This is a genomic window from Pseudonocardia benzenivorans CB1190 (assembly GCF_000196675.2).
Taxonomy (GTDB): domain Bacteria; phylum Actinomycetota; class Actinomycetes; order Mycobacteriales; family Pseudonocardiaceae; genus Pseudonocardia; species Pseudonocardia benzenivorans.
The window spans coordinates 6,293,958-6,407,770 of sequence record NC_015312.1 but is presented as its reverse complement, the minus strand read 5'-3'; the positions used below and the strand labels follow the sequence as shown (position 1 = coordinate 6,407,770).

The following is a 113,813-nucleotide window of genomic DNA, read 5'->3' as shown; positions in this document are numbered from 1 at the left end:
CCACGTCTCCACGTCTCCACGTCTCCACGTCTCCACGTCTCCACGTCTCCACGGCGGCCGCAAGGGCGCCCACGGCGTCGCTACGCGATGGCGCAAAGCGCCACCCTTGCCCCCACCGCTCCGACGAGCAAAGCGGCCAGGGCGACGGGGACAGGGAAAGAGCGGGTCCGAGCGCGAGGCTGCCCCTGCCGCGAACTGTTCTCGCCGCTCAGCGCTCGCTATCAGGTGAGGGTGATGGCGTCCGGTTGGGGTTCCTCGTGCGAGACGGGGTCGTTAGCAGGGCTTCCTAGCGATGAGGAAGCCCTGCGGGATCTTTGCGGCTGCGCTGGACGAGTCGGGCGCTCGGACGAGGCGGGCGGTGAGATCGAAGCCCGCGTCGTCGAGCAGAGCGACGACGGCGTCGGGTTGCAGACGGTGGAAATCCAGCGAGACCTCGTGGCCGAAGGCCTCATCGAGATGCAGGGTGTTGTCGCCGATCTGGAAGGCCAGCAGCGCGTAGCCGCCGGGCCGGAGCACCCGGTGAAGCTCGCCGATCACTCCCGGCCGCTGGTGTCAACGGATCTTGAAAATTGACCTCTCTGGGGACTGGCGGGTTCCAGTCAACGTCGCAACGATGGCTCGGACGAAGAGGCTAGCAACGCAGCGAACAGCTCGGCGGGAGCGCGGTCGGCGAGAACCATTCGAGGGCGGGTGTTGAGCTCGTTCTCGACGGCCTTGAGGTGCCGCGGGCTGTGGATGCTCAGGTCGGTCCGCTTAGGGAAGTACTGACGCAGCAGCCCGTTGGTGTTCTCGTTCGATCCCCGCTGCCAGGGCGCGTGGGCGTCGCAGAAGTAGACGGGGACCGCGAGGGTGGCGGTGATGTCGGTGTGTCTCGCCATCTCGGTGCCCTGGTCCCAGGTGATCGAGCGCAGCAGCGACGGTGGCAGGTCGCCCATCCTCATCGCGAGGACGCGGTGCAGCGTGTGTGCGTCACGCTGAGGAAGGTGTAGCAGCCGGACCAGGCGAGTCGTGCGCTCGACCAGGGTGCCGATCGCCGAACCGTGGTCCTTGCCCACGATCAGGTCGCCCTCCCAGTGCCCGGCCTCGGACCGGTCCTCGGGTCGGAACGGGCGCTGGTGGATGGTCAGCATCGGCTGCGCGAAGCGGGGCCTGCGCCGCTCGACCTTCTGGTGCGCTCGGCGATGATCGCGCCCGGTCCGCAGCGGCGATCGATGCACCGACGGCACCCTTGAGGGCCGGACGAGAGAGGACCCGGGCTCATAGATCGCCTGGTAGATGCTTTCGTGACACAGACGCATGCCCGGGAGTTCCGGGAAGCGGGCCCGCAGGTGACGGGAGATCTGCTGAGGGCTCCACCGCTGTGCGAGTAGCTCTCCAACGAGGGCTCGCAGCTCGTGGTTGGTGTCCAGACGGCGTCGGTGCTGGCGGGCTCGGCGGGCCACGGCCCGGCGGTGGGCGTCGAACGGGCGGTAGCCGCCGTCGTTGCGTGCGTTGCGGCGCAGCTCGCGGGAGATGGTCGAGGGTGAGCGTCCGAGGTGGGCGGCTATGCGTCGGATGCTCCAGCCCATCCGGCGCAGGTCGGCGATCTGGAAACGCTCGTCCTGGGATAAGTAGCGCGAGCTGATCTCGCGCACGGCGAGGCGATCCAGTGGCGCCACGAACCCGACCACCCGCCCGTCGCGGTAGGTCTTGTAGCCGCGGGCCCAGTTCGCCCCGGACGTGCGGGACGTGCCGACCTCCCGTGCCGCGGCCTGGATGCTCCAGCCGCGGGCGCGCAGCTCCATGAAGCGCTGGCGCTTGGCCGACTGAGGCCGCCGTCCGGGCCCCTTCTTGACACGACGCGTCGAAGACAACACAACCCCTAAACGATCATGGGAGTGTTGCGACGCTCCGTAGAAACCACCACTCTGAATCTTGACCCCTCGGATGGTTGTCAGTCTTGGTCGGCGCGGTTCTGTTTGGCGAGGAGCTGGCGGCGTTGGCGGGTGCGGTAGGAGTCGCCGGTGAGGGTGAGGACCTCGGCGTGGTGGACGAGGCGGTCGATCATGGCTGCGGCGACGACGTCGTCGGAGAAGGTCTCGCCCCAGCGATCTGGGGCTGGCACTTGTTCGTTTAGCCGGATCTGTGCTCGTGCCTGCACCGATGCGCCCTGGATGGGCCCTGTGGATCTTCCAGGTGGGAGATCGCTATGTTAGGCGCTGCCTTAATCATTCAGGTGCGAAGAGGGTGTGCGGGTGACGCGGCGGCTGACAGTGATCGCGGGTGCTGCGTCGGTAGCGGCGCCGGCGACGACGGATCCGTGGGAGTTCCAGGGCGAGTGCGTCGAGGCGTTCGTGGCGTCGTGGCGGGCGCGTGGGTTCAGCCCGGTGACGATCGAGAACGACTTCGGGTTGCTGGAGCGGACGCTGACGGCGTTGGGCCGCCCGGCGTGGGAGGTGACGCCTGAGGACGTCGATCGGGTCGTGGGCGATCTGGCCATTGCGGGTCGGAAGGCGTCGACCCGCCGTGACTATGTGCAGATCTTCAAGGGCTTCCACCGGTTCCTGCAGGTGCGCAAGGCCGCCGAGATCCAGGCCTGGTTCGGTGTCTCGCTGGTCTGCCCGGTGGATGAGTTCAACGCATCCCGCCATGTCGGGGACGACTCGCCGGACTCGATGCCGCCGCCGACCCCGGAACGGGTCGGGCAGTTCTTCGAGTTCCTGAAGGGCCGGATCGCGACCGCCCGCAAGTATGCGCCGGCCGCGCGGGACTACGCGTTGTTCCGGACGCTCTATCACGCTGGCTTGCGCTCGGAGGAGGCCTCGCTGCTCGATGTGGCGGATGTGCACTTCAACCGCGGGCCGTTCGGGAAGCTGCATGTCCGGTTCGGCAAGGCAGCGAGGACATCAGGTCCGCGGCCGCGGTGGGTCCCGATGCTCGATGGCCTGGACCTGGTGCTGCGGTGGTTCCTCAACGACGTGCGCGGCAAGTTCCCCGACTCACCGGTGCTGTTCGCCGACGAGTCCGGCGGCAGCCTGCATCGGGGGACGATCCGCAACCGGCTGCGCCGGTTGATGGAGCTGGAAGGCCGCGCGGCCGGGGAGTGGTTCAGCCCGCATGCGCTGCGGCGAGCGTGCGCAACCCACAACTATGAGCGCGGCGTGGACCTGGTCGCGATTCAGCAGCTGCTCGGGCATTGGACGGTCAGCTCGACGATGCGGTATGTCCGCCCCTCGGCGACGTTCATCGAGGATGCATATCGACGCGCGGTGTCCACCACGCTGTCCGAGCTCGGCGGGCCCGACGAGCCTGTCGAGCGCGCCGGTGAGGATGAACGGCGATGAGGATTCGGTGGCGGCTGCGGATGGCCGCGGCGCAGCGCGAGGTCTGGACCGGGACGCAACTGCGTCGGCTGCTCGGGGAGCGGGCTGGCGTGGAGATGTCCGCGGCGTCGGTGTCGGCGTTGTTCACCAAGGAACCCAGCCAGATCAAGCTCTCGACGCTGATCGCGCTGTGCACTGCTCTGCAGTGCACTCCCGACGACCTGTTCGAGATCGACACCACTCCGGTCGAGCGACCGGTCGCGCCGACTCGTCCGACAGCCCTCGACGGTCCTCGAGCATCCGGGACCGGTGGTCGATCCCTGCCGCCGATGTGACCGGACCACGAGAACGACTGCGGGGACGACGGCGAGCCCGACACGATCGACCAGGTTGGCGAGGTCGTGGGTAAGAAGCAGCGTGACTGCGCCGACTGCGGCGCGCCCGTCGGGCTGCTGGATCAGCCACGATGCTGTCGTTGTTCCCGGCGGGTTCGTGAGAATGCAGCTAAGGAGCCCTGTCCGGCCTGCGGGAACCAGCGTGTCCTGCAGGCAGACACTGGCCGGTGCGTGTTGTGCTCACGCCGCTGCCGACGCTGCGACAGGCCGCGCCGTTCGGCCACCGAGACGTTGTGCAAGACCTGCCGGCGCACCGATCAGCGGGCGGCCGCGATGCAGATCTGCCCGCGCTGCGCCAGGCTCGGCCACTTGCGCGCGGCGACGGGATGGTGTGGCCACTGCTCACGCCCGCAGCCAGGGCCCCAGCCGCCGCGCCCCTGCGCTGGCTGCGGTCGGGTGCGCCGCCATGCCGGTCTCGGGCTGTGCTCGGCGTGTTGGCAGCGACACCCCGCTCGGCCGTTCATCCGCGCCGAGGCGTTGGCCGAGCGGCTGGCGAGCCCGCCCGACTGGCTCGAGTCGTTCACCGCTCACGTTGCCTCGCGCTACTGCCCCAGCCGGGCCTGCATGCTGATCACCGAGCTGGGGCGACTGCTGGCCGATGAGCACTCCAATCTGCCGGCGGCGGTGCTGGACCGAGCCCGCCGCCCAGGACGCTCCATGGGCCCGCTCGCGCGGGTGCTCGAGGATTTCTTCACCGACCACCAGCTCGCCCTGGCCACCGACCATCCCGAACAGCTCGCCGCCGGGCGGCGGCGGCGCCGTGTCGACCGGGTCCCTGCACCGTTGCGGCCGGCGGTGGCCGGGTTCTGCGAGAAGATGCTGCATGCGCGTGAACGCGCGCGTCGCGCCGGAACCCGAGCGCGCAGTGACAGCGGCCAGTCCAAACTCCCCGTAGGCGGCCATTTACCGCCCCACTGATGGCCAGCGATCTCCCCGCTGGCGGCCAGATATCTCCCCGGTGATCAAGCATCCGATGCCGGTGGTGAGGGTCTGCCGGTGAAGCGAGACGAGGAGATCATGGAGATCCTGGAGGCGTTCGACCTCACGGGCAGTTACCGCGCCGCCGCGGAGTTGGCCGGTTGTGATCACCACACCGTCGCCCGCTATGTGGCGCTGCGGGAGGCCGGTCAACCCCCGGTCGCTCGCGAGCACCGGGCACGACCGATCGATGAGTACCTGGACAAGATCGAAGAACTGGTGGTGCGCTCCGACGGGCGGGTGCGCGCCGACGTGGTGCACGAGCGGCTGCTCGCGATGGGCTTCACCGGCGGGGAGCGCACCACCCGCCGCACCGTCGCGCAGGTGAAGGCCCGGCTGCGGGCCGGGCAGCGGCGGGTGTTTCGGCCGTGGGTGGTCGAGCCGGGGCTGTGGCTGCAGTGGGACTGGGGCGAGGGCCCCCGCGTTGCCGGGCGCCGCACGAATCTGTGGTGCGCGTGGCTGGCCTGGTCGCGGTTCCGGGTCGTGCTCGCGGTCTTCGACCGCACCCTGCCCACGATCGTGGCCTGCATCGACACCACGCTGCGCCGGCTGGGCGGGGTGCCGACCTACGCGCTGACCGACAACGAACGCACCGTGTCGGTCGATCATGTCGCGGGGATCGCGGTGCGCCACCCGGAGATCGTCGCGGTCGGGCGGCACTACGGGATGACGATCCGCACCTGCGTGCCGGCGGACCCGCAGTCCAAGGGCGGGTCCGAAGCGACGGTGCGGATCTCCAAGGCCGACCTCGTCCCGACCGCGGCGAACCTGCTCGAGGAGTACCGCACCTTCGCTCAGCTTGAGACGGCGTGTCGAAGCTTCTGCGAGCAGGTCAACGCGCGGCCGCATCGGGAGACCCGCCGCCCGCCGGTCGAGGCGTTGGCCGAGGAACGCACCCGGCTGCATCCGTTGCCCGATCGGCCGTTCACCGTCGCGTTCGGCACGACCCGGCGGGTGAACTGGGACGCCACCGTCTCGGTCGACGGGGTGCGCTACTCGGTGCCGCATCAGCTGGTCGACACTCGAGTCTGGGTCCGGTTCCACGGCGACGACCTGGTCATCACCGCCGTCGATGCCCCGTTGGAGGGGCACGGACCCGGCAGCGGCCCCACAGAGGTCGCCCGCCATGCCCGCTCGACGCCGGGCACGCCCTCGATCCGCGACGAGCATTACCCGCCACCCACCACGGCCGCGAACGCCGCCGGAGAACGCACCCCACGCGCGGGCAGTGCCGCGGAGGCCGAGTTCCTGGCGCTCGGCCCGGGCGCAGCGTCCTGGCTGGTCGAGGCGGCCGGGGCGGGTGCGCGCGGGGTGCGCCGGAAGATGGCCGAAGCGGTCGCGCTGGCGAAGCTGCACCCACCCGGCGAGGTCGACCGCGCGCTGGGCACGGCCGCGGTCGCGGGCCGGTTCGCCGAGAACGACGTCCTGCGCATCCTCGCCCACCAAGCCGGCCGCAACGTCAACAAGCCCACCATCCGCGCCAGCGAGGACCACAGCTTGCAACCCGGCACTTCCGCCTGGTCCGGCTTCGGCATCACCCCACCACCCGAAACCGACCCGTCAGGGCTCGACCCGGCAGGGCTCGACCCGGCAGGGCTCGACCCGGCAGGGCTCGACCCGGCAGGGCTCGACCCGGCAGGGCTCGACCCGGCAGGGCCGTCATGAACGCGGCCACCGGATCAGTGCCGGCATCGGGCGGGGACCCGCTCGCCGAGGCCGTCGCGCTGACGCGGCGGTTGAAGCTGCCCCACATCCGCCGCCACCTCGTCGAACTCGTGCCCACCGCGCGAGCACAACGCTGGGACCATGCCGAGCTCGTCCGGGTGCTGCTGGCCGAGGAAGCCGCCGGCCGCGACGCGACGAACCTGCGCACCCGCCGCCAACGAGCTGGGTTCCCCGCCGGCAAGACGTTGCACGACTGGGACGCGGGCGCGTCCTGCATCCCGCGCCCCACCCAAGACGCCCTCACCTCGCTGGAGTGGGTCAGCCGGCGGGAGAACCTCTGCGTCTGCGGGCCGTCCGGGACCGGGAAGTCCCACTTCTGCGAAGCCCTCGGTCAGGCCGCGGTCGAGACGGGGATGACCGTGGCCTGGTTCACCATCGAAGACCTCGGCGCCCTCGTGCGTCGTCACCGCGCCGACGACTCGATCACCCGCGCACTCGCGAGACTGATCCGCACGGACCTGATCATCGTCGACGACATCGGGCTCCTGCCGGTCAGCCCGGACGCCGCGGAAGGGTTCTACCGGCTCGTCGATGCCGCCTACGAACGCCGCTCCCTGGCCATCTCCAGCAACCTGCACCCGTCAGGATTCGACGAGATCATGCCCAAGACCCTGGCCACCGCCACGGTCGACCGGCTCCTGCACCACGCCCACATCGTCGTCACCGACGGTGACAGCTACCGGCTCGCACAAGCCACCGCCGGCAAGGGGGTGAGCCCGTTGAGCTGACCACGCACGACCGAGGCGGGGAAATATCTGGCCGCCGTCGGGGAGAAGTATCTGGCCACCAGTGGGGAGAACTACTGGCCGCCAGCGGGGAGATCAAGCTGGCCGTTGACAACCCTCGAAGACGGGCGAGAGCAGCTCGTCGCCCTCCACCAGGTCGTAGAAGGTGTTGAGCCAGCGCTCGAATCCTGCTCGCTCGCCGCCCCACACGTAGATCGTCGGCGTCTCGTCGGTCACTGGTCCACCCTCTTCTGTGCGGGGGTCATGAGGGCCTCTGTGGTAGGAAACGGTCGGGAGCCGGGGTGACGGCCCGCGTCGGTCGCCGTGAGACGGCCGCGATGACACTGCCGCCCCCGGTTCCTGCCCGGTCTGAGATCGACGACAGAGGGCTGCTGCGGTGTTGAGTGCCGGTCAGTGACCACTCGACTCGGGGCCGGGCTCTCGACCGTGTCCTGCCCACTGTGGACAGGAAGGCGACGAACGTGTCGCTGGTGGGTGCCGAGTACTTCGTGGGGATCGACTGGGCCGCGACGAACCATGCGGTATGCGTTCTCGACTCGTCCGGGCGTCGAGTCACCGGGTTCGGCGTGGAGCACACCGCGGCGGGGTTCACCGGTCTGATCCGCCGACTCGCCAAGCTGGGTGAGCCGGGCGGGGTGCCGGTGGCCATCGAGCGCCCGGACGGGCGGCTGGTCGACGCGCTGCTCGCCGCCGGCTACCCGGTGGTGGCGGTGAAGCCGAACGCGATCAAGACCTGGCGTGAGGGTGAGGTGATCTCCGGGGCGAAGTCTGATCCCGGTGACGCTCACGTGATCGCCGAGTACCTGCGTCTGCGCGCGCATCGGCTGCGGGCGGCGACCCCCCTGTCCGAGGACACCCGCGCGCTGCGTCTGGTGTCGCGCACCCGCTCGGATCTGGTCGCCGCCCGTGTCGCGGCGGGCAACCAGCTCGCCGCGCTGCTGGACACGGCCTGGCCCGGGGCGAAGGAGATCTTCGCCGAGGTGACCTCGGCGATCAGTCTGGCGTTCCTTCACCGCTATCCGACCCCCGATCATGCCGCGCACCTCGGGGAGAAGCGGATGGCGGCGTTCTGCATCAAGCACGGCTACTCCGGACGTCGCAGCCCCGCCGAGCTGCTCACCCGGCTGCGCGCCGCACCGGCCGGTGTCAGCGGCGCAGTCGTGTCCGACGCGCTGCGCGACGCCGTCCTCGCCCTGATCGCGGTCCTGACCGCGCTCAACACAGCGATCAAGGACCTCGACCGGTCCAACGCCGCGCACCTGCACGCCCACCCCGACGGAAAGGTGTTCACCAGCTTCCCCCGCGCCGGACTGGTCAACGCCGCCCAGATCCGCGCTGAGCTCGCCGAACCCGACGCCTACTCCGGACCGGATGCCATCGCTGCCCTCGCCGGGCTGGTCCCGGTCACCCGCGCGTCGGGCAAGCACCACGCGGTGAGTTTCCGTTGGGCCTGTAACAAGCGGCTGCGCGTCGCGTTGACCACCTTCGCCGACAATTCCCGCCACTCCAGTCCCTGGGCCGCCGGCATCTACCGGCGAGCTATCGCCGGCGGCAAGGACCATCCGCACGCGATCCGGATCCTCGCCAGAGCCTGGGTTCGAGTGATCTGGCGCTGCTGGAACAACGGACAGCCCTACGACCCCGCCCGCCATGGCGGGGCAGCCCGCCAACTCAACCCACCGACCGCAGCCTGACGATCTTGAGGTTGACACAGAGGGTGTCATCGCACCCCCACGATGTCGCAGGGCTTACAGTGTAATCAAGTGTGGCTCCAGGACTCTGCACAGTGACACGTCGTGTTGCTCCGACGGTGCGCTCCGCGTCACCGGGGATGGCCGACCTCGCCCCGAACTCGGCGACTCGTGGCCAGCACGAGGCGACAACCGGATAGCCGATCCGGGTCGGCATTGGTTGAGTGGGGGCGAGGTGCTGTCCGCGGTGAGGACCTCTGACGAGCTGTGACTGGCCCGCGGAGGCGACCTCGGGCACAGTTTCCGGTGAGCCGAAAGGGGTGGAGCCGATGACACCGCGCAGCGCCTCACGCCCCGCTCCGGCGGACGGTCGGTGGCACAGCCGCGATCCCGCGGAGGCGCGGCACATCCTCAGCGCCGTCTACGCGCCGCACGACCTCACCGTGCGGGACAAGGGCCCGTTCGCCTTCGACTTCCAGCTGCTCGACGCCGCCCAGCTCACGGCCGGTTTCAGCACGTTCGGGACCGATGTGGCGATCGAAGTCCCGCCACCAGCGACGTTCTACTGCCTGTGCGTCGCGGCGGAGGGGACGATCCTGACCAGGTCCGGCCGCCGGACGACGACGGTGTCGGCGACGACCGCCGCCGTCCTGAACCCCCACGAGTCCTGGTGCTTCGCCGACTGGCGCGACACGCTGCTCTCCGTGCGGATCGGGCGCGCCGACCTGGAGGACGATCTTGCCGCGCTCTTGGGCCGCCGGGTGGAGCGCCCGATCGTGTTCGGCGACGCGCTCGATCTGCGGGGCGGGCCGGGGCGCGAGTTCGGGCAGATCCTGCAGAACGTGCAGGGAGCGCTGAGCGGATCGAACCGCATCGTGCGCCAGAGCCCGGTCATCGCGGCCCGCCTCGGCGCGCTCCTGCGCTCCGCGATGCTGATGGCGTTCCCGCACAATCACTCCGACGCGCTGGCGGGCGAAGGCGCATTCGCACAGGTCCCACGAGGGGTCCGGCGCGTCATCGACGCCGTCGAGCACGACCCGATGCAGCTGCGCACGGCCACGGACGCCGCCCGGATCGCACACCTGAGTCTGCGCGCGCTCGAGAGCGGCTTCGAGCGGCACGTCGGGATCTCGCCGACCGCGTACGCCCGCCAGGTGCGCATGGCGCGAGCCCGTCAGGACCTCCTGGACGCCGACCCGGAGGCGGACACCGTCTCCGCGATCGCCCTCCGCTGGGGGTTCGGCCATGCCGGCCGGTTCGCGACCACGTACAGGGAACGCTACGGCGAGTCGCCGTCGCGGACGTTGCGCCGGGAGACCTGACATTCCCACGAGAAATGGACAGGCCCGTGCGAACGCCGGATTGTCGACAACCGGAATCCGCTCATAGCGTCATCCGTGTCACCCCGTGAAAGCGGGACGGATGTCGAAGTGGACGGAGAATCGCATGGTCAGGTCGTGGCTCTTCGAGATTTTCAGCTATCCGTACGACCCGGATCCTGCGAATTTCGACCCGCAGCTGTGCAAGGAGCTCTACGACTGGAAGCTGGATTCCTGGATCGCCGCCGAGGAGCACGGTTTCGACGGCGTCTTCTTTTCCGAACACCACTTCACGCCCTACAGCATCAGCCCGTCGCCGAACCTGCTCGTGGCGACGCTCGCGCAGCGCACGGAGCGGATCCGGATCGGCGTGATGGCCAACATCACCGCGTTCCACAATCCGCGCCGGCTGGCCGAGGAGGGCGCGATGCTCGACCACCTCACCGGCGGCCGGCTCGAGGTCGGTCTGGGGCGCGGGGTCGACGAGCCGGAGTTCCTCCGTGAGGGCGTGCGGATGGAGGAGACCCGCGCCCGGTTCGAGGAGTCGGTGGCGCTCATCCAGGCGGCGTGGAGCCAGCCCCGGTTCACGCACAAGGGCGAGTTCTACACCTACGACGACGTGAGCATCTGGCCGCGGCCGCTGCGCGCGGAGCTGCCGATCTGGGTCACGGCCCTGAGCCCGCAGACCGTGAGCTGGGCGGCCCGCCAGGGCTTCCGGTTCACCTCGGTCTTCTCCCCGACCGAGCACATGCGGACGATCTTCGACGGGTACCGCGCGGCGGCCGACGAGGTGGGCCGCGAGGCGCAGGCCGGCGACATGGGGGTGTGCCGCAACGTCGTGATCGCCGACTCCGAGCAGGAGGCGCGCGACATCGCCGAGCCCGCGTTCGACGCGCTGTTCGCGGCGTTCAAGGAGGCCGCGGTGTTCCACGACCTCGACAACGTGCCTGCGGGCTACGAGCACTACCAGTCGTTCTTCCGCCCGTTCGCCGGTGAGGACGTCTCGTTCGAGGCCCTGGTCGCGATCGGGGCGATCTGCGTGGGCACACCTGCGACCGTCCGCGACCAGATCGTCAGCCAGTTGGAGACGATCGGTTGCGGGCACTTCCTCAACTGGGGCTCGTTCGGCACCCTCACCAAGGAGCAGACCCTGCGCTCCTACCGGTTGTTCGGCGAGCACGTGGTGCCCGCGCTGCGTGCGCTGACGGTGTAGGCGTGGCCGCCGAGCTGGCGCTGTGCTGCATGTCGCACACGCCGCTGCTGCGGGCCCCCGGACCGGACGAGTCCGTCGCGCGGCGGGTCGACGACGCGCTGCAGACGGCCCGCGACTTCGTCGACGCGTTCGCCCCGGACCTGGTCGTGATCTTCGGTCCCGACCACTACCAAGGTTTCCGCTACGAGCTGATGCCGCCGTTCTGCGTCGGGGCCGCGGCGGCCGCGGTGGGTGACTACGGCACCCGCGCCGGCGACCTCGACGTGCCGCAGGGCGTCGCGGACCGGCTCATCGCGCACCTGCTGGCGGTCGATCTCGACGTCGCCATGTCGGAGAAGATGATCGTGGACCACGGAATCGTCCAGCCTCTGGAGATCCTCTTCGGCTCCAGTGCCGCGAAACCGGTGATCCCCGTCTTCGTCAACTCGGTCGCCGAGCCGTTGGGGCCGCTGCGGCGGGTGCGGCGGCTCGGTGCGGCGGTGGGGGAGTTCCTCGCCGGGCTGGACCGCAGGGTGCTGATCGTCGGCTCCGGCGGGCTGTCCCACGACGTGCCGATCCCGCGGCTGCGGGAGTCGCCGCCGGAGGCCGTCGCGTACATCGTGTCCCGGCGCCGCACCCCCGCCGAGCAGCGGGCCAGGGAGGCGGAGGTGCGGCGCGCCGGGCAGGAGTTCGCCCGCGGCGAGTCCGCGCTCCGGCCGCTGAACCCCGAGCTGGACCAGGAGATCCTGCGGCGGTTCGCGCGCGGTGACCTGGCCGGGTTCGACGAGATGAGCGTCGACCGGCTCGGCGCGCAGGGCGGCAGCTCGATCCACGAGGTGCGCACCTGGATCGCCGCCCACGCCGCGCTGCGGACGGCCGGCCCGTACCGGACCGGATCGTCGTTCTACCAGCCCGTTCCCGAATGGATCGTCGGCTTCGCGGTCACCACCGCGCTGCCCGACCCGACGAGCAGGTGAGAGCAATGGTGGAGAGAGAAGACGTCGTCGAGACCGGCGACGGGCCCATGACCGTGACGATCCGCCACCCCGACGGCGCCGGTCCGTTCCCGGTCGTGATCGTCTACCACGACGGGCCCGGGCTGCGGGAGGACATCCACGACGTCACGCGCACGCTCGCCGACGCGGGCTACTACACCGTCCTGCCCGACCTGTACCACCGGCTCGGCCACCAGATCTCCTTCGACATGGCCGGGATCGCCCAGGGGCCGGGTTCCCCGGAGTTCGACCGGCTGATCGCGGCGGTCACCTCGCTGGGCGACGACATGGTGCTCGCCGACACGGTCGCCGTGCTCGACGCCACCGCCCGCGACGGCGCCGCCGACATGGCGTCCAAGGCGGCGATGGGCTTCTGCATGGGCGCGCGCTTCACCCTGCGCCTGCTCGCTTCCGATCCCGACGGGTTCGCGGCCGGCTCGGCGCTGCACCCGTCCAACTGCGTGACCGACGACGCGGACTCGCCGCACCGCAGCATCGGCGCGATCTCGGCCGAGCTGTTCGTCGGGCTCGGTGGGGCCGACACGATCTCTCCGCTGGAGCTGAACGGGCCGCTGCGCGACGAGCTGGCGCAGCCGTCGGTGAAGGCGACCGTCGAGATCTTCGACGGCGCCGACCACGGTTTCATGTTCCCGCACTACCCGGCCTACCAGGCGCACGCGGCGACGGTCTCCTGGGAACGCACCCTCGAGCTGTTCCGCAGGGCCCTGTGACGGCGATGCACGTCGTGACGTCGGGCGACCCCGCGGGTGAGCCGCTGCTGCTCCTGCACGGGACCGGGCCGGGAGCGACGGGGGAACTGAGCTTCGGACCGCTCCTGCCCGGTCTTCGGGCGCACCGGTGCGTCGTGCCCGACCTGGTCGGGTTCGGGCGCAGCAGCCATCCCGCAGCGGTCCCGGCCGGCCCGGGACCGTGGTTCGCCCGGCGCGTCGAGGCGGTGCTGCGGCTGGTGGACGACCTCGGGCCCGGCCGCGTCCACGTCGTCGGTCACTCCTACGGGGCCCGGGTGGCGCTGGAGTTGCTGCTCCGCGTCCCCGAGCGGATCGGGCGGGTCGTGCTGTTGGCCGCCGGCGGGACGCCGGTCAAGGCCGACCTGCAGAAACTGACCGGGTTCTATCGCGAGCCGAGCGCGGCGGCGATGGGCGATCTCGTCGCCGCCCAGCTCGCCCGGCCCGACGTCCCCGACGTCGCCGGTTACGTCCGCGAGCGCTTCGCCGTCGCCGTCCGGCCGGAAGTCCGGCGATCGTTCGAGTCCGCCATGGCACCAGGGGAGCCGGCGCCCGTCTACGACCGGGCGGTGCTCGGCAGGGTGCGGCACCCGGTGCTCGTGGTGCACGGGAAGGACGACGCGACGATCCCGCCGGCCGCGAGCCTCTTCCTCGCCGAGCACCTGCCGCGCGCCGACCTCCACCTGTTCGCCGGGTGTGGGCACCTGCTGCAGTTCGAGGTCCCCGCGCGGCTCGGGGCCCTGATCGACGGCTTCGTGCGGATCGAACGATGAGGCTCGGAACGTCCACGACGTCGTCGCACGGCCGGTGTGCCAGACCAGCCACATCGACGGGCGGCCGCTCGGGCGGCGTCGCGCGCCTCCCCCCAAAGACGATCCGGTCGGCACCACGGCGGCCGCGTCCGCGCGAAGTCTCCGGCTGTCGACGCCTGAAAAGGGCCTACCCTCCCTTTTCACCCGACACAACGGTGGGGAGGCGGCGATGACAGAACGGAGCGAGGCGTCCGTCGAGACGTTGAAGGCGATCACGGCTGCGTTCAACGCACACGACCTGGACGCGATCATGGAGTTCTTCGCGGAGGACTGCTCGTTGGACATGCCGAGGGGGCCCGAGCCCTGGGGGCAGCGGCTCACCGGCAAGGACGCCGTGCGGGCGGGTCTGGCCACCCGCTTCGCGGGACTGCCCGACGTGCACTACGGCGAGGACCGACACTGGGTCAGCGGCGACCTCGGCGTCTCCGAATGGCTCCTCACCGGCACGAGGGCCGACGGCGAGAAGGTGTGTGTCCGCGGCTGCGACCACTGGGAGTTCCGCGGTGGTGAGGTGATCCGCAAGGACTCCTACTGGAAGATCGTCGAGCCCGCCACCTGAGTGGTCACCGGCCCGTCCGACCGCGCCGAACCGGCGTCGTCGCTCGATGTCGAGAATCCACGGTCGGCTCCGTCCCCGGAGGATCGCGACGAAAGCCGCACCGAGGGAGGATCGCCACGATGGAACGACAGGACGTGCTGACCGAGCTCACCGCCGCCCAGGCGCTGCTGGACGCCACCTCCGCTGCCCACCTCGCCTACACCGGCAGGGACGGTACCCCGCGGGTCGTCCCGGTCGGCTACTTCTGGACCGGCGAGGAGTTCGTGGTCTCCACCGCCGACACCGCACCGAAGGTCGCGGCCGTGCGCGCTCGCCCGGACGTTGCGCTGGCCATCGACGGCGGCGGCACGCCCGGGTCGGCGCAGTCGTTGTCCATCAGGGGTCGGGCGGAGGTCCGGATCGTCGACGGCCTGGTGCCGGAGTACGTCGCGGCGGCGCGGAAGTCGATGGGCGCGGAGGCGGCCGACGAGTTCGAGCGGAACTGCCGGCGGATGTACGAGCGGATGGCCCGGATCGCGATCGTCCCGGCGTGGGCGCGCTTTCACGACTTCGGCGCAGGCCGGCTGCCGGGCTTCCTGCAGGAGCTCGCGGAGAAGGCCCGGAACTGATCTGGAGGCCCGGTCCGTCGAGGTCTGAACGCAATCGGGCGCGACGCGGGGCGACGGTTCCGCGCGCCGCACCCTCTCACGGCTTCCGGGTCGGCTCCCGCCGGTCGGCTCCCGTGGAGCGGGACTCCGGCTCGGCCGATCGGACTCCGCACGTGACCCGACCGCCCTGTCCCGGGTAGGCCGGCCGGCTCGCTCGGCCGGGCACAGGGAGTCGTCGGGTGAGCGGTGGGCGAAATCGGTGGCCTCAGTGGTCGCAGGGCCAACGATCTGCCGCCCCTTGTGCCAGACTTGTGGTTCCTGCGCCTCCGCTGAAGCCATCGGCTCACGCGCATCCTTTCCAGGCGGAGGCGCGCATCCCGTGACCGATCAGACCCATGTCACCGTTCTTCTCGTCGAGGACGATCCTGGCGACGCACTCCTGACCCGTGAGGCTCTCGAGGGGCGCACCCGTACCCGGCTCGAGCTCGTCACCGATGGCGCGGAGGCGATCGCCTACCTTCGTCGCGAGGCGCCGCACCAGGACGCCGTCCGCCCGGATCTGATCCTGCTCGATCTGAACCTGCCCCGCCGTGACGGGCGGGAGGTGCTCGCCGAGCTCAAGGCCGACCCGGATCTCGCGCCGATTCCGGTCGTCATCCTGACGACCTCGCACGCGCACGAGGACATCGTGCGCAGCTACGACCTGCACGCCAACGCCTACGTCGCGAAGCCCGTCGATTTCGACGACTTCGCCGCCGCCGTGCGGGAGATCGACGACTTCTACATCGGTCTCGTCCAGCGCCCGAGCCTGTCGACCTCCCCCAACTGACAGCGGCCGGCCGAGGAGCCGGGCACGACGGGCCCGGCCGTCGTGCGGTGTCGGTCGAAGGGCGCCACGCGTAGGTCGGCTCCGCCGGGTAGCCGTCGCCTGCGGGACAGCTGTGTCGATCCCTCGCGGGACCAGGATCCGGTTCGGCCGGCCGAGGGCGCTCCCTCGCCGCCGGGGATGCGGCCAGTCGTCAGCAGGTCGCAAGGTCCCGGTCCCGCGGCCGGTGACCGTTTCGGGTAGCCCCCTCGAAGAGGGACAGCGACGGACAGGACGACGCCGAGGGAGCGACGGTGGAGGCATGCGTAGAACCGGCCCCGCACGTACTGCGGGAGTACGCGCTGATCGCCGACGGTGAACGAGGAGCGCTGATCGATCCGCACGGCGACATCGCGTGGCTGTGCGCACCCCGGTGGGACTCGCCCGCGGTCCTGTCGACGCTGCTCGGCGGCCGGGGCCGCTACTCGGTCGCCCCACTGCAGCGCTTCGTGTGGGGCGGTTACTACGAGGACGGTTCGCTGATCTGGCGATCGCGTTGGATCACCGACGACGACGCGGTGGTCGAGTGCCGCGAGGCACTCGCGTTCCCCGGCGACCCGCACCGCGCCGTGATCCTGCGGCAGCTGTCCGCCGTCCGCGGCGAGGCACACGTGGCGGCGCTGCTCGCACCGGCTGCCGACTTCGGCCACGCGTCGTTCTCCGGGGTCCGGCGATCGGGCGACGGGGTGTGGACCGGACGGAGCGGAGCGCTGCGGGTCAGGTGGAGCGGAGCTCCGCGGGCCGTGTTCGACGGGGAGTCCGGTGCCCTGCGCGCGCAGCTGCGGCTTTCCCCGGGAGAGCGGCACGACCTGGTGTTGGAGCTGTCCGACCGGGAGTTCGACCGGCCACCGCCGCACCCCGGATCGGCGTGGGGGGCGACCGAGACCGGCTGGCGGGAGACGCTGCCCGATCTCGGGCGCACCGTCGCCGACCGGGACGCGCGGCACGCGTACGCGGTCATGCGCGGCCTCACCACCGGCGCCGGCGGGATGGTCGCGGCGGCCACCACCAGCCTGCCGGAGCGGGCGGACCAGGGCCGCGACTACGACTACCGCTACGTCTGGGTCCGCGACCAGTGCTTCGCCGGTCAAGCGGTGGCGGCCGCCGGGCCGCACCCGTTGCTCGACACCGCCGTCGACTTCGTCGCGCAGCGGGTCCTCACCGACGGCCCGGACCTGATGCCCGCCTACACCGCCGCGGGGACAGCCGTCCCGCCGCAGCGGGAGCTGGACCTCCCCGGCTATCCCGGCGGCTCGAACGTGATCGGCAACCACGTACGCGACCAGTTCCAGCTCGACGTCTTCGGTGAGGCGCTGCTCCTGTTCGCCGCAGCGGCGCGCCACGACCGGCTCGACGCCGAGCGGTTCCGGGCGATCGGCGTCGCGGTCGCGGCGGTCGAGAAGCGGTGGCAGGACGCCGGTGCGGGACTCTGGGAGCTCGACGCCCAGCGCTGGACGCATTCGAGGCTGGTGTGCGCGGCCGGTCTACGTCAGGTGGCGGCAGCCGCCGTGCCCGCGTCCGAGGCCGCCGCATGGAACACCCTCGCGGACCGCATCGTCGCGTCCACGGCCGCCGACTCGCTGCATCCGTCCGGGCGTTGGCAGCGCACGCCGCAGGACCCGCGGGTCGACGCGGCACTGTTGATCCCGGCGCTGCGAGGGGCGCTACCTGCGGACGACCCGTGCTCGGTCGCCACGCTCTCGGCGATCCGTGACGAGCTCGGTCGCGACGGCTACGTGTACCGGTTCCGGCACGACCGGCGTCCGCTCGACCAGGCCGAGGGGGCGTTCCTGCTCTGTGGCTTCCTCACCGCGATGGCCGCGCACCAGCAGGGCGACGTGCCGGGCGCGATGCGGTTGTTCGAGCGCAACCGAGCGGCGTGCGGCCCGCCCGGGCTGTACTCCGAGGAGTACGACGTCGTCCAGCGTCAGATGCGGGGGAACCTGCCGCAGGCGTTCGTGCACGCGGCCCTGCTGGAGGCCGCCGCCCGCCTCGCCGACTGACCCCGCCCCCGCGCGGCACGAGGATGCACCCGTCATCTGCGACGCCGTCGCCGCGCGCGACGGAGCCGGAGGACGGCCGCGGCCGAGCCGACGGCCAGGGCGGTCCGGTGCATCGAGGCCCACAGCACGACGTCGCGGGACCGGGCCTCGTCGTCGAAGGCGCCGTGCGCGCCCCGATCCGCGTCGTCGTCGCGAGGGACGAACAGGTTCGCCCCGTGCCGCGGCAGGTCGGCCCGGCTCTGCTGACCCGTGACGCCTGCTCGTGCCAGGTAGGCGCGGACCAGCAGCGGAGCCATCCGCTCGCCCAGGATCGTGTAGGCGGTGGAGATGCCGACCCAGATGTTGCGCCGCCGGTGCTCGGCGACGAACCGGATCGCGCGAGCGGCGAGCTCGGGCTGGAACACCGGTGCCACCGGGCGTGGACGATGCCGCATCTTGTTGAGGTTCCAGCTGAACTGCGGGGTGTTGACGCCCGGAAGCTGGACCATGCACACCCGCACCCGACTCCCGGTGTGCGCGAGCTCGGTCGCCACGGACTCGGTGAACCCCTTCACCGCGTGCTTGGCCCCGCAGTACGCGGACTGCAACGGGATGGCGCGATAGGCCATCGCGGAGCAGACGTTGACCACGACCCCCTCGTCGAGGCCGCGCATGCGGGCGAGCGCGGCCCGGGTGCCGTTGACCTGGCCGAGGTAGGTCACCTCGGTCATCCGCCGGTACTCCTCGTCGGTGGTGTCCCAGAAGTAGGCGAGCGACCCGGCGAACGCCGAGTTGACCCAGACGTCGATGGGGCCGAGCTCGTGCTCGACCCGGGCGGCGGCCCGGTCGACGGCCTCGTTGTCGGCGACGTCGACGGCGACCGCCAGCGCCCGGCGGCCCGCGGCGCGGACCTCCTCCTCGGCGGCCTCGAGACCGGCCGCACCACGGGCGAGGATCGCCACGTCGTATCCGGCGGCGGCGAACTCCCGGACGGCCGCCCGGCCCACTCCCGCCGTGCCGCCGGTGACCACGACGATTCGGCCCGTCATCCGGCACCTCCCGGGCTCGTGCGTCGGAGCGCCGCGGCGATCGCAGCCGCCGAGATCGCGGCAGCGGCCATCGAGAGCGGCAGCGCTGCCCGCGCCGCGCGTCGACCGCGCGGTCGTTGCGGCGGTGGCGGCTGCCCGGCGGCCTGGTCCGCACGGGCGGCCGCGTCCGTGCCCGACGCCGCGGCCAGCACCTGGCCGAGGTGCAGGGCGGTCCGTCCGGTCCGGGCGTGGTCGATCTGGGTGCGGCACGAGAACCCGTCGGCGACGACGACCGTCGCCGCGTCGGCGGCCCGCACCGCGGGCAGCAGCGCCTGTTCGCCGCACTCCATCGAGATGCCGTACTTGCCGGCCTCGAAGCCCCACGAGCCGGCGAGGCCGCAGCAGCCGCCGCTCAGCGGCTCGACGGTCAGCCCCATGCGTTCCAGGACCTGCCTGTCGGGGTCGATGCCGCCGGTCGCGCGCTGGTGGCAGTGCCCCCACAGCAGTGCCTTCCCGTCCAGGTGGGGCGGGTCGATGTCGAAGCGGGTGAAGAACTCGCCGAAGTGGTAGGCGTTCCCGGCGAGGCGCCGCGCGTCGTCGTCGTGCGGGAGCATCTTGAGCAGCTCGTCCTTGAAGACGGCCAGACAGCTGGGTTCCATCCCGACGACGGGCGTGCCGGCCCGGATGTCGTCGCGGAGCACGTCGAGGACGCGGCGCAGGTAGCGGTCGGCCACGTCGAGGAACCCGTAGTCGTAGAGCGCGCGCCCGCAGCACACGTGCACCTGCGGCATGACGACCCGCCAGCCGGCGGCCTCGATCGCCTCCACGCAGGCGACCCCGACATCGGTGTGCAGATGGTTGGTGAAGGTGTCCGGGAACAGCACCACCCGACGCCCGTCCGGGTTCCGGGTGCCGCCGCGCTCGGCGAACCACTGCTGCAGCGTCTGCGACGCGAACGGGGGCAGCGGGCGCCGCAGGTCGATCCCGGCGGCGAGCTTGGCCACGTGGGCGAGGCCGGGCGTCCGGGTCACGAGGTTGACCAGCTCGGGCATCCGCGACGCGAGCCGCGCGACCTGGTCGATGAACCCGAAGGCGTAGGCGTGGCGGTTGCGCCGGCGTCGCCACGACTTGTAGTGGTGGTAGCGGAACTCGGCCTTGTACGTGGGCATGTCGACGTCGACCGGGCAGTCGCTGGTGCAGCCCTTGCAGGCCAGGCACAGCTCGAGGCCGTCGGCGACCTCCTTCGACTGCCAGCCGTCGGTGATGACCTCGCCGCGCAGCATCTCGAACAGCAGCCGGGACCGTCCGCGCGTGGTGTGCTTCTCCTCGCGGGTCACCTGGTAGCTGGGGCACATGGTCTGCGCGGGCTCGGGGTCGCGGCACTTGCCGACCCCGACACAGCGCAGCGCGGCGTGCGCGAAGTCGCCGTCGTCCTGGGGGTAGGCGAACCGGACCTCGGGACGCCAGGGGTTGTAGTCGGTGCCCAGCTTGAGGTTCTCGTCCATCCGGTAGGCGTCGACGACCTTGCCCGGGTTCATCTTCGCGTCCGGGTCCCAGATCGCCTTGAACTCGCGCATGGCCTGCATCAGCCGGGGGCCGTACTGCTTCTCCAGCAGCTCGGCGCGCTGCTGGCCGTCGCCGTGCTCGCCGGAGAGGGTGCCGCCGTAGCGGGTGACGAGGTCGGAGGCGTCGTCCATGAACGCGCGGTAGTCGCGGATCCCCTCGGCGGTGCGCAGGTCGAAGCTGATCCGCGAGTGGATGCAGCCCTCGCCGAGGTGCCCGTACATCGCCCCGCGCAGCCCGTGCCGGTCGTAGAGCGCGTCGAGCTCGCGGATGTAGGCGCCGACCTTCTCCGGGGGGACCGCCGAGTCCTCCCAACCGGGCCAGTGGTCGCCGTCGGCCGGGAACGCGGTCGAGCCGAGGCCGCCCTCGCGGATGGCCCACAGGGTCTCGCTGTTGCCCCCTTCCTGCACGCTCTTCGCGACCCGGATGCGGTCGTCGTCGTAGCCCTTGTCCCCGCGCAGCCAGTCGACGAACGCCCGGGAGCGGGCCACCGACTCGTCGGTGGTGTCGGCGCCGAACTGGACCATGAGCCAGGCCCCGCCCTCGCGGCGGCGCGGCAGCTCGTGCAGCCCTCCGAGGTTGATCTTCTTCAGCTGCTCGTCCTCGATCAGCCGCTCGTCGAGCGCCTCGAGCCCGATCGGCTTCCACGCCATGATCTCGGGGACGTGGGTCGCCGCCTCGGCCAGCTCCGGGTACTGGACCAGCACGGTCGTCCGCTGGAACAACGCGGGCGTGAGCATCAGGACCGCCCGCAGTGCGATCGCGCACGTGCTCTCGGTGCCGACGAGGGCGCGGGCGACGTTGAACCCGTTCTCCGGCAACAGCTCGTCGAGGTTGTAGCCCGAGACCCGGCGCGGCAGCACGTCCACCGACGGGTAGCCGGCGCGGATGTCGTCGGCGTACCGGTCGCGCAGGTCCCGCAGCTTCGCGTAGATCTCGCCCTTACGCCCGCCGGCGGCGATGATCTCGTCGAGCCGGTCCTCCTCGTCCACACCGACCCAGAAGCGTTCGCCGTCGTAGGTGACGACCTCCAGGGCGTGGGTGTTGTCCGACGTCCGCGGGCCCGGCCCGTAGTGGCGGGCCTGCACCGAGTGGACGCCGCACGAGTTGTTCCCGATGTTGCCGCCGATGGTGCACCGCGAGTGCGACGACGGGTCGGGCCCGAACACCAGCCCGGCGCGTCCGGTGACCTTGTTGAGCTGCTCGTTGATCACCCCGGTCTCGGTGGTGACCAGGCGGTTCTCCACATCGACGTCCTCGACCCGGGTCAGGTACTTCGAGAAGTCGATCACGACGGCGTTGTTCACGGTCTCGCCGGAAAGGCTCGTGCCCCCGCCCCGGGACACGACGGGCGCGCGGTACCGATGGCACGCCTGCATCGTGGCGACGACGTCGTCGAGGGTTCTCGGCACGACGACGCCGACCGGTACCTGCCGGAAGTTCGACGCGTCGCCTGCGTACATCGCCAGGGACGCCGTGTCGAAACGGACCTCCCCGGTGACGTGCCGGCGCAGGTGCTGCTCCAGCCCCTTCGTGTTGATCTTCTCGGTGGCGACCATGCCGGCCGCGAACCGTGGGTCGGGTCGGGCCGGGACAGTGGTGGTCACTTGTTCCTCCCCGGCATCGCGTCCTTCACCGACTCGGTGAACTCGTGCAGTTTCTGCTTGGCCCCCTTGGTGATCACCCCGGCCTCCTCGGGGTCGCCCTTCATCATCGCCATGGCGGACTTCTTGCCGAGCTCCTTCTTGATGTGCGGCGGCACCGGCGGGATCTCCGGGTCCGTGACGACCTCGAGCACGCACGGCCCGTTGGCGGCGAGCGCCCGGTCCCAGGCCGCGCCGAGGTCGGCCGGGTCGTCGACCTTGATGCCCTCGAACCCGAGGAGCTTCGCGAACTCGGTGTACGGGACGTCGGGAATCCACTGGGTGCCCATGAACTTCGGGTCGCCGGACTCGGCCCGCTGCTCCCACGTGACCTGGTTGAGGTCCTGGTTGTTCAACACGCAGAACACCAGTGTCGGGTTCTGCGCGGTGAGCCGGTCGAGGTAGCGCTTGACGGTGACGAGCTCGGCCATCCCGTTCATCTGGAACGCGCCGTCCCCGACGAGCGCGATCACCGGACGGTCGGGGTACGCGAACTTGGCGCCGATGGCGTACGGGGTACCCGCGCCCATGGTGGCCAGCGTGCCGGCGAGCGAGGCCCGCATCCCCCTGCCGAGCCTGAGGTACTGCGCCCACCAGTTCGTGGCCGAGCCGGAGTCGGTCGTGACGATCGCGTCCTCCGGCAGCCGCGACGAGAGCTCGTAGGCGACCAGCTGCGGGTTGACGGGGTCGGCGGGCTCGTGGGCGCGGTCGTCGAGGACCCGCCACCATTGCTCGACCTCCTTCTCGATCTTCTCCCGCCAGGACCGGTCCTCCTTGCGTCGCAACAGCGGCAACAGGGCCGTCAAGGTGTCGCGCGAGTCCCCGACGAGGTTGGCCTGCACCGGGTAGCGCACCCCGATCATGCGGCCGTCGATGTCGATCTCGACGGCCTTCGCCTGTCCCTCCTCGGGCAGCCACTCCGCGTAGGGAAAGCTCGTCCCGATCATGAAGAGGGTGTCGGCGTCCTTCATGAGCTCGTAGCTCGCCGTCGAGCCCAGCAGGCCGATCGGACCGGTGACGTACGGCAGGTCGTCGGGCAGCACCTCGCGGCCGAGCAGGGTCTTCGCGACTCCCGCCCCCAGCAGTTCGGCTGCGGCGACGACCTCGTCCTGGGCCTCCGCGGCACCCTGACCGACGAGCATCGCGACCTTCGAGCCCTCGTTGAGGATCTCCGCGGCCTTCGCCAGCTCGGTGTCGGGCGGGATCACCCTCGGCCGGGTCCAGCCGACGCTGGTGTACACGGCACCGTGGGTCCGCGGCGGGGACGGCTGCGCGTCCTCCTCCTGGACGTCGACCGGGAAGACGATCGTCGCGACGGTGCGGTTGGACAGCGCGACCTTGCAGGCGCGGTCCACCAGCTGGCGCGCCTGGGCGGGGTGCATACAGGTCTGCACGAACTCCGACACGTCGGTGAACAGCACCGTCGGGTCGATCTCCTGCTGGAACGCGGCACCGAGGGAGAACCGCTTCTGCTGCCCGACGATCGCCACCACCGGCTGATGGTCGAGCTTGGCGTCGTACAGGCCGTTGAGCAGGTGGATCGCGCCGCCGCCGGAGGTGGCGATGCAGCAGCCCAGCTCGCCGGTGAACTTGGCATGGGCGCCGGCCATGAACGCACCCATCTCCTCGTGCCGCGGCTGGATCAGCTCGGGGTCTCCGTCCGCGCGGTCGAGTGCGCCGAGGAACCCGTTGATCCCGTCGCCGGGGTAACCGTAGATCCGGTGGACGCCCCATTCACCCAGCCGTTGCAGCACGTAGTCGGCGACCTTCGGCATTGCCGTCCTCATCTCCTCGCGGTGTCGTGATGGCGGGCCGTGCCACGATCCCGTCGCGGTGCCCCCGCGACCGGTCCGATGTGGCCCTGCTCCACGGCTACCCGGACTCCCCGCGCCCGGTTCAGGACGGCACCCTGCGATTGCCTGACGAAACGGCGGCGGGCCGACGACGGCCGAGCGGGCGGGGTAGGCCGAAGGAGTGCGCGACACCGCCCCCAACAGCGAAAATCCCGTCGTGGAGCGGCTCGAGGCGGCCGCCTACACGATCCCCACCGACGGACCGGAGTCCGACGCCACCATGAGCTGGGACTCCACGACCTTCGTCCTCGTGCGCGCCCATGGCGGCGGGCACACCGGAATCGGCTACACCTACGCCGGACCGGCCGCGGTCGGTGTGGTCACCGGGACGCTCGCCGGCGTCGTCCGCGGCCGGGACGCCGCCACCCCGGCCGCGTCCTGGGCCGCGATGCGGCACGCCGTGCGCAACCTCGGAGGTCCCGGGCTGGTCGCCGAGGCGATCTCGGCGGCCGACATCGCGTTGTGGGACCTGCACGCCCGGCTGCAGTCGATGCCGCTCTCGACGGCCCTCGGCGCGGTCCACGAGGCGACGCCGATCTACGGCAGCGGCGGGTTCACCTCCTACGACGACCGTCGGCTCGCCGAGCAGCTGCGCGGCTGGGTCGACGCCGGCATCCCGCGGGTGAAGATGAAGGTCGGCCGCCGGCCGGACGAGGACCAGGACCGGGTACGGGTCGCCCGCCGCGCGATCGGCGACGACGTCGAGCTCTTCGTCGACGCCAACGGTGCGTGGACCCGCAAGCAGGCGCTCGGCTGGGCCGACCGGCTCGCCGACGACGACGTCCGCTGGCTGGAGGAACCGGTCAGCTCCGACGACCTCGACGGTTTGCGGTTGCTGCGCGACCGCGGTCCGGGCGGGATGGACGTCGCCGCGGGGGAGTACGGCTACGACCTGCCGTACTTCCACCGCATGCTCTCCGCCGAGGCGGTCGACTGCCTGCAGGCCGACGTCACCCGGTGCGGTGGCCTCACCGCGCTGCAGCGGGTCGCCGCCCTGTGTGACGCCAGGTGCCTCGACCTCTCGTTGCACTGCGCGCCGCAGGTGTCGGCGCACGCCGGCACGGCGGTCTGGCACCTGCGCCACCTCGAGTACTTCCACGACCACGAGCGGATCGAGCGCATCGCCTTCGACGGTGTCCTCGAACCCGAGCCCGGTGGTTCGCTGCGTCCCGACCGGTCGCGGGCCGGCCTCGGCCTCCGGGTCAGAACCCAGGATCTCGAGCGGTACCGCACCGCGTGACCCCGACCTTCCCATCCCCTGACGAACGTCGCGGTGCCAGTTCTGCGGGCGCGAACCGGGTAGGCCAGGGACAGCAGACGACCAACCGCAAGGGAGGGAGGACAGATGTTGAGCGAACGGGAGCGGAACGCACTCGAGCAGATCGAGCGCGACCTCTCCGCCGACACCGGTTTCGCGGCGGCGATGGCCGGGTCGCGACGACACCGTGAGCAACGGTGGCGGCCGACGTGGACCGTGGGGCTCTTCGTGACGGGATCGATGGTGACGATCCTCTGCGCGGTGCTGGGCAGCGTACCACCATGTGGAGTGATCAGATGACAACCCACGCCGCTGCCCTCGGACACAACGGCAGCCCGGAGAAGTCCGGTCCGCGTACGCACGACCATCCCGGTACCGATGACTACGCGTTCTGGAGAGAGCACACGACGATAACGCTGCAACCCGTCGCGGCCCCGTCGATCCTGGGGCTGTTCGGGTTCGCCGTGTCGACGTTCATGGTCGCGGCCAACCTCGCGGGCTGGTTCGGCAACGAGACGACCACGCCACTGGTGTTGTTCCCGTTCGCCTTCGCGTTCGGGGGAATCGCCCAGCTCCTGGCCGCGATGTGGTCCTACCGCGCCCGTGACGCACTGGCGACGGGGATCCACGGGGCCTGGGGATCGTTCTGGATCGGCTACGGCCTCTACACGCTGCTCGTCGGTCTGCACATCGCGCCCGGGACCTCCGGCAGCACCGATGCCAGGGTCGCCTTCGGCTTCTGGTTCATCGGTCTCGCCGCCGTCACGTGGACCGGGTTCGTCGCCGCACTGGCGGAGAACATCGCCCTCGCCCTGGTGCTGTTGACGCTGGCCGCCGGCTCCACCCTGCTGGCGATCGGGATGACGGTGGCCGCTCCGGTGCTGGTGACCATCGGCGCGGTCGTGCTCGTCGCGTCCGCGGTCATCGCCTGGTACACCGCGAGCGCGCTGATGCTGGCCGCGACGACGGGACGCGTCGTCCTGCCGGTCGGTCACCGGGAGGCCGGAGGGAACCGCGACCGGGTCGGTGCTCGGTCGTCGCGGCCGATCCAGTACGCGCAGGGTTTCCCGGGGGTGAAGGTCGGCCAGTGACGGCGGCTCGTACTCGCCGGCCCGCCTCGACGTCGCCCGCGCGGGAACGGGACGACCTCGCGTTCGTCGCCCGGGACCGCGCCGGGTGACGTGCGCCGTGCGGGCGCATCCCGGTCCGCGCGCCCGGGTACGGAGAGGGGGCCGGGCGCCCGCGGCCCGACCGGGATAGAGGGGTAGGTACTGCGTGCTCGGAATCGTGCTCATGCTCGTCGCCGCAGCGCTGAACGCGACGGCGTCGGTGCTGCAGCGCCGTGCGGCCCGGGACGAGCCGGAGTCGCGGTCGTTCTCCGCGCAGCTGATGCTGGATCTGATCCGTCGGCCGGCGTGGCTCCTCGGCATCCTCGCGATGCTCGGTGGCTTCGTGCTGCACGCGGTGTCGATCTCGGTCTCACGGATCGCGCTGGTCCAGCCCGTGCTGGTGATCGAGCTGCCCTTCACGCTGCTGGCGGCGTCGTGGATGTTCGGCCTGCGCCTGGGCAGGCGGGACTGGACCGCGATCGGGTTGCAGTCCGTCGGCCTGGGCATGCTCGTGGGCTGTCTGGCGCCGTCGGGCGGGGACCCGGGCACGGTGCCGGGTGCGACGTGGGCGTTGGGGATCGCGCTCACGGCAGCCGGGATCGTCGCCCTGGTCGTACTGGGCCTGCGCGCTCGACAGGGCCGTCGTGCCGCTTTCCTCGGTGTGGCCACGGGCGCGGCGTTCGGGTTGAACTCGTCGCTCATCGCGGGTGTGGGTGCGGCCGTGAGTCGCGGCGACGGCCTGTTCACGACGTGGCAGACCTACGCCGTGGCGGTCGTCGGCCCGGTGTCGTTCTTCCTCCTGCAGAACGCGCTCGAGAGCGGCACGCTCGTCGCGTCGCAGCCCGGGTTCACTCTGACGAACCCGGCCGTGTCGGTGGCCTGGGGACTCGCCGTGTTCGGCGAACAGGCTCGCGGTGGCGGCTTCCTGGCCGCGGGCGTGATCGGCGCCGTCCTCGTGGGCGTGGGGACGCTCCTGCTCGCCCGCTCGCCACTCCTCGAGTCCGACACCTCGTCCGGCGCCGGTCCCGACGCCGGCACCGGTGGTGGTTCGGCGCCCCCTCGGGGAGACGTCCGCGAGCCGGCTACCGGGTCGCGGAGACCGGGGGAGTGACCGGGGGAGTCGGGGTCGGGGACGGCGGCACCGCGGGAGAACCAGGGTCGGGCAGCACGGCGACGGTGGGGGTCGGCACCGGCGGTATCACCGACCGGTCGACGGGCTCGGGATGGTCCTGGGTGGCGACGCCGCAGCCGGTGAGCAGCCCGACCAGCAGGAGCACCACCGCGACGGCACGCCGACGGGGTCTCACGTCGTGCCCCGCGGGATCTCGACGACGACGCGGGCGCCACCGAACGGGCTCTCCTCGATGCGCACGCGGCCGTGGTGCGCGCGGACGTGCCGGGCGACCAGCGCGAGGCCGAGCCCCGTGCCGCCCGTGTCCTCGCGACGCCCGGCGATGCCGCCGCGGGAGAACCGCTCGAACACCTCCTTGCGCAGCTCCACCGGGATTCCCGGACCGGCGTCGTCGACCTCCACCCGGACTCCGTCGGAGGAGGGCGACACCCCGACCCGGACGGCGCCGCCCCCGTGGTGCGCCGCGTTGTCCAGCAGGTTCTCGACGACCCGGTCGAGCCTGCGGCGGTCGGCGAGGACCTTGGGCGGCGTCGTCGCGACGTCCACGACGATCCCCGGTCGGGCGCCGACGGCATGGGTGACCACGTCCACCATGTCGCACTCCTCCAGGTCGCTCTCGTCGATCCGCTCGTCCCGGGAGATCTCGAGCAGGTCGCTCACCATCGTGCGGAAGCGGTGCACGTCGGCGTCGAGGAGATCCACCGCCTGCTGTGCGGTCGGGGTCAGCTCGTCGCGTCGGCGACGGAGGATCGCGACGGCGTTGACCAGTGTGGTCAGCGGCGAACGCAGCTCGTGGCTCACGTCCCCGGCGAACCGGGCATCACGCTGGACCCGCCACTGGAGGTCGTCCGCCGTTCGGTTGAAGGTGGCCGCGAGCGGCGCGAGGTCGGCGTCGTCCTGTTCGGGGAGCCGGGCGTCGAGGTCGCCGGCGGCCATCCGAGCGGCCGCGTCCCGCAGCTCCGTCAGGGGACGCAGGGCGCGTCGCCCGGCCCAGCTGCCCAGGCCGAGACCGAGTAGCCCGCTGACGCCGACGCCCGCCGCCAGCACGGCGCTCAGGAACCGGAGCGAGCTGTCGAGACCCGAGAGCGGCGCGACCTCGACGTAGACGCCACCCTCGACGGGCAACGCGACCGCGAGAACCGGCTGTCCGGCGGCCACGACACGCTGCCGGGCGGGGGTCCCGGACCCCGCCAGTGCGAGCAGCTCGGCGGGCAGGGCCGGCACGTCCTGAGCCGGTCCGCTGACGGTCCACGTCCCCTGCCGACGCAGGGCGACGGTCACGTCACCGCCACCCGCGAGTCCCTGGATGAGGTCGACGGGCCAGTTCCTGCGTGGGTCGCGGAGCACCTCCTGCACGAGGTGGGCGTCGACCGCCGCCTGGGTGGTGGCGCCCTGCTCGCGCCTGCTCAGCAGGTAGCTCGACGCGAGGTGCCAGGTCACGACCGCGAGCAGCCCCGTGATCGCCATCGACATCGCCGCAAAGGCGATGGCCACCCTCCAGGTCATGGGGAGCTGGCGCTGCAGCAGGCCGGCCCGCCGTGGGCTAACCGTCGGCATCGGCTCGGACGGCGGCCCGGTAGCCGGAGCCGCGGACGGTGAGGACCAGCGCCGGGTGGTCGGGGTCGCGTTCGATCTTGCAGCGCAGCCGCCGGATGTGGACGTCGAGGAGCCGGGTGTCGCCGAGATAGTCGTAGTCCCAGACGCGCCGCAGCAGGTCCTCGCGCGTGACGACCTTGCCTCCCGCCACGGCCAGCTCGACGAGGAGCCGGAACTCCGTTCTGGTCAGATGGACGTCGGCCGTCCCGCCGTCGCGGTGACAACGGACGACGCCCTCGTCCGGGCGGACCTCGACGTCGCCGATCGTGAGCGTGGCGGCCGCGGTGTCCGGGCGCCGGCGCCGCACCAGCGCCCTGATCCGGGCGGCGAGCTCCCCGGCGACCACCGGCTTGGACACGTAGTCGTCGGCGCCCGCTTCGAGACCGGCGATGACCTCGGCGGACTCCGACCGCGCCGTGACGATGATGATCGGCAGATCACCCCGTGCCCGCAGCCGCCGGCACACGGTGAGCCCGTCGGTGCCCGGCAGCATCAGGTCGAGCAGGACGGTGTCGACCGGATCGCGGGCCAGCAGCGTCATGGCCTCCTCACCGGAGGACGCCGTCGACACCGCGAAACCCTCGTCGTCGAGCGCCAGGGAGAGGGCCTGCCGGATCCGGCCGTCGTCGTCGACCACCAGGACACGCGTCCGCGCCCCCGGCGCCGTCGTACCTCCCGCGGCGCAGCGGACGGGCGCGGATCGGGCCGGACGTGGGATCGAGGTCATCGCGGCACCATGGTGCTCCTGTCGAGCGCCCCGGGCGACCTGGCGCGGCACCCGATCCCGTGCGGGCCACCGATCGTCAGCAGATCGTCAGGTCCTCGCCGTCCCGGCGATCCGCGAACGGGACCCGGCGGGTCGAAGGGGGACGGCGGCCTCCCGGGGCGAGACCGACGAGGCGACAAGGGTGGTGGACATCGTCGGCACGACCGGCTTCAGACGGTCGAGCTCTCGCGTTCGACCCGGGACAGGACGACGGGGCACGACACGAGATGACCCGGGCCGGCCGGCTCCAGGAAGACCTCGTTCTGCGCACACGACGGCAGTGCTTCGGGGCAACGCGGGTGAAAGCCGCACCCCGACGGCGGGTCGGCCGGGCTGGGCGGCTCGCCCGGAATGGGCGCCACCCTGCCCCGCCGCGGGTCCGGTGTGGCGGCAGCCCCGAGCAGCGCCCGGGTGTAGGGGTGCCTGGGGCGCGCGTAGATCTCCGCGCGAGGAGCCGTCTCGGCGATCCGGCCCAGGTACATGACGGCCACGAGGTCGCTGATCTGGCTGACCACGCCCAGGTCGTGGCTGATGAAGATGTAGGAGAGGTCCTGCTCCCGCTGCAGCCTGCGCAGGAGGTTGAGGATCTGGCCACGCAGTGAGACGTCCAGCGCCGAGGTGGGCTCGTCGGCGATGATCACCTTGGGCTCGGTCGCCAGGGCCCGGGCGATGTTGACCCGCTGGCGCTGGCCGCCCGAGAGCTGCAGCGGTCTGCGGGTGGCGAGGTCCGGGTCCAGGCCGACGGTCTCGAGCAGCTCCGCCACACGGTCGCGCACCTCGTTGCGGGGCCGCAGCTTGTGGACGATGAGGGGCTCGCCGAGCGTCGAGCCGATGGTCCGCTGGGGGTTCAGCGAGTTGAGCGAGTCCTGGAAGATCATCTGCACGGCCCGGCCGCGGGCTTCCGCGGAGCCGGCAACGGTGATCGAGCCCGAACGCAGCTTCTCGAGGCCGACGATGCTGCGGGCGAGCGTGGACTTGCCGCTCCCGGACTCGCCGACGATCCCGAGGGTGGCTCCGCGGGGCAGGGTGAGGCTCACACCGTCGAGAGCGCGGACGACGGCGCGCTTCCCGAGTGCGCGGCGGCCGCGGAAGGTGACGACGGCGTCCCGCACCTCGAGGACGGGTTCGTCGTCGGCGGTGCGCAGGTGCGTGCTGCTGCTCACCGGGCCACCTTCAGCGGCGACGCGTTCCGCGCCGGCACGGGGTGCCAGCAGGCGACATCCCGGTCGGAGAGGTCGGGGGTCAGCGACGGCGGCTCGCGCACGCAGTGCTCCTGGGCTCGAGGACAGCGCGGCGCGAACGGGCAGCCGGCCGGTAGCGCGCGCAAGTCCGGGGGTGAACCGGGGATGGTCGGCAGCAGGGCGTCCGGCGGCAGGTCGTCGACCTCGCTGATGCTGTCCAACAGGGCCGCCGTGTACGGGTGTCGTGGGTCCTCGAAGAGGGAGATCGCCGGGGACCGCTCGACCACCTGCCCGGCGTACATGACCGCGACCCGGTCGGCGACGCTCGAGACGACGGACAGGTCGTGGCTGATCAGCACGAGCGCGATGCCGAGATCCCGGGTGAGCTCGGCCAGCAGGTCGAGCACCTGGGCCTGGACACTGACGTCGAGTGCGGTGGTGGGCTCGTCCGCGAGGAGGAGCGGCGGCCGGCAGGCCACCGCCATCGCGATGACGATGCGCTGGCGCATACCGCCGCTGAACTCGTGGGGATGGGCGGCCAGCTGTCGGGCCGGGTTGTAGATGCCTACCTGCGCGAGCAGCTCCGCCGCGCGCTCGTTTGCCTGCCTGCGGGTCATGCCCTGGTGGAGCATCAAGGGCTCGCGCAGCTGCGCGCCGATGGACCGCACCGGGTTGAGTGCCGCCATCGGGTCCTGGTACACCAGGCCGATCTCCCGGCCGCGCACGGAGCGCATCGCCCGGTCGCTCAGGGTCAGCAGGTCCCGCCCCTGGAAGACGACCGAGCCCGACACCTGCGCCGTCCTGGGGTGCAGGCCGAGGATGGCCAGGCAGGTGGCGCTCTTGCCGGACCCCGACTCGCCGACCACGCCGACGGCCTCGCCCGGCCGTACGACGAGATCGACGCCGTTGACCGCCGAGAGCGTTCCGCCGGGGACGGCGAAACGGACCCGGAGGTCACGCAGCTCGAGCAGGGGGTCGGGGCCCGCGGCGCTCATGTGTTCAGCTCGCAGTCTTCAGCTCGTTGCGATGCACCACACCGTCCTTGACCACCATCACCACGTTGTGGGCCGCCGTGATGTCGACGGTCGGATCGCCGTCGAGGAGCACGAGGTCGGCCAGCTTGCCGGTCTCGAGCGTGCCGACCTCGTGCAGCAGGTCGATGTTCTCGGCGGCGTTGCGGGTCGCGGCCAGGAGCGCCTCGGTCGGCGTCAGCCCGAACTCCACCATCAGCTCCAACTCGGCGGGCATCTCGCCGTGCGGGTTGAAGGGCGTGCCGGCGTCGGTACCCGCCGCGATCTTCATACCGGACCGGACGGCAGCAAGGAAGCTCTCCCGGTGGGCGCCCGACTCCGACTCGGCCTTCTCCACCACCCAGGACGGGATCTTGTCGGGGTTCTCGACGATCCTGTTGACGGCGATGAGCGTCGGGACGAGGAACGTGCCCTGGGCGACGGCCATCTCGAGGGACTCGTCGTCGAGGTAGAAGCTGTGCTCGATGGAGTCGATGCCCGCTCTGAGCGCGTTCTTGATGCCCTGGCCGCCGATGGCGTGGCTCGCGACCCGCCGTCCGGCGTTGTGCGCCTCGCGCGCGACCGCGGTGAGCTCGTCGACCTGGAGCGCGGTCTGGTTCGGATGGACGCCCTTGGTGAGCACGCCCCCGGTGGCCATCACCTTGATGAAGTGCGCACCACCTGCGATCTCGGCGCGCGTGGCCTGCGCGGTCCCCACCGGGCCGTCCGCCTGCCGCCCGATGAAGTGGCCGTGCCCCCCGGTCATGGTGATCACTCGGCCGGCCGCGCGGATCCGGGGGCCGGGGATCATGCCGTCGTCGACGGCTTTGGACATCTCGATCGCGAGGTCGTCGGCGGCGCCGCAGTCACGGATGCTCGTGACGCCGGACATCAGCGCCACGTGCAGGTTCTTCACTCCGCGGATCGTGGCGATGGGCAGACTGTCGGCCTGCGTCTGAGCGGCCAGGTCGCCGGCGCCGTCGTGGGCGACGTGCGCATGGCAGTTGATCATCCCCGGGATGACGGTGCCGCCCTGCCCGTCGAAGACCCGCTCCGCGGCGAACGACGGGGCATCGGCCTCCGGGCCCATCCAGGCGATGCGTCGGTTCTCGACCACGATCGCCTGGCCGGGGAGCACGGGGCTGCCCGTCCCGTCGAACACGGAGATTCCACTGAGCAGGAACGCGTCGTTGTCCGCCATCTCGTCTCCTACCGGTAGCTCTGCGGGGAACGGTGCAGTTGCTGGGCCTGCATGGGGTCGTGGCCGAAGAGCAGCTTCGCGCTCTCCTGCTGTGCGATGAGCTGGAGCTTGGCGCCGGACTCCTTGGCGGCGACCGGGTCGGCCTGGCCACCCCAGGCGTCGTGATCGAGGTTGTCCTGGGTGTAGATCGCGTCACCGCAGACGACGACGTTGCCGGTGTCGGGGAGGCGGACCATGACCGACTGGTGGGCGGGCGCGTGGCCGGGGGTGACGATGGCCTCGATGCCGGGGAAGAGCTCCATCTCGCCGTCGAGCAGCTCGTACTTCAGCTTCGGCAGGTTCCAGTACTGGTTCGGGAAGGTGGGGTTGTCGACCGCGAAGTCGTAGTGCTCGCGCTGGACGAAGAAGGTCGCCTTCTCGAACAGGTCGTTGTTGCCCGCGTGGTCGAAGTGCAGGTGTGTGTTGATCACGTAGTCGATGTCGGTGGGCCGCACGTCGAGCTCGGCCAGCCGGATCTCGAGGTTGTCCTCCTCGCCCATCTCCGGCACCAGGATGTCGACCATCTCGGTGCCCCGCCACGTCGCTCCGGGGTCGGTGATGTGAAGACGGCTCATCCCGGTGTCGATGAGCAGGTTCTTCCCGTCGTCGAGCTTGATCAGGTACGAGGGGACCGGCAGCTTGATCAGCTCGCCGTCGTGCACCCCGGGCGCGACCACCTCGTACGGGCAGTTGCATGTGCCCAGCGGGATGATGAACATCTCCATGCGGACCTCACTCCTTCGCTTTCGCTACGGCCTCGGCAACGGGGACGCCCGCATCGCCGGTGTCCCTCCGGGCGGGGCGGCGACGTCGTCCGCCTCCGCGGGTCAGACGGCCGCCGAGGTGGTCCCCGACGAGGTTGGCCAGCAGGATCACCAGCGTGACCGCGACGCCGGGAGCGGTGGAGATCCACCAGGCCTGCGAGATGTGGCTCAGCCCGGCGGCGAGGTCGGCTCCCCACTCGGGCGCGGGTGGCCGAACGCCGAAGCCGAGGAAGTTCAACGTCGCCGACAGCAGCGTCGTCCAGCCGATCGCGCTGCTCAGGACGACGATGAGTTCGGGGAGGATCACCGGGAACACGTGCCGGGCGAGGATGCGCGCCGGCCCGCATCCCACGACTCGGGCGGCGGCGACGTACTCCTGGTTGCGGACCCGCTGCGTCGCGCCGTAGAGCACCCGGGCGAAGACGGGGGCGAACGAGACGGCCACGGCCGCGACCACCGTCGTCGTCCCGGGCCCCCGGATGGTGACGATCACCAGGGCGAGCAGGAGACCGGGGAAGGCCAGGAAGACATCCATCACCCGCATCGTCACCCCGCCCGGCCACCGTCCGACGTAGCCGGCGAGCATGCCGAGGGGGACCCCGACCAGTGCGGCGAAGAAGGTGCTCAGCAGCGCGATGACGAGTGTCTCCCGGCCGCCGTAGAGCGTCCGGCTCAGCACGTCGCGGCCGAGTGCGTCGAGGCCGAACCAGTGCGCCGCGCTCGGGTGGCCGCGCGCGTCGCCGACGATCGACGTCGGGTCGCTGGGGGCGAGTACGGGCGCGAGCAACAGCACCAGCACGAGCAGGACGCCGACGGCGCAGGCGATCAGGCCGAACCGGTCCCCTCCGCCCGTCCGGCCCGGCTGCCCGCCGGTGGGTGCCTCCACAGTGGCCGGGGCGGCGACCCCCTCGACGACGGTCACCGCGACCACCCGAGCCGGACTCGTGGGTCGAGGACGCCGTGCGCGAGGTCGACCAGCAGGTTCACGCCGATGTAGACGACGGCCACGAAGAGCACCACTCCCTGGATCGCCGGGATGTCCTTCTGTTGGATGCTGGAGACCAGGTACTGGCCCAGCCCGGGGCGCCCGAAGATGATCTCGATCGCGACGGCTCCGGCGAAGAGGTTGCCGATCTGCAGCCCGATGACCGTGACCACCGACCCGACCGCGTTGCGCAGCGCGTGCCGTACCAACAGCCGTGACGGCGCCATCCCCTTGGCTCGCGCCACCAGCAGGTATGGCTGCTGGTAGACCTCGATCAGGCTGGACCGCAGCAGCCGCGTGATGATCGCCGCGAAGCCGAGCCCCAGTGACAGCGCCGGCAGCACGATCGCCGTCGGACCGCCCAACCCCAGCGCGGGGAGCCAGCCCAGCCGCACCGCGAAGATGAGCACGAGCAGCTGCGCGAGCCAGAAGTACGGCACCGCGAGCCCCAGGACCGAGACCACCGTGGCGATCCTGTCGATGACCGACCCCGGCCACATGCCGGCCAGGATCCCGGTCACGAAGCCGAGGACCAGGGCCACGCCGAGCGCCGCGAGCGCCAGCTCGATCGTGTAGGGCAGGCGAGCGGCGATCTCGGACATCACCGGGCTGTTGGTGACGTAGCTGTAGCCGAGATCGCCGCGCACGAGCCGCTGGGCGTAGAGCCAGTACTGCGCGGGGGCGGACTGGTCCAGGCCGAGCTGGTGGCGCAGCTCGGCCACCATGTCCGGCGTCGGGTTGGCGCCGAACAGGAGGATCTGCGCCGGGTCGCCGGGAATCAGCCGCAGGATCAGGAAGACGAGAAGGCTGACGCCCACGAGCAGCGGGACCGAGACGACGATCCGGCGGAGCGCGTAGGCCAGCATCAGGCGGTCACCGGGTGGCCGAGGTGAAGTACGGCTGGCCGGTCGGGCCGAACTGGATGCCGGAGACGCCCTTGGTCACCAGGACCGTCTTCGTGTCGTAGATCGGTAGGAACGCCGCAGCCTGGTTCAGCGTCGTCACGATGTCCTGGTAGGCCTTCGTGCGCTGGTCCCGGTCCACTGTGGCGTTGGCCGCAATGATCTTGGCGTCGAGGTCGGCGTTGCAGTAGTGACTCCAGTTGAAGCCCGACTGCACCTGGTTGCAGGCGAACACCGTGTTCAGCGTGAAGGGGTCGACGTCGTAGTAGAACCAGTTGGCGAGGTTCTGCGTGCCCTGGTTGTACGTCGTGGCCACGGCGGGGAAGCCCTGGTCGGTGATCGTGACGGCGATGCCGACCTTCTTCAGCTGTGCCTGCAGCAGCGTGGAGATGTCGTCGAACCCGAATCCGGTGATGTTGATCAGGTCGAGGGTGAGCGGTGTGCCGCCCTTGCTCCGCATCCCGTCGGGCCCCTTGGTCCAGCCCGCCTGGTCGAGCATCTGGCCGGCCTTGTCGGGGTCGTAGGTCACGCCGTCGGCGACGAAGCCGGGCGTACTCGCCGTGAGCACACTGGAGGCGGGATCGAACTGGCCCTCGAACAGTGTGTCCAGGATCGACTTCTTGTCGACGGCGAGCTGAATCGCCTGGCGCACCGCGAGGTCGTTCGTGGGTGCCTTGTCGACGTTGATCAGGTAGCCGTAGGGCATGCCGCTGGACGTCGCGGTGGCCGTCTTCGCGCCGGCGCCGACCGCGGTCGCGACGTCCTGGGGGGTGAGATTGCCCGCGACCTGGACCTCGTTGGTGTTCAGAGCGTTCCGCTGTGCCGACGGGTCGGACAGGATCCGGAAGGTGATCGCGTCGAGCTTCGCCGGGCCGCTGCCCAGCTTGTCGGGACCCCAGGCGTAGTCGGGATTGCGGGTCACGCGGACCTGCTGGCCGTTCGTGAAGCTCTCGAACGTGAACGGACCGGTGCCGACCGGGTGGTTGCCGTAGCCGGCGCCGTACTTCTGCAGTGCCGTCGGCGAGGACATGCCCAGGGTGACCTGAGACATCTCGTTCTCGAACGCCAGGTTCGGCTCCTTGAAGACGACCTTGGCGGTCGAGTCGTCGACGACCTGTGTCTCCTTGTACGGGCCGAGGGCGCCGATGGCCGACTTGGACTTGGTGGCCGGGTCGACGATGTGGTCGAAGTTGGCCTTGACCGCCTGCGCGTTGAACGGCGTGCCGTCCTGGAACTTCACGCCGGTGCGCAGGTGCAGCGTGTAGGTGGTGCCGTCCGGTGAGATCTCGTAGCTCGTGGCCAGTCCCGGGTAGATCTTGTCGTCGCCGGCGAACTTGTAGGTCAGCGTGTCGAAGATGGCCGCGTCGATCTGTGACACCGACACCAGCCCGGTTGCGGCGGGGTCGAGCGAGTCCGGGTTCTGGAACAACGCGACCGTCAGCTGCGAGCCGCCCCCGCCGCCGGTTCCGACCGGACCCGAACTGGTCGCCGAGCAGCCGCCGGCCAGCGCGAGTGCCAGGACGGTACCGACGGTCATCAGGACCGGGCGGCGCAGTTCTCGCCGTCGGAGCCGGAAGGTCGACATGGAGATCCTCTCGGGCCGTCACCGGACCCCGCCGGACCGTTCCGGCCGGCGAGTCGGTGGCTGCAAATGGGTCTGTGTCGTGCGTCGGGGTCACGCCGGTCATCAGATGCCAGAGAACGCTAGCAGCGGCGTCGCCGGTTGACTAGAGAATGTGCTGTCAAATCTTCCGGTCGAATCGTGACAGCGGTTTTAACATTACAATCGCGCCCGGCTGCTCCAACTGCGGCAGAGCCGAGGGTGCTCCAGGTCGAGGTCATGGCGCGACGTGGGCAGCGGTGTCGTCGTGCAGTCGCTGCCACAGGCGGGCGATCCGAACGCAGCCCTCGGTCAGGTCCTGTGTCGACGCGGCGAGGGAGACTCGTACGAAACCCTCCCCGAGTGAGCCGAAGGCGGTTCCGGGCGCGACGGCGACCCGTTCCTCGGCGAGCAGCCGCAGCGCGAACTCGCGGGAACCCAGGCCGGAGCCGCGAACGTCGACCCACGCGTAGAAGGCGCCGGAGGGCCGGAACGTCGTCATCCCCAGCTCGGCGAGCAGGCCGACGACGGCGTCGCGTCGCTGCTTGTAGGCCGTCACCATGCCGTCGAGCACCTCGGACGGCAGGGTGAGTGCCGCGAGGCCCGCGTACTGGGCCGGGGTGTTGATGCAGGAGATCAACGGCTCCTGGGTCTTGGCCAGTACCTCGGCGACCTCGGGTGGCGCCGTGGCGTAGCCGAGGCGCCACCCGGTCATGGCGTACGTCTTGGAGAAGCTGAACACCGAGACGACGCGGCTGCTCCGGTCCAGGGCTGCCGGGCTGACTGCCGTCCCGTCGAAGGTGATCTGGTCGTAGCACTCGTCGGACAGCACCCACAGGTCGTGCCGGGCGGCGAAGTCGAGGAGCGCGGTCATCGGTTCGCGTCCGATGGCGACCCCCAGCGGATTGCTCGGCGAGTTGAGGAGCAGCACCCGGGTGCGCGGGGTGACCAACCGTTCCAGCTCGGCCACGTCGGGGAGGTAGCCCCGGGCCGCGACGAGTCCGTAGTGCGCGACGTCGAGGCGTAGCAGCTCCGCCATCATGACGAAGTTCGGCCACGCAGGATTCGGCAGCAGGATTCCGTCGCCCGGCTCGGTGAGTACCGCCATGCTCGCGTGGATCGCCTGCGCGCCGCCATTGCCGAGGACCACCTGGCCGGGTTCGACGGCGAACCCGTTGCGGACGCGGACCTTCTCGGCCAGCGCCTCCCGGAGCTCGGGAATGCCCGCGGTCGGCGTGTAGCCGGTGTGACCGGCCCGAGCCGCGTCGTCGGCGGCCGCCGCGATCGCGGGTGGCGTGGGGAAGTCGGGTTGGCCGACCTCCAGGTGCAGGACGTCGGACCTCCCCCAGGCCGCGTTCATGATCTCCCGGATCCCGGAGGCGGACATGGCCGCGGCGACCTCGTTGAGCTTCATGGTCGAGGAAGCCCTTGCTCGTGGTCTCACGCGTGCGAGCCCATGGCGACGAGCCGAACCGGTGCGTTGTCGACTGTCACACCTCACCGCTCTCTTGTTGTCAAACAGCAGCCGTGACTTCTAACGTACCTCACACTTCGCAACCATCTCGATGGTTTGCCATCCGATCGCTTCTCTGGAGAGTGTCTGTGAGCTACCTGCCGGCCGACCCGTCCAGGCCACGCGGGACGGACGCCGTCGACTGGTCGGCGACCTTCGCGCGGCGGACGTCGAGCTTCGGGGACGAGCTCACGGCCATCCTGTCGCTGGCGGGCGCCGCCGACGTGATCACCTTCTCCGGCGGTTTCCCGGCGCCGGAGGTGTTCCCGACCGACGCCCTGCGGCAGCTGCTGCCGCGGCTGGCCGGCGCCGACGCCGCCGTGGCGCTGCAGTACTCACCCACGGAAGGCCTGCCGGCCGCGCGCGCAGCGGTGTCCGCGCAGCTCGAACGGAGCCAGGGCGTCGGCGTCGACCCCGCAGACGTCCTGATCACCAGTGGTGGGATCGAAGGCCTGCAACTGCTCGCCCGCACCTTGCTGGACCCCGGTGACCGGGTACTCGTGGAGGCGCCGACATACCTCGGTGCGATCACGGCCTTCACCGGTTTCGAAGCGACGGTCGACGGTGTCGAGATGGACGAGCAGGGCTTGCGGCTGGATGCGCTCGAGGCCGCGCTCGGACATGGTCGACCGCCCAAGCTGCTCTACGTCATCCCCGACCACCAGAACCCGACCGGCAGGACCCTCCCGCCGGAGCGGCGTCGCGGCCTCGTCGAGCTGTGCCGTCGGTACGGGGTGCTGATCGTGGAGGACGTCGCGTACCGGGAGCTCGGGTTCGACGGGCACGCGTTGCCGAGCCTCTGGTCACTCGCTCCCGACGGGGTCCTCCAGCTCGGCACGTTCAGCAAGATCTTCATGCCGGGTGTACGGCTCGGCTGGGCGGTCGGCCCGGACGCGGTGGTCAGCGCGATGACGTCGGCGAAACAGAACAGCGACCAGTGTGCGGGCGCGCTCGGTCAGATGCTGATGGCCGAGTTCCTCGACGGCGGACACCTCACCGCGAACCTCGTCAAGGCTCGTGCTCTGTACCGGGCCCGTGCCGAGGCGATGACGGACGCCCTCGAGCGGTACATGCCGGACGGGGTCACCTGGCTGCGCCCGCGCGGTGGATTCTTCGTGTGGTTGACCGCACCCGCTCACATCGACACCCGTGCGTTGGTCGCGCCGGCGACACAGCTCGGTGTCGCCTACGTTCCGGGCCGGCCGTTCTACACGGTCGAGCGTGGGGGCAACGAGCTGCGGCTCGCCTTCAGCGGCGTGGAGCCGGTCGCCATCGACGAGGGGATCCGACGTCTCGCCGAGCTCCTCAGCCCTGGTCGGACGAGCGCGTGACGTCCTCGTCGTCCGAGCCGAGCAGGTCGACGCTCGCCTCCTTCGACGGCATCTCGGCCAGGGACAGGAACGTCTCCGTCCGCTGGATGCCGGGCATCTGCCACACCCGCTCGAGCAGGAACTTCCGCAGGTGGGTGTAGTCGCGCACCCGGACGCGGGCGAGCATGTCCATCGAACCCGTGATCACCATGACCTCCTGCACCTCGGGCAGTTGGTGCAGTCCACGCATGACTTCACTCTGGTCGGCGCCCTGTACGGCGGTGACCGCCAGGTAGCCGGTGACGTAGCCGAGGGCGGCCCAGTCGATGTCGACCCGGTACCCGCGGATCACGCCGACCCGCTCGAGGCGAGCGAGTCGCTCCCCGATAGCGGGCGGGGACATGTGCAACTGCCGGGCGAGCGCCCGTTGGGAGAGCCGTGCGTCCTCGGCGAGCAGGACCAGGATGCGGCGATCGGTGTCGTCGAGGTGAACGGTGACGTGCGGTCTGGACGCCACGTCGGCGAGGCCGGACAGAGGCGCCCTGTCGACTGCCACAGTTCGCTCCCTCCTACTTGTCAACTAGAAGTTCATCGGCGGACGGGGCATCACACTTCGTCATCTCGGGCGCAATGCTACCGGTCGATCGCTCCTGGCATGAGGACCGGTGAACGCCGGTCCGTCGGTCCTCGTCGTCGTCGAGGGCTCGTGCACGCTCGCCGTGGGCGGCGTCCGGGGGTGAGTCGCGACGACCGCAGCGGTGCGCCCAGGCGCAGAAGGTCGCGGCTCGGTGAGCGCACACTGATGTCAGGTAGACCGGGCTCATGACCTTTCATACGAGATGTGAAGACGCCTCAGAAGACTTCGTCTATACATTCAGGAGAGTATGACGGTTACAATCGTTCTGCTGTGCATCTGGCAGTCTTCCCCTCGCCATCCGCACCCAGTCCCCCGAGGAGGACCCCTGTGAGCCGGTCCCACTTCAGCAGCGAGTCCGGAGGCGTCCCCACTGCTCCCGGCCGCTACGTCGACGCCAGGGCGATCGAGCCGGTCGAGTTCGTGCCCGGACTGGCGTTCCGTCCGGTTCTCGGCGAACAGATGATGACGAACTTCGTGCACTTCGAACCGAACACCGAGGCTCCGGTTCACCAGCACGAAGAGGAGCAGATCGTCATCGTGCTCGACGGCGAGTTCGAGTTCGAGCTCGACGGCGAGGTGCGCGTGATGCGCGCCGGTGATGTCGCCGTGATCCCACCGTGGGTGCCGCACGGCGCCCGGACCCGCGATACCCGCTGTGATGAGATCGACGTGTTCAACCCGCCGCGCAAGACGCTGGTCGAGCACCTGCGTCGGCAGGCGCCTGCCGAGGCCACGGACCCGGCCTGACGCACGGACGGGCCTCCGGCGGCGCATACCGGCGCCGCCTGAAGGGGACCGCGGCGTCGTCGCGGCTCTCGACTCGGAGGCAGGGATCGGCCGGTTCGGGGCCAGGGCGTGTCCGACACCGGTGCCCGCGGCGGTCGTGCGGCGACGCCCGTCGGCGCCGAACGGACCGACGTCAGGGTGCTGATGAACCGCCCCGGGCGGGGGGGTCGGGGCGCGGCCACACCTCCGCGCTGCTCCTGGCGCGCTGCCGCGCGTGGCGCCGCCGCCCGACTCGGGCATCGTGCGATATCGCGTCGCCGGCCGCGTCGATGGTCGTCAACGAGAGCCGACGCGGCCCGACTCGTCCGGACGGCCAGGGTGCTCCGGTGGTCAGCGGCATTCGCGGATCCCGCTGCGCGACATGGCGCTCGGATCTGATCGCGCGGCGCCGGGCTGCCGGCGCCGACGACGCTCACCCGGGGATTCGGCGGGACGGCCCGCGGCAGGTCCGGCCAGGTCGGTCGGCGGCGAAACCGCCGGGGCCGATGTCTCGTCGAGCCGGCGAGGAGTGTGTCGTTCCCGTGCGGCCGACGTGCGGCCGAGGTCACCTGGGCCGGCGATGGAGACCCGTCACGCAGCCGCTTCGCCGACCGGGTCCGTCCCTCGACGGCGCGCGGTGAGCAGCGCGGCGGTGCGTCCCGACAGGACGGCGAACACGGCTCCCGTCACCACGGCGGCCGCCGCGACCAGGGCGGGGTGATCGGCGCCTGCGCGCGTGATCGGCACGTCGGTGGCAACCATCGTGGCGACCGTGATCGCGAACCCGACAACGATGGCCGGAGCGGCGGCGAGCAACGGGATTCGGGACAGGGCGATCATCAGGGCGCTACCGAGCCCGACGCCGATCCCCAGCACGAGTGTGCCGCCGCCGGCCGCCGTCACCAGAAGCAGGGTCGCGGTCGCGACCGCGATGCCAACCAGGTTGGCCAGTGCCGACAGGGCCGCGCCCCGGATGCCGCTCCCCACCAGGAACGCGCACGCCCACGCGAGGAAGACGACCCACACGGGCAGCGGCAGGATCGTCGCCGTCAGCCAGGTGGAGATCGCTCCCCACAGGCCTACCGACACCGTGAGTGCAGTCTTCTCTCCCATAGCGGGTCCCTTCTCGCGGAGTGTGAACTGAACGAGACAGCCAGCACTTGGAAGGTTCTGCGGATCGCGCTCAAGGTGGCTGTGAACTGGGCTTACTCTATCTTCCCTCTAGCTTGACCTCAAGATATCATTTCAGATGAAACTTAATGAGAAGAGGTTTTGATGGCTGACATCGAGTTCCGGCCCACCGCGTCGGACTACGTCTTCACGTTCGGTGGCGTGGCTCCCGTCCGGAAGGTCGAGCCGGGCGACGTCCTGCGACTGTGGAGCGAGGACGCCTTCGGAGGAGTTCTCCAGCGTGCGACGGACCGCCCGACCGAACTGCTCGACACGCGCTACCTGAACCCGCAGACCGGACCGTTCTACGTGGAAGGGGCAGAACCCGGCGACACGCTGGTCCTGCACATCGTCGACCTGACCCCGGCCCGGGACTGGGCCGCGTCGACGACGATCCCGTTCTTCGGCGGTCTGACGAGCACCGATCGCACGCGACTGCTGCAGGAACCCCTGCCCGAGCTGACCTGGATCTACCAGGTCGATCGCACGCGGAACGTGGCCTTGTTCGAGGCCCAGCGCCCGGTGGCAGGCCGCGAACCGTTCTCGGTCGAGCTGCCGTTGGAGCCGATGCTCGGGACCGTCGGCGTCGCGCCGCCGTTGCGGGAGGTCCGGACGTCGCTGACGCCCGACAACTTCGGGGGCAACATGGACACGCCCGAGATGCGGGCGGGGGTCACCGTGTACCTGCCGGTCAACGTGCCGGGCGCGCTCTTCTCGATCGGCGACGGCCACTACCGGCAGGGCGAGGGGGAGAGCTGTGGGACGGCGATCGAGGGTGCGATGGACTCGACGCTGATCGTCGAGCTGATCAAGGGGCGTGCGCCGGCCTGGCCGAGGCTCGAGAACGACGAGTTCATCATGACCGTCGGCTCGTCGCGCCCGCTCGAGGACGCGTGGCGGATCGGGCAGGTGGAGATGGTCCACTGGCTCGGCGAGCTGCACGGGATCGACCACCTCGACGCCTATCAGCTGCTGACCCAGATCTCCCTGACGCCGATCGCCAACGTCGTCGACGCGAACTACAGCGCGGTGACGAAGGTCCGCAAGTCGTTGCTGCCGGAGGTCCCCGCCTACGACGCGATCCACCGGGACCTGCGTGCGCGTGCCGCCGGGGTCCGCTGACCGCGGGAACGAGCGAACTCGGCCGGCGTCCGCAGGACGTCGGCCGAGTTCGTCTCGAAGGGAGTCCGCGGTCAGTGCCCGTGCCCGTGGTCGTCGGTGTGCTCGTCCTCGTGGGCGAGCAGCCGCTTCTCCTCGTCGGTGCGCACCTCCAGGTCCTCGGCCGAGAGGATGCCCCGGGCCTCGAGCAGGCGGAAGAACGCGCCGGTGAACTGCCGGTAGTACACCGCCGGGTCGCAGGTGTCGGTGATGCCGCTGCGCTCGATCTCGTCGATCAGCAGGGTCTTGAACTCGTCCCAGGGGTAGAGCCCCTGCTCGTGCAGGCTCACGACCATGCCGAACGCCCGACTCTGCCACGGCGCGTCGAAGGTCGGCTCGCCGTTCGAGCGCGGGATCGCCGCGACGCCCTCGAGGTCGGGGACCGTGATCGAGGCGGTCATGAGGGCACGCTCACGAGTGCGACGCCGACCATGGAGTCACGGCTGACGATCTCGGCGAGCTGCTCGGCGCTCCAGCCCTCGGTGCCGGCCGGGCGCTGGGGCAGCACCAGGTAGCGCAGCTCGGCGCTCGTGTCCCAGACGTCGATCCGGACCTCCGGGCCGAGCTCGACGCCGAACTCCTTCAGCACCTCGCGCGGCTCCTTCACGACCCGCGCTCGGTACTGCGGGTACTTGAACCAGGCCGGCGGGATTCCCAGCAGCGTCCACGGATAGCAGGAGCAGAGCGTGCAGACGATGACGTTGTGCACGTCGTCGGTGTTCTCGACCGCCAGCAGGTGCTCGCTCTGCAGGCCGGTGAAGCCCATCGACCCGATGGCCGAGGTGGCGTCCCGCAGGAGCCACTCCTTGAAGTCGGGCTCGGTCCACGCGCGGGCGACGACCTTGGCGCCGTTCATCGGCCCCATGTCGTTCTCGAACGCGTTCACGACCGCGTCGACGGCCGCGGACTCGGCAAGGCCACGCTCGACGAGCAGTGACTCCAGTGCCCGGACGCGGGCCTCGACGTCGTCGAGGGACATCCAGCTCAGCTTGCCGCTCTCGAGCTTCTCGGGAGTAGTCATGGTTGTCTCTCTCGCTTCGGTGAGGCCGGTCAGGCGTCGGCGGGGTCGAGGTAGCTCTCGAACAGGTCGGCGTAGAGGTGGAAGTCGCCCTGCCCGTCCGCGACCTCGGAACCCCACAGATCGGCCTTGTCGAACCGGACGGTGTAGAGGTGGTTGGGCTCGTCGACCTGGCGGTGCGCGCTGGCGGCCGGATCGTGGTGCGCCCCGTGGTGCCAGTGGACGACCCCGACCGCCCGGTTGAGGTAGCCCGGCAGTCGGTTGTGCGATGCGACGTTGATGTTGCGGACGCGAACCGTGTCACCAGGTGCGAACCGGGGCTCCTGGTCGGTGTCGACGTTGTGCGGGGTGCCGGCCCACAGGACGCCCATCATCTTGTCGGCGAGCGGGCTCAGGGTCTCGGGCTTCGGCGGGTTCGCGGTGAACGAGCCGGCGGGCTGGGTGCGGACCCGCTCGTCGATCTCCTCGTGGGTGATGATTCCCTTGTCGTTGAGCAGCTTCTCGACCGAGTAGAGCCAGTGCTCGTAGTAGTTCGAGTCGGTGTAGTGCGCCCACGGCATCAGCTCGATACCGTGCCGCTGCTCGTCGAGGTTGAAGGCGCCGCCCGCGATCGCCATCGCGGTGAGGGCGTGCATCCGGCCCTCGAAGGCGTACCGGAACGGCGGCTGGTCGGGATCCTTGAAGACCTCGATCACCGGGCCGAGGCCGTCGCGGCCACCTACGTCGTGTGGTCCATGCATCGGCGAGTCACTCCTCCACGTCGGCGTGCGGGATGCCGGGCGGCCCGGCGTCGTGCGGAGGACCCTAGACCGCCCGTGGACCACATTTCATTTCATATGGTTTGTTTTCACCCGGAACGACCAACTTGTCGGCCGGGCGGCGGCCGGTTCGGGGAGGTCCCGCGTCATCGGCCGGCCGACGCGGTGGCGGAGGCCGAGATCATGGTCTGGAGGGTGTCGAGGAGGTGGTTGTAGTCCACGACCCCGAGCCGTGCCTCCAGCTCCTCCTGGAGTGCCCCCTCCTCGTTGATGATCTGCCGCAGCAGCGGCTCGCCGCGGTGGGACATGTAGAGCAGGGCGCGCCGCCGATCGATCGGGTCGATCCGGCGGTGCAGGAGGTTCAGCTGGCTGAGCCGGTCGACGACCCTGGTCAGGGTCGCGGGCGAGAGCACCGCCTGCTCTGCGACCTCGGTCATCGAGTGCCCGTGACCGTCGGCCAGCTGGAGCAGCACCCGGTACTGGTCGACGGTCAACCCGGTCGCCCGCAGCACGTCGTCGAGCCGGTCGGTCGCGTATCGCTCGGCCTGCGCAAGCAGTAGCGCGAGGCTGACCTGCGCCGTAGGGTCTCCCATGCCGCGATCCCTCCCCGAAACCTGACGTTTTCAAACGACAGCATTTCACATGAGACACTCTCGGGGCGCTCGGAGCACGCGAAGGAGACGCGATGAGTCGTGCCGCACGCGACACGCTCGACCTCGCGTTCGTCATGCCCCTGCAGGGTTCGGCCGGCATCTACGGCGCCTCCTGTGAGTCGTGCGCGACCCTCGCGGTCGAGGAGCTCAACGCCGGGTCGGGGCTGCTGGGGCGCGAGGTCCGGCTGACCGTGGTCGACGGCGCCGCACCGCCGAAGGTCGTGGCCGACCAGGTGGACGCGCTGATCACGATGGGCGCGGTCGACGCGGTCACCGGTTGGCACATCTCCGCCGTGCGCCGTGAGGTCGCCCGGCGGACCGCGCACCGGGTGCCGTACGTCTACGCGCCGCTGCACGAGGGCGGGGAGAACACCCCCGGGGTCTTCATGGCGGGGGAGACGCCCGCCTCGCAGCTCGTGCCCGCGATGCGGTGGATGACGAGCCAGCTCGGTGCGCGGCGCTGGCTGCTCGTCGGCAACGACTACATCTGGCCGCGACTCACCGGAACCGCGGCGCGCGCCGAGGCACGCCGGGCGGGGACGCCGCTGCTGCGCGAGGTCTACGTACCGCTCGGCACCACCGACTTCTCCCGCGTCCTGCACGAGATCGAGGTGTGCGGCGCCGACAGCGTGCTGATGCTGCTCGTCGGGCAGGACGGCGTGGAGTTCAACCGGCAGTTCGCCGAGTGGGGCCTGGTCGGCACGGTGGAGAGGCTCAGTCCGCACGTCGAGGAGAACATGCTGCTCGCCGGGAGCGGTGCGGCCAACACCGGGCTGTTCGCCGCGGCCGGCTACTTCGACGGGTTGAACACGACCCAGAGCCTCGAGTTCGCCGCCCGCTACTACCAGCGCTTCGGCGCCGGCGCTCCGCCGCTCAACAGCATCGGCGAATCGTGCTATGAGGCGATGTTGCTGCTGGCCCGGCTGGTGACGCGAGCCGGCAGTCTCGACGTCCACCGGATGATCGCCGCGGCCGAGGGTCTCGTCTACGAGGGGCCTCGGGGAACCGTCAGGATGAACGGCAACCAGCTCGAACAGAGCGTCTACATGGCCGTCGCCCAGGAGCTCGAGTTCGACATCCAGGACCAGCTGACGAGCGTCTGAGCTTGCGAGTGTTCTCAGACGACGTACCCCCACGGAAATACTTTCATTCGGTATTGATGTCGGCTCGTGGCCCGGCAGGACGAGGGTTCGCAGCGACCCCCGGCAGGGCTCGATCACATCCTCGACGTCAGGCAGCGAAGGCGTCGATGACCTGTCGGGCCGGGCCAGGGCCGACCGGCGGACCCAGTATCGGCAGGTCGACCCCGCTGGAGCGGTATTCGGCCAGCCGTTCGCGGCACCGCGCGACGGGCCCGAGCAGGCAGAACGAGTCCAGCATCGCGTCGCTGAGCGATGCCGCTCCGTCGCCTGCTTCCATCTGCTCGACCTCCGCGACGTAGCCACTGCTGCGCCACATCCGCCGGAAGAAGGGGAGCCCGGTGTAGAGCGCGAGATTCTGCCGCGCCGCGTCCCGGCATTCTGCGAGGTCGCTGCCGAGGAACGTGGGTATGGTGCCGACCCTGATGCGCTCGGTCGCCGAGCCCATCAGCTGGGCGGTGGCAATCGCGTCGTTGTTGACCTCGGTCGTGAAGATCGCCTCGAAGCCGGCGTCGTCCGCCGCCCGGGCCACCGACCGGATGTCATCGGCGCTCCAGCCGGCTCCGGGTATCACGGACAGACTCAGTCTCTCGCTGCCCATGACGTCGTCCCCTTCCGCCTCGGCGGCCGGACGCTACGCCCGCTCCGCACGGGCGCCCAGGGGCGAAGGAGGGCCTGCGCTGAGCGGCACGTCTGTCCGGAGCGCACCCAGGCCGCGACCCGCACGGCGCGTCGATCAGCCGTCAGCGAGCCATGGACTGGGTGCCCAGGACGACGGCGAGGGCCAGGCGCTCGGCGTCCTCGGTGCCGGGCTCGGCGGTGTAGACGGTGATGCGCAGGTCGTCCAGCGCGACGACCAACGTGTCGCAGTCGAGGGTGATCGGCCCGACCGCCGGGTGGTCGATCGTCTTGTGCCGGGACGGTTCGGCCAGGGGCGGCGGGGCCTGGGCGTCCCAGAGCTCGGCGAAGCGTGGGCTGCCCGCCGACAGCTCGGCGATCAGGCGTCGCAGGTTGCGGTCGGCGGGGTAACGGGAGGCCGTGACACGCAGGTCGGCGACGAGCCGGGCCTCGTGCTCGGCCTGCTCCCGCGGCGTGTGCACGACCCGGGTGGGCAGGCGCGCGACGTTGCGCCACACGGCGTTGCGTTCCAGACCGCGCCAGGCGGTCGTCTCCCCCATCAGGGCGTCGTAGGGCGCGTTGGCCAGCACGAGCGTCCAGCCGGCGTCGTAGACGACCACCGGGGTGTGCGAGAGCCGGTCGAGCAGCCGGTGCACGCTCGGGGTGATCCGCGACGGCACGACGTCGGGGCCGGGTGCGGCGTGCCCGGCCAGGCGGTACAGCAGGTCCCGTTCGCCGTCGGGCAGCCGCAGCGCCCGCGACAGGGACTCCACCACCTGCGCCGACGGTGTCGTGGCGCGGCCCTGCTCGAGCCGGGTCAGGTAGTCGGCCGAGATGCCGGCGAGGGCGGCCAGCTCCTCGCGGCGCAGCCCGCTGGCCCGACGTCGGCGACCCACCGGGACGCCGACGGCCTCGGGGGCCACGCGGTCGCGCCAGCGCCGGACGGTCCGGCCGAACTCCCAGGGTTCCACGCGTTCCAGTCTGCGCGGAGCCGGCACGGTTGTCCTGGTCCTGGCGGTCCTACGAAGACGGGACGACTGCCTGCGGCCCGTCCGGTCGCGCACGCTGGGGCCATGACCGGATCTGGAACCGTCCTGCTCACCGGCCCGACCCGCAACCTCGGCCGGCACGCCGTGCTCGCCATGGCCGCCCGCCCGCGCGGGCGACGCCCCGACCTGCTGCTGGTCGGGCGCGCCGGGAACGACCTGACCGCGGTCGCCGAGGAGGCCCGCGCGCGGGGCGCGCGCGTCCACGAGATCGGCTGCGACCTGTCGAGCCTCGGCGACGTCCGCGCCGCTGCGACCACCGTCCGCGACCTGCTCGCCGCCGGTACCGTCCGGCCGCTGCGTGCGCTCGTCGCCAACGCGGGCACCATGTCGAGCGACACCCGGCGAGCCTCGCGCGACGGCTACGAGCTGACCTTCGCGGTGAACCACCTCGCCCACGCCCAGCTCATCGGTGACCTGCTCGACTCGTTCACCGCCCCGGCCCGGATCGTGCTGCTCGGGTCGAACACCTACCACGCGAACGTCTGGCGCAGGCTGCTGCACGTGCCCGCGGCCGAGTGGGCCGACCCGCTCGAGCTCGCCCGCCCTGCGCCGGCCGACGCGGAACCGGGCATGGCGGCCTCGGGCGTCGCCTACTCCAACGCCAAGCTGGCGATCCTGTACTACGCGCATGAGCTGCAACGCCGCGCCGGTGAGGGGATCGGCGTGTCGGTGTTCGAGCCGGGCTGGATGCCCGGCACCGCGCTGGGCCGCGGGGCGCCCGCGGCGTTCCGGGCGATCAGCCGTGCCGTGGGCCGGGTACCGGGCGTGTCGACCCCGCGACGCTCGGGGCCGCTGCTGGCCGCGGTGGCGCTCGACGACGGGTGGGCGCAGCTGCGCGACGGCGCGTTCGTGGTCAAGTCGAGGGTGGTCGACGTCGATCCCGTCGCGCACGACCGCGACCGGGAGCGGCGTCTCTGGGAGGGAACCATCGAGCTGTTGGAACGCGCGGGCGCACCGCGCCCGCCGGTGCGCCGGGTCAGCCGGCCGTGACGCGCGCCGCCGAGCGTTCCGAGAGCGTGAAGTAGAGCCGTGCGATCTCCTCGATCGGCAGCTGGTGGGCGGGTGCGGCGACCTCGACGACGTCGAGCAGGCCGTGGGCCGCGGGCAGGGCCGCCACCCGGTCGGCGAGCGCGGCCGGGACGCCCTGACCGGCGAGGGCGGTGGCGCGGTTCGCCATCGCGGCGGACTCGGCACCCCGCAGCAGTGACCCCAGATCGGGCAGCAGGCGGTGCACCGGTCCGGCGAAGCGCTCGATCTCGGCGGGGACGTCGAGCGGGCGCGGACGGTACGCGAGCAGCCAGCGCGCGGTGACGTCGACGAGCCGCCGCGTCGCGACCGCGATCGCGTCGAGCGTCTCGGTCGGCACCGAGCCCGGGAGCGCGGTGACCCGCGCCCACAGCTCCGGCAGGTCGAACACCGTGACCGCGACGCGGAACGCGGACACGACGTCGTCCGCACCCGCCGCCGCGTCCCTGCCCAGCCGGTGGGCGAACGTGATCCCGGCGCGGTCGACGAGCTCGTTGACCAGCCTCGTCGCGACGATCTCGCGACGCAGCGGATGGGCGGCGACGGCGGCGGGAAAGCGTTCGCGCAGCGGACGAGGGAAGTAGCCGGGCAGGCGGTCGGCGAACTCCGGTCGCTCGGGCAGGTCGGTCCGCAGCACGGCCGCCTTGATGTCGAGCTTCGTGTGCGCGAGCAGGACCGCGAGCTCGGGTGACGCGAGTCCGTGCCCGGCGGCGATCCGCTCGTCGATCTCCCCGGGGTGGGGGAGTGCCTCGAGGTCGCGGTCGAGCCCGGTGCGGCCGGCGAGCCCGTCGATCATCCGGGCGTGCACCGGGAGGGTGTCGGCGGCGTGGGCGCGGGCGACACCGAGGGCGGCGTTCTGGTCGATGTTGTCGGCCAGGACCAGCTCGGCGACCTCGTCGGTCATCTCCGCCAGCAGGGCGTCGCGGCCCGCCCGGTCCAGCTGCCCGGCCGTCACCAACCGGTCCAGCAGGATCTTGATGTTGACCTCGTGGTCGGAGCAGTCCACCCCGGCCGAGTTGTCGATCGCGTCGGTGTTGATCCGCCCGCCCGCGCGTGCGAACTCGATCCGCCCCCGCTGGGTCAGCCCGAGGTTGCCGCCCTCCCCGATCACCCGCACCCGTAGTGCCCGACCGTCGACGCGGACCGCGTCGTTGGCCTTGTCCCCGGCCTCGCCATGGCTCTCGGTCGAGGCCTTGACGTAGGTACCGATCCCGCCGTTCCACAGGAGATCCACCGGCGCCAACAGGATCGCCCGCACCAGCTCCGGCGGGCTCAACCGCTCGATGTCCGCGGCCAGCCCCAGGGCCGCCCGCAGCTGTGGGCCGACGGGTACCGACTTGGCGGTGCGCGGCCACACCCCGCCCCCCGGGCTGAGCGCGGCGCTGTCGTAGTCGTCCCACGACGACCGCGCCAGCGCGAACAACCGGGCCCGCTCGGCCCACCCCGCCGCGGGATCCGGGTCCGGGTCGACGAACACGTGCCGATGATCGAACGCGGCCACCAACCGGATGTGCGGGGACAGCAGCATCCCGTTGCCGAACACGTCCCCGGACATGTCCCCGATCCCGACCACGGTGAAGTCCTGCGACTGGGTGTCCACCCCCAGCTCGCGGAAGTGGCGTTTCACCGACTCCCACGCGCCGCGCGCGGTGATGCCCATCGCCTTGTGGTCGTAGCCCACCGAGCCACCCGAGGCGAACGCGTCGCCGAGCCAGAAGCCGTACTCGGCGGCGACCTCGTTGGCCACGTCGGAGAACCGCGCCGTGCCCTTGTCCGCGGCCACCACCAGGTAGGAGTCGTCCCCGTCGTGGCGCACCACCCCCGGCGGCGCGACCGTCGCCCCGTCGACAAGGTTGTCGGTCACGTCCAGCAGCGCCGCGATGAAGATCCGGTAGCAGGCCTCCACCTCGGCCGGGTCCGGCGCCGCCGCGGCCACCACGAATCCGCCCTTGGCCCCCACCGGCACGATCACCGCGTTCTTGACCATCTGTGCCTTGACCAGTCCCAGGATCTCGGTCCGGTAGTCCTGCGGACGGTCCGACCAGCGCAACCCGCCCCGAGCGACCGGCCCGAACCGCAGATGCACCCCCTCCATCCGCGGCGAGTACACGAAGATCTCGAACCGTGGCCGCGGGGACGGCATGTCCGGCACCGCACCCGGATCGATCTTGAAGGAGAAGTACGGCCGATCCCGGAACCAGTTCGTCCGCAACGTCGCCATGATCATCGACAGGTGTCCCCGCAGTATCCGGTCGGCGTCCAGGCTGGTGACGTCGTCGATCAGGGCCCGCGCGGTGGCGAGCGCCTCGGAGCACCGCCGCTCCAGGGTGGCCGCCGGCGGCGCCGGATCGAAGCGGGCCCGGAACAGTGCGACCAGCGCCCGTGCCGCGTCGGGGTGCGCGAGCAGGATGTCGGCGACGTATCGTCGCCCGAACGGGCCGCCGAGCTGGGACGCGTAGCGCGCGTAGGCGCGCAGCACCGCGACCTCGCGCCAGCCGAGGCCGGCGTGCAGGACCAGGGCGTTGAACCGGTCGGTCTCCGCGGCCCCCGACCAGGCCGCGTGGAACGCCGCGCAGAACCGGTCGCGGGCGTCCTGCCCGCCGCGGCCCGACAACGGGAGCCGGGTCGCGGCGTCGGCCGAGAGCCCGAAGTCGTAGAGCCGGCAGCCGACCCCGTCGGGCCGGACGATCTCGTAGGAGCGCTCGTCGAGGACGTCGACGCCGAGACTCTGCAGGACCGGCAGCACCGCCGACAGCGACACCGGGGCGCCGGCCACGACGAGCCGGAAGTGCAGGTCGTCGGGCTCACCGGCCAGCTCCAGGTGCGGATCGACGCCAAGGTCGCGCACGCGTCGCAGATCTGCGACCGCGCGCACCGGGTCGACGTCGTCGCGGTAGGCCTGCGGCAGCCCCGGCAGGTACTCCGCGATCTGCTCGGCGTCCCTGCCCGCCGCGTCGATGACCCAGTCGTCCCAGGTCAGGATGGCCGCGGCGAGCTGGGCGCGCAGCCGCTCCCGATCCGGTGGGGGCGCGGCCGCGCCCACGTGGACGGTGAAGTGCACCTGCACCGGCCCCGTCTCCCCGACGGTGACGCTGTGGTCGACACGCCAGCCGTCGAGCTCGCGCAGCAGCACCCGCTGCATCGCCGAGCGCGCCTGCGGTGAGTAGCGGTCATGGGGGAGATACACCAGGCAGGACAGGAAGCGGCCGTAGGGCTCCGCGTGCACCGTCAGCAGCAGCCGCCGGTCGTGGGCCAGGGTCAGCACCCCGACGGCGGTCTCGTGCAGGGCCTGCTCGCTCGCCCAGAACAGCTCCTCGCGCGGGCAGCGCGACAGCACGTCGAGCAGCTGCTGGCCGCTCCAGGACTCGACCGGCACTCCCGCCCGATGGATCGCGGCGCGCACCCGCCGCTCGACGATCGGGGTGTCCAGGACGTGCTCGTGCAGGGCCGCGGTTGTGAACAGCCCGATGAACCGGTGCCCCCCGACGGTGTGGCCGTGCTCGTCGACGATCCCGATCACGACGTCGTAGGGGTACTCCGGGCGCAGCACCCGGCTGGGGGCGTCGGCGCGGGTGAGCACGACCAGCGGCCGGTCGCCGACCACATCGGGGATGCCGTCGCGGACTCCGTTGTGACGCAACACGCCCAACCCCGAACCCGGCACGGCCCGCAGCGTCGTGCCGACGGCCTCGTACCGGCGATAGCCCAGGAAGCTGAAGTGGCCGTCGGCGAGCCAGTGCAGCAGCCGCGCCGCGTCGTCGCGCTCGGTCGAGGCGTTCGCGCCGGACAGCTCGGTGGCCCCGGAGAGCTCCGCGGCCACGGCCAGCACGGTGTCGGCGAGGCGGGCCACGTCGGCGGCGACGTCGTGTACGGCCGCGAGCACCTCGTCGAGCTCGGCGCCGAGATCCTCGCCCTCCTCGGGTGCGGCCGGGTCGAGCCCGAGCCGTATCCAGGCCTCGACGAGAGCGCCGGCGGGCGGGTCGTCCGGGTCGGCGGCGGCGTCGACGGCGCGCAGCCGCCCGTCGGGGTCCCGACGCACCACGACCATCGCGTGCACGACGTGGTGGACCTGCCGGCCGACCCGTCCGATCCCGGCGAGCACCGACGGCACCAGCGCGGGGGTCTCGTCGGTGACCAGGTCGACGACGGTCGAGGAGCCCGCGGCCTCCTCGATGTCGCCGGGGACGTCCCCGCCGATGTCCCCGTCGATCTCCGCGCGGCCGTCCCTCTCGAGGTCCCCGTGGATGTCGACGACCGAGGTCCGGGGGGCGCGGCGGGCGGCGAGGCGGAGGTGCGCGCGAGCAGCGGCGTCGAGCGCGTCGGCGGGATCGTCGAAGCCGACGACGGCGGCCGCGGCGTGGCGGGCGTAGAGCCGGTGCAGCTCCTCGGGCAGCGGACTCGCCGCCGGGTCCGCGGGCGGAGCGGCCTCGGCCGGCGCGTCCTCGGTTGCTCGGCTCATCAGCCACCCCCACCTGCGACGGGGCCGCTTACCCTAGCGGGGATCGCGGCGGCGGGCGAGGGTGGCGGTCGGCCCCGCGGTCACGGTCTCGCCCGGGTCGCGCGTCGTCGAGGTACGACATGCGCCGACGCGACCGGTCGGGGAGGGTGCCGCGCACCGGCGATGCCGTTGTCTCAGGCTGAGACGTCGAGCCGGTGCGACGGCCGCGCCCCGTGTGCCACAGTTCGAACCGCTGATGAGCGCATCGACGCGTCGGAGGTTCGCGGGGGATGGACGGTTCGGCTTCGCTCTCGGAACGGGAGCAGATCGCACGGCCGGTCGCGGTCGGCGCGGGTTCCGTCGTCTCCGACCGGCTCGCCGCGTCGTGGCGGCGCAGCACCGAGTTCGGCGCGTCACTCGACGAGGTCGCGCCGGCGTTCAGCGGATCGGTGGACGAGGAGTCGTTGTTCTTCCGCTCCGGACTGGACGTCATCGGCGGTCTGCAGGAGACGCTGGCGAACGAGCCGATCAGCCTGATGCTGACCGATCCGGACGGGGTCGTGCTCACCCGGTTGTGCCGCGAGCGGTCACTGCTGTCGGCGCTGGACTCGGTCTACCTGGCACCGGGTTTCGACTACGGCGAGCGCGAGGCCGGCACGACCGGCCTGGGTCTCGCGCTGGCGGACCGCGCACCCGCACTCGTGCGTGCCGACCAGCACTTCTGTGCCGAGCTCTGGGGCTACACGTGCGCGGCTGCACCCGTGCTGGATCCGGTCACCGGCGAGCTGGCGGGCACCGTCAACCTGACGACGTGGGCGCAGCAGTCGGACAACATGCTGCTGGCACTCGCGCAGAGTGCTGCCAGCAGCACGACGGCCCTGATGCTGGCGCGCCATCGTGGGCGGTCGCCGCGACCGGCCCCGCACGGCCAGGTGTTCCGGGTGTTCCTGCGTCCACCGGGGACGTCGGCCGTGGCGCTCTCGGCCGGCTGGCGCACGGCCGTGGCGGAGGTCGAGGCGGCCCTCTCGGCGGGTCGGGTGGTCGCCGTCGTCGGCGAGGACGGTGTCGGCAGGCGGTCGTTGCTGACGGAGGCGCTGGCGCGGACCCATCCGCGTGGCCGGGTGCTGGTGGCGCGCCCGCCCGCCCCGCGGGACACCGCGGCGTGGCTGGACCTCTGGGGCCCTGAGCTGGGCAAGGAGGCGACGAGCATCGTCGTGAGCGAGGTCGACGAGCTGTCCTCCCTCGCCGCGACGAAGCTGAGCGGGCATCTCCACGGGGTGGCGTCGGCCCCGGACGCCGGTCCCGACGGGCCTCGGCCCGCCGTCGCGTTCACCGCGCGCGACGCGAGCACGGTGCCCGAGCCCCTGCGCCCGCTCGTCGACACCTACGTCGAGCTGCCTCCGCTGCGGCGGCGTCGCGCGGACATCCTGCCGTTGGCCAGTGCGTTCGCCGCGCGGCGGCGGCATCGCGAGGTCGGGTTCACCGCGGCGGCCCGGCGCAGCCTCACGGCCTACGACTGGCCCGGCAACGTCGAGCAGCTCCGCAGCGTGGTCGACATCGCCGCGGCCCGCAGCGACATGGTCGACGTCGAGCACCTGCCGGCGGAGCTCGTCAGCGGTGCCCCGCGGCGGGTCCTCTCGCGGATCGAGACCGTCGAGCGCGACGAGATCCTGCGCTGCCTGGCCGAGCCGGGCATCACGATGACCGAGGCGGCCGTCCGGCTCGGGATCAGCAGAGCGACCCTGTACCGCCGGATCGAGGTCTACGGCCTCCGGGACACGCGCGAGGGGTCCGCCCGGTAGGCGCCCGTACGACGCTGCGGTCCCGACCCGCGCGACGCCGGCCGTCGCGCAGTCCTCGCCTGCCCGCTTCCCCCGGCCCGCCCGATCACGACCCGCCCGATCACGACCCTGCTCGGACCGTCCGCGCCGGGGTCGTCGACACATGGAAGGAACAACACCGTGAGAACCCTGATGTCCGACGGCCAGCGCCGAACGCTGGTCGACCTGCTGCGGGCCGCGTTCCCGCACCGCACGTTCCCGCTCGGTCCCTACGAGCGCACGGCAGGCGCGGTCGCCGACGCGGCTGCCGCCGACCCGCGCCTGCACGCGCTGCTGCTGCAGGGGCTGAGCGATCTCGACGAGCAGCGCGACGTCGCGTTCTCGCAGCTCGACGGCGAGACCGCCGGGGTCGTGCTGAGGGAGCTCACCGGGACCCCGTTCCTCACCGCGGTCCTGGACGTGGCGATCGTGGCCCTCTACGACGACCACGAGGTGTGGGACGTCCTCGGCTACGAGGGTGCCTCGTACGACAAGGGCGGCTACGTCGACCGCGGGTTCGACGACCTGGACTGGCTGCCCGACCCCCGCATCGAGAGCCAGGAGGCCCCGGCATGACGCGATTCGACCACGACGACTCCGATGTGGTGGTGGTCGTCGGCTCCGGAGCCGGTGGCGGCACCCTCGCGAACGAACTGTGCCGGCGCGGGTTCAAGACCGTCGTTCTCGAGGCCGGTCCGCACCTGACGGGGGCGGACTACCACAACGACGAGTGGAAGGCCTTCGACCAGATGGCCTGGACCGACCCGCGGACCGCGACCGGGAGCTGGGGCATCGCCCGCGACTTCCCGACCCTGCCGGCCTGGATCGTCAAGGCCGTCGGTGGCACGTCGACGCACTGGGCGGGTGCCTGCCCGCGGTTCAAGGCGCACGAGCTCACCGCCCGCTCGACCTACGGCGACCTCGACGGGGCGAACCTGCTCGACTGGCCGATCACGCTCTCCGAGCTCGAGCCCTACTACGACCGGGCCGAGATCAAGATGGGTGTCTCGCACCGGCACGGGCGTCCGCCGTTGCCGGCCAACAACAACTACAAGGTCTTCGCCAACGGTGCGGAGAAGGTGGGCTACCGCGACTACGCCACCGGTCCCTACGCCACCAACGCCGAGCCCTACGACGGTCGGCCCGCGACGGTCCAGGACGGGTTCAACTTCCAGGGCGACAAGCACGGGTCGAAGTGGTCGACCCTGGTCGCCGAACTGCCCAAGGCCGAGGCCACCGGGTTGCTGGACCTGCGCCCGGAGAGTCACGTCGTCCAGATCCTGCACGACTCGACCGGCCGGGCGACCGGCGTGCTCTACGTCGACCGCGACGGCAGTCTCCGGCGTCAGCGGGCCGCGGTGGTGTGCGTGGCGGGCAACTCGATCGAGTCCGCACGGCTGTTGCTGCTCTCGGCCTCGGCCGGGTTCCCCGACGGGTTGGCGAACTCGTCCGGTCAGGTCGGTCGGAACTACATGCGCCACACGACCGCCACGGTCTGGGGCCAGTTCGACAAACCCGTCCGGATGTACCGCGGCGAGACGATGGCGGGCGTGATCGCCGACGAGTCGCGCCTCGACACCGACCGGGGCTTCGTCGGCGGCTACTACATGGAGACGATCGCGCTCGGCCCGGCGTTCTTCGCGAAGTTCGTCGCGCCGGGCAGCTGGGGCCCGTCGCTGACCGAGATCGTCGACGGCTACCTCAACACCGCCGGCATGTGGATCGTCGGCGAGGACATGCCGCAGGAGACCAACCGCGTCACGCTGTCCGGGGGCACCGTCGACGCGCACGGGCTGCCCGTGGCCAACGTGCACTTCGACGACCACGCGAACGACGTCGCGATGCGCAGCCACGCCCAGCGGCAGGGCGCGGCCGTCTACAACGCGGTCGGGGCGACGCGGGTCGTCGAGACGCCGCCCTACCCCTCGACCCACAACCTGGGCACCTGCCGGATGAGCCGGCGCCCCGGGGACGGGGTCGTCGACCGGTTCGGGCGTGCGCACGACGTGCCGAACCTGTTCGTCTCCGACGGCAGCGTGTTCACCACCGGCGCGGCGGCGAACCCGACCCTCACGATCGTGGCGCTCGCGATCCGGCAGGCCGAGTACATCGCCACCGAGTACCGCACCGGGTCGAGCTGACCGGTCCGGTACCGGCGAGGCCCCGGAGGACCAGCGTCGGCGGCGACGTCCGTGCCGCGCACTCCCGGTCCCCCGGGGCACGTCAGCGGGACCACCCGGGGTCGCGACCCAGGTAGCGCAGCAGCGCCGCGACGGCGTCGTCGGCGGGCTGCGGGTCGAGCGCCGCCGCGTACGCGCCGTACTGGCGCAACGGCTCGACTATCAGCAGCGCCGTCTCGTGCAGCCGGGCCGCCTGCTCGGCGTCCAGTGGCGACGGAGCGCCGACGGCGACGGCGATGTCCCACGCGTGGACCGCGGCGTCGAGCGCGCACGCGCCGGCGCCGACGGCCGGGGGGAGTGCGTGCGGGGGGACCGGAACGGGGGCGGTCTCGGCCGCGGGGTCGATCCGGTCCCAGGCCCGAGCGGCCGCGGCCATCGTGGACTCGGCGAGCTCGACGGGGGAGCCGTCGATGTGGCCGGAGGGGGCGAACGGGTTCTCGGTCGGGCCCGGCTCGCCGGTGATCGCGGCCGCGAACCCGAGCTGGTCGCCCGCGGCGTGCTGCAGGACCTGGGTGACCGTCCACTCCGAGCACGGTGTGGGCAGCTGCCAGTTGTCCTCGCCGACGGCGGCGACGGCAACGCGCAGCGCGTCGTGGGCGCGGTCGATGACGGTCCAGGTGGTGCGGGAGCCGGAGGCCATGAGCGGGGTCCTTTCCGTCGGTGACGTCTGCAGCCTCCCGGATCCGGACAATGCGGTCCACCGTGCGCGCCGGTCCCGCCGCCCGCGGGATCAGAGATCGAGCACCAGGCGGGCGGAGCAGGAGCGGGACACGCAGATCATCATCGTGTCGTCGGCGGCCTGCTCTGCGACGGTGAGCACCGAGCGATGGTCCGGGATCCCGTCGAGGACGGCGGTCTCGCACGCGCCGCGTCCTCCCCGTGGTCCGGCCGTCGACGGCGAGCGACGGTCACCACGGACCGGACCCGGATGCCGCGCTGCCGCGCGGCGTCGGGTGCTCGGGACGCGGCGGGCGGTCAGGGCTGGGGCTGCTGGGACTGAGGCGGTGTCGGGTCGGCGTCGTCACCGGCAGGGCTCGAACTCGCGGCGAGTGCGCGGCGCTGCCGGTGCTCGCGCAGGAACACCCCGAGCAGCGCGCCGCCGAGCATCACCACCCCGAAGGCGACCAGCCACGACAGCAGGACGAACACGATCCCCAACGGGCCGTACTCGCGATGGTGGCTGACGATCGACCTCGACAGGTACAGCGACGCCGCGATCCGCAGCCCCAGCAGGCCGATGCCGATGGCGATCGCGCCGGGCAGCAGGGGTCGCCACCCGATCCGGCCGCCGAGCAGCAGGTGCTGGGTCCACCAGGCCCACCCGATGGCGATCGGGAGCCCGATGATGATCGGGACGATGGCCCGGACCCAACCGGTGACGAGCGGACCGGACAGTCCCCACAAGCTCCCGAACACCGCGAACGTCCCCAGCCACAGCAGCGGTCGCCACAGCGCGCGCCATCCCGCCGACGGCAGGCCCCACGCCAGCTCGTAACCGCGTTGCAGGGCCGCGGGCCAGGAGAACGCGGACACCAGGGTGAGGACCGCACCGAAGATCGTCGTCGCGCCCCGGACGGCCTCCCGGCCGGGGAACAGCGTCTGCAGGTCGCTGGTCGCCTGGTCGGTGAGCCCGAGCCGGCGTGCGACGTCGGTGAGCCCGCCCCCGGTGGCCCCGAGCGGGATCACCGCCTGCAGGCTGACCAGCGCCGGGACGAGCAGCATGAATGCGAGCGCCGCGAGGATCAGGGCCTGGTTGGCCAGGTCGACCTCGACGATCCGCCGCTGCAGGTGCCCGGCGGCGCTGGCGTCGAGGCGTGCCCGGGTCCGGGTGTAGCGAGCAGTGACGGCGTCGACCCGCCGCCGGGTTCCGCTGTGTCCGGGATCGGCGGTCGGCGCGTCGGCCGCCGGCGGGGCGATGGGGGCACTGCCGCCGTCGGACGGCGACCCGGCCGGGGCGGTGCCGGTCCGGGGCGGAAGGTCGGCGGGCGCGCTGCCGCCGTCGGGCGACGGCTCGGCCGGGCCGGTGTCGGTCCGGGGTGGCGGGTCGGTGGTCATCCCCGCGCACCCGTGATCGGCTCCGCGATGGGTGGCAACCGCCGCATCGGAGGCTCCTCGGACCGGCGACTCGGTGGCCCCAGCCTGCGGCAGCGTCCCCGGGCCGGGCGTCACCCGAGGAGGATGAAGCCGATCGTCCACGCTTGCCGCTCCCCGGCCGGGGCCGACGTGTCGCCCCCGGACGCGCGGCGCTCCTCGTCCGGTCCTGGTCAGCCCACTGCGACCGCGGGCCGCCGGTCGGCCCAGGGCAGGGCGCGTTCGAGGTCACCGGCGAGGGCGATCAGCGTGGCCTCCTCGGCGTAGGGGGCCATGAGCTGGACCCCGATCGGCCAGCCCTCGGCCGTGGTCCCGAGCGGCAGGCTGATCGCGGGGTTCCCGGTCACGTTGGACACGGCCGTGAAGCCCGCGGTGCCGAAGATCCGGTCGTACCAGCCGCGCGCGTCCAGCGACGGGTCGTCGGCGTTCAGGTGGCCCGCGGCGGTGTTGGGCGCGTTCATCGTCGGGGTGAGCACGAGGTCGTAGGTCTCGTGGAAGGCCGCGACCGCGCGACGGGTCGTGTTGAACACCCGCTCGGCCGCGTAGATGTCGGCGGCGCGCAGGGTCCGGCCGAAGTCGGCGCAGGCGCGGGTGGTCGCCTCCAGGTTGTCCGGACCCGGCTCGACGCCGAGCGCGGCGGCCAGCGTGTCGACACCGTCGGCCAGGAAGGAACACCAGGCGACGAGGTTGGCGTCGTCGAAGGCGTCGGCGTCGAGCGCGGGTGCGGCCCGCTCGACGTGGTGGCCGAGCTCCTCGAGCGTCCGGCCGACGGACTCGACGGCGGCGACGCACCGGGGATCGACCGGGCCGTTGCCGGTGAACGGCTCGGTGTGCAACGCGATGCGCAGGGTCCTGCTGCCGGCGCGCACCTCGTCGGCGTACGGGCGGGCGGGATCGGGCAGGCGGTAGCGGTCCCCGGCCGCGTACCCGTGCACGGCGTCGAGCAGGCCCGCGCAGTCGCGCACCGTCCGGGTCAGGGCGAACTCGATCCCGAGTCCCAGCAGGGGGTCGGCGTAGTCGGGGCCGGGGGTGACCCGGCCCTGGCTCGGCTTGAGCCCGACGAGCCCGCACGCGGCCGCGGGGATGCGGATGGAGCCGCCGCCGTCGTTGGCGTGGGCGACGGGCAGCGCGCGGGCCGCGACGAGTGCCGCGGATCCCCCGCTCGACCCGCCGGGGCTGCGATCGAGGTCCCACGGGTTGCGCACCGACCCGGTCGCGACGGCCTCGGTGTTCGCGTTGAACCCGAGCTCCGGGGTCGCGGTGAGGCCGAGGGTCGCCAGGCCCGCGCGGCGGAAGCGGGCCATCAGGTAGGTGTCGGTCGGCATCGGCACGCCGTCGCCGAGCAGGCGGGTCCCGGAGCGGGTGGGCACACCGGCCGCATGCGTGATGAGGTCCTTGATCGCGAACGGCACGCCGGCGAACGGCCCGTCGGCGGCATGCTCGAGCGGGCGCTCGAACGGGCCGCTGACGAGCCCGTTGACCTTCGGTTGCACGTCCTCGAGCGCGGCGACGGCCGCCTGCGCGACCTCGTCGGCGGACGACTCCCCGCTCCGGATCAGTGCGGCGAGCGCGGTCGCGTCGAGTTCGGCGTACTCACTGGGCTTCATCGCTACCTCCGTCTGGGTGGGCGGAGGCGACGCTAGGAGCGGCACCGACGGCTGTGATCGGTCGATTGACGGATGCGGTCGGCGGGGTAGCGTTTCCGGGCATGACCGCGCTGGGCACGGCCTACGAGCTGCGGTCGTTCCTGCGCCGCAACGGTAGCCGCAGCGTCGGGTCCGCCCTCGCGGTCGCGGAGTGCCTGCGGACCATCGTGCCCTCGGACTGCCTGGCGCTGTCGGTGTGGGACCCGGTGCTCGGCCGGCACCGCGCCCTCGCGTCGTCCTACCCGGCACCCCTGACGACCTTCCTCGACGAGAGCATGCACACCGATCCGCTCTTCGGCGCCGTCAAGACCACGGGTGTGCCGACCAGGGTTCGCGACCTGCCGGTGCGGCTCCGGCGCGGGGACATCTTCGACCTGGTCATCGGGCCGAGCGGGTTCCGGGACGGGGTCACCCAGTGCCTGTACGCGCCCGACGGCCGCTACGTCGGCATGCTCAACGCGAGCACGCTCGACTCGCGTCATCCCGACGACGACACCGTCGCGCTGCTCGCACTGCTCGGCCCCGAACTCGGCGCCGCCCTCGACCCCGTTCCGCCGCCCGAGCCCGCGACGGCGCGGCTGGACGACGGGATCACCGAGGGGATGCTCGTCGCGCCCGACGGGCGGGTCCTGCCGCTGTCCGCGCGCCCGCACGTCGAGCTGGTCGGGAGCGCGGCGCTCACGGCCGCGATCGCACGGGTCCGCGGCCCGGTTCGTCATCTGCTGGTGCATCGCGATGCGACCTACGCGCTGGAGATGTACCGCGCGCGGTCGGGAGTCGTCGTCCTGCACCGCGAGGTGGCGCCGCCCGCGGGCCTGACGGTGCGCGAGCTGCAGGTCCTCGCCGCGCTGGCCGACGGGTCGAGCAACGGTGAGATCGCCGGTGCCCTCGGCGTCGGGGCTCGCACCGTCGCCACCCACGTCGAGCACGTCCTGGCAAAGACCGGCTGCCGCAACCGCGCCGACGCCGCCGCCACGGCCGCGGCCCGGGGCCTGCTGGTCTGACGCGGCAGCCCCGCCCGGTGCAGGGACGTCGACGACGCCCGTCGTGGACGATCCGGCGCGTGCGCCTCGAGCGCCCGGCCGGCTGTGGCGGTGATCGTGCGCTCCGCGCCGGCACCGTCGGCCCGGCGATCCCTGCGGTACCCCGTCGGTTCGGTCCCGTCCACCCGCACACCGCGTGACCAGCGGTCCGAGGAGCGAACAGGATCGGAGGCCGGCCGGCGCGACGCAACAACCACCCCTGGAGGGTGACCTCCGGCGATCCCCGGGGCCCGACACTCGGCGGAACGTGGCGGGCGGCGTGCCGCACCGCGGGTCGAGGAGGCGCTGAGATGGCACAACCCGCCGGCGAACCCGGCCCCCTTTTCCTGCGCTCCGTGTCGGCAGGTCGCCCGGGAACCGGAGGGGTGGTGTCGGCACGGGTCGGTGACCGGGCCGGTGTGCTGCTCGCGGTGCTGCGGGCGGAGGTCGAGGCCGCTGTCGACCGCGGGGTGGTGACCCGGGGCGAGGGCCAGGAGGTGCTCGCCCGCCTGGCGATCGTCGTCGACCAGGCGGTGCACGGGCGCTGAGCGCCGCTCGGGGACACGGCCCGCGTGCCCCCCCCCGGGCGACGGTTCGACCGTCGCCCCCGACCGTTGGAGGCCATCGTGAACACCGTCCGCAGCGTCACGCGGCGAAGGACCCGGCGCGTGTCCCTCGCCGCCACCGCCGGTCTGCTCGGCCTCGTGACGCTGGCGGGATGCTCCGCGTCACCGTCGGTGGCCCCGGCGTCCGCTCCGCCCCCGCCACCGGTGACGACGGCGGCGGCGCCGACGTCCACCGGCTACTCGCCCCAGCTGTGCGGCGCCGCCGCGGAGTTCCAGACGGCGGCGAACGCGATCCTGCAGCTGGATGCGACCAAGGTCGGTACGGAGGGCGTCAAGGCCGCCCTGCAGAACCTGGCCGTCGCCGGGCAGAACCTCAGCACCGCCGCTGCCGCGCAGTTCGGTCCGCAGGTCGACGCGCTCAAGCAGGCGCTCGCGTCGCTGCAGACGACGATCTCGGGCATCCAGGACCAGACGTCGCTGTCGGCGAAGCTGGGCGTGCTCGCGGGCTCCGTCGCGCAGGTCCAGGCCGCCGCGAAGCCCATCCTGGACAGCGTCCGATCCGGGTGTCCGGCTGTTCCGTCGGCCTCGACGGCGCCGTCGTCCTGATCCTGGCTCGCAGCGCCGTCCGATCCTGGCCCGTACCCCGGAACGACCTGCTGCTCGGGGTCCGCAATCACCCATCTCGGGTGGCATGACGGCTGTCGGCACGGGCGATCATCACGTCTCGACGGTATTCGTGAAAGGGGTCGTGATGACCACTCGGACCACGCCGCACCGGAGCGCCGCCGCGGCCGCCGCCACCACGACGATGGCCCTGTTCGCGGCGGTCCTGATGATGCTCGCCGGGTTGCTCGGCGTGCTGGTCGGCATCGTGGCGATCATGCGGGACGAGATCTACGTCCGGACGCCCGACTACCTCTACACGCTCGACGTGTCGACGTGGGGCTGGATCCACCTGGTCCTCGCCGTCGTGCTCGGTGCGGCGGGGGTGGGCGTGCTCTGGGGCGCGACGTGGGCGCGCGTCGTCGGCATCGTGGCCGCCGGGATCAACCTCATCGCGCACTTCGCGTTCCTGCCGTACTTCCCGGTCTGGGCGATCGTGATCATCGCCCTCGACGTGCTCGTGATCTGGGCGCTCGCCGGCTACCGCGGCGACACCGCCTGACACGACCGCCTCCCGCCGGAGCGATTCCGGCCCTGACCCACCCGTTCGCGACGGGTGACCACCTGGAGAGAAGGGGTTGGAGATGCTGCTCGCACAGGACACCTACCCGTTGCTGGACCTGTTCTGGACGATGCTCGTGTTCTTCGGGTTCGTCCTCTGGTTCTGGATGATCTTCGTCATCTTCGGCGACATCTTCCGGCGCGACGACATCGGCGGCTGGAGCAAGGCGATCTGGACCATCGTGATCATCTTCCTGCCGATCGTCGGGTCGCTCGTGTACCTGATCGCGGAGGGCCGGAAGATGGGCGAGCGGCGCCGGTCCGACGCGGCCGCCGCCCGTGAGGCCTACGAGCACGACGTCCGCCGGATCGCGGGGGCGAACGGGGCCGGTAGCGGTCCGACCGATCAGATCGCCGACGCCAAACGACTGCTCGACCAGGGTGCGATCACCCCGGAGGAGTACGACGCGCTGAAGGCGAAGGCGCTCGGTCGGTCGCTCGGCGAGCCCGCTCACTGAAGCGACGCCGGAACCGGGGACGTGTGATGTCAACGAGCTCGACCGCACCCGCGCCGAACCGGCTCCGGCACCGCGCCGAGATCCCGTTCTACGTGTTCATGGTGGTCCTCAACCTGGCAGTCGTCGCCGGGATCGTGCGGGCCGCCGTGGTGCTGCCGTTCGTACCGGCGGCGTTGCAGGGCACGGCGTGGGCGAACGCGATCAGAGGGGCCCTGTTCGGCCTGCTGCTGCTCGTGCCCGCCCTCGTCGTGGTCCGCGAGACGCAGCGCGCCTCGACCCGCGGCACCGCCGTCCAGCTGTCGCCGGAGCAGTACCCCGAGCTCTACGGCGTCGCGGAGGAGTACGCGGCCCGGCTCGGGCTGCGGCGTAGGCCGGACATCTTCCTGGCGAACGGCAACGGTTCGCTCAACGCGTTCGCCGCGCAGGCCACGGGACACGACTACGTGGTCCTGTCCAACGAGCTGTTCACCAACCTGTACCGCGGCAACCGCGACGGGCTGTGCTTCATCCTGGGCCACGAGCTGGGCCACATCCGGCTGCACCACGTCGCGCTGTGGTACCAGCTCTCCGTCGCCTACTCCGAGCGGATCCCCTTGCTGGGGCAGGCCCTCTCGCGGCTGCGCGAGTACTCCTGCGACCGCCACGGCGCCCATCTCGCCCCCCACGGCGCGACAGGGCTGGTCCTGCTCGCCTCGGGACGGCACACCGAGCACGACGTCGACGTGCCCGCCCTGGTCCGGCAGGGCCGTGCCCTGCGGGGATTCTGGGTCGGGCTCGCGCAGCTGCCGCGCTCGCACCCCTACACGGTGCGCCGGCTGGAGCGGCTCTTCGGGCTGGGCCTGCTGCGTCCGGTTCCGGAGCTGGTGACACCTGCCCCGCCCGGGCCGCACGGGCTCGCGGCGCACGACGGCAGTCCGGCATGAGCACGGGCGGGGGTGCCGGCACCCCGCAGCTGGACCGGAGCAAGCGCACGCTCGGGCTCCTGCTGGCCATGGCGATGTTCGTCCTGGTCGTCGACACGTCGCTGATGAACGTCTCGATCTCCGCGGTGGTCCGCGACCTGGGCACGACGGTGAGCGGGGTGCAGTCCGCGATCGCGCTCGAGGCGCTGGTGTCCGCGGCGTTCATCCTCATCGGCGGCAAGGTCGGCGACCTCATCGGGCGCAAGCGCGCCTACCTGGTCGGACTGCTCGGTTACGCCGTCGGCGCCACCGCGATGACGCTGGCCCAGAGCCTCACCGCGGTGATCGTGTTCTGGGCCGTGATCGGCGGGCTCGGCGCGTCGCTGCTGCTGCCCGCGATGCAGTCGCTGATCCACGGGAACTTCGACGGGGCCGCGCGCAAGAAGGTGTACGCACTGGTCGGCGCGGCGGCGGCGATCGCGGCCGCCGTGGGCCCGCTGCTCGGCGGCTTCATCACGACGTACCTGTCGTGGCGGGTCGGCTTCGCGCTCGAGGTCGTCGTGATCGTGGTGGTGCTGTCGGGCGCCAAGCTCGTACACGACGTGCCCTACACCGGCCCCCGGGGCGTGGACGTGGTCGGGGCCCTGCTCTCGGTCGTCGGGATGGGCGGGCTGGTGCTCGGGATCCTGGTCTGGCAGGAGGGCGGGGAACGGGTCGGCCTGGTGCTCGGGATCGGCGTCGTCGGGCTGGTGGCGCTGGTGTTCTGGTTGCGGCGGCGGGCCCGTCGCGCCGAGCCCGCGTTGCTGGACCCGGGGCTGTTCTCGTCGGGGCTCTTCCGGGTGGGGGTCTCGCAGCAGATGCTGCAGCAGATCGCGTTGGGCGGCACGATGATCGTGCTGCCGATCTTCCTGCAGATGGTGCTCGAGTACAACGCCATGGAGGCCGGGCTGACGATCGCGCCGCTGTCGTTGAGCATGTTCGCGCTCGCGATCGTGGCCGGGAGGCGGAGCGGCCGGCGGCGGCCGAGCACCGTCGTCGGCGTGGGGTTCGGGCTGGTCGTGGTGGGGGTCGCCGTCCTGCTGCCGCTCGTGCCGCGCGCGGGGACCGGCTGGGCGCTCGTGGGTCCGCTCGTGGTCGCCGGAGCCGGGTTGGGGCTGCTCGTGTCGCAGCTGAACAACTACACGCTGTCCCCCGTTCCGGAGGAGCGGGTGAGCGAGGCGGCCGGGGTCAACTCGGCGGCCGGGTCGTTCGGGCTCTCCTTCGGCCTCGCGTTCGCCGGCGCGATCATGCTGGCCTCCCTGGCGTGGACGTTCACGGCCGATGTGAACGCCAGCACCGTCCTGCCGCCCGCCGAGAAGCAGCAGGTCGCCCAGGTGCTGGAGGAGGACGCCGAGTTGATGAGCAACACCAAGCTCGCAGAGCTGCTCGTCACCCAGCCCGAGCCGATCCGGCAGGAGATCATCCGGATCAACACCGAGGCCCGTCCGTTCGCGCTCCAGATCGGGCTGCTCGTGCCGCTGCTCGCCGCCACGGCCGGCCTGGTCAACTCGCTGCGCATGCGGCGGCTGCCGGACCCGGAGCCGTCGGGGGCCGCGGAGACCACGCTCGGGTGAAGCCCCGCCCGGGTCCTCGGCGCCGCCCGGTCCTCAGCGGTGCGCGGACCCGGTCGCGTCGATGCCGAACGCGTGGATCTTGCGGTAGAGCGAGGACCGGGACATCCCGAGCCGGGCGGCGGCGCTCTTGCGGTTCCCGTCGGTCTCGGCGAGTGCCTGCACGATGGCGTCCCGCTCGAGGGTCTCGATCGGGGACAGCGCCCGGCGGCTCGTGGTGGAGCACGAGGGCGGGAGATCGTCGCGGCGGATGGTGCCCACGGGACGGCGGCGCAGCGTCGCCTGGAGGACGTCGCCGAGCTCGGTGACGTTGCCCGTCCATGCCCGGCGCGCCAGCACGGCCATGGCGTCGTCGCTGCAGGTCGTGCCGCGGCCCGGGGCGAGGCGGTCGAGCAGGGCGGGCACGAGCTGCTCCAGGTCCTCGACGCGGTGCCGCAGCGGCGCGACCGTCACGTCGCCCGCCGCATCGACAACGTCGGCGAGGGACGGTGAGCTCCTGCCGGGAACTGTCCCGATTCGCTCCACGGGCGCACGCCCGGGCCCGGTGTTGCATTCTCGGACAGTGGGTGCGGTCACCTACCGCCCACAATCCTGCGTCACATTCCTGATTCGTCGGATGTGGAGGAGCAGGAGCGGAATGAACACGAAATCACGCGGCGTCGTGGGTGCCGGACGATGAGCGTCACCGTCCGCGGTGTCCATCTCGGCCACATGAAGCTGGACCTCTCGCTGTTGTCGAACCGGCCGCACAACACGGGTGTCGCCTACGACTGCCCGGTGATCGCGTACATCATCGAGTCGCCCGAGGGGCGGATTCTCTGGGAGACGGGAGTGGCTCCCGACGCCCCGGCGGAATGGCTGCCGGAGTGGCTGGAGGCCGTCAACCTCGACCAGCTCGGCACCGACGCGAACATCGAGCGGCGGCTCGCGGCGCTGGGCCTCGGCCCCGAGGACTTCCGGTACGTGGTGTTCGGGCACCTGCACACCGACCACGCCGGCGGGCTGCGGCTGTTCGAGGACGCGGGCGCCGAGATCGTCGTCCACGAGCGCGAGTACGCGCACGTCATGGGCCTGCGGGAGAGTGAGAACTTCTTCAACCAGGTCGACTGGGCGTTCCTGGGGGACAAGAAGCCCACCCTCGTCACCGACGACGGCACGGAGCTGGCCGGTGGGGTGCGGCTGCACCACCTGCCGGGCCACACGCCCGGCCAGATGGCCATGCAGCTAGAGCTCGACACCACCGGCACGGTGCTGCTCACCTCCGACGCGCTCTACCACAACGACAACTACGTCGAGTCGGTCGCTGAGCCGCTGATCTACTGGGACGTCGACCTGTGGCGGACGTCCCTGGAGAAGATCGAGAAGATCGCGCAGGAGAACGACGCGCTGGTCTTTCCCGGCCACGACGAGACCGCGATCGCGCACGTCGACGGAACCAGAGAACTGCAGCCCATCAAGCTTGCGCGCGGTTACGTCTACTCCTGAGCGCGCCACATTCGGTGGAGCTCGGCGTGCGCCCGGCGAGTTCGTTCGCCGACTCTTTCCCGGACGATTCCGCCGACAACGACGACCATCCCTTTCTCATCAGGTGCCGGCGACGGCGGCGGCCCTGACTCGTGAACGAGGAGCGACACATGACGACGACGCAGCCCGCGGGCCCCACCGACCACGACACGGCGGCCGGGGTCCTCGACGTGCTCATCATCGGCGGCGGGTTCTCGGGCCTCTACCAGCTCGACCGGCTCCGTGACCTGGGATTCGACGTGAAGGTGTGGGACTCGGCCGGTGGTCTCGGCGGTGTCTGGTGGTGGAACTGCTACCCCGGCGCGCGGACCGACACCGTCGGGCACATCTACCAGTTCGCGCACAAGGACCTGTGGAAGGACTTCGACTTCCGGGAGCGCTTCCCGGACCACGCGGAGGTCCGGGAGTACTTCGAGCACGTCGACCGCAAGCTCGAGCTGTCGAAGGACATCGAGTTCGACACGTTCGCGGCGCAGGCGCGCTGGGACGAGGACCGCCGCGAATGGACGGTCGTCTCCGCCGACGGCAAGCAGCAGAGGGCTCGCGTCGTCCTCGTCGCGACGGGTTTCGGGTCGAAGCCGCTCTACCCCGACATCCCCGGGACGGACACCTTCGAGGGCGAGTGCCACCACACGGCGCGCTGGCCGCAGGGCGGAATCGACATGACGGGCAAGCGGGTCGTCATCATCGGGACCGGCGCCAGCGGGGTGCAGGTGTTCCAGGAGGCGGCCAAGGTGGCCGCCGAGGTCACGCTGTTCCAGCGGACGCCGAACCTGGCGCTGCCGATGGGCCAGCGCAGCCTCGACCACGCCGCGAACGACGAGGTCCGCAAGGGGCTGCCCGAGCGCTTCGCGACGCGCTACACGGCCTTCGCGGGCTTCGACTTCACGTTCATGGACGAGCAGGGCGCGACGGCGGGTCCTGAGCAGCTGCGGGCCACCTACGAGCGGTTCTGGGCCGAGGGCGGCTTCCCGATCTGGTTGGGCATGTACAGCGACCTGCTCGCCGACGAGGCGGTGAACCGCACGTTCTACGACTTCTGGCGGGAGAAGGTCCACGAGCGCGTGCACGACCCGGTCACCGCGGAGCTGCTGGCCCCCGAGACGCCGCCGCACCCGTTCGGCGTGAAGCGGCCCGCGCTCGAACAGGACTACTTCGACCTGTTCAACCGGGACGGCGTGCGGCTCGTCGACCAGAACGACGAGCCGGTACTGGAGATCACGCCGAAGGGCGTCGTGACGCGGAACGGGCTGATCGAGTGCGACGTGATCGCCCTGGCCACCGGGTTCGACAACAACCGGGGCGGGATCATGGCGATCGACATCCAGGGCGTCGGTGGCGAGCGGTTGCAGGACAAGTGGGCCGATCGCGTCGACACGTTCATGGGACTGTCGACGGCGGGGTTCCCGAACATGATCTTCCTCTACGGACCGCAGAGCCCGTCGGGGTTCTGCAACGGCCCGACCTCGGCGGAGTACCAGGGCGACATCGTGGTCGAGTTCCTCGAGCACCTGCGCGAGCACGGGCACACCCGGTTCGAGTCGACCGGTGACGCCGAGAAGGAGTGGACGGCGCACGTCGACGAGCTCTTCGAGGGATCGCTGTTCACCAGGGCACGGTCCTGGTACTGGGGGGCGAACGTCCCCGGCAAGCCGGCGCAGATGCTCAACTACTCGGGTGGCCTGGTCTCGTACTTCGGCAAGTGGGACGAGGTCAGGGCAGGGGGTTACCCGCAGTACGAGCTCGACTGACCGGATCGACACGCGGGCGCGCCGGACGAGCGAGGACGTCCGTCGCGCCCGTGTGTGAACCGGGCGTACCGGATGATCCGCCCGAGCGTCCCGGCTGTGCGGGGACTGTCGCACTTTCGGACGGTACGGTGACACAACGCTCTGGTTCGATGGATCACCGACCAACAGCACCGGCCTTCGTCAACGGTGAAGGGGCAGCCTGTGCGTACGAGCGACGAGAGGTACAGGACCCGCGCGCGACGGGAGCGGCTGCTCGACACCGGCGTGCACGACGACGAGCTCGACCCCGACTTCCGCACCGAGATCCTCTCCTCGTGGAGACGGTGCCAGCTCGTGGGCGTCGTACCGACCGGCGAGGAGGCGCCCTACCGGCCGGAGTTCGAACGGCCGGTGCGTCTGCTGCGGGCCGCCGGTCCGGTCATCGACCGCCTGGCCGAGCAGCTCGAGGACAGCCCCGTCTCGATCGTCCTCGCCGACACCGACGCCCAGATCATTGACCGGCGTGCTGGTGGCCGCTCGCTGGTCAGGGTGCTCGACAGGGCACGGATCGCGCCCGGGTTCGTCTTCGCCGAGGAGTTCACCGGCACCAACGGCATCGGGAGCGCGCTCGAGGCGGCCAAGCCCTTCACGGTGGCCGGGGCCGAGCACTTCCGCGAGAACCTGCAGGACTTCGCCTGCATCGGCTCCCCGGTGCGCCACCCGATGACGGGCCGGGTCGAGGGGGTCCTCGACGTGACGTGCCGCGTCGAGGAGGCCCACGGGGCGATGAAGCCGCTGGTGCTCGCGGCCGTTCGCGAGATCGAGTCGCGGATGTACGCGGAGACCACCAGGCGCGAGCGGATGCTCCTCGACCGGTTCGTCAGGGCGAACCGCCGCGCCGGGACGGCGGTCGTGTCGCTGAACGAGGACGTCATCATGGCGAACACGGCCGCGTCCGCGATCCTGGACCTGTCCGACCAGGCCACCCTGTGGGACTGGGCCTGCCGGATGCTGGGCAGCAGCGACGAGTGCACCGGCGAGGTCCAGCTCGCCCACGACGTCGTCGCCCAGGCCACCGCCGTGCGGATCGGCGAGAAGGGCGAGATGGCGGGCGTGCTCGTGGAGATGCGTCCGCACACCCGCACGGACGGGCGGTCGCCGATCGCCCGGCGGACCCCGCACCGCTCCCGCCGGCGGGCCGACCACGACGGCGTGGTCGGCCGCAGCGTCGCGGCGAACCGGCTGCGCTCCGACGTCGACGCCGCGGTCGGGACCGGCCGGGCGGTGCTCGTCTGCGGGGAGCCGGGCGTCGGGAAGCTGCACGTGGCGACCTACCTGCACCGGCGCCGGACGGACGGGGAACCGGCCACCGTGCTCGACGCGGTGCTCGCCGAGGACGACCCGGCCGGCTGGATCGCCCGGCTGCGGACGCTCTGCTCGGGCGGCGGCCCGGTTGTGCTCCGCCATCTCGACCGGCTCGTCCCCGAGCTCGCCGAGCGCGTCGAGAGCATCGTCGCCGCCGCGGTCCCCGGGAGCGTGGTCGCGACGGCGCGGACGCGGGGCGAGGCGACCCCGGCCGGCCGGGTCCTCGACCACTTCCCGCTCTCGGTCACGGTGCCGCCGCTGCGCTACCGCGTCGAGGACATCGCCGACCTGGCGCCGCCGCTCCTCGCCGCGCACAGCAGCCGCCGCCCGGTCCCCAAGCTCCTGCCGGGCACCCTGCGGGCCCTCGGCGTGCACGACTGGCCCGGCAACGTCCGCGAGCTCGAGGCCGTGCTGGCCGCCGCGGTGAACCGGTCAGCGGGATCGGACATCGCCCTGGAACACCTGGCCCCCGAGTACCGCTCGGCCGGGCGTCGCACGGGCCGGACGTCGCTGTCGCGGGCCGAGCGCGACGTCGTTCTCGAGGCCCTTGCCGAGACCCACGGGAACAAGCTGGCCGCCGCGGAGCGGCTCGGTATCGCGCGCTCGACCCTCTACCGCAAGATGCGGGTCCTGGGGATCGACGAGAACCACCTCCCGGCGCCGACCTCGCGGTAGCCGACCGTCGGCGTCAGGAGCGGGCGGGCGGCGGCGAGATGCACGGCAACGAGAGGCACGAGGGCCGGGACGCGTCGTGGTGCACCGTGCGGGTCACCGGCCGCAATGCCGTCGCCGTCGCCGGTGCCTCCCCGGTGCCCGGGTTGCGGGCGAACCGCGGGAAGGCGCCGCCGGAGACGTGAAGCCGGATGCGGTACCCGGCGTCGAACCTGTGCGCCACCGGATCGAGCGAGATCTCCAGCCTGCGAACGGTGCCGGGCGTCGTGTCCGCCTCGCTGCACCGGACGAGCCGGTCGGTGACGTTGACCGAGCGACCGGACGGGTCGACGGCGCACAGGCGGACGAAGACGTCGGCGTTCGCGTTGTCGGACACCAGGTGCAGCGCGACGACGGGCCGGCCGTGCACCTCGACGGGCCGGGTCAGCGTCCCGGTCGTGAAGGTGACGACGTCGTCGCGTGCCTCGAGCCGGCGGTTGTCCCGGGCCCCACCGCCGAGGGCCATGACCCGGCCGCCGACCGCCGGCGTCGGGTCCGCCGGGTCGTGGCGGAACCGCGTCGTGCTGTGCTCGTCGGCGGGCGCCGTCGGGGCCAGCCGTTGCGACGCCCGCAGGTACCAGGTGTCCGACGCCGTGTGCTCGGGTGGCCAGCCGGCGTGCTGCTGCCATTCGCCCGCGCCCCCGACGAACACCCTGACCGGCGCGTCGCGGGTGTCCGCGGCACGTCCTCCGACGTGGGTGTCGAGCCAGGACAGCGCCTGGGGCATCGACACCGCGTTGTCGACGTCGAGGTGGGTCCACGGTCCGACCGTCAGGGCGACCGGCACGTCACGTGATCGCAACGCCTCGTACTGCTCCATCGTCTGGGTGAGGAAGAAGTCGTGCCAACCACCGATCAGGAGCGTCGGCACCGTGACGCGCTGCAGCGCCCCGGTGGCGCGGAACCCGTCCCAGTAGCGGTCCCGTAGGTCGGGGTGGTCGACCCAGTCGTCGTACCACGGTGCCCCGCGGCCGCCGAGTGTGTCCATGGCGCCGCGCAGCGGCAGCCGGTCCAGCGCGCCGCGCAGCCGCCGGGGCGCCGACGCCATCCGGACCATGCCGGCGAGGGGGCCGACGGTTTCCTGGTGGGAGAGCAGGTCCGACCAGCTGAGCAGGTTGAAGAGGTTGAACGGGCCTTCGCGGTACGCGGCGTCACCGAGGTCGTGCACCCCGATCATGACGACCATCGCCCTCAGCTCCGGAGGGGGATCGAGGGCGAGCGCCCACTGCGTGAAGCCGAGGTAGCTGCCGCCCGCCGTGGCGAGCCGTCCGTCGAACCAGTCCCGGGTGCGCAGCCACGCGACGGTGTCGTGCCCGTCGCTCGCCTCGTCGACCGCCGGGATGAACACGCCGCCGGAGCCGAACGTGCCCCGGCAGCTCTGGAACAGGACGTGGTAGCCGCGCTCGGCGTAGAGCTGGGCGGAGAGGAGGCTGTACGGCAGGCCTCGTCCGTACGGGCAGCGGACCAGGATCGTCGGGGCGGGCGCGTCGGTGTCCGGGATGTAGTGGTCGGCGAGCAGCGTCACGCCGTCACGCATGGGCACCTCGACGGCGCGCTCCACGCGCACCCGGTTGCGCCTGCGCGGCAGCCGCCACCGCCGGCCGGCGGCCGCCCCGACCAGCTTCTGGAGGGTTCCGAGCGGTCGGGCGCCGGGGGAGCGGGAGCCGGTCACGGTCATGTCGACTCCATCGTCGGGATCGGGGCCGTCGCCGGCTCGTGACGCACGATCACCAGAGCGTGGTCGCGGACGCGAGCAGGGGGGTCGCCGTCGTCGGCCGACCGTCCACGGTGGCCCCCGCGAACTGCAGCCGCGGTGCCAGCAGCCGGTTGTTCTCGGCCGGGAAGTTCAGCCTCGGCGCCGACACCTCGTCCAGCCGCGCGCGGTGGTCGTCGCTCAACGTCGCGTCCAGCGCCCCCAGGTTCGCCTCGAGTTGGTCGAGGCGACGTGCCCCGATCACGACGGAGTCGACCCCGGGCCGGCCGAGCGCCCAGGCGAGCGCCGCCTGGGCGGACGTGACGCCGGCGTCCCGGGCGACCGAGCCGAGCGCGTCGATGACGACGAGGTCGTCCGCGGACGGCCGCAGCGACCGGCCGGAGTCGACGTCGCCGGAGCCGGAGTACTTCCCGGAGAGGAGCCCGCCGCGCAGTGGCGACCACGGCATCACCCCCATGCCCAGCGCCTGCGCCATCGGGATCAGCTCGCCCTCCGAGGTGCGTTCGAGCAGGGAGTACTCCAGCTGTACCGCGATGAGCGGGGACCAGCCACGCAGGCGCGCGATCGTCGCCGCCGCCGCGGTCGCCCACGCAGGGACGTCCGAGAACCCGATGTAGCGGATCTTGCCCGCCGCGACGAGGTCGTCGAGCGCGCGGAGGGTCTCCTCGATGGGTGTGGTCGGGTCGAAGTTGTGCAGCCAGTAGAGATCGACGTAGTCGGTCCGCAGCCGTCGCAGCGAGTTCTCCAGCTGTTGCACGATCGCCTTACGGCCGGGTCCGCCGCCGTTCGGGTCGTTCAGGTACAGGTTGCCGAAGAACTTGGTGGCGAGCACGAGCCGGTCGCGCAGGGCCGGTTGCCCGGCGAGGAACTGGCCGAGGATCTGCTCGGAGTGGCCGTTGGTGTAGATGTTGGCGGTGTCGATCGAGTTGCCGCCGCGGTCGAGGTAGGCACGGAGGATCTTCGTCGACTCCTCCGGGCTGGTCCCCCAGCCCCAGTCCTCGCCGAACGTCATCGTGCCGAGCGTGAACGGGCTGACCCTGAGACCCGATCGGCCCAGCGTGACATACGAGTCCAATGACATTGCGTACCTCCACGAGGATGCAGGGCGACGTCGGGGAGCGACTGTCGGACACCCTTCCCTCAGTGCACACCCCGCGAGTCGCGCCCACCTAGATCGATCCGCGCGATCGGCTGCACGATCCGCTCAACCTCGCCCTGATCGTGATGATGGACCAGCGCCTCGCTCGCGTGCTTGACTCGACGGGTGGACGCCCTGGACGAACTCGCCCGCCGGATCCGGGGGCTGGCCGGCGACGACCTGCGCCCGGTCTGGTTCGGCGACGTGCTCGTGTTCGCCGCGGCCACCGTCACCGAGCCGATGACCTCGGTGACCGAGCCGATGCTCGTGCTGGTCGTGCAGGGTGCCAAACGGTCGACCCTGGGCGAGCGGGTGTTCGAGCACCGTCCCGGCCAGGCCGTGGTCTTCACGGTCGATCTGCCGTTGACCTCGCAGATCATCGACGCCACCCCCGACCGCCCCTTCCTCACGCTCGGCCTGCGGCTGCGGCCCGCGACCATCGCGCAGCTGCTCGTCGAGGGCGGTCCGGTCCCCGCCGGCGCGCAGGACGCGCCGGGGATGGCGATCAGCGATGCGGACGACGACCTGCTCGACTCCCTCGTCCGCCTGCTGCGGCTGTTCGACGACCCGCGTGAGCTGAAGGTCCTGGGCGCGGGTGTGCGGCGCGAGGTCCATTGGCGGCTGCTGAACGGCCCGCACGCCGCCCTGGTGCGGCAGGCGGGGACGGCCGACAGCCGGCTGGCGCTCGTCGCACGCGCGGTCGCCTGGGTCCGTGCCCGCTATGACCGCGTGATCCGCATCGACGACCTCGCCGCCGACGTCGGCACCAGCGTCTCGTCACTCAACCGGCACTTCCGGGCGGTGACGTCGATGAGCCCGCTCCAGTACCAGAAGCAGATCCGGCTGCAGAAGGCCCGGATGGAACTGCTCGCGGCACCGCACGACGTGAGCGCGATCGGCTACGCGGTGGGGTACGACAGCCCGTCGCAGTTCAGCCGGGAGTACCGGCGGATGTTCGGCGCGCCGCCGGGGCAGGACGCGATCCGTCTCCAGTCGGCGGCGATCGTGCGCGAGTAGCGCCCGCCCGCCACCGGGAGCTGTCGGTGGCGGACGGGCGCCGGGGCGCTGCTCGTCAGAGCGTCGGCACCAGGTCGCGCCACGGCCGGGCGGCCTCGACGGCGGCCGCGGCGGTCATGACGCTCAGCTCGTCGTAGGTCCTGCCGACGATCTGCAGACCGGTCGGCACACCGGCAGAGCTGAAGCCCGACGGGACCGACGCGACCGGGCACCGGCTGACCAGGTTGAACGGGTAGGTCGGTGTCCACTGCACGTAGGGGTGGACGGGCTTGCCGTTGATCCGGAAGTCCGGGTCGTCGTTCGCGTGGTCGGCCTTGAGAGCGGTGGTCGCGACGGTCGGGCAGATCAGCACGTCGTACTGCTCCAGCAGCGGACCGAGCCGGTTGTCCGTTGCGTGTCTAGACTGGGTCTCGTGAAGCGTCCGACGTTCGACGACTGGCCGTGTTCGGTCGCCCGCGTGGCCGACGTGCTCGGCGACCCGTGGACGATCCTGCTCGTCCGTGACGCGAGCCATGGGCTCACGCGGTTCGAGGAGTTCCAGCGCTCGCTGAACATCCCCCGCAACACCCTCTCCGCCCGGCTGCGTAGGCTCGTGGAGATCGGCCTGCTGGAGCGGCGCCTCTACCAGGACTACCCGCCCCGTGCCGAGTACGTCCTCACCGACATGGGGCGCGACTTCTTCCCGGTGCTGACCGCCATGCTCGGCTGGGGGGACCGCTGGCTCGGCGAGGACGGGGCGCCGGTCTCGGTCCACCACGTCCCCTGCGGACACGACATCGACCCGCAGGTGGTCTGCCGGTCCTGCGGCCGGCCGGTCGACCTCGACGAGGTCGAGTTCCGGGTCGGCCCCGGCTACCCGGACGACGTGCCGGAGCACCTCGACCTGCGGGACCGGTTCGCGCGTCGGGTCGCGGCGCAGGACGCCCGCGGGCGCTCGGCCTCCGACGGCCCGGAGGTCGCCTCCGCCGGGTGACCGTCACGCGCGGCCGCACGGCCCGCGTCCCGACCCGCCCCGACGCGCAGCGGTCCGGTGCGCGACCGGGATCGGGGGACTGGTGCGTCGCGTCGAGCCGACAGCCGGAACGCAGTGGTGGGGCCGGTGCCGCGGCACCGGCCCCACCGCCGGGCGAGAGGCTCAGCGGCCCTTGGCGTCCTCGGGTGTGAAGCCGGGGGTCAGGCGAACGCTCACGGGGAGCTTCTCGGCGAACTCGTAGGGGGTCGCCTTGTTCTCCTCGATCCAGCGCGCCTCGGCGAGGGACTCGAACGGCGGTGGGATCTCGCCCTGCAGCGACCAGAGGTCGAACGGTGGCTCGGTGATGGTGAACTCCCAGTCGTACCCGCGGTCCTTGACCCAGGGGGCGATCACCCGGTCGAGGTTGCGCACCCAGAACTCGCGCAGTGTCGCGCCCGGCAGGGTCCGGGCCATCTGGTCGATGTTGATGCGCACGAAGTGGTCGTGGACGTCGCCACCGACGTAGAAGTTCTCGGCGGCCACCTCCTCGAACAGGACCACGACGTAGAAGCGCGGGATCGGGATCGAGGTGTAGACCTCCGTGATCGCGTCCGAGAACTGCTTCTTGTCGTCCGCGGAGTACGCGCCCACGGGGTGGTGAATCTTCCACAACGGCATTGGTGTGCTCCTCGCTGCGATCGATGAAGCGCCGGCTCGCGATCCCTCCGCCGGCCGCCCCCAGGAGACGGCCGGCGGTGCGTGGAGTGACCCGGAACACGGCGTGGCGTCAATAAACCACGTTGTAGGTCCGATCACAAGACTTAGTCTTACTACAAGACTGTCGCGTGACGGCGTTCCCGGTGGAGCGTGGCTCCGTCGCGGGCTCCTCGGTGGCCCGACGCCCGATCGCACCCCCCGGGGCGCGAGCACCCGGCGTCCGGCGCGGGTCGCCGGGCTCAGCTCATGGCCGAGCCGTACGGCTGCGAGCGCACGCTGGTGGTCGGGTTGGCGTCGGCCACCAGGTCGTCGAACCGGTGTCCGGCGATCTTGGCAACCTCGAGCAGTGCCGCGACGTGCTCCTGCGCAGGCGAGTTCTGCAGCCGTGACCGGGCGTGCCGGACGAGCGCCTCCCGATCGTGGCGACCGTGACCGCACACGATCAGCGGGATTCCGTACCGGTCCCGGTAGGCCGCGGTGATGCCGGCGAGGTCGGCCGCCTCGTCCTCGTCCCAGGTGGCCGATGTCGGGCGTCGCCCCGTCGCGCGGGGTGTGCGGATCCGCGTCGTCGTCGAGCGCGGGGTAGCGGGCCAGCAGCTCCCGCTGCTGGTCCGGGGTGCCGCTGAACAGCGCGTTCTGGAAGGCCGCGCGCAACTGCTCGGTGTCGGCGAAGGGCCGGTGGGCGAACGCGTTCTCGACCACCCAGATCCGGGCACGCGCCCGCGTGAGGAGCCGGTTGTGCTGGCGCAACAGGTCCAGGTGGTCCGGGCCCGGTTCCTGCAGCACCCCGCGCACGACGCACCGCGTCGCGCCGGTCGGCTGCACGAACAGGGTCAGCCCGCTGCCGCTCACCGCGGGATCGCCGCGGAACCGCAGGACGAGGTCGTCCTCGCCCGCCGGGCGGAGCCCGTCGGCGGCCCCATGGGTGCGCAGCCGCTCGACGGCCGACGATGCCGGTACCGCGATCTCGACCGCGCGCAGCACCAGCACGTCGCCGTCCGCGCCGGGCAGGTCCGGGACGTCCTGCGGACGGTGGTCGTCGAGCGTGGTCCAGATGAGCCCGTACCGCTCCACCACCGGGTAGGTGCGGTTGGAGATGGTCCGGGCGGGCGCGTCGGCGGGGTGCGCGGGGATGTACGTGCAGGTCGCGGTGCGGGTCGAGTAGCGCCATCCGTGGTACTGACACCGCAGTTCGCGGCCGTCGTTCACCCCGATCGACAGCCGGACCCCGCGGTGCAGGCACCGGTTCTCCCACACGTTGACGAATCCGTCGTCCGCGCGCCAGATCGCCAGCTCCCGGTCGTGCAGCTCGCCCTGGAAGACGTGCCGGGGGGCGGCGTCGTCCGAAGCGGCGACGGGGTGCCACGCGCGGGTGGTGAGCGCGGACGTCGCGATGTGCGGGGCGGTCGTCGTGAGGCTCATGCCGCTCACCGCCCCGCCGGGATCACGCCGTAGGTGATCCCCTTGCGGCTCAACCAGCGCCGGTAGGACACCGCCGCACGGTCCGCCCGGATCGGTGTCTCGGCGCGCGGGTCCAGCGGCAGCCGCTTGGGGTGCTGGTTCTCCAGGATCGGTTTGTCCTGGCCGAAGATCGAGACCTGGAAGTGCCGGATCTCCTTGTCCTCGTGCTCGTCGTCGAGCACGGACAGGAGCAGGTGCGCGCGCACCCGTTCCTCGTCGACGGGCTGCAGGAACACCGCGATCACGTCCTGCCGCGACTCGTCGGCGCCGCTGGTCTTGTACAGCACGGCGCAGTACGGGTGCGGGACGCGGTAGACGTACTCCACGTCCGCGCCCTCCGACGACGCGGCCGACGCCCTGGGCTGGAACATGCGGCACTGCGTGGCCAGCACCTCGTCGCGCTCGTCGGAGACCTCGACGTCGTACTCGCGGACCTCGGTGTGCGGCTCGGCCCCGAGCACGTCGGTGTGCACGAACGGGAAATGGGCCATGTCGAGGAAGTTCTCGATCGCCCGTGGCGCGGACACGTGCACGCCGATCGTGCCGGCGTTGAGGTTGCGGCGGTCGGGTTCGGCGAACTCCGGGATGGCGAACACGTCGCCCGGCGGTGTGCCGAGCGAGGTCCACACGTAGCCGTAGCGCGCCACGGCCGGCAGCACGTCCGGGACGTCGGCCGCCGCGACACGCGAGCCGACGGGCAGGTGTTCGCGGCTGCGCCAGGCGAGGACGCCCCCGCACTCGTCCACCGCGTAGCTGACCCGCTCCCCGAGGAGCGTGGTCGTGTGCACGGTCGAGGGGGGTGTCTCGGCGAGGGCCGCGAGCGCGTGCCAGAGATCGAGGACGACAGGGTCTTTGCACAGAGTCGTAGGCATGGGTCTGCCATCTCTGCCGAAGGTAGCTGTGCATCGCCGATCGGTCGGGGGACCGAGAACCCCAGGCGCGGGCACAGCAGAACGCCTGGGCTGACGCGGAAGTCAGCTCCGCCGCGCCCGGCACGTCAACAGACGCCGAGCCCGTAGCACCCACGTAACGGCGGGATGACGTGGCCGAAACGGGTCCCGGGATAGCGTCGGAGGAGCCGCGGAAGGAGCGGACGAGCGCACTCCGGAGACAGACCGCCATGACGATTTCGAGCGGGCCGGTGCCACCGACGTCGTCCCGGGAACGGCCACGCCGGCAGCCGCGCGCGGAGCGGGCACGGCACGTCGCCGACGTGCTCCGGCACCAGATCACGACCGGCCGGTTCCCCGACGGGATGCTTCCCGGCGAGACGGCGTTGTGCGAGCGTCTGGGCGCGAGCCGCAACGCCGTGCGCGAGGCGCTGGGGCTGCTCCGGTCGGAAGGCCTGATCGCCCGCAGGCAGGGTGTCGGGACGATGATCGTCATGGCCAAGTTCGGGCACGGGATGGATCGCCTCGCCGGTCTCGCCGAAGCCCTCACCGGCTACGGGACCGTCACCAACGAGGTGCGCGCCGCGCACTTCGTGGACCACCTGCCCGCCGTGATCGCCGAGCGGCTGGAGGTGCCGCGCAAGGCGGGCGCGGTCTACATCGAGCGCCTGCGCTGGTCGAACGGACTGCCGTTGTCGCTGGACACCACGTACCTCGCCGCGGACATCGGCCTCCCGTTGCTCGAGTCCGACCTCGTCGGCCGGGACATCTTCGCGTTGATCGAGGAGACGAGCGGGCAGCGCCTCGGCCGCGCCGAGATCTCCGTGCACAGCGTGAACGCCGGCCCCGACGCAGCCGCGTTGCTCGGCATCCCGTCGGGCGCGGCGGTGTTCGCCGTGGAGCGGCTGACGCGCATGTCGGACGGGCGGCCGGTCGACACCGAGTCGATCCAGATCCGCGCGGACCGGATCGCGTTCCACGCCGAGCTGCACCGGGGGAACCGGCTCGCCGTGCGCGAGCCGGCAGCGCGTCGGCCCGGCTGAAAGGCCGGGGCGGCGGACGTTCCCGACCCGGCGGTCACCCGCACCTGCGGCTGCCCGTGGCAGCGGATCGTCGTCGTGCGGTCCGGGAAATCTGGTGGCGGAATGCATGATCACGGCCTCGAAACGGCCGCGTGACGACGCGTTTCCGCACTACAAGCGGGTGGCGTAACTCTTCGGACATCGTTCGAGGCGGCGTCCGTAACAGATTCGCCGAAACCTTGCCGGCAGCCGAGGTGCCGGACAGGGGCTCGCGAGGCCGACCACGACAGGTGTCGGCGACCGGGTCGGGCACCGAGGTCGTCCGGCCGCAGGCCGACTCGCTCGATCGAGAGGACAAGCGTGCAGATCCCACCACTTTCCGAACGCCGCGAGATGACGTGCGACGTCCTCGTCATCGGTGGCGGAACCGCGGGCACGATGGCGGCGCTGACCGCGGCGCAGCACGACGTACAGGTGCTGCTGCTCGAGAAGGCGAACGTCCGGCACTCCGGCGCGCTGGCGATGGGCATGGACGGCGTCAACAACGCGGTCATCCCCGGGAAGGCGAGCCCGGAGGACTACGTCGCCGACATCACCACCGCGAACGACGGCATCGTCAACCAGCGCACCGTCTACCAGACCGCGACCCGCGGGTTCGCCATGGTCCAGCGCCTCGAACGTTACGGCGTCAAGTTCGAGAAGGACGAGCACAACGAGTACGCGGTGCGCAAGGTGCACCGGTCGGGCAGCTACGTCCTGCCGATGCCCGAGGGCAAGGACGTCAAGAAGGTCCTGTACCGGCAGCTCCGGGCGCGCAACGTGCGTGCCAGGGTCACCATCGAGAACCGGGTCATGCCGGTCCGGGTGCTGACCGTCGACGGTCGTGCCGTGGGCGCGGTCGGCTTCGACACCCGGACCGGGGAGTTCGTCACCATCTCCGCGGGGGCGGTCATCCTGGCTGCCGGGGCCGCCGGTCGTCTCGGGCTGCCGGCGAGCGGCTACCTCTACGGCACCTACGAGAACCCCACGAACGCCGGCGACGGCTACGCGATGGCCTACCACGCGGGCGCCGAGCTCAGCGGCATCGAGTGCTTCCAGGTCAACCCGCTGATCAAGGACTACAACGGTCCGGCCTGCGCCTACGTCGCCAACCCGTTCGGCGGCTACCAGGTCAACGCCGAGGGCAACCGCTTCGTGGACTGCGACTACTGGTCCGGTCAGATGATGGCCGAGGTGAAGGCGGAGCTCGACAGCGCGCGCGGCCCGATCTACCTGAAGCTCTCGCACCTGCCCGACGCCACGATCACCGAGATCGAGGGCATCCTGCACACCACCGAGCGGCCCACCCGCGGCACGTTCCACGCCGGCCGCGGCCACGACTATCGCGAGCGCGACATCGAGATGCACATCTCCGAGATCGGGCTGTGCAGCGGCCACTCGGCGTCGGGCGTCTGGATCGACGAGCACGCCGCCACCACCGTCCCGGGCCTCTACGCGGCCGGTGACATGGCGCTCGTGCCGCACAACTACATGATCGGCGCCTTCGTCTTCGGCGAGATCGCCGGCGAGCACGCCAGCGTGTTCGCGAGGACCGCGTCGCGCCCGGCGCTGCCCGAGGACCAGATCTCCGCCGCCCACGAACTGATCTACCGTCCGCTGTCCAACCCGGACGGTCCGCCGCAGGCGCAGGTCGAGTTCAAGCTGCGCCGCTTCGTCAACGACTACATGCAGCCGCCGAAGACCGAGCGCTATCTCTCGTTGGGGCTCGAGTCGTTCGAGCGGATGCGCGGGGACATCGCCCGCATGGGCGCGACCACACCCCACGAGCTGATGCGCTGCGCCGAGGTCACCTTCATCCGCGACTGTGCGGAGATGGCGGCGCGTGCCTCGCTCGCGCGCACGGAGAGCCGGTGGGGCCTCTACCACCAGCGCGCCGATCTGCCGGCCTCCGACGACGAGCGCTGGTTCTGCCACCTCAACCTGCGCAAGGACGCGACCGGGGCGATGGAGATGCTGACCAGGCCGGTGGCGCCCTACATCGTCGACGTGCCCGGGTTCACCCGGCCCGACGGCATCCCGAACGAGCCGGTGGGGACGGAGCTCGCGGGAGCGTGGGCATGAGTCCCGACGCCGTCGCGGCCCGCATCCTCGGCCTGCTCGACCTCGCCGACGAGGACCCGACCCACGAGGAGCTCGAGCCGTACCTGGCCGACCCGGCTCCCGAGGTCCGCCGCAACGCGCTCGGCGTGCTGAGCGACCACACCGAGGACTGGACGGCGGCCTCACCCGTGTTCGCCGCGGCGCTGACGGACGAGGATCCGGCCGTCCGCGCGGCGGCGACCCGGCTCGTGCGCGAGCTGAGCGAGGTGCTGGTCCCGGGGGAGGAGTTCGACGCCGCACTGCGCCGCGCCACCACCCACGCGGACGCCACCGTGCGCCTCGAGGCGATCGACGCGCTGTGGCGGCACCGGCTCACGACCGTCGACGAGCTGACCGGGTTGTCGGGCGACCCGGACGCGGCGGTGCGGTGCGAGGTCGTTCTGGGCTTCGTCTCGCTCGACGCCCTCGACGCCCTCGCCCGTGCCGCCGACGACCCGGACCCGTCCGTCCGGCTCGCCGTCGCCCGCGGCCTGGGCGCGGTCGGCGACCCGCGCGGCACCGCAACCCTCACCTGCCTGGCCGCCGATCCCGAGTTCCTGGTCAGGGCGGCCGCGCTCACCGCGATGGCGCGGACCGGGTGCGGCGACGAGGCCGTGCACGTCGCCGTCGCCGCCCTCACCGATGACGCCTGGGAGGTGCGGCAGGGCGCGGCGAACGCCCTGTCGTCGGCCGCTCCCGACGAGCGTGGCGCCGCCGCGCTGGTCACGGCACTCGGGGACGAGAACCTCGATGTCCGCAAGGCCGCGGTCAAGACGCTGGGGGCCTGGCTGCCCAGCCGGCCGGCCGTGCGGTCCTCCCTGGAGTCGGCCCTGTCCGACGTCGACGCCGACGTCCGCGCGTACGCGCGGATGAGCCTGACGAACTGAGCTCCGCGCCGGACCGTCACCGCAGCACCCCCATCCGACACGTCCCGAGAGGTACCTCATGGCACAGGCAACGAACCGGGTCGACGTCCCGGTGTCCGTGGACCAGAGCAAGTGCATCGACGGCTGCACGCTGTGCGTCGACGTCTGCCCGCTCGACTCCCTCGCGATCGACCCCGAGACGAACAAGGCGTACATGCACGTCGACGAGTGCTGGTACTGCGGGCCGTGCGCGGCCCGCTGCCCCGTCGACGCGGTCACGGTCAACATCCCCTACCTGCTCCGATGAGCGGCGGCCGGCTCGCTCGGATCGGCCGCCGCACACGGTGGTGCGCACTGGTGGGCGTCCTGGCCGCGGTCGTGGCCGGATGCTCGTCGGGTGGGTCGGCGGACGCGGCCACGGTCGTCGTCCGGGTGGGCTACCAGTCGAAGACGATCAACACCGTCAACGCCGGCACCCTGCTGCGGGAGCAGGGCACCTTCGAGCGGAAGCTCGCCGAGCTCGGCGCCACGACCGGCCGCAAGTACCAGGTCGAGTGGCAGGACTTCCCCTCGGGCGCACCCCTCACCGCGCAGATGATCGCGGGCAAGGTCGACATCGGCTCGATGGGCGACTACCCCCTGCTGGTCAACGGCTCCAAGACCAGTGGCTTCGGCGCCGACCGGTCCGTGCTGGTCGGGGTCACCGGTTACAACCTGCGCGGCTCGCTCAACCAGGTCGTCGTGCCCAGCGCGTCGGGCGCGACGACGCTCGACGACCTGCGCGGCAGGATCGTCTCGACCAGCCTCGGCTCCGCCGGGCACGGCATGCTGGTCGACGGGCTGCAGCGCAGCGGCCTAGCCACGACGGACGTGCAACTGCTCAACCAGGAGCCTGCCGTCGGCGCGTCCGCCGTCCAGGCCGACCAGGTCGGCGCGTACGCCCAGTTCGTGCCGTGGCCGCAGCTGCTGATCTTCCGCGGGCAGGCCAAGCTGCTCTACGACGGGGGTGACAACGGCAAACCCACCTTCCACGGCATCGTCGCGCGGGAGTCGTTCGGCACCGCCCACCCCGAGGTCATGCAGGCCTTCCTGCAGTCGGTGAAGGACACGAGCGACTACATCGACCACGAGCCGCTCGCCGCGGCCGAGACGGTCTCGCGGCTCACCGGGATCGAGGCCGAGGTCGTCTATCTCTACAACGGCCCCAACGGCCTGGTGACCTTCGACCCCACGATCAAGCAGCCGCTGGTCGACGCGCTGGCCGCGGACCTGCCGTTCCTCAAGCAGGTCGGCTCCGCCGGCGACCTCGACGTCGCGAAGTTCGTCGACGAGACCGCCCTGCGGGCGGTGTACGGCGCCGGGTACGACGCCGCCAGGGCCTCGACCGCCCCTGCTGACGTGCTGGCGGGCACGGACCCCGTGTGCGGCATGCCGGTCGGCGACCCGCGCACCGCCTCCGAGGTCTGGTTCGACGGCACGGCCCGGACCCAGGTCGCGGCCACCCCGACCTGCGCGATGCGGGCCGTCGAGGAGAGCAACGGCAAGAAGGTCCGGGCGGTCTACGTCCCGGACACGCCCACGGGGACCCGCATGTTCGCCTCCGCGGCGACGTGGGTCCTGGACCCCGCGGCCCCGCCCACGGCCACGTTGCTGCCCTTCGCCACCGAGGCGGAGGCCGCGGCATACCTCGCGGCCCATCCCGGCACCCGCCAACTCGACTACGCGGCCGCCAGGGCGGCCGCCTGAGTACGGAGGACGCATGAGCACCCGCAGACCACTGCCGCCCGCCCCGGAGCACGGGTCCGTGCCCGGGCGGGGCGGGAGGACCCTGACCGCGACCGCCGAGGCCGAGAGCGACGAGATGACCGCACAGACCGGACTGTCCGCGCCCACCACCGCGACCGAGACCGTTTCCGCCGCGTTCCCGGGAGGGAGGCGCAGGTCCCGGGGCCCCTTCGGCCCCACGACACGGCTGGCCAAGGCCGCCTTCCCGGTCCTTCCGCTGCTGGTCGTGCTGGCCCTGTGGCAGCTGCTCACCGTCGGCAAGGTCGAGTTCTGGCTGAGCTTCGACAAACTGCCCACCCCGGGCGAGGTGGCCACCGCACTCGGCGCGCAGCTCACCAGCGGCACGTACTACCAGGACCTGCTCGCCAGCGTCCGCCGGATCCTGCTGGGCTTCGGCCTCGCGACGGTGGTCGGCGTGGTGACCGGCGTCGCCGTCGGCCGCTCCCGGGTCGCGCGAGCGGCGATCCGTCCGGTGATCGAGGTCTCCCGCCCGATCCCGGCGATCGCCCTCGTGCCGCTCGCGATCCTGCTGTTCCCGACCAGCGAGCAGGGCATCGTCTTCATCACCTTCTTCGCGGCGTTCTTCCCGGTCGCGGTCAGCACGATCCACGCGATGAAGAGCCTGCCGAAGGTGTGGGAGGAGGCGGCCCGCACCATGGGCGCCCGCCGGGTCGCGGTGCTCACCCACATCGTGCTGCCGGGTGCCATGCCGGGGATCTTCTCGGGCCTGTCGGTCTCGATGGGCGTCGCCTGGATCTGCGTGATCAGTGCGGAGATGATCTCCGGGCAGTTCGGGATCGGCTACTACACGTGGCAGGCCTACGGTCTGCTCGACTACGCCGGCGTCGTGGTCGGGATGCTCTCGATCGGCGCACTGGGCTTCGGCACCGCGTGGGTCGTCGAGCGGATCGGGGCCCGGGTCAACCACTGGCTGCCGAGGGCGGCCGAATGAGCGACGTGACGGGGGCCGCCGGTGGCGCGCGCGTCACTCTCGACGGACTGACGATCTCGTTCGGCGAAATGCCTGCGGCGCAGGTGGATCTGGACGTGCCGGCAGGTGAGATCCTCGTGCTGCTCGGCCCGTCCGGGTGCGGCAAGTCCACGATCCTGCGCGCCCTGGCCGGCCTGCTGACGCCGGACGCCGGCCGCGCCGAGCTCGACGGGACGAGGGTCGCGGAGAGCCGGTCCCGGTGCGCCATGGTGTTCCAGGAGGACGCGCTGCTGCCGTGGCGGTCCGCGCGACGCAACGTCGAGTTCGCGCTGACGCTGCGCGGGGTCGAGCGGCGCGCCCGCCGGCGCGAGGCCGAGGAGCTGCTCGCGCAGGTGGGCCTGCAGGACTTCGCCGACCACATGCCCGGCGAGCTCTCCGGCGGGATGCGCCAGCGGGTCCAGCTCGCCCGCACCCTGGCCACCCGGCCCCGGGTCCTGCTGATGGACGAGCCGTTCGGGGCGCTCGACGCTCAGACGCGCTCGGACATGCAGCAACTGCTCGTCACGGTGTGGCGCGAGTACCGCACGACGGTCCTGTTCGTCACCCACGACGTCGACGAGGCGCTGTTGCTCGGGGACCGCGTCGTCGTGCTGACTCCCCGGCCGGCCCGGGTCAACCGCGTCATCGAGATCCCCGAGCCGCGACGCCCCGGCGCCCAGTTCGAGCCGGAGTTCGCCCGCCGTCGCTACGAGATCCTCGCGCTGCTGGGGGAGTCCCCCGACGAGGCACTCACGTCGGCCGCCGGCTGACCACCACACACGGAGAGGACACCCCATGAGCTACGTCATCGGCGCGTCGTGCGTCGACGTCACCGACCGGGCCTGCGTCGACGAGTGCCCCGTCGACTGCATCTACGTCGGCGGCCGGATGGCCTACGTCAACCCGACCGAGTGCATCGACTGTGGCGCCTGCGAGCCCGTCTGCCCGGTCGAGGCGATCGTGCCCGAGAGCGACGTCGCGGAGTCCGAGCAGGACTTCATCGCGGCGAACGCGGCCTTCTTCCTGGAGGTCCTGCCGGGCCGCGACGAGCCGCTCGGCAACCCGGGCGGGGCGGGCCAGGTGGGCGAGGTCGGCGCGGACAGCTACTTCGTCCGGACCTACGAGGCGCCGTGACCGGTGCCGGGCCGGAACCCGGCTCCCTCGAACACACCCTGCTGGGCACCCGCAGGTGGCCGGGCGCGGCCGTCGTCGCCGTCGTCCTGCGCAGCGTGCGCTGGCCGTACTCCTGTGGGCTGGCCGCCGCCGTGCGGGAGAGCGCGCACCGCTACGCCGACGCCGGTGCGGAGTTGCACGTCACCGTCGACGAGCCCCCGGACCGGCGCACCGCCGCGATGGCGGCCTGGGGGCTCCCGCCGCCGCTGCCCGCGGCGTTGGCCGAGCCGCTCGCGAGGGCCGTCGGCAGCTGGGACCCCGCGCTCGCCCGTGCCGACGACGGGCTGGGGGTGCTCGGGCCCGACGGCCGTTGGGTCGGCCGCTGGGCCCTCACGGATCCGTTCGGCGACCACGACGTCGGCGACGTCCTGCCCGCACTGTGTGCGCTCGGGCTCGGGCCGGTCCCGCGGACGGAGTTCCCCGCCCCGGCGCGGGCCCGCGCTCCCGGGGTCTGCGACCCGGCGGACGCGGCGCGTGCGCTGCGCCGGGCCCGGCACAGCGCCGGACGGGCCGCGACCCTGATGGACGGTTCCGTCGCGGGGCAGCGGAGCCGTCGCGCCGGACGGCGGTTCGCCCGGTACGTCGCCGCGCTCGAGGGCGTTCCCGTCGAGGAGGCCGGTCCGTCGGGCGGCGGTGGCGGGCAGCGGTGCGGCAGCGCCGCAGGCCGGGCGGGACCCTGCCGCCCGTCGACGGGACTACGGTCCGGCACGGTCCGGCGAGCTAATCTGCAGAATATGTTGATAAGTATCGACATATGTGACACTCGTCGCTAGTGCCTCGATCGAGAACGTTGGCGTTGTAACCCGGCTGCGGTGATCGGCTGAGAGGCTGTCGTCGGAGGTGGGCGATGGCACGGCAGCCTGAGGTGTTCGTGCGGGATCTGGATCCGGCCGAGGCGCAACGACTGGTAAAGATCACCCGCACCGCGCGGGACCGGGTCCGGCTGCGCCGGGCAGGGATCGTGCTCGCCTCGGTCCAAGGCCGCACCGCAACCGAGGCCGCAGCGATGTTCGCCGCGACCCCGCAGTACGCGCGGGAGGTGATCCACGCGTTCAACGACAAGGGGTTCGCGGCTCTGGACCCAAAATGGAGCGGGGGCCGACCTCCTAAGTTCGGCCCCCACACCCGCGAGTTGATCTGCCGGGTCGCCCGGACCCCTCCACAGCAGGTCGGACTCCCGTTCACCACATGGAGCCTGTCCAAGCTGGTCGAGCATCTGCGCGAGCGGCACCGGGTCGAGATCAGCACCGACACCGTCCGACGTGTCCTGCGCGCCGCCGGGGTGCGCTGGCAGGCCACGAAGACCTGGAAGGCCAGCAACGATCCACAGTTCGCGCAGAAGATGGCCCGGATCCTCGACCTCTACGACCGCTCCGCCGCCGGGCAACTGACCAGCGGCGCCAGGGTGATCTGCGTGGACGAGTTCGGGCCGCTGAACCTGCAACCCCGCCCCGGGCGTGGCTGGTTCCCCACCCGAGGCCCGGCCCGGCTGCGCGCAACCTACAACCGCTACGGCGGGGTCCGGCACATGCTCGCCGGACTCGACCTGGCCTCCGGGCAGCTGTTCTACCGGCTGCGCGACCGCAAACGCTGGCAGGAGTTCCTCGCGTTCCTTCGCCAGCTCCGCACCCGGTTCCCCCGCGGGCGACTGCACATCATCTGCGACAACTTCTCCCCACACCGCAAGGCCGAAGTCGCCGACTGGTGCAACGACCACGACGTCGAGCTCGTGTTCACCCCGACCTACGCCTCGTGGCTGAACTGGATCGAGAGCGAGTTCACCGCCCTGCGCTACTTCACCCTCGACGGCAGCGACTACCCCTCCCACACCGCCCAGGAAGCCGCCATCGCCGGCTACGTCCGCTGGGCCAACCGCCACGCCCGACCCAAGAAGCGCTTCGCTCCCGAGTCCAGGATCCGCAGGCCCGATTACCTACCGAACGTTGCCTGACGAGGCACTAGAGTCCGCGCACCACCGAGCGGGAAGGTGTGCCGACATGGACGGTGTGCACGACCTGGGACCTCGTCACGGCCGCGGGGTCGTCGGCTCCGAGGCGGACGGCCGGTGGTCGACGCGGAACTCGAACGCTCGGTTCCCCTGCGATCCCCCACGACGGCGATCACGGGCGTCGTCGATCTCGACCGGTTCCGTCCCGGTTCGTGGCGGGGGCGTCAGCGCAGGTCGTCAGGGGCACACGCGATTCCCGGCACGGGTTCCGTCGCCCGCGTCGTCGGGGTTCGGGCGATGAACTCGTTGCTGGACCGGCTGGAGGGAGAGCTGCTCGGTCGAGGACTGGTCACGCGCGACAGCGTCGACCGGTGGACCGACCGACACGCCGACGAGGTCGGTCCCCGGCACGGTGCCCAGGCCGTCGCGAGAGTCTGGGGATCAGGCCTTCACCTCGACGCGACGGCGGCCGCGGCCGCCGTGCTCGGGCGGTGCGCCTGCGGTCGGCGTTGGTGTACGTGCCGGACACCCCGACAGTGCGCAACGTGGTGCTGCCGGGTACGCCGCGGTGTACGGGATGGCGGGTTCTCGGGGCGCCGCCGACCCGTTACCGCGAACCCGATGCCCGGACCGGCCGGCAGGTCACGTTCTGGTCCGACGACGCGACCACGCACCATCTGGTCGTACCGCTGCGGCCGATCGAGGCGCGCGACGCCGGACCGTTCGAGCTCGCGGCGTTGGTCAGCCGGACGGCACTGCGGGGCTTCGAGGACACGCCGGCACCCCACGCGGCACCCCCTGCCGAGATCGGCTGCGGGCTCCCTGGCTACGCGCACGACGAGCGTGCCCTCGACAGTCCCTGGGAGCTCCGCGTGTTCGCGCTGCTGTTGGCGACGCTCACCGACAGTCCGGACCGGGAGCCGTCGCTGCGCGCCGAGGTCGAGCGCGCCGCGAAGGACCTCCCGGTGCGCCGCAGCATCTATGTCGCCTGGCTGCGCGCGCTGCTCGTCGGCCCGGGCTGAGACTTCCGCGATCCCCGAACGTCACCACGCGCCGCCACCGGCACGGTGCCGGCGCGGTTCCGCGCGCCGACCCCAGGCGCCCTGCAGAGGAGCAGACATGTCCGTCACCGACGACGAGCACGACGTCCGCGACGGCGCTGCCGTCGACCCCCGCGAACGCACCCTGCCCTGGTGGGGGTTCGGCCTGGCGAACCTCGCCGTGGTCCTCGCTCTGGCGTTCGCCTCCTGGTGGCTCCTCGTCGATCCGCGGTGGAGCCCGTTGTCGGTGTACCCACAGCCCTACACCGCGGTCCTGTTCTGGACGATCCTGGCGACGGTCTGGGTCGGCTTCACCTTCGGCTGGTTGGGTCCGGCCGGGCTGCGCCAGCCGTGGCGCGGTCTGGTCGGGGTAGGGCTGACCCTGGCCATCGGTATCGCGATCACCGTCGTACTGGCGTACGGGTGGGGTGCCCTCGACCCTACGTTCTCGGCCGGTCGGGACGGCGGAGCGGGTTTCACCACCGGCAACCTCTTCGTGCTGTTCGGCTTCTTCTCCTACGTGCTCTCGGCGGTCAACGGAGCGCATTGGCCGTTCGGGGGGCGGATCCGCCACCCGTGGGCCGGGATCGGCGAGATCGCACTGGTGTTCATCCCGACCCTCGCGCTCTACCTCGTGTTCGCGTTGCCGAACCTGGCGACGTGGGCACAGCCGGACGGCTCGCCGCTGATGAGCCTGTCGACGGTGATCGGCTGGTTCTACTCGATCGTCGTCGCCACCGTGATGACCGGGCTGATCACCGAGAACCGGCCGTGGAGCCGAGCCGGGTCGCCCGGCCGGGTCGCGGCCGCCGCCGTGGTGGGGAACATCGCGCTCGGCACGGTCCTGTACTTCGTGCTGCTCGCCGTGGCGAAGCTGCTGATCGGACCCGTGAACGTGACCGCGCTGGGCGCCGGCGTGACGCAGTACGCCGCTCAGTTCGGTGTGTGCTTCGCGGTCTGGATGATCCTGTGGGCCAACATCTTCGGCAACAAGCCCACCGGCTTCTCCCCGGGCGTGAACATCGCGGTCCGGATCGTGGTGACGTTCGTGATGTCCGCGCTCACCTACGTCCTCTACTACTTCGTCCTCGCCGAGCACGTGCTGCACGAGCCCGGCGCGGGTGGGACGTTGTCCGGCAACGCGCTCGGCTTCCTGGACTGGGTGATCCAGTGGATGCTCTGGTACGTGCTGTTCCTCGGTTCCTACGGGCTGCCGAAGGCCCGACCGGAGGCGCCCTGAGCGGTCGAGCGTCCCACATGAGGTATCTCACGACCGATTCACGTGCTCTGTACCCGTCACCGATGCGCCTCATATTGTTGGTTGGTCATTCATCAATCGAGGAGCGTCGATGGGCACGGCCGATGCGGCGGGCAACGGTGCGATCACGGTGGAGCGCCGGGGGCGGTGGTCGTTCGTGGGCCCGGACGGCCGCCCCTTCCCGTCGCTCGGGGTCACCCATGCCGACGACACGAACCTGCGGTACCCGCACAACGGGACCGTGTGGCGCGACCGGTACGGCGGCTCGCGCCGACGGTGGCTCCGGGAGGGGCTCGTCGCCGACCTGGAGTCGTGGGGGTTCACGACGATCGGCGCGACGTCGGAGTACGTCAGCGGCACGGGCCTGGGCGTGACGGGTCGCCCGGTCGACCTCGGTCACTCCGCCGGCCTGGACGGAGCGGACCTGGCGACGGGCGGCCTGCCCTACGTCCTCGAGCTGCACGTGCTGCAGATCGAGGCGTGGAACGGGCACCCGGCCTACCGCGACCCTCGCGACCCCGCCTTCGCGCAGTGGTGCGACCACGTCGCCCGGACGATCTGCCGACCCGACGACGCGCTGCTCGTCGGGTACGTGCTCGTGGACGGCCCGGCGTGGCGCGGGCACCCGACCGGGGCCGGCTTCGACGGCCCGCTGGACGAGATCGCCGAGGCGTACTACGCGACGGTGGCGGCGGCCGTCCGGCGGCACGACCCGAACCATCTGCTGCTCGGTGACCGGTTCGGGACCCGCGCGGGGGCGCCGCCCGAGGTGCTCGACGCCGCGGCCCGGCACATGGACGTCCTGTCGGTACAGACCTTCCCCGGGCCTGCACCGGGCGCGTTCGAGGCGGCGATCGAGGTCGTCGAGGGCTGGCACCGGCGGACGGGCCTGCCGGTGCTGATCGCCGACACCGGCAACTGGTGCCCGACGACGATGAACCCGCACCGCACGGGCAGCGCCCGGGACCAGGCCGAGCGGGCCGCCGGTTACGTGCGGACGGCGGAGGTGCTCGCCGCCCTCGACTGGTGCCTGGGCTGGCACTGGTGCAGCTATGTCGAGAACCCCCAGCGCGGTTGGGGGATCAAGGATCCGTGGGACGAGCCCTACCCCGAGCTGGTGGCGGCGATGAGCGCGGTGAACCGCGAGGTCGTCGCCCGGTGGGCCGACGCCCGGCCGCTCGCGGCGCCGGGAGGTGCGACGCGATGAACGCCGACCCGATCCCCGCCGTCCGCGAGGAGGACGCGGTCGGCGCGACGGCGGAGATCTTCGCCGACCTGCGCGCGACGCTCGGTCTGCCGTTCGTGAACCTGATCTGGCGCCATCTCGCGACGGTGCCGGATGCGCTCCCCGCGGTGTGGAGCGCCGTCCGCCCGTTGTACTCGACCGCCGAGCTGGCCGGTCTGGCCACCGGGATCTCGGCGCGCGCCCGGCCGGACGGGGTCGCGCCGGTTCCCGGCGAGGTGTGGGCGACGCTCGGCGTGGACGAGGCGGCCCGCGTCGACATCGCCGACCTGGTCGGCTTCTACAACCGGGCCAACACGATCAACTTCCTCGTGTTCACCACGGTCGACGCCCTGCTGCGCGGCGAGTCCCGGCCACCGGACCCGGGGCGCCGCCTTGCCTCGTCGGGGGCGCCCGCGGGCGCGGGGGCGGGGCCGTCGGGCGTACCGCCGCTCCCGCCCGTGGACGCGCTGTCGCCGGACCTTCGTGCGGTGGTGCAGGCCTGCGACGAGCTGGGCCGGCTCGGGTCGAGCACCGCCCACGCGAGCCTCTACCGGCACCTCGCGCTGTGGCCGCCGTTCCTGGCGACGGCCTACGTCGCGCTCGCACCCCTGCACCGCAGCGGAGCGCTGCAGGCGGCGCAGCGCGACCTGATCGACTTCGCCCGCCCGACCTGTGCCGACCGGCTGCTCCCGCTGCTCGCGCCCGCACGCCCCGCGCTCGACGAAGGTGTCCGGTCCCGCATCCGGTCCGTCGTGGAGGAGTTCGCGTCGATCATGATCGGCCGGATGGTCGTGGCCGGTACCGTGATGCGCGCGCTCCTGCCGGTCCCGGAGGAGGCGGCCGCACGGTGACGCGGGCCCCGGAGGCGGACTGCGGCGGCCGGAGCCGTCCGCTGCGGCAGGTGATTGTCGAATGAACGTGTTGACACTTATCGACGGTTGCTATCGTGGTGGCGTGACGGTCAACGAGAACCTCGCCTTCGACGCGCTGTCCGACCGCGTAAGGCGGCGGATCCTGGCAGCGCTCGGCGACGGCGGAGAGCTCACGGCCGGCCAGCTCGCGGAGCAGGTGGGCGTGGTCAGCCGCAGTACGGTCTCGAGCCACCTGCGCATCCTGCGCACGTCAGGGGCGGTGATCGAGCGCCGGGAAGGCCGTCATCGCTACTACTCGGTCGACACGGAGGGCTCCGTGCGCGACGCCTTCCGCTTCCTGCAGAGCCTGCTCCAGGACGGGGTGCGGCTCGACAGTGGGGCTGCGGCACAGGCAGACTCGCCCGACGAGTTCCACCACGACACTGGTTGACCCGCCCGGGATGAGGCAGGCGCGATGAGATCTGCCCGGTCGTGACGAGCACGACCCTGACCGCCGAGTCGGTCGTCGAGCTGGCTGCCCACGAGGTCTACCGGATGTTCGGCAGGCCGGAGTCGGGCAGCTGGCTCTTCGGTGCGCGGTGCGAGTCCCTCTCGGTCGGCGCCGCGGTCCGGCTGACGCTCCCGGTGGGGCCGGACACCCAGCGCTACGAGGTCGAGCTCCTGGGCAGACTGTCGGCCGTCCGGCCGGACGCGATGGTCGTCATCGAGCACGCGCAACCCTGGCGCGGGCGGCTGAAACTCACGTTCGAGAAGTTGGGCAGGAGCCGCACGCGCCTTCGCGTGCGGGCCGACGTGTCGAACTCGGGCCTCGAGTGGCTCGTCCGGCACACCGGTGGGGTGCTGTCCGTCCCCCCGGTGCGTCCGGACGCCGTCCGGATCGGGGTCGTGACCAGCAAGTCCGGGCCGGCGGCGATCTACTCGATGGCCACGGAGTACCTGGCCGAGCTGGCCGTCGACGAGGTGAACCGGGACGGCGGGCTCGACGGCCGGCGGCTCGAGCTGCTCGTCGTCGACGACGCCACGGACCCCGAGGTCGCCGCCGCGGAGGCGCGCCGTCTCGTCCGAGCGGGCTGTCGCGCCATCTTCGCCTGCACCACGTCGAGCAGCTTCGCCGCGATCGAGGACGTCACGCGCGCCGACGACGTGCTGCTCGTCCAGCCCGTGATGAACGAGCGCGGGACGCACGACACGGCGTCGGTACTGCGGCTCGGGGAGCAGCCCTCGGCACAGATCGAGGCCGTTGCCCGGCGGCTCGTGCAGAGCACCGGCGGGCGGGGCTGGTACCTGGTCGGCGAGGGGTACAGCTGGTCCTACGGCGCGCACGAGGCGGCGCGCTCGGTGGTGCCCGCGATGCGCGGGCGGGTGGTCGGCGAGACGTTCACCCCTCTCGGGACCAGCGACTTCGGACCGGTCATCGAGAAGATCCAACGGTCCGGCGCCGAGATCGTCATGTCCTCGCTGGTCGGGTCGGACGAGGTGGAGTTCCAGCGCCAGTGCGCCGCAGCCGGTCTGCGGTCGTCGGTCAGCCGGATGTCGCTGGTCATGGACGAGTCGACGTGTGCGCACATCGGCTCGGCCGCCGAGGGCATCTGGACGGCGCTGGCGTACTTCCAGGACGGGCCCGCGACCGGGGCAGGTGAGCTCCTCACCCGTTACCAGGATGCGTACGGGCGGTGGGCGCCGCCGATCTCGACCCTCTCCGAGACCGTGTACGAGGCGATCCACCAGTACGCGCAGGCGGTGCGGCGGGACCCGGACGCCGGTGCCCGGTCGCAGCGCCGGGCGCTGCTCCAGCACCGCGGGGGCCGTGGCGGCACCGGCGTCGGCGCCCGCGACCTGCTGGTTCCGCCGCTGTACCTGGCCGAGGTGCGCGCGGGTGCGTTGCACGTGTTCGACGAGGCCGGGTGACCTCGCGCCGGCCCCGTCGCCGTCCGTCCGGGAGCGGGCGCCGCGCATCGCGTCGTTGATGCGTCGATAAGTGTCGACATATTCTCCATGAGTCGCTAGTGTCCCACCGACACAGCGCGACGGGAGGGCATCTGCGACATGGACGGTGTGCACGATCTCGGCGGCCGCCACGGGCTGGGCGCGATCAACCCCGAGCCGGACGAGCCGGTCTTCCACTACGACTGGGAGCGGTCGATCCTGGTCATGTTCCCGGCGATGGCGATGGCGGGTGCGTTCAACCTCGACCAGTTCCGCTCCGGGATGGAACAGATCCCGCCCGCGGAGTACCTGCAGGCCACCTACTACGAGCACTGGCTGCACTCGATGATCCACTACGGCACCGAGGCCGGGATCATCGATCCCGAGGACCTGCAGCGCCGCACGCAGCACTACCTGGAGAACCCGCAGGAGTCCGCGCCGAAGGCGGCCAAGCCCGACATGGTGGCGACGCTGGAGCAGCTGATCCCGACCGGCGACGACTACCGCCGCGAGACGGACGCCCCGGCGAAGTACGACGTCGGCGACACGGTGCGCGTCCTGCCGCAGGTCTCGACCACCCACACCCGCCGGGCCGGCTACGTGCGCGGCCGCGTCGGCGAGGTCGTCGCCGCGCACGGCGCCTACGTCTACCCCGACAGCAACGCGCTCGGACTGGGGGAGGACCCGCACCACCTGTACACGGTCCGGTTCACCTCACAGGAGCTCTGGGGCGACGAGCCCGGTGCGGCCAACTCGGTCGTCCACATCGACCTGTGGGAGCCCTACCTCACCAGCGCCTGACGCGCGCCGACCCGTCCGACCACGACGAACGAAGGTTTCCCATGTCTCTCGAGCACGACCACTCCGCACCCGGTAAGGACGACCTCATCGCGGCCCGGGTGAAGGCGCTGGAGGCCATCCTGGTCGAGAAGGGGCTGATCGGCTCCGACGCGATCGACTACATGTCCTCGGTGTACGAGAACGAGGTCGGTCCCCAGCTGGGCGCGAAGGTCACCGCCCGCGCCTGGGTCGACGCGGACTTCAAGGCCCGGCTGCTCGCCGATGCCACCGCCGCCTGCAAGGAACTGGGCATCGGCGGCATGCAGGGCGAGGAGATGATCGTCCTGGAGAACACCGACGAGGTGCACAACATCGTCGTGTGCACGCTCTGCTCGTGCTACCCGTGGCCCGTGCTGGGGCTGCCGCCGAACTGGTACAAGTACCCGGCCTACCGCTCGCGGGCGGTGCGCGACCCGCGCGGTGTGATGGCGGAGTTCGGCTTCGAGCTGCCCGAGAGCGTCGAGATCAGGGTCTGGGACTCCAGCGCCGAGCTGCGGTACTGGGTGCTGCCCGAGCGACCCGAGGGCACCGACGGCTTCACCGAGGAACAGCTCGCCGCGCTCGTCACCCGCGACTCCCTGATCGGGGTCACCGCCGCGCTGAGCCCGGACGCCGTCACGGCGGAGGTCTGAGCCGGTGGAGCGCATCAGCTCGCGTCCGCAGCCGGAGACGAGGTCGCGCGTCGACTCGCTCGTCGACGTCCTGCCTTTCGGGGACCGCATCCCGCGCCGCTCGGGAGACGTCGCGTTCGACCACTCCTGGGAGATCCGCGCCTTCAGCATGACGGTGGCGCTGCACGAGGAGCTGGGGTTCCCCTGGGAGGAGTTCCAGCGGGCGCTGATCGAGGCCATCCGCACGTGGGAGTCCCAGCAGACGGACCTGGACCAGTGGAGCTACTACGAGCGCTGGATGGCCGCGCTCGAGCAGCTCGCCCGCAGCAAGGGCTGGGCGACCCGCGACGAGGTCGACGCGCGTGCCGCGGAGATCCTCGCGCTGCCCGCCAACTACATGCACCAGCACGCCGTGCGCGAGCCGGTCGCGGTCGTCGCGGGCGGCGACCGGTGACCGACGTCCCCGGCACCGCGATCACCCCGGACACCGTGCGGGCCGCGGCCGCGCTCGCCGGCCTGCCGCTGCCCGAGGCGCGGGTCGCCGAGGTCACGGCGCTGCTCGCGGCCTGGGTGCCGGCGGCCAACGCGCTCAGCACCCGCATGCAGTCCGACGACGTGTGCGACCTCATGCCCGCGGTCGTGTTCACCCAGGGTCCCGCCGACCACGACGAGGACGGAGGGACCGGCGCGTGAGCGACGACGAGCTGCTCGACCGCAGCCTGACCGAGACCGCCGCGCTCGTGGCCGACCGCCGGGTCTCGCCGGTCGAACTGGTGGAGGCGGCGCTGCGGCGCATCGAGTCGATCGAGCAGACCAACGCCTACATCTCGGTGTTCGCCGACGACGCCCTCGCCGTCGCCCGCGCCAGCGAGACCATGATCGCGGCAGGGCACCGGCTCGGCCCGCTGCACGGTGTACCGATCGCGTTGAAGGACAACATCTCCGTCCGCGGCCGGCGCACCACCGCCGGGAGCAAGGTGCTCGCCGACCACCACCCGGAGGCCGACGCCACCGTCACCGAGCGGCTGCGTTCGGCGGGCGCGATCATCATCGGCAAGACGAACCTGCACGAGTTCGCGTGGGGCGGCACGTCGGCCAACCCGCACTACGGGTTCGTCACCAACCCCTGGGACACCTCGCGGATGCCGGGCGGGTCGAGCGGCGGCTCGGGTGTCGCGGTGGCGACCCGGTCCTGCTTCGGCGCCCTGGGCACCGACACCGGTGGCTCGATCCGCCTGCCGTCCGCCCTCAACGGGGTGACCGGGCTGCGGCCCACCATCGGGCGGGTCAGCAACGCCGGCGTCGTCCCGCTCGCGTGGAGCATGGACACCGTCGGCCCCATGGCCCGCACGGCGGCCGACTGTGCGGTGATGTTCGGCGTCCTCGCGGGCCACGACCCCGCCGACGCCGGGTCCGCCGACCGCTCCGGTGAGGACTACACCCGCGACCTCGACCTGGGTGTCGACGGTTTGCGGATCGGCCTCATCGAGGGCTACTCGCTGCACCACGTCCAGGCGCCCGTCGAGAAGGCCGTGCGGGGCGCGTTGAGCAGGCTCGACGACGCGGGCGCCCGGGTCGTCGACGTGGTGGTCGACGACATCGAGGGAAACATCTCGGCCCAGCTGACGGTGGAGGCCGCCGAACCGAGCACCTACCACCAGCGGTGGCTGCGCGAACGGCCCGACGACTACGGCGACGACGTCCGGCTGCTGCTCGAGGCCGGCGAGTTGCTGCTCGCGACGCAGTACCTGCAGGCCCAGCGCTACCGGGCGCTGCTGCGTCGCCAGACCCTCGCCGCGCTGGCCCGTGCCGACGTGCTGGCCTGCCCGACGTTGCCGTTCACGGCCACCGCGCTCGGCGAGGTCGAGGTCGAGATCGACGAGGGCGTCCGCGAGGACATGCTCTCGGCGATCATGCAGTTCACCGGGCTGCCGTCACTGACCGGGCTGCCGGCGATCAGCGTCCCGTGCGGGTTCGACGACGCCGGCCTGCCCATCGGCGTCCAGCTGATCGGGAAGCCGTTCGCCGAGGCGACGCTCCTGCGGGTCGCCGCGGCGTTCCAGCGCTGCACCGACTTCCACACCCGGGTGCCTCCCCTGGTGGCGAGCGCCTGATCACTGCGGGCGTGGGGTGGCACCGCCGGCCGCGGAGCGTCTCGATCTCGTAAGGGTCGGGCGTCGGCGGCGCCGATAGCGTCGGCGGGTGACTGACACGCGCGAGCGACGTGCCGCGGTGCGAGCAGGTGGGCGGGCCGACGCACTCGTGGTCGGGGCCGTGGTGGTGCTGGTCGCGGCCTCGGCCTACGTCGGCAGGCGGCTGCTCGACGAGGGCGTCGACATCTTCCTCGGCTGGCCGCCGCTGCTGGCGGAGTGGCTGCCGCACGTCGGACCCGGGACGCCGGGGGCCCTCGTCGTCGCCGTCGCCGTCGTGGTGTGGGGGCCGCAGGTCGCGGACCGGCTGCGGTGGCGGCCGCTGCTCTGGCTGGCGTGGGGCACCGCGTTCGTGTGGACCATGGCGCTGGCGCTCGTCGACGGCTGGCAGCGCGGGATCGTCGAGCGGCTGACGAGCTCCCAGGAGTACCTGCACGACGTACCGCGGGTGACGGCGCTCGGCGGCATCGGGCCGATGCTGCGGGTGTTCTCCGACCACATCCTCACCACCGCCGTCGACCCGGGGCAGACGTGGTTCTGGACGACGCACGTGGGCGGGCACCCCGCCGGGGCGTTCCTGCTGTTCGCGGCGCTGGACCGGATCGGCCTCGGCTCCGGCGGCGCGGTGGGCGTCGTCGTGATGGTCGTGGGGTCGTCGGCGGCCGCGGCGGTCGCGGTCACGGTGCGCGCCCTGGGACACGAGGACCTCGCGAGGCGGGTGCTGCCGTTCTCGGTGCTGCTCCCCGGCGCGGTGTGGGTCGGGGTGTCGGCCGACGGGCTGTTCGCGGGCTGGCTGGCCTGGGGCGTCGCGCTGCTGGCGGTCGCGACGGTCCGCCGCGGGCTCGCCTCGACGGCCGCCGCCACCGGCGCGGGACTCGTCCTCGGGTACGCGCTGTACCTGTCCTACGGGCTGGTCCTCGGCGCGCTGCTGCCGCTCGCCGTCGTGGTCGCGACGCGCCGGTGGTGGGTTGTCGGGCCGGCCCTGGTCGGGGTGCTCGTCGTCGTCGCGGGGTTCACCGCGGCCGGGTTCTGGTGGTTCACCGGGTACGCCGACGTCAAGGTGATCTACGCCGCGAGCATCGCCGCGAGCCGGCCCTACGCCTACTTCGTCTGGGCGAACCTGGCGGCCGCGGCGTTCGCCCTCGGGCCCGCCGCCGTCGCGGCGCTGCGGCGGGCGCCCGCGCTGCCGCGGGCAGCCCTGCTGCTCGTCGGCGCCGCGACGGCGGCGATCCTGCTGGCGGACCTGTCAGGGATGTCGAAGGCCGAGGTCGAGCGGATCTGGCTGCCGTTCGTGGTGTGGGCGGTCCTGGCCTGCGGGACGTTGCCGCACCCGCGGCGATGGCTGCTCGCCCAGGCCCTGCTGGCCCTGGCCGTCAACCATCTGCTGCTGACCGTCTGGTGACCCGCACGACCCACACCAGCGCCGACACCCCCGCCATCGCGAGCACCAGCCACAGCCAGCGCGCCAGGAACGGCTCCTGGTCGAGCCCGGTCGCGGCGTGCACCACCGGGCCGCCCTGCCGGATGATCCCCGGCAGGTAGACCAGCAGCGTGAGCCCCGCCCCGAGCAACGGCAGCCGGACGTGGTTGACGAGCGGAACCCGGGTGGCGGGCAGCAGCGCCAGCGCGCGGTCCGCGGCGGCGTAGAGCGGGAACAGCACGAGGTCGTGCAGCAGCACGGCCCCGGCGAACCACACCAGCATCCAGGGGATCGACGGGTGCAGTGTCGGGTCCCGCACGACGATCGTCGCCGCGTACCCGGCGAGTGCGACGCAGCCGAGGACACCGACGGCCTGCGCGAGGCGGACCGGTGTCCGCGTCGGCGCGGGCGCGCTCATCGGGCGAACCCGATCGCGGCGACCCACTTCGTGCAGTGCACGCCCGGCAGCGCGGGCACGATGACCCGGGCCGGGTAGCCGTGGTCGGGGGACAGGTCTGCGCCGTTGACGCGCAGCGCGAGCAGGGCGTCCGGATGGAGGACCTGGTCCGCGGTCAGCGCGGCGTGGGCGAACGGCCCGTTCTCGACCGACCGGACGTCGGCACCCGACGGGCTCGGGACGCCGGCCAGGGCGGCGAGGTCGCGCAGCCGCACCCCGCTCCAGGTCTGCTGGGTGGACCAGCCCTCGACGCACGCGATGGGCAGCTCGGCGGTGTGCTGGGGCAGCGCGGCCAGCTCGGCGCGGGTCAGCCGGACGTTCCCGAGGTCGAGCCGCCAGGAGTCGCCGACGTCGCGGGCGTCGATCGCGGACGCCTCGAACGTCCGGTTCACGGGGAAGTCGCCCGGGGCGGTGCGGCCGCGGGGCAGGAGCAAGGCGGTCGCGCGCAACGGGCCGTCGAGGGTCTGGCCGACCGTGAGCCCGGCGAGCAGCAGCGAGCCACCGCCCACCAGCGCGAGCGCACCGCGGCGGCTCATCGTCGGGCGCGCGGGCTCGGGGGCGACGAGGTCGTGCGGCGGTTCGGGGCGGGTCTCGGCGAGCGGGGTCCGCAGCTCGGCGCGCAGCGAACGCGACCGCAGGCTGCGCACCATCGTCGGCAGCTTCAGCGCGACGTGCAGCACGAACCCCGCGATGAACACCCACGCGCCGGTGTAGTGCGCGGCGTAGAAGCTGAACCCGAAGACGTAGTCGTACTGGATGTTGAGCAGCCCGGTGACGATCTCGAACAGGATCCCGCCGACGAGGAGCACGAGCGTCCCGCGCTCGGCGAGCTTGAGCAGGTCGCGGTCGGGCCGGGTGAACAGCTTCGGGATCACCGACCACAGCTTCGCGAGCACCACCGGGACCAGGACGATCCCGAGCCCCACGTGCAGACCCTGGGTGAGCCGGAACAGCCACGCCGGCCGCGTCGGCCAGTCGAACCTCGGCAGGTGCAGGCCACCGACGTCGCCGGGGATCGACCCCGAGCCGTACGCCACCCAGTCCAACAGCCCCGTCACGATGACCACCGGCAGGGCACACAGGAGCACGAGACCGAACACCGAGGTCAACCACGGGCCTCGGATCGGGCTGCGCCAACGGATCCGCATGGCCGCCGACGGTAGGCGCAGGTCGGACGCCCGCAGGCCGATCACGGTGATCGGTAAGCACTTCGTCAGACCCGTCTTACCGACCGGTGACGAGGCCCCGACAGCCGGCACGCGCGGCGCTAGCGTTGGCTTCGTGTGCGCACACGTCCTGGTCGTCGACGACGACGCGACCGTCCGCGACGTCGTCGCCCGTTACCTCGGGGCGGCCGGGCACGACGTCGAGCTCGCCCTCGACGGACCGGGGGCGCTGCGGGCGGCACGGACGACCCCGCCCGACGTCGTCGTCCTGGACCTCATGCTGCCCGGCCTCGGCGGCCTGGAGGTCTGCCGCGCGCTGCGCGCCGACGGTGACCGGCCCCCGATCATCATGCTCACCGCGCTGGGCGAGGAGGACGACCGGCTGCTCGGCCTGGAGCTGGGCGCCGACGACTACGTGACCAAGCCGTTCAGTCCGCGCGAGCTCGTGCTGCGGGTGGGGTCGATCCTGCGCCGCACGGCCGCGCCCGCGACGGCGCCCGAGCTGGTCGACGGCGGCCTGCGCGTCGACCCGGCCGCCCGGGTCGCGTCGCTGGACGGGCAGCCGCTGGCGCTGACGACCCGCGAGTTCGACCTGCTCGCCTTCCTGCTCGCGCACCCCGGGCAGGCGTTCACCCGCGAGGAGCTGCTGTCCCGGGTGTGGGGCTGGGAGTTCGGCGACCGCTCGACGGTCACCGTCCACGTGCGACGGCTGCGTGAGAAGGTCGAGGCCGACCCGACCGCGCCGCGTCGGATCGCGACGATCTGGGGGACCGGGTACCGCTACGACCGCGGTACGACACCGGGAGGCTGACGTGCTCACCGAACTGGCCCACGCCGCGCCCCTCGCGCTGCTCTTCGCGGTGCCCGTCGCCGTCGTCGGGGCCGTGCTGATGCACGTCATGCGGCGCCGCTCGATCGCTGCGGCGATGATCACGCTCGCGCTCGTCCCCCTGGCGGCGGCGCTGGGCGGCGTCGTCGGCGTCAGCGGGCTGATGTACACCCCGGAGCTGATCGGCACGATCGCGGTGTGCGTCGTCGTCGGCGTGGTGGTCGTCCCGGTGGCGTGGTGGCTCGGTCGCCGGGTCGCCCGCGACGCCCTGTGGCAGCGGGAGGCCGACGCCGCCGAGCTCGACGCCGTCCGCAGCGCCGAGGCGGCCCGCCGCGAGCTCGTCGCCTGGATGAGCCACGACCTGCGATCGCCGCTGGCCGGCATCCGCGCCATGACCGACGCGCTGGCCGACGGCATCGTCCGCGAGCCCGCTGACGTCGCGGACTACCTGGCCCGCATCCGCCGCGAGTCCGACCGGATGGCGTCGATGGTCGACGACCTGTTCCAGCTCTCCCGCGCGACGTCGGCCGCGCTGGAGCTGCGCTTGGCGCCGCTCGCACTGGGTGAGGTCGTCTCCGACGCCGTCGCCGCCGAGGCGCCCGCCGCGGCCTCCGCGGGGGTGGAGATCGTCGCCGACCGGCCGCAGGTGTGGCCCGTCGTGCACGGCAGCGACTCCGAGCTGACCCGCGCCGTGCGCAACCTGCTCGCCAACGCCATCCGGCACACCCCGGCGGGTGGGCGCGTCGAGCTCACCGCCGGCCACCGCGGCGACGTCGCCTGGCTGCGCGTGCAGGACGGGTGCGGCGGCATCCCCGAGGCGGACCTCGAGCGCGTGTTCGCCGTGGGATTCCGCGGCGGCACCGCCCGCACGCCCGGGGAGGGGTCGGGCGCCGGGCTCGGGCTCGCCATCGCGCGGGCCTTCGTCGAGGCGCACGGCGGGAGCATCGGTGTGCGCAACCGGGCGCCGGGCTGCGTGTTCGAGCTGGTCCTGCCTGCCGCCGCGCGCGTCCCCGTGCCGGCCGGGGCGTAGGGGCGCCGGGCGGGCACGCGGCGCCGCCCTCCGGGGAGCGATCTCCGGCCGACGGAACTAGCGTGGCGCGAATGCCGTTCGGTCCCGGGCTGGTCATCCGCCGGCAGCTGCTGTGCCCTGTCTGCGGCACCCTGCTCGCCGACGCTGCCTACCGACGCCTCCCGCCCAACCTGACCCTCCGGGCCGCCGACGGCACGATCATGCAGCCGACCAGCGCCGCGGTCCTCCTGGCGCAGCTGCAGCCGGGAGCCCGGTCCGAGGACCCGCGGGCCCGCTACGTCGAGCAGAACCTGGGCGAGCTCGTCTACGAGCTGCGCTGCGTCGCCGGGCACCAGGTGCTGCGGACCATGCCGGAGATCGTGCGGCGCATCCGCACCGCCCGCGGGCACGGCACGACGGTGTAGGCCGCGGCGCCCCGTCCGGCCCGCGCGTCACGCCACGAGCTCGACGAAGGTCCGCGCTCCGCGCTCGGACACCGCGTAGACCGCCAGCCCGGCGGCCGGCGCGAGGGCCCGCAGCGCGTCGGCCCCCACGCACGCCCACGGCACGTCCGGGCCCGCGCCGGCGCGGACGGTCCCGCACCACCACTCCCCGGGGTGCGGGCCGGCCTCGACGAGCACGCTGCCACCGGGCGCCAGTAGCGCCGCGGCCCTGGCCAGCAGCCGTTCCGGAGCACCGCCGATGCCGATGTTGCCGTCGACGAGCAGGACGTGTGCCCAGCTGCCCTCGCCGGGCAGCGGGGCGAACACGTCGCGGCGGACCATCGGGGCGCCGCGTCTTCGGCACAGCGCCCGCGCGACCGGGCTGCTGTCCACACCGAGCGCCGCCACGCCCCGCGCGGTGAGCGCGGCGACCAGCCGTCCGGGGCCGCAGCCCAGGTCGACCGTCGGGCCCGTGCAGCGGTCGAGCAGCCACGTGTCGTCGACGTCGGCGGCGGCGCGCCAGCGGCCCGCGTCCATCGGCACGACGATCCCGTCGTCGCGGACGAGGTGTCCGGTCCGGCCGGCCAGCACCCCGTCGAAGACCGTCGCGGTCCCCGTCATCGGGACGCCCCGGCGAACACCTGCTCGACGGCGGCGGCGAAGCGGCTCCCGGGCGCGTCCGCGGCGACGGCAACCGCGTCGTCGGCGGTGTCGACGTCGGTCAGCTCGGGCAGCAGCCCGACCCGCAGACCCGCGGCGCGCAGCGCGTACAGGGTGCGTTCGCCGGTGTCGGCGCGTGACGTCGGGACGTCCCCGATCGCGGCGGCGGCGCGCGGGTCCCGCAGGCCCAGCGCCCACCAGCCGCCGTCCGGTGCGGGTCCCAGCACGGCGTCGGCGTCGGCCAGACGGAGCAGGCACCCGCTGAGCAGCGCCGCGTCGACCTGCGGGGTGTCCATGCCCAGCTGCAGCGTCGGCGCGCCCGGCCAGCGGTCGGCCGCGTCCTCGTGCGCCGCGACGATCCGGGCACCGAGGCCGTCGCCGCGCTGGACGGTGGTCCGGGCCCGCCCGAGCGAGGCGCGCAGCGCACCCGCCCGGGCGGCGTCGGTGAGCCGGCCGGTGAACGCCACGAGCGTGCGGGCGTCCGGCACCGCGGCAGTCGCGTCGAGGGTGTCGAGCAGGGCGGCGGCGGCGAGATCGGCCGCCTCCCGCGGGGTGGCGGGCGGGCACAGCCGGGTCTTGACGCGACCGGCGACCGGAGCCTTCGCCAGCACGATGATCGTCGCGGTCACCGGAGCAGCCCGGCCATGTCGCGGACCGCCCTCGCGGTGCCGGCCACCGAGCCCGACACCTTCGACCGGCCGCCCGCGCGCCGGGAGTAGCGCACCGGCCGCTCCGCGATGCGCCATCCCGCCGCGCCCGCGCGCAGCAGCAGCTCCAGGGGGTAGCCGAACGCGCGGTCTCGGATCCCGAGGCCCAGCAGCGCGTCCCGGCGCGCGACCCGGATCGGGGCGATGTCGTGCACGGGCAGGCCGCGCCGGCGCAGCTCGGCCGCGATCAGTGCGTTGCCCGCCCGCGCGTGCCACGGCCAGCTGCCTGTCTCGGGCACCCGGCGCCCGGCCGCGAGGTCGACCTGCCCGGACCGCACCGCCTCCGCCATCGCGGGCAGGACCCCGGCGTCCAGGGACCCGTCGCCGTCCAGGACGGCGACGAGATCGTCGGTGGCGTGCACCAGCCCGGCGTGCACCGCGGCGCCGTAGCCGCGGCGGGGTTCGACGACGACCCGGGCACCGTGCGCCCGCGCCACGTCGGCGGTGCCGTCGGACGAGCCGTTGTCGACGACGAGTACGGGCCAGCCCGCAGGCAGCCCGGCCAGCACCCCCGGGAGCGCCTCCGCCTCGTCGAGGCAGGGGAGCACGATCTCAGCACGTTCCACGCATTCGATCTTCGGTGCGCGACGGGGGTCGCGGAACGCCGCGCGTGCTTACCGATCAGTGACGGCTGGTCGCCTCAGGCCGTGGCGACCGGGGCCCGCAACGGGTCCGTCGCGAACGCCGCCACCCCGTCGGCGAACCGCACCTGCGCGTGGAAACCGAGCCGGTCACGGGCGCGGGCGGGGTCGGCGACGACGTGCCGGACGTCGCCGGGACGTGCCCCGCCCACGACCTGCGGCGCCGGCCCGCCCATCGCGCGGGCCAGCTCGTCGGCGAGGTCGCCGACGGTGTGCGGCTCGCCCGAGCAGACGTTGACGGCGACGACACCGTCGGCAGGCGTGGTCAGGGCCGCGAGGTTGGCCGCGGCGACGTCGGTGACGTGCACGAAGTCGCGCCGCTGCCGCCCGTCCTCCATGACCCGCGGCGCCTCGCCGCGCTCCAGTGCGGACCGGAAGATCGACGCCACCCCCGCGTACGGCGTGCCGAAGGGCATCCGCGGCCCGTACACGTTGTGGTACCGGAGCGACCACACCGAGGCCCCGGTCTGACGGGCCCACGCGCTCGCGAGGTGCTCCTGCGCGAGCTTGGTCGCGGCGTAGGTGCTGCGGGGGTCGAGCGGGGCGTCCTCGGCGACCAGCCCGGGGACGAGCTCGCGACCGCACCGTGGGCAGCGCGGCTCGAACACACCGGCCTCGATGTCGGCGAGGGCGCGCGGGCCGGGCCGGACGATGCCGTGCTCGGCACAGTCGTAGCGTCCTTCGCCGTAGACGACCATCGACCCGGCCAGCACCAGGCGCCGCACGCCGACGCGGTGCATCTCGGCCAGCAGCACCGCGGTGCCCACGTCGTTGTGCGCGGCGTAGTCCGGCGCGTCGTACGGGTCGACGCCGTGCCCGACCATCGCCGCCTGGTGACACACCGCGTCGACACCCGGCAGCAGCCGCCGCAGCACCTCGGCGTCGCGGACGTCGCCGCGGACGAACTCGTGCGCCGCCGTCCACTCCGGAACCCCGGCGCCGTGTGCCTGGGGCAGCAGGGCGTCGAGGACGACGGGCTGGTGGCCCTGCGCCGCAAGGAGGTCGGCCACGTGCGACCCGATGAACCCGGCGCCGCCGGTGACCAGAACGCGCATGGTTCGACCGTAGCCACCGCCGTCGGGACGGGCGTCGGCAGCCGGGGCGGCACGGCACGACGGCCGGGCGGACGGCGGTTGCCCTCGACCCGCGCCCGGGCCACAGTTGGGCGATGGCCAGAAAGCGCTGGGCGGACCTCAGCCCCCGGTCCCGACAGCTGATCATCGCTGCCGCGGCGATCGACGGGGCACTGAAGGCAGTCGCTCTCGTCGACCTCGCCCGCCGGCCCGACGCCGAGGTCCGGGGGCGGAAGGCGTTGTGGGCGCCGGCGATCACGCTGGTCAACTCGGTCGGCGTCCTGCCGATCGTCTACCTCGTGTTCGGCAGGCGCCGGTGATCCGGGCGGCCTGCGCCGGCCGGGCCGGCGGCGCGCAGGCTCCGCGCGGCGGGCGTCGGCTCAGGTGGCCGGCGTGACCCGCACCCAGCTGCCGTGCGCGTCGACGGCGTCGGCCGTCTCGTCGTCGAGCCACACGCCGCCGGTGGCGAGGTAGCGGAACCGGTGCTCGCCGGGTGCGAGCACGACGGACACGGTCCTGGTGCCGTTGCGCCGCGTGACCATCTCGTGCCGGCCAGGCTCCCACGAGTTGAAGTCGCCCACGACGCTCACCCGGCCGGCCGGCTCGTGCCCCGGCAGGCTGAACGTGACGCGGTTCTTGCCGCCGAACAGTGGTGCGCGCCTCAGCATGAGCCCTCCCTCGCAGAACGACGGGGCGACCCTACGGACGAGGCCGGGGCCGACCGTGGTGCGACACGCGGCCTGCGGTAACGATTCTGAATCGTGAAAGCCGTCGGCGGGTCAGATCAGGAACGTCCTGATGTGGGACAGCGCCATGTCGAGTCCGGCGCGGACCGGATCGACGTCGCGACGGACCTGGCTGAGCAGGAGGCCGCCCTGCACGGCGGTGAGCGTCTGCAGCGCGAGCAGCCCGGGGTCGGCCCGCGCGCTGAGCTCGCCACGTCGTTGCATCGCGGTCAGCCCGTCGCGGATCGCGGCCTCCCAGCGCGCGAAGCCCGCGACGAGTTCCTGCCGGGCGTCCGGGTCGATCTCCGACAGCTCGGCCGCGAGCGACCCGAGCGGGCACCCGCCCTCGCACCCGCGCTGCGTCTGCAGCGCGACGACGAGGTCGCGCCACGCCTCCAGTGCACCCATGCAGTCGAGCCGGCTCAGCTGCGGCTCCTGCGCGGCCAGCACTGCCTCGGTCTGGTGTGCGATCACGGCGCGGACCAGGTGCTGCTTGCTCGCGAAGTAGTGGTACAGCTGCGAGCTGCTCACCCCGGCCGCAGCCCTGACGTCCTCGGTGCTGGTGCCGGCGACACCCCGTTCGAACATCAGCTGCGCCGCCGCCTCGACGATGCGCTGCCTCGTCGCGCGTCCCTTGCGGGTGAGCCGCGGCCCCTCGTCCGTGACGGCCTCCATGTCCTGAACGTACCGCGTTCTGGACTTGACGTTCCAGAAGCGACGTGGGTAAGAATGGAGTGATCAATCCATTCTGTGGAGGAGCACGATGACAGCGACGCACGACACGATCGCGAGCCGGGTCGAGGCACTGCAGGCGGGCATGGCGGACGCGATGCCGGCCGACGCGAGCAGCGCGTTCGCCGCCGAGCAGGCGGCGCTGCGCGAGCGCGGCGTCCCGACGGGTGTGGCGGCCGCAGGCACCCAGTTCCCGGCCGTCGAGCTGCTCGACCCGACCGGCGCACCGACCGACGTGTCCACGGTGGCGGCCGGGCGCCCTGCTGTGGTCGTTCTCTACCGCGGCGCCTGGTGCCCCTACTGCAACGTCGCACTGCGCACCTACCAGGAGCAGCTGCTCCCCGAGCTCGACCGGCGGGGCGTGGCGCTGATCGCGATCAGCCCCCAGAAGGCCGACGGCTCACTGACCATGCAGGAGAAGAACGAGCTGACCTTCGCCGTGCTGTCCGACCAGGGCAACCGGATCGCGAGTGCGCTCGGCGTGCTGACCGAGCCGTCGGCCGAGGCCCGTGAGGTGCAGACGGGCCTGGGTCTGGACCTCACCGCGGTCAACGCGGACGGCACCGCCGGGCTGCCGATGCCGACCGTCGTCGTCACGGCCGCCGACGGCACGATCACCTGGATCGACGTGCACCCCGACTACGCGAGCCGGACCGAGCCGTCGGACATCCTGCGCGCGCTGGACGCACGGGCGGGCTGAGCGCGGCGCGCCGGGAACGACTGCGGTCAGGCGTCGGAGGCGGGTCCGGCGAGGTCGGGGGTCGGCTCCTCGAGGAGGGTGGCGCGCTCGGTGTCGCGACGTGCCCGCAGGTGGTCGACCTCGCCGCGGTCGAGCGCAGTCCAGAACCGCAGGGCGGCGTACTCCATCTCCAGTCCGAGCTCGAGGGTGATCATCCGCGGCCGGGCGTCGGGGTTGCCGCCGAAGCGCTCCACCATCGACTCGTAGGTGGCGATGCGGTCCCGGTGCTGACGGATCTGGTCGCGAGCCAGCGCCGTGACGTTCTCGGGCTCGCCCGCCTCGTTGAAGAAGAGCTTGAGCTCGGCGATGTCGCGCATCTCGAAGTGCTCTTCGGTCGGCGACGCGAGCCATCGCCGCAGCGCGTCGCGGCCGGCCTCGGTGAGGGAGTAGGTCTTGCGGCGGCGACCGGCGTTCTCGATCTCGACGTCGAGCAGCCCGAGCCGGGCCAGCCGGTCGGGCTCGAGGTAGAGCTGCGCGTGCGGGAAGTTCCAGAAGTAGCCGACGGAGTGGCTCACCCCGCGTTTGAGGTCGTAGGGCGTCGACGGTCCGCGCAGGGCGATCATGCCGAGAACGACGTAGGACGACGGGGACAGTCGCACCTCGGACACCCCGGGCCTCCTCCGATCTCGGGTACGGCGTCTCTCGGGTACGGCGTCGCCCCGCGATGCCTCCTGTGCCGGCCCCGCGAAGCCTAGTCGGCCACCGCCGGCCCCGGATTGCCTCCAAACGGTCGCTCCTATACCGTCGAATTTATACCGTCGGACTGACAGGAGCGCCGTCGATGGACGCGAGCACGATGCTGCGCTGCGCAGCCGAGCGATTCCCGTCCCGGCCCGCGGTCGTCGGCACCGGCCGCCACCTGACCTACGCCGCCTGGGACGACCGCGTGACGCGACTGGCGCTGGCGCTGGCCCGGCACGGCGCGCGCCGCGGTGACCGGGTCGCGGTCACGATGCGCGGCGGCGAACCGCTGGCCAGCCTGCACCTCGCCGTGCAGCGACTCGGGGCGGTATCGGTGCCGCTGTCCACGCGGTTCGACGCGGGAGAGACCCGCTACTGCGTACAGGACAGCGGCGCCCGGCTCCTCGTCGCCGACGACTCGGCGCAGGAGCGCGGGCGGGCCGCGGCGGGCGACGGTTGCACCCTGCTCGATGCGGCCGAGCTCGACCGCGCCGCCGACCGCGAGAACGGAGCCGCGCCGGCGGCGCCCGCGGAGTCGGACGTGGCGGTCATGCTCTACACGTCGGGGACGACCGGCAGGCCGAAAGGGGTTCCCCGGACCCATCGGGCCGAGTACAGCGCCGCCGTCGCGCACGCGGTGCAGACCCAGCAGCGCCTCGGCGAGACGGTTCTCGGCGTGATGCCGCTGTTCCACACGATGGGTCTGCGCACCCTGCTCACGAGCGTCCTCGTCGGCGGGACCTGGGTCGGCCAGGCGGTCTTCGACGCCGACGAGGCCGTCGAGCTGATCCGCGCGAACGCCGTGACGTCGCTGTACCTCGTGCCGACCATGTACTGGTCCTTGGTGCGCACCGGGAAGCTGGGGGCCGCCGACGAGCTGGACCGGCTCGCCTACGCCGGTGCGGCGATGACGCCGTCCCTGGCCGAGACGTTGGTCTCCGAGGTGGGCCCGCGGTCGTTCGTGAACCATTTCGGGAGCACCGAGATCTACACGTTCACGATCAACCCCGACGTCGGCGCGAAGCCGGGGTGCGCGGGCCGGGCGGGGATCCATTCGCGGGTCCGGCTCGTCGACCCCTCGGTGGGAGCCGCGGTCGACGACCAGGTCCGCGCGGGTGAGCAGGGCCAGGTGATCGTCTCGATGGCCAGCGCGGAGGCCTTCCGCGGCTACTGGCGGCGGCCCGACGCCGAT

111 protein-coding genes and 3 pseudogenes (1 of these 114 only partly in view) are annotated in these 113,813 nt (G+C 72.1%); 67 read left to right on the top strand and 47 right to left on the bottom strand.

Annotated features, from left to right (window positions below; translation table 11 throughout):
* Positions 1-273 precede the first annotated feature (273 nt).
* The 3 genes and pseudogenes from PSED_RS30360 to PSED_RS30350 form a co-directional block, all read right to left on the bottom strand.
* Positions 274-537 carry a hypothetical protein gene (locus PSED_RS30360; protein ID WP_049803540.1) on the bottom strand — a complete coding sequence of 88 codons (264 nt, stop codon included), beginning with the start codon at positions 535-537 and terminating at the stop codon, positions 274-276.
* A 62-nt stretch (positions 538-599) separates the two neighbouring features.
* Positions 600-1,784 (bottom strand): IS30 family transposase, encoded by a 1,185-nt coding sequence (locus tag PSED_RS30355; RefSeq protein ID WP_013672281.1) that lies wholly within the window; start codon positions 1,782-1,784, stop codon positions 600-602.
* A 149-nt stretch (positions 1,785-1,933) separates the two neighbouring features.
* Positions 1,934-2,089 (bottom strand): annotated as a pseudogene (locus PSED_RS30350) (ATP-binding protein); the annotation flags it as partial.
* A gap of 145 nt (positions 2,090-2,234) precedes the next feature.
* Between PSED_RS30350 and PSED_RS30345 the strand changes: the two are divergent.
* The 5 genes from PSED_RS30345 to istB all read left to right on the top strand — a co-directional run bounded on the left by PSED_RS30345 (position 2,235) and on the right by istB (position 7,128).
* Positions 2,235-3,323 (top strand): tyrosine-type recombinase/integrase, encoded by a 1,089-nt coding sequence (locus tag PSED_RS30345; RefSeq protein WP_013676030.1) that lies wholly within the window; start codon positions 2,235-2,237, stop codon positions 3,321-3,323.
* Positions 3,320-3,637: a helix-turn-helix domain-containing protein gene (locus PSED_RS30340; RefSeq protein WP_013676029.1), complete on the top strand. Its 318-nt coding sequence runs from the start codon at positions 3,320-3,322 to the stop codon at positions 3,635-3,637. The genes PSED_RS30345 and PSED_RS30340 overlap by 4 nt, the downstream gene beginning before the upstream one ends.
* A 624-nt stretch (positions 3,638-4,261) precedes the next feature.
* On the top strand, positions 4,262-4,615 hold the full coding sequence (locus tag PSED_RS30335) for a hypothetical protein (RefSeq protein ID WP_233899211.1): 354 nt from the start codon (positions 4,262-4,264) through the stop codon (positions 4,613-4,615).
* 78 nt (positions 4,616-4,693) lie between these two features.
* Complete coding sequence (istA, locus tag PSED_RS30330) at positions 4,694-6,340, top strand: IS21 family transposase (RefSeq protein ID WP_013677379.1); 1,647 nt, start codon at positions 4,694-4,696, stop codon at positions 6,338-6,340.
* Positions 6,337-7,128 (top strand): IS21-like element helper ATPase IstB, encoded by a 792-nt coding sequence (istB, locus tag PSED_RS30325; protein ID WP_013672251.1) that lies wholly within the window; start codon positions 6,337-6,339, stop codon positions 7,126-7,128. Before istA ends, istB begins: the two co-directional genes overlap by 4 nt.
* 93 nt (positions 7,129-7,221) lie before the next feature.
* On the opposite strand, the gene PSED_RS30320 is transcribed toward istB, so the two are convergent.
* A complete protein-coding gene (locus tag PSED_RS30320; RefSeq protein WP_158511347.1) occupies positions 7,222-7,362 on the bottom strand; it encodes a hypothetical protein in 141 nt (46 codons plus the stop codon).
* Positions 7,363-7,607: 245 nt separating this feature from the next.
* On the opposite strand from PSED_RS30320, the gene PSED_RS30315 reads away from it, so the two are divergent.
* From PSED_RS30315 to PSED_RS30270, 10 genes are all read left to right on the top strand, one after another.
* Complete coding sequence (locus PSED_RS30315; RefSeq protein WP_013678050.1) at positions 7,608-8,840, top strand: IS110 family RNA-guided transposase; 1,233 nt, start codon at positions 7,608-7,610, stop codon at positions 8,838-8,840.
* A gap of 326 nt (positions 8,841-9,166) precedes the next feature.
* Complete coding sequence (locus tag PSED_RS30310) at positions 9,167-10,159, top strand: AraC family transcriptional regulator (RefSeq protein ID WP_013678049.1); 993 nt, start codon at positions 9,167-9,169, stop codon at positions 10,157-10,159.
* 124 nt (positions 10,160-10,283) lie between these two features.
* Positions 10,284-11,369 (top strand): LLM class flavin-dependent oxidoreductase, encoded by a 1,086-nt coding sequence (locus tag PSED_RS30305; protein ID WP_013678048.1) that lies wholly within the window; start codon positions 10,284-10,286, stop codon positions 11,367-11,369.
* A 2-nt stretch (positions 11,370-11,371) separates the two neighbouring features.
* Positions 11,372-12,325 carry a 3-carboxyethylcatechol 2,3-dioxygenase gene (locus PSED_RS30300; protein ID WP_013678047.1) on the top strand — a complete coding sequence of 318 codons (954 nt, stop codon included), beginning with the start codon at positions 11,372-11,374 and terminating at the stop codon, positions 12,323-12,325.
* A 5-nt stretch (positions 12,326-12,330) separates the two neighbouring features.
* Positions 12,331-13,074: a dienelactone hydrolase family protein gene (locus PSED_RS30295; protein ID WP_013678046.1), complete on the top strand. Its 744-nt coding sequence runs from the start codon at positions 12,331-12,333 to the stop codon at positions 13,072-13,074.
* 5 nt (positions 13,075-13,079) lie between these two features.
* On the top strand, positions 13,080-13,862 hold the full coding sequence (locus PSED_RS30290) for an alpha/beta fold hydrolase (protein ID WP_013678045.1): 783 nt from the start codon (positions 13,080-13,082) through the stop codon (positions 13,860-13,862).
* Positions 13,863-14,070: 208 nt separating this feature from the next.
* Positions 14,071-14,460 carry a nuclear transport factor 2 family protein gene (locus PSED_RS30285; protein ID WP_013678044.1) on the top strand — a complete coding sequence of 130 codons (390 nt, stop codon included), beginning with the start codon at positions 14,071-14,073 and terminating at the stop codon, positions 14,458-14,460.
* Between the two features lie 119 nt (positions 14,461-14,579).
* The gene (locus PSED_RS30280; protein WP_013678043.1) at positions 14,580-15,068 is read left to right on the top strand and encodes a pyridoxamine 5'-phosphate oxidase family protein; all 489 of its coding nucleotides are present in this window, start codon (positions 14,580-14,582) and stop codon (positions 15,066-15,068) included.
* A gap of 358 nt (positions 15,069-15,426) precedes the next feature.
* Positions 15,427-15,876, top strand: coding sequence for a response regulator (locus tag PSED_RS30275; RefSeq protein WP_013678042.1), 450 nt, complete (start codon positions 15,427-15,429; stop codon positions 15,874-15,876).
* Positions 15,877-16,166: 290 nt separating this feature from the next.
* Positions 16,167-17,915, top strand: coding sequence for a glycoside hydrolase family 15 protein (locus PSED_RS30270; RefSeq protein WP_013678041.1), 1,749 nt, complete (start codon positions 16,167-16,169; stop codon positions 17,913-17,915).
* Between the two features lie 32 nt (positions 17,916-17,947).
* Here PSED_RS30270 and PSED_RS30265 read toward each other — a convergent pair whose 3' ends face one another.
* The 3 genes from PSED_RS30265 to PSED_RS30255 are packed head-to-tail and all read right to left on the bottom strand — an operon-like array spanning position 17,948 to position 23,903.
* Positions 17,948-18,943: an SDR family oxidoreductase gene (locus PSED_RS30265; RefSeq protein WP_013678040.1), complete on the bottom strand. Its 996-nt coding sequence runs from the start codon at positions 18,941-18,943 to the stop codon at positions 17,948-17,950.
* Positions 18,940-22,092, bottom strand: a complete 3,153-nt coding sequence (locus tag PSED_RS30260; protein WP_013678039.1) for an FAD-binding and (Fe-S)-binding domain-containing protein — start codon at positions 22,090-22,092, stop codon at positions 18,940-18,942. The genes PSED_RS30265 and PSED_RS30260 overlap by 4 nt, the downstream gene beginning before the upstream one ends.
* A complete protein-coding gene (locus PSED_RS30255) occupies positions 22,089-23,903 on the bottom strand; it encodes a thiamine pyrophosphate-requiring protein (RefSeq protein ID WP_013678038.1) in 1,815 nt (604 codons plus the stop codon). Before PSED_RS30255 ends, PSED_RS30260 begins: the two co-directional genes overlap by 4 nt.
* Before the next feature lie 235 nt (positions 23,904-24,138).
* Here PSED_RS30255 and PSED_RS30250 point away from each other — a divergent pair, with 235 nt between their 5' ends.
* The 4 genes from PSED_RS30250 to PSED_RS30235 all read left to right on the top strand — a co-directional run bounded on the left by PSED_RS30250 (position 24,139) and on the right by PSED_RS30235 (position 27,459).
* On the top strand, positions 24,139-25,221 hold the full coding sequence (locus PSED_RS30250; protein ID WP_233899207.1) for an enolase C-terminal domain-like protein: 1,083 nt from the start codon (positions 24,139-24,141) through the stop codon (positions 25,219-25,221).
* A 105-nt stretch (positions 25,222-25,326) separates the two neighbouring features.
* A complete protein-coding gene (locus tag PSED_RS30245; protein ID WP_013678036.1) occupies positions 25,327-25,539 on the top strand; it encodes a DUF3040 domain-containing protein in 213 nt (70 codons plus the stop codon).
* The gene (locus tag PSED_RS30240; protein WP_013678035.1) at positions 25,536-26,330 is read left to right on the top strand and encodes an acetate uptake transporter; all 795 of its coding nucleotides are present in this window, start codon (positions 25,536-25,538) and stop codon (positions 26,328-26,330) included. Before PSED_RS30245 ends, PSED_RS30240 begins: the two co-directional genes overlap by 4 nt.
* A 184-nt stretch (positions 26,331-26,514) precedes the next feature.
* Positions 26,515-27,459, top strand: a complete 945-nt coding sequence (locus PSED_RS30235) for a DMT family transporter (RefSeq protein ID WP_013678034.1) — start codon at positions 26,515-26,517, stop codon at positions 27,457-27,459.
* On the opposite strand, the gene PSED_RS30230 is transcribed toward PSED_RS30235, so the two are convergent.
* The 11 genes from PSED_RS30230 to PSED_RS30180 form a co-directional block, all read right to left on the bottom strand.
* A complete protein-coding gene (locus PSED_RS30230) occupies positions 27,431-27,655 on the bottom strand; it encodes a hypothetical protein (protein WP_013678033.1) in 225 nt (74 codons plus the stop codon). The two genes, PSED_RS30235 and PSED_RS30230, sit on opposite strands and share 29 nt — an antisense overlap.
* Positions 27,652-28,974, bottom strand: coding sequence for a sensor histidine kinase (locus tag PSED_RS30225; protein ID WP_233899205.1), 1,323 nt, complete (start codon positions 28,972-28,974; stop codon positions 27,652-27,654). Before PSED_RS30225 ends, PSED_RS30230 begins: the two co-directional genes overlap by 4 nt.
* A 49-nt stretch (positions 28,975-29,023) precedes the next feature.
* Positions 29,024-29,803 carry a response regulator transcription factor gene (locus tag PSED_RS30220; protein ID WP_013678031.1) on the bottom strand — a complete coding sequence of 260 codons (780 nt, stop codon included), beginning with the start codon at positions 29,801-29,803 and terminating at the stop codon, positions 29,024-29,026.
* A gap of 209 nt (positions 29,804-30,012) precedes the next feature.
* On the bottom strand, positions 30,013-31,005 hold the full coding sequence (locus tag PSED_RS30215) for an ABC transporter ATP-binding protein (protein ID WP_013678030.1): 993 nt from the start codon (positions 31,003-31,005) through the stop codon (positions 30,013-30,015).
* Positions 31,002-32,018, bottom strand: coding sequence for an ABC transporter ATP-binding protein (locus PSED_RS30210; protein WP_013678029.1), 1,017 nt, complete (start codon positions 32,016-32,018; stop codon positions 31,002-31,004). Before PSED_RS30210 ends, PSED_RS30215 begins: the two co-directional genes overlap by 4 nt.
* 4 nt (positions 32,019-32,022) lie before the next feature.
* Positions 32,023-33,234: a metal-dependent hydrolase family protein gene (locus PSED_RS30205; protein ID WP_013678028.1), complete on the bottom strand. Its 1,212-nt coding sequence runs from the start codon at positions 33,232-33,234 to the stop codon at positions 32,023-32,025.
* 8 nt (positions 33,235-33,242) lie between these two features.
* Positions 33,243-33,998: an N-acyl homoserine lactonase family protein gene (locus PSED_RS30200; protein WP_013678027.1), complete on the bottom strand. Its 756-nt coding sequence runs from the start codon at positions 33,996-33,998 to the stop codon at positions 33,243-33,245.
* Positions 33,999-34,005: 7 nt separating this feature from the next.
* Positions 34,006-34,959 (bottom strand): ABC transporter permease, encoded by a 954-nt coding sequence (locus tag PSED_RS30195; protein ID WP_143770674.1) that lies wholly within the window; start codon positions 34,957-34,959, stop codon positions 34,006-34,008.
* Positions 34,956-35,888 carry an ABC transporter permease gene (locus PSED_RS30190; RefSeq protein WP_013678025.1) on the bottom strand — a complete coding sequence of 311 codons (933 nt, stop codon included), beginning with the start codon at positions 35,886-35,888 and terminating at the stop codon, positions 34,956-34,958. Before PSED_RS30190 ends, PSED_RS30195 begins: the two co-directional genes overlap by 4 nt.
* A gap of 7 nt (positions 35,889-35,895) precedes the next feature.
* Positions 35,896-37,509, bottom strand: coding sequence for an ABC transporter substrate-binding protein (locus tag PSED_RS30185; RefSeq protein WP_013678024.1), 1,614 nt, complete (start codon positions 37,507-37,509; stop codon positions 35,896-35,898).
* A gap of 253 nt (positions 37,510-37,762) precedes the next feature.
* Positions 37,763-38,938: a pyridoxal phosphate-dependent aminotransferase gene (locus PSED_RS30180; protein WP_013678023.1), complete on the bottom strand. Its 1,176-nt coding sequence runs from the start codon at positions 38,936-38,938 to the stop codon at positions 37,763-37,765.
* 188 nt (positions 38,939-39,126) lie between these two features.
* On the opposite strand from PSED_RS30180, the gene PSED_RS30175 reads away from it, so the two are divergent.
* Complete coding sequence (locus PSED_RS30175) at positions 39,127-40,368, top strand: aminotransferase-like domain-containing protein (protein WP_013678022.1); 1,242 nt, start codon at positions 39,127-39,129, stop codon at positions 40,366-40,368.
* On the opposite strand, the gene PSED_RS30170 is transcribed toward PSED_RS30175, so the two are convergent.
* Positions 40,343-40,903 (bottom strand): Lrp/AsnC family transcriptional regulator, encoded by a 561-nt coding sequence (locus PSED_RS30170; RefSeq protein WP_013678021.1) that lies wholly within the window; start codon positions 40,901-40,903, stop codon positions 40,343-40,345. The genes PSED_RS30175 and PSED_RS30170 overlap by 26 nt on opposite strands.
* A gap of 408 nt (positions 40,904-41,311) precedes the next feature.
* Here PSED_RS30170 and PSED_RS30165 point away from each other — a divergent pair, with 408 nt between their 5' ends.
* Complete coding sequence (locus PSED_RS30165; protein ID WP_013678020.1) at positions 41,312-41,731, top strand: cupin domain-containing protein; 420 nt, start codon at positions 41,312-41,314, stop codon at positions 41,729-41,731.
* A gap of 609 nt (positions 41,732-42,340) precedes the next feature.
* On the opposite strand, the gene PSED_RS30160 is transcribed toward PSED_RS30165, so the two are convergent.
* The gene (locus tag PSED_RS30160; protein WP_013678019.1) at positions 42,341-42,862 is read right to left on the bottom strand and encodes a DUF1097 domain-containing protein; all 522 of its coding nucleotides are present in this window, start codon (positions 42,860-42,862) and stop codon (positions 42,341-42,343) included.
* Positions 42,863-43,024: 162 nt separating this feature from the next.
* Between PSED_RS30160 and PSED_RS30155 the strand changes: the two genes are divergently transcribed.
* Complete coding sequence (locus tag PSED_RS30155) at positions 43,025-44,041, top strand: acetamidase/formamidase family protein (protein ID WP_013678018.1); 1,017 nt, start codon at positions 43,025-43,027, stop codon at positions 44,039-44,041.
* 71 nt (positions 44,042-44,112) lie between these two features.
* On the opposite strand, the gene PSED_RS30150 is transcribed toward PSED_RS30155, so the two are convergent.
* From PSED_RS30150 to PSED_RS30135, 4 genes are all read right to left on the bottom strand, one after another.
* A complete protein-coding gene (locus PSED_RS30150; RefSeq protein ID WP_013678017.1) occupies positions 44,113-44,478 on the bottom strand; it encodes a nitrile hydratase accessory protein in 366 nt (121 codons plus the stop codon).
* Positions 44,475-45,098 (bottom strand): nitrile hydratase subunit alpha, encoded by a 624-nt coding sequence (gene nthA / locus PSED_RS30145; protein WP_013678016.1) that lies wholly within the window; start codon positions 45,096-45,098, stop codon positions 44,475-44,477. Before nthA (PSED_RS30145) ends, PSED_RS30150 begins: the two co-directional genes overlap by 4 nt.
* A 29-nt stretch (positions 45,099-45,127) precedes the next feature.
* Entirely contained in the window at positions 45,128-45,835 is a 708-nt protein-coding gene (gene nthB / locus PSED_RS30140; RefSeq protein ID WP_013678015.1) for a nitrile hydratase subunit beta, read from the bottom strand.
* 164 nt (positions 45,836-45,999) lie between these two features.
* Positions 46,000-46,446, bottom strand: a complete 447-nt coding sequence (locus PSED_RS30135) for a MarR family winged helix-turn-helix transcriptional regulator (RefSeq protein ID WP_013678014.1) — start codon at positions 46,444-46,446, stop codon at positions 46,000-46,002.
* A gap of 92 nt (positions 46,447-46,538) precedes the next feature.
* Between PSED_RS30135 and PSED_RS30130 the strand changes: the two genes are divergently transcribed.
* On the top strand, positions 46,539-47,609 hold the full coding sequence (locus PSED_RS30130; protein WP_013678013.1) for a substrate-binding domain-containing protein: 1,071 nt from the start codon (positions 46,539-46,541) through the stop codon (positions 47,607-47,609).
* A 127-nt stretch (positions 47,610-47,736) separates the two neighbouring features.
* Here PSED_RS30130 and PSED_RS30125 read toward each other — a convergent pair whose 3' ends face one another.
* Positions 47,737-48,246, bottom strand: coding sequence for an LLM class oxidoreductase (locus PSED_RS30125; protein ID WP_013678012.1), 510 nt, complete (start codon positions 48,244-48,246; stop codon positions 47,737-47,739).
* A 142-nt stretch (positions 48,247-48,388) separates the two neighbouring features.
* Positions 48,389-49,234 carry a helix-turn-helix transcriptional regulator gene (locus tag PSED_RS30120; protein WP_041760147.1) on the bottom strand — a complete coding sequence of 282 codons (846 nt, stop codon included), beginning with the start codon at positions 49,232-49,234 and terminating at the stop codon, positions 48,389-48,391.
* 102 nt (positions 49,235-49,336) lie between these two features.
* Between PSED_RS30120 and PSED_RS30115 the strand changes: the two genes are divergently transcribed.
* A complete protein-coding gene (locus PSED_RS30115; protein ID WP_013678010.1) occupies positions 49,337-50,302 on the top strand; it encodes an SDR family NAD(P)-dependent oxidoreductase in 966 nt (321 codons plus the stop codon).
* On the opposite strand, the gene PSED_RS30110 is transcribed toward PSED_RS30115, so the two are convergent.
* Positions 50,289-54,797, bottom strand: a complete 4,509-nt coding sequence (locus PSED_RS30110) for an NAD-glutamate dehydrogenase (RefSeq protein ID WP_013678009.1) — start codon at positions 54,795-54,797, stop codon at positions 50,289-50,291. The two genes, PSED_RS30115 and PSED_RS30110, sit on opposite strands and share 14 nt — an antisense overlap.
* Positions 54,798-55,066: 269 nt before the next feature.
* Here PSED_RS30110 and PSED_RS30105 point away from each other — a divergent pair, with 269 nt between their 5' ends.
* The 3 genes from PSED_RS30105 to PSED_RS30095 all read left to right on the top strand — a co-directional run bounded on the left by PSED_RS30105 (position 55,067) and on the right by PSED_RS30095 (position 58,737).
* A complete protein-coding gene (locus tag PSED_RS30105; RefSeq protein ID WP_013678008.1) occupies positions 55,067-56,578 on the top strand; it encodes an AAA-type ATPase lid domain-containing protein in 1,512 nt (503 codons plus the stop codon).
* A 159-nt stretch (positions 56,579-56,737) separates the two neighbouring features.
* Positions 56,738-57,172, top strand: coding sequence for a hypothetical protein (locus PSED_RS30100; protein ID WP_013678007.1), 435 nt, complete (start codon positions 56,738-56,740; stop codon positions 57,170-57,172).
* The gene (locus tag PSED_RS30095) at positions 57,169-58,737 is read left to right on the top strand and encodes a GMC family oxidoreductase (RefSeq protein WP_013678006.1); all 1,569 of its coding nucleotides are present in this window, start codon (positions 57,169-57,171) and stop codon (positions 58,735-58,737) included. Before PSED_RS30100 ends, PSED_RS30095 begins: the two co-directional genes overlap by 4 nt.
* Positions 58,738-58,819: 82 nt before the next feature.
* Here the strand turns inward: PSED_RS30095 and PSED_RS30090 are convergent, their stop codons facing one another.
* The 3 genes from PSED_RS30090 to PSED_RS30075 form a co-directional block, all read right to left on the bottom strand.
* Positions 58,820-59,416 (bottom strand): TIGR03086 family metal-binding protein, encoded by a 597-nt coding sequence (locus PSED_RS30090; RefSeq protein WP_013678005.1) that lies wholly within the window; start codon positions 59,414-59,416, stop codon positions 58,820-58,822.
* Positions 59,417-59,751: 335 nt separating this feature from the next.
* Positions 59,752-60,831 carry a YhjD/YihY/BrkB family envelope integrity protein gene (locus PSED_RS30080; protein WP_013678004.1) on the bottom strand — a complete coding sequence of 360 codons (1,080 nt, stop codon included), beginning with the start codon at positions 60,829-60,831 and terminating at the stop codon, positions 59,752-59,754.
* Positions 60,832-61,040: 209 nt separating this feature from the next.
* Positions 61,041-62,474: an amidase gene (locus PSED_RS30075; RefSeq protein ID WP_013678003.1), complete on the bottom strand. Its 1,434-nt coding sequence runs from the start codon at positions 62,472-62,474 to the stop codon at positions 61,041-61,043.
* Positions 62,475-62,575: 101 nt separating this feature from the next.
* Here PSED_RS30075 and PSED_RS30070 point away from each other — a divergent pair, with 101 nt between their 5' ends.
* The 7 genes from PSED_RS30070 (at position 62,576) to PSED_RS30040 (ending at position 68,298) form a co-directional block, all read left to right on the top strand.
* Positions 62,576-63,517, top strand: coding sequence for a response regulator transcription factor (locus PSED_RS30070; RefSeq protein ID WP_013678002.1), 942 nt, complete (start codon positions 62,576-62,578; stop codon positions 63,515-63,517).
* 407 nt (positions 63,518-63,924) lie between these two features.
* Positions 63,925-64,083 carry a hypothetical protein gene (locus tag PSED_RS30065; protein ID WP_233899203.1) on the top strand — a complete coding sequence of 53 codons (159 nt, stop codon included), beginning with the start codon at positions 63,925-63,927 and terminating at the stop codon, positions 64,081-64,083.
* Positions 64,084-64,203: 120 nt separating this feature from the next.
* Positions 64,204-64,707 carry a hypothetical protein gene (locus PSED_RS30060; RefSeq protein ID WP_041760146.1) on the top strand — a complete coding sequence of 168 codons (504 nt, stop codon included), beginning with the start codon at positions 64,204-64,206 and terminating at the stop codon, positions 64,705-64,707.
* Between the two features lie 145 nt (positions 64,708-64,852).
* On the top strand, positions 64,853-65,266 hold the full coding sequence (locus tag PSED_RS30055; RefSeq protein ID WP_041760145.1) for a DUF7144 family membrane protein: 414 nt from the start codon (positions 64,853-64,855) through the stop codon (positions 65,264-65,266).
* A gap of 82 nt (positions 65,267-65,348) precedes the next feature.
* On the top strand, positions 65,349-65,783 hold the full coding sequence (locus PSED_RS30050) for an SHOCT domain-containing protein (RefSeq protein ID WP_013677998.1): 435 nt from the start codon (positions 65,349-65,351) through the stop codon (positions 65,781-65,783).
* A 26-nt stretch (positions 65,784-65,809) separates the two neighbouring features.
* Positions 65,810-66,706, top strand: coding sequence for a M48 family metallopeptidase (locus PSED_RS30045; protein WP_013677997.1), 897 nt, complete (start codon positions 65,810-65,812; stop codon positions 66,704-66,706).
* Positions 66,703-68,298, top strand: a complete 1,596-nt coding sequence (locus PSED_RS30040) for an MFS transporter (protein ID WP_013677996.1) — start codon at positions 66,703-66,705, stop codon at positions 68,296-68,298. Before PSED_RS30045 ends, PSED_RS30040 begins: the two co-directional genes overlap by 4 nt.
* Before the next feature lie 33 nt (positions 68,299-68,331).
* Here the strand turns inward: PSED_RS30040 and PSED_RS30035 are convergent, their stop codons facing one another.
* The gene (locus tag PSED_RS30035) at positions 68,332-68,748 is read right to left on the bottom strand and encodes a helix-turn-helix domain-containing protein (protein ID WP_041760144.1); all 417 of its coding nucleotides are present in this window, start codon (positions 68,746-68,748) and stop codon (positions 68,332-68,334) included.
* A 222-nt stretch (positions 68,749-68,970) separates the two neighbouring features.
* Between PSED_RS30035 and PSED_RS30030 the strand changes: the two genes are divergently transcribed.
* The 3 genes from PSED_RS30030 to PSED_RS30020 all read left to right on the top strand — a co-directional run bounded on the left by PSED_RS30030 (position 68,971) and on the right by PSED_RS30020 (position 73,589).
* Positions 68,971-69,780, top strand: coding sequence for an N-acyl homoserine lactonase family protein (locus PSED_RS30030; protein ID WP_013677995.1), 810 nt, complete (start codon positions 68,971-68,973; stop codon positions 69,778-69,780).
* A gap of 149 nt (positions 69,781-69,929) precedes the next feature.
* Complete coding sequence (locus PSED_RS30025; RefSeq protein WP_013677994.1) at positions 69,930-71,570, top strand: flavin-containing monooxygenase; 1,641 nt, start codon at positions 69,930-69,932, stop codon at positions 71,568-71,570.
* A gap of 201 nt (positions 71,571-71,771) precedes the next feature.
* A complete protein-coding gene (locus PSED_RS30020) occupies positions 71,772-73,589 on the top strand; it encodes a sigma-54-dependent Fis family transcriptional regulator (RefSeq protein ID WP_013677993.1) in 1,818 nt (605 codons plus the stop codon).
* A gap of 13 nt (positions 73,590-73,602) precedes the next feature.
* On the opposite strand, the gene PSED_RS30015 is transcribed toward PSED_RS30020, so the two are convergent.
* Together PSED_RS30015 and PSED_RS30010 are read right to left on the bottom strand one after the other, a co-directional pair.
* On the bottom strand, positions 73,603-75,303 hold the full coding sequence (locus tag PSED_RS30015; RefSeq protein ID WP_013677992.1) for a CocE/NonD family hydrolase: 1,701 nt from the start codon (positions 75,301-75,303) through the stop codon (positions 73,603-73,605).
* Positions 75,304-75,352: 49 nt separating this feature from the next.
* Positions 75,353-76,420, bottom strand: coding sequence for an aldo/keto reductase (locus PSED_RS30010; RefSeq protein ID WP_013677991.1), 1,068 nt, complete (start codon positions 76,418-76,420; stop codon positions 75,353-75,355).
* A 183-nt stretch (positions 76,421-76,603) separates the two neighbouring features.
* On the opposite strand from PSED_RS30010, the gene PSED_RS30005 reads away from it, so the two are divergent.
* Positions 76,604-77,494, top strand: coding sequence for an AraC family transcriptional regulator (locus tag PSED_RS30005; protein WP_013677990.1), 891 nt, complete (start codon positions 76,604-76,606; stop codon positions 77,492-77,494).
* 55 nt (positions 77,495-77,549) lie between these two features.
* On the opposite strand, the gene PSED_RS30000 is transcribed toward PSED_RS30005, so the two are convergent.
* A complete protein-coding gene (locus tag PSED_RS30000) occupies positions 77,550-78,008 on the bottom strand; it encodes an amidase family protein (RefSeq protein WP_083845339.1) in 459 nt (152 codons plus the stop codon).
* Here PSED_RS30000 and PSED_RS29995 point away from each other — a divergent pair.
* On the top strand, positions 77,907-78,467 hold the full coding sequence (locus tag PSED_RS29995) for a winged helix-turn-helix transcriptional regulator (protein ID WP_083845337.1): 561 nt from the start codon (positions 77,907-77,909) through the stop codon (positions 78,465-78,467). The genes PSED_RS30000 and PSED_RS29995 overlap by 102 nt on opposite strands.
* Before the next feature lie 162 nt (positions 78,468-78,629).
* On the opposite strand, the pseudogene PSED_RS35800 reads toward PSED_RS29995, so the two are convergent.
* From PSED_RS35800 to PSED_RS29985, 4 genes and pseudogenes are all read right to left on the bottom strand, one after another.
* Positions 78,630-79,112: pseudogene (locus tag PSED_RS35800) on the bottom strand (tautomerase family protein); the annotation flags it as partial.
* 290 nt (positions 79,113-79,402) lie between these two features.
* The gene (locus tag PSED_RS35795) at positions 79,403-79,645 is read right to left on the bottom strand and encodes a 2-oxo-4-hydroxy-4-carboxy-5-ureidoimidazoline decarboxylase (protein ID WP_407692853.1); all 243 of its coding nucleotides are present in this window, start codon (positions 79,643-79,645) and stop codon (positions 79,403-79,405) included.
* A gap of 94 nt (positions 79,646-79,739) precedes the next feature.
* Positions 79,740-80,585, bottom strand: a pseudogene (locus PSED_RS35790) (Rieske 2Fe-2S domain-containing protein); the annotation flags it as partial.
* Positions 80,586-80,590: 5 nt separating this feature from the next.
* Positions 80,591-81,496 (bottom strand): aromatic ring-hydroxylating oxygenase subunit alpha, encoded by a 906-nt coding sequence (locus PSED_RS29985; RefSeq protein ID WP_013677987.1) that lies wholly within the window; start codon positions 81,494-81,496, stop codon positions 80,591-80,593.
* Positions 81,497-81,744: 248 nt separating this feature from the next.
* On the opposite strand from PSED_RS29985, the gene PSED_RS29980 reads away from it, so the two are divergent.
* The 22 genes from PSED_RS29980 (at position 81,745) to PSED_RS29875 (ending at position 102,741) form a co-directional block, all read left to right on the top strand.
* Positions 81,745-82,557: a GntR family transcriptional regulator gene (locus tag PSED_RS29980; protein ID WP_013677986.1), complete on the top strand. Its 813-nt coding sequence runs from the start codon at positions 81,745-81,747 to the stop codon at positions 82,555-82,557.
* A 339-nt stretch (positions 82,558-82,896) separates the two neighbouring features.
* Entirely contained in the window at positions 82,897-84,657 is a 1,761-nt protein-coding gene (locus PSED_RS29975) for a fumarate reductase/succinate dehydrogenase flavoprotein subunit (RefSeq protein WP_202946323.1), read from the top strand.
* On the top strand, positions 84,654-85,562 hold the full coding sequence (locus tag PSED_RS29970; RefSeq protein WP_202946322.1) for a HEAT repeat domain-containing protein: 909 nt from the start codon (positions 84,654-84,656) through the stop codon (positions 85,560-85,562). The genes PSED_RS29975 and PSED_RS29970 overlap by 4 nt, the downstream gene beginning before the upstream one ends.
* A gap of 58 nt (positions 85,563-85,620) precedes the next feature.
* On the top strand, positions 85,621-85,848 hold the full coding sequence (locus PSED_RS29965) for a 4Fe-4S dicluster domain-containing protein (RefSeq protein ID WP_013677985.1): 228 nt from the start codon (positions 85,621-85,623) through the stop codon (positions 85,846-85,848).
* 50 nt (positions 85,849-85,898) lie between these two features.
* Positions 85,899-87,287: an ABC transporter substrate-binding protein gene (locus PSED_RS29960; RefSeq protein ID WP_202946321.1), complete on the top strand. Its 1,389-nt coding sequence runs from the start codon at positions 85,899-85,901 to the stop codon at positions 87,285-87,287.
* 13 nt (positions 87,288-87,300) lie between these two features.
* A complete protein-coding gene (locus PSED_RS29955; RefSeq protein ID WP_013677983.1) occupies positions 87,301-88,278 on the top strand; it encodes an ABC transporter permease in 978 nt (325 codons plus the stop codon).
* Positions 88,275-89,066 (top strand): ABC transporter ATP-binding protein, encoded by a 792-nt coding sequence (locus PSED_RS29950; RefSeq protein ID WP_013677982.1) that lies wholly within the window; start codon positions 88,275-88,277, stop codon positions 89,064-89,066. Before PSED_RS29955 ends, PSED_RS29950 begins: the two co-directional genes overlap by 4 nt.
* Positions 89,067-89,091: 25 nt before the next feature.
* Positions 89,092-89,430 carry a ferredoxin gene (gene fdxA / locus PSED_RS29945; protein ID WP_013677981.1) on the top strand — a complete coding sequence of 113 codons (339 nt, stop codon included), beginning with the start codon at positions 89,092-89,094 and terminating at the stop codon, positions 89,428-89,430.
* Entirely contained in the window at positions 89,427-90,242 is an 816-nt protein-coding gene (locus tag PSED_RS29940; RefSeq protein WP_013677980.1) for a hypothetical protein, read from the top strand. Before fdxA ends, PSED_RS29940 begins: the two co-directional genes overlap by 4 nt.
* Before the next feature lie 74 nt (positions 90,243-90,316).
* Positions 90,317-91,420: an IS630 family transposase gene (locus PSED_RS29935; protein WP_013673569.1), complete on the top strand. Its 1,104-nt coding sequence runs from the start codon at positions 90,317-90,319 to the stop codon at positions 91,418-91,420.
* A 488-nt stretch (positions 91,421-91,908) separates the two neighbouring features.
* Positions 91,909-92,439 carry a hypothetical protein gene (locus PSED_RS29930; RefSeq protein ID WP_041760140.1) on the top strand — a complete coding sequence of 177 codons (531 nt, stop codon included), beginning with the start codon at positions 91,909-91,911 and terminating at the stop codon, positions 92,437-92,439.
* A gap of 97 nt (positions 92,440-92,536) precedes the next feature.
* Entirely contained in the window at positions 92,537-93,697 is a 1,161-nt protein-coding gene (locus PSED_RS29925) for a hypothetical protein (protein ID WP_013677979.1), read from the top strand.
* 109 nt (positions 93,698-93,806) lie between these two features.
* The gene (locus PSED_RS29920) at positions 93,807-94,922 is read left to right on the top strand and encodes a hypothetical protein (RefSeq protein WP_013677978.1); all 1,116 of its coding nucleotides are present in this window, start codon (positions 93,807-93,809) and stop codon (positions 94,920-94,922) included.
* Positions 94,919-95,791 carry a hypothetical protein gene (locus tag PSED_RS29915; protein ID WP_013677977.1) on the top strand — a complete coding sequence of 291 codons (873 nt, stop codon included), beginning with the start codon at positions 94,919-94,921 and terminating at the stop codon, positions 95,789-95,791. Before PSED_RS29920 ends, PSED_RS29915 begins: the two co-directional genes overlap by 4 nt.
* A gap of 103 nt (positions 95,792-95,894) precedes the next feature.
* Positions 95,895-96,242 (top strand): ArsR/SmtB family transcription factor, encoded by a 348-nt coding sequence (locus tag PSED_RS29910; RefSeq protein ID WP_041760138.1) that lies wholly within the window; start codon positions 95,895-95,897, stop codon positions 96,240-96,242.
* A gap of 41 nt (positions 96,243-96,283) precedes the next feature.
* Positions 96,284-97,720, top strand: a complete 1,437-nt coding sequence (locus PSED_RS29905; RefSeq protein ID WP_013677975.1) for a substrate-binding protein — start codon at positions 96,284-96,286, stop codon at positions 97,718-97,720.
* Between the two features lie 138 nt (positions 97,721-97,858).
* On the top strand, positions 97,859-98,539 hold the full coding sequence (gene nthB / locus PSED_RS29900) for a nitrile hydratase subunit beta (protein ID WP_013677974.1): 681 nt from the start codon (positions 97,859-97,861) through the stop codon (positions 98,537-98,539).
* Between the two features lie 41 nt (positions 98,540-98,580).
* Positions 98,581-99,210, top strand: a complete 630-nt coding sequence (gene nthA / locus PSED_RS29895) for a nitrile hydratase subunit alpha (RefSeq protein WP_013677973.1) — start codon at positions 98,581-98,583, stop codon at positions 99,208-99,210.
* 4 nt (positions 99,211-99,214) lie between these two features.
* Positions 99,215-99,643 (top strand): nitrile hydratase accessory protein, encoded by a 429-nt coding sequence (locus tag PSED_RS29890; RefSeq protein WP_013677972.1) that lies wholly within the window; start codon positions 99,215-99,217, stop codon positions 99,641-99,643.
* A complete protein-coding gene (locus PSED_RS29885; protein WP_013677971.1) occupies positions 99,640-99,882 on the top strand; it encodes a hypothetical protein in 243 nt (80 codons plus the stop codon). The genes PSED_RS29890 and PSED_RS29885 overlap by 4 nt, the downstream gene beginning before the upstream one ends.
* Complete coding sequence (locus PSED_RS29880; RefSeq protein ID WP_013677970.1) at positions 99,879-101,303, top strand: amidase; 1,425 nt, start codon at positions 99,879-99,881, stop codon at positions 101,301-101,303. The genes PSED_RS29885 and PSED_RS29880 overlap by 4 nt, the downstream gene beginning before the upstream one ends.
* A gap of 88 nt (positions 101,304-101,391) precedes the next feature.
* Positions 101,392-102,741 carry a hypothetical protein gene (locus PSED_RS29875; protein WP_041760137.1) on the top strand — a complete coding sequence of 450 codons (1,350 nt, stop codon included), beginning with the start codon at positions 101,392-101,394 and terminating at the stop codon, positions 102,739-102,741.
* Here PSED_RS29875 and PSED_RS29870 read toward each other — a convergent pair.
* Both PSED_RS29870 and PSED_RS29865 read right to left on the bottom strand, forming a co-directional pair.
* Entirely contained in the window at positions 102,713-103,177 is a 465-nt protein-coding gene (locus tag PSED_RS29870; protein WP_013677968.1) for a hypothetical protein, read from the bottom strand. The two genes, PSED_RS29875 and PSED_RS29870, sit on opposite strands and share 29 nt — an antisense overlap.
* Complete coding sequence (locus PSED_RS29865) at positions 103,174-104,364, bottom strand: molybdopterin-dependent oxidoreductase (protein ID WP_013677967.1); 1,191 nt, start codon at positions 104,362-104,364, stop codon at positions 103,174-103,176. The genes PSED_RS29870 and PSED_RS29865 overlap by 4 nt, the downstream gene beginning before the upstream one ends.
* A 46-nt stretch (positions 104,365-104,410) precedes the next feature.
* Between PSED_RS29865 and PSED_RS29860 the strand changes: the two genes are divergently transcribed.
* The 3 genes from PSED_RS29860 (at position 104,411) to PSED_RS29850 (ending at position 106,645) form a co-directional block, all read left to right on the top strand.
* Positions 104,411-105,193: a response regulator transcription factor gene (locus PSED_RS29860; RefSeq protein WP_013677966.1), complete on the top strand. Its 783-nt coding sequence runs from the start codon at positions 104,411-104,413 to the stop codon at positions 105,191-105,193.
* Position 105,194: 1 nt separating this feature from the next.
* Positions 105,195-106,241, top strand: coding sequence for a sensor histidine kinase (locus PSED_RS29855; RefSeq protein WP_013677965.1), 1,047 nt, complete (start codon positions 105,195-105,197; stop codon positions 106,239-106,241).
* A 71-nt stretch (positions 106,242-106,312) separates the two neighbouring features.
* The gene (locus tag PSED_RS29850) at positions 106,313-106,645 is read left to right on the top strand and encodes a hypothetical protein (protein ID WP_013677964.1); all 333 of its coding nucleotides are present in this window, start codon (positions 106,313-106,315) and stop codon (positions 106,643-106,645) included.
* 27 nt (positions 106,646-106,672) lie between these two features.
* Here the strand turns inward: PSED_RS29850 and PSED_RS29845 are convergent, their stop codons facing one another.
* The 4 genes from PSED_RS29845 to PSED_RS29830 form a co-directional block, all read right to left on the bottom strand.
* Entirely contained in the window at positions 106,673-107,284 is a 612-nt protein-coding gene (locus tag PSED_RS29845) for a methyltransferase domain-containing protein (protein ID WP_013677963.1), read from the bottom strand.
* Positions 107,281-107,952, bottom strand: coding sequence for a TIGR04282 family arsenosugar biosynthesis glycosyltransferase (locus PSED_RS29840; protein ID WP_013677962.1), 672 nt, complete (start codon positions 107,950-107,952; stop codon positions 107,281-107,283). The genes PSED_RS29845 and PSED_RS29840 overlap by 4 nt, the downstream gene beginning before the upstream one ends.
* A complete protein-coding gene (locus tag PSED_RS29835; RefSeq protein WP_013677961.1) occupies positions 107,949-108,596 on the bottom strand; it encodes a glycosyltransferase family 2 protein in 648 nt (215 codons plus the stop codon). The genes PSED_RS29840 and PSED_RS29835 overlap by 4 nt, the downstream gene beginning before the upstream one ends.
* Positions 108,597-108,670: 74 nt before the next feature.
* Positions 108,671-109,726: an NAD-dependent epimerase/dehydratase family protein gene (locus PSED_RS29830; RefSeq protein WP_013677960.1), complete on the bottom strand. Its 1,056-nt coding sequence runs from the start codon at positions 109,724-109,726 to the stop codon at positions 108,671-108,673.
* Between the two features lie 113 nt (positions 109,727-109,839).
* On the opposite strand from PSED_RS29830, the gene PSED_RS29825 reads away from it, so the two are divergent.
* On the top strand, positions 109,840-110,064 hold the full coding sequence (locus PSED_RS29825) for a DUF5652 family protein (protein WP_013677959.1): 225 nt from the start codon (positions 109,840-109,842) through the stop codon (positions 110,062-110,064).
* A gap of 60 nt (positions 110,065-110,124) precedes the next feature.
* Here the strand turns inward: PSED_RS29825 and PSED_RS29820 are convergent, their stop codons facing one another.
* Both PSED_RS29820 and PSED_RS29815 read right to left on the bottom strand, forming a co-directional pair.
* Entirely contained in the window at positions 110,125-110,412 is a 288-nt protein-coding gene (locus PSED_RS29820) for an isoamylase early set domain-containing protein (protein ID WP_013677958.1), read from the bottom strand.
* A 111-nt stretch (positions 110,413-110,523) separates the two neighbouring features.
* Positions 110,524-111,144 carry a TetR/AcrR family transcriptional regulator gene (locus PSED_RS29815; protein ID WP_013677957.1) on the bottom strand — a complete coding sequence of 207 codons (621 nt, stop codon included), beginning with the start codon at positions 111,142-111,144 and terminating at the stop codon, positions 110,524-110,526.
* Between the two features lie 88 nt (positions 111,145-111,232).
* On the opposite strand from PSED_RS29815, the gene PSED_RS29810 reads away from it, so the two are divergent.
* Positions 111,233-111,901, top strand: coding sequence for a peroxiredoxin-like family protein (locus PSED_RS29810; protein WP_013677956.1), 669 nt, complete (start codon positions 111,233-111,235; stop codon positions 111,899-111,901).
* A gap of 26 nt (positions 111,902-111,927) precedes the next feature.
* On the opposite strand, the gene PSED_RS29805 is transcribed toward PSED_RS29810, so the two are convergent.
* On the bottom strand, positions 111,928-112,548 hold the full coding sequence (locus tag PSED_RS29805; RefSeq protein WP_013677955.1) for a PadR family transcriptional regulator: 621 nt from the start codon (positions 112,546-112,548) through the stop codon (positions 111,928-111,930).
* 173 nt (positions 112,549-112,721) lie between these two features.
* On the opposite strand from PSED_RS29805, the gene PSED_RS29800 reads away from it, so the two are divergent.
* Positions 112,722-113,813: the 5' portion of a class I adenylate-forming enzyme family protein gene (locus PSED_RS29800; RefSeq protein ID WP_013677954.1), read on the top strand. The gene runs 423 nt beyond the window's last position; the window shows 1,092 of its 1,515 coding nt (coding positions 1-1,092); its start codon is at positions 112,722-112,724; its stop codon lies beyond the right edge, outside the window.

Coding starts and splice junctions, on each gene's coding strand:
- PSED_RS30355 (WP_013672281.1), bottom strand. CDS start 1,784: ATGGAGCTGCGCGCCCGCGGCTGGAGCATCCAGGCCGCGGCACGGGAG.
- PSED_RS30340 (WP_013676029.1), top strand. CDS start 3,320: ATGAGGATTCGGTGGCGGCTGCGGATGGCCGCGGCGCAGCGCGAGGTC.
- PSED_RS30335 (WP_233899211.1), top strand. CDS start 4,262: ATGCTGATCACCGAGCTGGGGCGACTGCTGGCCGATGAGCACTCCAAT.
- istB (WP_013672251.1), top strand. CDS start 6,337: ATGAACGCGGCCACCGGATCAGTGCCGGCATCGGGCGGGGACCCGCTC.
- PSED_RS30310 (WP_013678049.1), top strand. CDS start 9,167: ATGACACCGCGCAGCGCCTCACGCCCCGCTCCGGCGGACGGTCGGTGG.
- PSED_RS30305 (WP_013678048.1), top strand. CDS start 10,284: ATGGTCAGGTCGTGGCTCTTCGAGATTTTCAGCTATCCGTACGACCCG.
- PSED_RS30295 (WP_013678046.1), top strand. CDS start 12,331: ATGGTGGAGAGAGAAGACGTCGTCGAGACCGGCGACGGGCCCATGACC.
- PSED_RS30290 (WP_013678045.1), top strand. CDS start 13,080: ATGCACGTCGTGACGTCGGGCGACCCCGCGGGTGAGCCGCTGCTGCTC.
- PSED_RS30285 (WP_013678044.1), top strand. CDS start 14,071: ATGACAGAACGGAGCGAGGCGTCCGTCGAGACGTTGAAGGCGATCACG.
- PSED_RS30280 (WP_013678043.1), top strand. CDS start 14,580: ATGGAACGACAGGACGTGCTGACCGAGCTCACCGCCGCCCAGGCGCTG.
- PSED_RS30265 (WP_013678040.1), bottom strand. CDS start 18,943: ATGACGGGCCGAATCGTCGTGGTCACCGGCGGCACGGCGGGAGTGGGC.
- PSED_RS30255 (WP_013678038.1), bottom strand. CDS start 23,903: ATGCCGAAGGTCGCCGACTACGTGCTGCAACGGCTGGGTGAATGGGGC.
- PSED_RS30245 (WP_013678036.1), top strand. CDS start 25,327: ATGTTGAGCGAACGGGAGCGGAACGCACTCGAGCAGATCGAGCGCGAC.
- PSED_RS30240 (WP_013678035.1), top strand. CDS start 25,536: ATGACAACCCACGCCGCTGCCCTCGGACACAACGGCAGCCCGGAGAAG.
- PSED_RS30220 (WP_013678031.1), bottom strand. CDS start 29,803: ATGACCTCGATCCCACGTCCGGCCCGATCCGCGCCCGTCCGCTGCGCC.
- PSED_RS30210 (WP_013678029.1), bottom strand. CDS start 32,018: ATGAGCGCCGCGGGCCCCGACCCCCTGCTCGAGCTGCGTGACCTCCGG.
- PSED_RS30205 (WP_013678028.1), bottom strand. CDS start 33,234: ATGGCGGACAACGACGCGTTCCTGCTCAGTGGAATCTCCGTGTTCGAC.
- PSED_RS30200 (WP_013678027.1), bottom strand. CDS start 33,998: ATGGAGATGTTCATCATCCCGCTGGGCACATGCAACTGCCCGTACGAG.
- PSED_RS30190 (WP_013678025.1), bottom strand. CDS start 35,888: ATGCTGGCCTACGCGCTCCGCCGGATCGTCGTCTCGGTCCCGCTGCTC.
- PSED_RS30185 (WP_013678024.1), bottom strand. CDS start 37,509: ATGTCGACCTTCCGGCTCCGACGGCGAGAACTGCGCCGCCCGGTCCTG.
- PSED_RS30180 (WP_013678023.1), bottom strand. CDS start 38,938: ATGAAGCTCAACGAGGTCGCCGCGGCCATGTCCGCCTCCGGGATCCGG.
- PSED_RS30160 (WP_013678019.1), bottom strand. CDS start 42,862: ATGGGAGAGAAGACTGCACTCACGGTGTCGGTAGGCCTGTGGGGAGCG.
- PSED_RS30155 (WP_013678018.1), top strand. CDS start 43,025: ATGGCTGACATCGAGTTCCGGCCCACCGCGTCGGACTACGTCTTCACG.
- PSED_RS30150 (WP_013678017.1), bottom strand. CDS start 44,478: ATGACCGCCTCGATCACGGTCCCCGACCTCGAGGGCGTCGCGGCGATC.
- nthA (WP_013678016.1), bottom strand. CDS start 45,098: ATGACTACTCCCGAGAAGCTCGAGAGCGGCAAGCTGAGCTGGATGTCC.
- nthB (WP_013678015.1), bottom strand. CDS start 45,835: ATGCATGGACCACACGACGTAGGTGGCCGCGACGGCCTCGGCCCGGTG.
- PSED_RS30135 (WP_013678014.1), bottom strand. CDS start 46,446: ATGGGAGACCCTACGGCGCAGGTCAGCCTCGCGCTACTGCTTGCGCAG.
- PSED_RS30130 (WP_013678013.1), top strand. CDS start 46,539: ATGAGTCGTGCCGCACGCGACACGCTCGACCTCGCGTTCGTCATGCCC.
- PSED_RS30125 (WP_013678012.1), bottom strand. CDS start 48,246: ATGGGCAGCGAGAGACTGAGTCTGTCCGTGATACCCGGAGCCGGCTGG.
- PSED_RS30115 (WP_013678010.1), top strand. CDS start 49,337: ATGACCGGATCTGGAACCGTCCTGCTCACCGGCCCGACCCGCAACCTC.
- PSED_RS30110 (WP_013678009.1), bottom strand. CDS start 54,797: ATGAGCCGAGCAACCGAGGACGCGCCGGCCGAGGCCGCTCCGCCCGCG.
- PSED_RS30105 (WP_013678008.1), top strand. CDS start 55,067: ATGGACGGTTCGGCTTCGCTCTCGGAACGGGAGCAGATCGCACGGCCG.
- PSED_RS30095 (WP_013678006.1), top strand. CDS start 57,169: ATGACGCGATTCGACCACGACGACTCCGATGTGGTGGTGGTCGTCGGC.
- PSED_RS30090 (WP_013678005.1), bottom strand. CDS start 59,416: ATGGCCTCCGGCTCCCGCACCACCTGGACCGTCATCGACCGCGCCCAC.
- PSED_RS30080 (WP_013678004.1), bottom strand. CDS start 60,831: ATGACCACCGACCCGCCACCCCGGACCGACACCGGCCCGGCCGAGCCG.
- PSED_RS30075 (WP_013678003.1), bottom strand. CDS start 62,474: ATGAAGCCCAGTGAGTACGCCGAACTCGACGCGACCGCGCTCGCCGCA.
- PSED_RS30070 (WP_013678002.1), top strand. CDS start 62,576: ATGACCGCGCTGGGCACGGCCTACGAGCTGCGGTCGTTCCTGCGCCGC.
- PSED_RS30055 (WP_041760145.1), top strand. CDS start 64,853: ATGACCACTCGGACCACGCCGCACCGGAGCGCCGCCGCGGCCGCCGCC.
- PSED_RS30050 (WP_013677998.1), top strand. CDS start 65,349: ATGCTGCTCGCACAGGACACCTACCCGTTGCTGGACCTGTTCTGGACG.
- PSED_RS30045 (WP_013677997.1), top strand. CDS start 65,810: ATGTCAACGAGCTCGACCGCACCCGCGCCGAACCGGCTCCGGCACCGC.
- PSED_RS30040 (WP_013677996.1), top strand. CDS start 66,703: ATGAGCACGGGCGGGGGTGCCGGCACCCCGCAGCTGGACCGGAGCAAG.
- PSED_RS30030 (WP_013677995.1), top strand. CDS start 68,971: ATGAGCGTCACCGTCCGCGGTGTCCATCTCGGCCACATGAAGCTGGAC.
- PSED_RS30025 (WP_013677994.1), top strand. CDS start 69,930: ATGACGACGACGCAGCCCGCGGGCCCCACCGACCACGACACGGCGGCC.
- PSED_RS30015 (WP_013677992.1), bottom strand. CDS start 75,303: ATGACCGTGACCGGCTCCCGCTCCCCCGGCGCCCGACCGCTCGGAACC.
- PSED_RS30010 (WP_013677991.1), bottom strand. CDS start 76,420: ATGTCATTGGACTCGTATGTCACGCTGGGCCGATCGGGTCTCAGGGTC.
- PSED_RS30000 (WP_083845339.1), bottom strand. CDS start 78,008: ATGGCTCGCGTCACGGACGAGCAGGATCGTCCACGGGTCGCCGAGCAC.
- PSED_RS29985 (WP_013677987.1), bottom strand. CDS start 81,496: ATGCCTACGACTCTGTGCAAAGACCCTGTCGTCCTCGATCTCTGGCAC.
- PSED_RS29980 (WP_013677986.1), top strand. CDS start 81,745: ATGACGATTTCGAGCGGGCCGGTGCCACCGACGTCGTCCCGGGAACGG.
- PSED_RS29970 (WP_202946322.1), top strand. CDS start 84,654: ATGAGTCCCGACGCCGTCGCGGCCCGCATCCTCGGCCTGCTCGACCTC.
- PSED_RS29965 (WP_013677985.1), top strand. CDS start 85,621: ATGGCACAGGCAACGAACCGGGTCGACGTCCCGGTGTCCGTGGACCAG.
- PSED_RS29955 (WP_013677983.1), top strand. CDS start 87,301: ATGAGCACCCGCAGACCACTGCCGCCCGCCCCGGAGCACGGGTCCGTG.
- PSED_RS29950 (WP_013677982.1), top strand. CDS start 88,275: ATGAGCGACGTGACGGGGGCCGCCGGTGGCGCGCGCGTCACTCTCGAC.
- fdxA (WP_013677981.1), top strand. CDS start 89,092: ATGAGCTACGTCATCGGCGCGTCGTGCGTCGACGTCACCGACCGGGCC.
- PSED_RS29935 (WP_013673569.1), top strand. CDS start 90,317: ATGGCACGGCAGCCTGAGGTGTTCGTGCGGGATCTGGATCCGGCCGAG.
- PSED_RS29925 (WP_013677979.1), top strand. CDS start 92,537: ATGTCCGTCACCGACGACGAGCACGACGTCCGCGACGGCGCTGCCGTC.
- PSED_RS29920 (WP_013677978.1), top strand. CDS start 93,807: ATGGGCACGGCCGATGCGGCGGGCAACGGTGCGATCACGGTGGAGCGC.
- PSED_RS29915 (WP_013677977.1), top strand. CDS start 94,919: ATGAACGCCGACCCGATCCCCGCCGTCCGCGAGGAGGACGCGGTCGGC.
- nthB (WP_013677974.1), top strand. CDS start 97,859: ATGGACGGTGTGCACGATCTCGGCGGCCGCCACGGGCTGGGCGCGATC.
- nthA (WP_013677973.1), top strand. CDS start 98,581: ATGTCTCTCGAGCACGACCACTCCGCACCCGGTAAGGACGACCTCATC.
- PSED_RS29870 (WP_013677968.1), bottom strand. CDS start 103,177: ATGAGCGCGCCCGCGCCGACGCGGACACCGGTCCGCCTCGCGCAGGCC.
- PSED_RS29865 (WP_013677967.1), bottom strand. CDS start 104,364: ATGCGGATCCGTTGGCGCAGCCCGATCCGAGGCCCGTGGTTGACCTCG.
- PSED_RS29850 (WP_013677964.1), top strand. CDS start 106,313: ATGCCGTTCGGTCCCGGGCTGGTCATCCGCCGGCAGCTGCTGTGCCCT.
- PSED_RS29845 (WP_013677963.1), bottom strand. CDS start 107,284: ATGACGGGGACCGCGACGGTCTTCGACGGGGTGCTGGCCGGCCGGACC.
- PSED_RS29830 (WP_013677960.1), bottom strand. CDS start 109,726: ATGCGCGTTCTGGTCACCGGCGGCGCCGGGTTCATCGGGTCGCACGTG.
- PSED_RS29825 (WP_013677959.1), top strand. CDS start 109,840: ATGGCCAGAAAGCGCTGGGCGGACCTCAGCCCCCGGTCCCGACAGCTG.
- PSED_RS29820 (WP_013677958.1), bottom strand. CDS start 110,412: ATGCTGAGGCGCGCACCACTGTTCGGCGGCAAGAACCGCGTCACGTTC.
- PSED_RS29815 (WP_013677957.1), bottom strand. CDS start 111,144: ATGGAGGCCGTCACGGACGAGGGGCCGCGGCTCACCCGCAAGGGACGC.
- PSED_RS29810 (WP_013677956.1), top strand. CDS start 111,233: ATGACAGCGACGCACGACACGATCGCGAGCCGGGTCGAGGCACTGCAG.